Raw genomic sequence first — 115,343 nt, 5'->3', positions numbered from 1 at the left:
ATAGGTCTACAAAAGCCGGTGTCAACTTTTTTAAACGTTTACTGTGAATTTTATTAAAATTATAATGTGTTTCCCAGTAGGTTGAAGTGGCAATATTAAATAGAGCTTGTAACTCTTCCCGGGTCTTAGCTTTATTAATCAGAGCAAAGATAGTTGTATGTTTCTCATACAATGCTGCGAGTTGTGACAGGCGTATAGTAGGAAAATTAAGAGGTCTCAACTTAAAAAATTGAATGCTGTGATGTAGTGAACCTTTTAAATCAAACTTACCTCTATTAAATGTAAAATCTTTTATCCAGCTCTCTGTTTGTGCATCGAACTGGCCGATAGTATTCAAGAGACCAGAAACACCTAAAAACACAGCTTCTAATTGATTCTTTGAACCAGCCAGCTTACGTATTATTTTAAATGGAATTGAAATTGCTAACTCTTCAAAAGCATCAGCATTTACAACCGTTCCAAAATTACGCGCGAGCATTGCAAAAAGCACAGCTTCCCAATCACCGGTCTGCAATTTTAATAACCGCTCAACCTCCTTGACTTTTCGTTCTAACCTTTCAAAATAAATACGCTCAAGCCAGTTCTGCAAAATGATTTCAGAAACATTTGCAAAATCTGCTTCACAATTGATGAACTTATAATTTCTAGACTCTAAAAGTTTTTGATAATTTGCTAATAACTGCGTATCTATAATATTCTTTAATTCTAAAGTAGGTATGGGCTGATTAGAAATGTCATACACTTCACAATCTGCCTCCCACACCACATGTAGAATTACATTACTAAAGGCAGAATCTTGCTCGTGACTATGCACATACCAGTCAGAACTACTTATGTGAATCTCAACATTACCTGCCCACAACTGCTCATTAATACGTATTTGTGCATTAAAAAAGTCTGGACCAGAGAGCTGATTGTGAATCCCGGGATTTATAATTTCTATATTCTCATTTGAAGTAGTCAAAAGAGATTGTGATGTTGCGGCATTACCCAACTTTCTAAATTTCCATAAGTAATGAAGTAATGCTTCTTTCATTCTTATAAATGTAACTAAATTTTAGCATAACCTTAATAAGGTCTACCACTAGTGCTTCTTACTTTTAAAAAACTCAAAAAAACAATACTATGAAAAAATCAATTTTTATTATAGCTATGACTACAACATTAGTCTTCTCCTCTTGTGTAAACAGAAAAACAGATAGCGATGAAATAAGACTAGAAGACAAAACTGAAAAAATAGCTGAAGATGGCACCAGTCAAATTGAAACAAGCGACGTATCAACTAATCAAAAAGATTTAGCTGAAATAAATAGCGCAAAAAATCAGGTAAACAAATACTTTGAAGCCTTAAATGAAGGGGATCAAATTAAAGCTTACGATGAAATGTCAATCACTAGTAATCGAGGTACCCGTAGTGATTTTTCAGAAAAAAATGCTAACGTAGAATCGGTGACTGCAAACTTTACAGAAACAGAAACAGAAACACCAACGGTTACAACTCAAGACAATAACACAAATATTAAATTACCGCTGCGTTATACTATTAAGACTAAAGAAGGTAATACCGAAACCTACACTGGCCATGCTACAATCACAAAAAAAGGAGAAGATGGCGATTATAAAATAGAAGGAATGAACGTTTCTAAAGAAGACAATTAATCTATAAATCCTTTTTCACGCATCCAGTCGTCATTATACATTTTACCAACATAGCGGCTACCGTGATCGTGAAAAAGGACTACGACAACATCGTCTTTTGTAAAATGTTCTTTCAACTGAAGTAAACCTTTTATAGCGGCACCGGCGGAATTGCCTAAAAAGAAACCTTCTTCTTTAGACAAGCGCTGTGTATATACAGCAGCATCTTTATCGGTTACTTTAGTAAAGCCATCAATAACTTTAAAATTTACATTTAGTGGTAAAATATCTTCGCCTATCCCTTCAGTAATATATGGGTAGATTTCATTCTTATCAAATATACCGGTCTCATGATATTTTTTAAATACAGAACCGTAAGTGTCTACACCCCAAACTTTTACGTTTGGGTTTTTCATTTTTAGGTAAGAACCAACTCCAGAAATGGTACCACCGGTACCTACTCCTACTACAAAGTGAGTGATTTTACCAGCAGTTTGCTCCCATATCTCGGGTCCTGTAGATTCAAAATGAGCCTTACAATTACTAGGATTGTCATATTGATTTACATACCATGAGTTAGGTGTTTCCTCGGCAAGACGTTTTGAAGTGCTATAGTAAGACCGCGGATCTTCTGGTTCTACATCTGTAGGGCAAACAATAACCTCACTACCTACAGCTTTTAAAATATCTACTTTCTCTTTACTCTGCTTGTCTGAGATTACGCAGATCATTTTATAGCCTTTTACAATGGCTACTAACGCAAGACCCATCCCTGTATTACCAGAAGTTCCTTCAATTATAGTACCTCCCGGTTTTAGAATTCCGGCTGCTTCTGCATCTTCAACCATCTTAAGAGCCATTCTGTCTTTCACAGAATTCCCTGGGTTAAAAGTCTCGTATTTTGCTAAAACCAAACATGGCAGTTCTGCAGTAAGTTTATTAAGTTTAACAAGCGGTGTATTACCTATTGTTTCAAGAATATTCTGGGCGTATTGCATAAAAATCTACTTAGGTGCGCAAGTTATAATTTTAATAAATTTCTACGTATTACTCACTCATACTATTTATTTCAAAAAAACAGAAAGAACAATTCTTTTAGACCAGCATTTATAAGGCATTTTTACTATTATCTTTTGCCTGCTACGGAATATACTTTCACTATCTAACTAATTTGTTTTGAGTGTAAATACCTTTTTTTTCTTGGTTTTACGTATCCAATATACAATACTAAACGTTCCTACTACTGAAGGTAAAACCCATACCGCAAGACCGGGAATACCTAAGCCAGCCACTAGAAATGCGGTTACCGAAGCAATATAGGCACCCATTATTTTTCCTATATGTTGCACAAGCCAGGCCGTTTTAGTCTTTCGCGGATTTCTTAAAAAACGAACATCGGTAAAACAAACAATTAGTCCTACTACCCCAAAATACACATATAAGAATACTACACTTGCATAAGCCAGACTCCCATAGAAAATCATAAAAAGCGAAATTAAAATCATAAGACCCGTAATTAGCCAGTCTACCTTAGACACCTCAACTTTAATTGATTTAAATCTTAATGCCCGTTTACCTACGATTACCATATAAATAGTAAACAAACCTATTAAAAACAAAAATTGATTTTTATGATCCGGCATACACGCTACAGGCAATGATATTCCTGAACTCACAAGCATTCCTATCGCAAACCAATTGCCTGCTTTTTTGTGAAGTTTACTTCCTTTCTTAACCACAAAACTTAGCGTTCCGGCGATTAGACCTATTGCTCCAAATAAAGCGTGAATGTAAATAGCGATTGTAATTGTAGTTTCCAATTTTATAGATGTGTTGATTAGCGTGTCAAAGATGTACCACTAATCACAGTTTGCAAATTAGAAATTACTCAGTTGTCAAAAACAACCACCCGATTGTAATATCACTAGAAAATTTCCGCATATGCGAAAACAAAAAAATCTTAATTGAACTTAATAGTTTTTACCGGAGAAATACGTGTGATTACATAAGAAGGTACCAGAAGCATTACAGCACATAAGAAGAACGTACCCACATTGAGGAGGAGTATGTAATACCAATCAATATACACAGGTGCTTCACTCACATAATAGGTTTCGGGATTTAATGTTATAATACCCAAATATTTTTGAAGCATTAATAAGCCTATACCTATAACATTACCCCAGAATAATCCTATACCTACCAGATAAAGTGCATTATACATAAAGATTTTGCGAATACTCCAGTTGCTCGCCCCTAAAGCTTTAAGAATACCTACCATAGGTGTACGCTCCAAAATAAGCACGAGCAAAGCGACAATCATATTAATGCCGGCTACAATAATCATCACTACAATAATAAGTGCGATATTAAAATCAAATAACGATAACCATTCAAAAATAGAATAGTACTTTTTTGTGATAGTCATAGAATTTAAGAACGAACCGGTATTCTCAAAAACCTGATTTCCTATAGCATCAAGACGATCAAAATCTGATACAAAAACTTCAAAAGCTCCTATCTGATTATCATCCCATTTATTTAGTTTTTGAACGTGTCGTATATCTGCAAATAAGAAACTCTCATCAAATTCCTGAAAACCGCTATCATAGATTCCTACTATATCAAAACGTCGATTTAAAAATCCGCCATCTTCCTTTAAGAAAAACACAATTACTTTATCTCCATTTTTAAACCCTAAACGTTTAGCCTGGTAATTACTTACTAATATTTCTGTATTAAGCCCGGCATTATAATCTGGAATTCGTCCTTCAATTAGAAATTCTTTCATATAATCCCAGCGATAATCTGCTCCTACTCCTTTTACGATTATACCTTCAAAATCTGTAGGCGTACGTATCACACCTGCTTTTGTAGCTGTCGCTTGTATGTGACTTACGTCGGGCACAGTCGTAAATTCAGGATAAAATGGTTGATTTTTAGGTATGGGATTTAATGTAATATCGCTGTTATTACCATCAAATTGAGAAATAATAATATCGCCATTAAATGCAGAAACTTTCTCTCTAATTTTTTGTTGCAAGCCTACTCCCGTAGCAATGGTTATCATCATCATCACCATCCCCAAAATAATTGCAATTATGGCGATTTTTATAATAGGAGTTGAAGCAGTACTTTTATACTTCTTTGCGCCAATTATGCGTTTAGCTGTAAAATATTCAAAATTCAATCGTATGGCGTTTTATTCGCTCAAAAATACCCTTTTTTTAGTTTTTGTGTTTGCAATTTCCTGCGGAAACGGTCAACAATCAAAAACAAATACTACACCTATAGAATTAGAAAATACGGCAATGCCTGCGTTGACTACCCTCGCTCCTACTGAAACTCCTAAACTTATATTAGGAGCTAATCGTACAGAAACTTATCTGCCACTACTTGAAAACAAGAGAATTGCCATAGTAGGCAATCCCAGCTCACTCATCTTAAAACGGGAGAAGGTAGACGGCACAAAAACCTACACACATCTTGTAGACTCTTTAGTAAGCCTTAATCAAAATATTATAAAAGTATTTTCACCCGAACATGGTTTTAGAGGTACTGCAGATGCAGGTGAAGCTGTTAAAGATGGTAAAGATCCTAAAACAGGACTTGAGGTTGTTTCGTTATATGGAAACAATAAAAAGCCAAAACCAGAACAGTTAGAAGATATAGATATTCTTGTTTTTGATATTCAAGATGTAGGGGTTCGTTTTTATACCTATATAGCCACATTGCATTATGTTTTAGAGGCCGCCGCAGATGCCGGTATTGAAGTTCTGGTCTTAGATCGCCCTAACCCTAATGGAAGCTATGTAGATGGCCCGGTAATGGAAGAAGCGCACACTAGCTTTCTGGGTATGCACGCGGGGGTGCCATTAGTACACGGTGTGACCATAGGTGAGTATGCCACGATGATGACTCAAGAAGGTTGGTTAAAAACCACAAAACCGGTTAAACTTACTGTAATCCCAATGCAAAATTATAATCACAGCTTGCCGTATTCATTACCGGTAAGGCCTTCTCCAAATCTACCTAACGATCAATCAGTCATGCTTTATCCCAGTCTTGGTCTTTGTGAAGGCACTGCACTCAATGCGGGTCGTGGTACAGAAATGCAATTTCAAATCATAGGCTCTCCCTATTTGCCAGCTTCAAAATACAAATTTAACTATACGCCTGCTCCTAATTTTGGTTCTAAAAGTCCAAAATTTAATGGTGAAGTTTGCAATGGTTTAGATCTAAGAGGTATTTCTAATTTGCGGGAAGTAAACCTTACTTATATTATTGACGCGTATACGAACTACTCAAAGAAGGAAGACTTTTTTAATACAGCAAACTTCACTGCCCACGCAGGTACCGCAAAACTTCAGAAGCAAATAGAAAGCGGTGTTTCATTTAGTGAAATTAAAGCCGGGTGGTCACAAGATTTAGAACGATTCAAACAAATACGTTCTAAATATCTGCTTTACAAAGAGTAAATTTTGAACTTTCAATTTTAAAATTCAATCCTATTTTAACTTAATTATTTTCAATATTAATTACGCAAACGATATATATTTCTGTATTTTTAATATCCATTTTTTTAGGTACTTCTAAATGAACTATCTAAAATTCTAAAAGTATAGCAGAAATGAAATTGTTGATAGTAGTTATTTGTATATTATTTACGTCTACATTTTACGGACAACGTCTGTATGGGACAATAACAGATCTTAAAACAGATCAACCTATTGCCGGAGTAAATGTTTTTTTAAAATCTATAAAAAAAGGAGTAACCTCAAAAAATAATGGTGTTTTCTACTTTGAACAAGCAAATGGCCTAAAGCAAGAAGACACTATTCTTTTTAATATGGTAGGATACCAGACACTAACACTCACTTTAAAAGAATACCAATCTCAGAATAATGAGATTCAATTAACTCAAGAGAAAATGAATACTAAAAATTCAAGCTCTTCTGGAAAAATAATAACCTTAGGAGCATCGTCGCACAAAACCTCTGAATAAAACTTATTTTTTCGACTTAATAATAATGCTTTCAATTATATAATATGAAATTTAAAATACACAAATACGCCTTTTATGGGGCGTTATTTTTTTGCCTTAATCTGGCAGCTCAACAAAATCAGATCCTCTTACCTACTGCCAACCCCGACAAAGAAGGGATGAGTGCACAACATTTATCTTATATAGATTCTATGGCTGTTTCTGCTATTAAGAATAATGAAATACCAGGAATTGTAGCTCTGGTTGCTAGAAATGGTAAGCTAGTTTATCACAAAGCCTTTGGCACTTCAACATCAGATAATGAAGAACTCAAGAAAGACGCTATTTTTAGAATTGCCTCACAGACTAAAGCAATCACTTCTACAGGAGCAATGATTTTATGGGAACGTGGTAAATTTCAATTAGACGACCCTATAAGCAAATACATTCCAGAATTTAAAGATGCTCAGGTATTAGATAGTTTATTGCCAGATGGCAGCTACACCACACATCCTGCTTCAAATCCCATTACAATAAGACATTTATTAACCCATACTTCGGGCATAGGTTATGGCAGTATAGACAGTGACCCCAGATTTAGAAAAATTTATGCAGATGCAGGTATTATAGATGGTTTTACTACAAAACCGGTAACACTTGCAGAAAATGAACCAAAATTGGCAAAACTACCCTTGCATCATAATCCCGGTGAAAACTGGGTATACAGCGAAGGCGTTGATGTTGTAGGTTATTTGATTGAACTATTAAGCGGCCAGCCCTTAGATGAGTTTTTAAGAAAAGAAGTTCTAGACCCTTTGGGTATGCACGACACCTGGTTCTATTTACCAAAAGCCAAACAAGATCGTCTCGTTGCAATACAATCTCTTGACGAGAATAACAAATGGGTAGATGCTAAGGCTACAGATTTTTTTGAACCAGATTACCCTATTAAAGGTGCTAAGACTTTCTTTGCGGGTGGCGCAGGCCTTTCAAGCACTATAACAGATTATGCACAATTTTTACAAATGTATCTTAACGGCGGAACTTTAAACGGAAAACGCATTCTAAGCCCTTCTACAGTAGCTGTTATCTTAAGTAATCAAATGGGTGATATCTGGGCAGATCAGGGAGCGGGTCACGGCCTGGCTTTTAAAGTAATTGAAGAAGCCGGTTCTAAAAAAGGTGGTCAGGGAAGTGCCGGAACTTTTGAATGGGGCGGCTATTTTAACACACAATATTTTGCAGATCCTGTAGAAAATATAATTGGTATTATAATGAAGCAAACCGTAAATGCTAAAGATGAAACTCCATGGAAGTTTAGAAACATAGTATTCTCCTCAATAGCAAATTAAATTTGTAAATCTGTTAAAGAACAACCGTTCTTAATAAAACCTTAACTGCTAAGTGTTTTATTAAAAACGGTTGTTTTATTTTTAAGACATAACTAACACACTATTTTAATGAAAAAAAACTTTTATCTACCAGTTTTAGGTCTTATGATGAGTACAAGTATTTTTGCTCAGAATCAGCAGGAAACTGTAAAAAGTATTGTAGATGAAGCTACAACAAACTCACAACTCAAGATATTAGCTCATCAATTACTTGATGTTGTAGGACCCCGTCTTGTAGGTTCTCCAGAAATGAAACAAGCTCACGACTGGGCAGTAAAGACCTATGCAGACTGGGGCATCCCTGCAGAAAATGAGCAATGGGGAGTTTGGAAAGGATGGGATCGTGGTATAACGCACATTGATTTGGTAAGCCCGCGTAGCGTAAGTCTTGAAGGTATGCAACTTGCATGGAGTCCTTCGACATCGTCTAAAGGTGTAGAAGCCGAAGTGGTAATTCTTCCGGAGGCAAAAGACTCAATTAGTTTTCAAAATATGCTTGCTCAGGTAAAAGGAAAGTTTGTATTGATTTCTATGCCACAGCCTACAGGAAGACCAGATGATAACTGGGAAAAATGGGCAACACCAGAATCATTTGAAAAAATGAAAAAGGATAGAGAATCTCAAAACGACGCCTGGAATACACGTATTAAAACAACCGGATATTCTTCTCGCGAACTACCTAAAATACTTGAGAAAGCAGGGGCTGTAGGTGTAATTACAAGCAACTGGTCTAGAGGTTTTGGTGTAAACAAAGTATTTTCTGCATATACCGATAAAATACCTATGTTTGATATCGCATTAGAAGATTATGGCCTTTTGTACCGTCTTGCAGATTATGGTGACAAACCTACTATAAAGGTAGTCGCACAATCCAAAGATCTAGGTGAAGTACCTACCTTTAATACAATTGCTCAAATTAAAGGATCTGAAAAACCAGAGGAATATGTAATTCTATCAGCGCATTTTGATTCTTGGGATGGTGCACAGGGAGCTACTGATAACGGTACTGGCACACTAGTTATGATGGAAGCTATGCGTATTCTAAAAAAAGTATACCCTAACCCTAAACGTACTATACTCGTAGGACATTGGGGAAGCGAAGAACAAGGTCTTAACGGCTCTCGTTCATTTGTAAAAGATCACCCAGAGATTGTTGAAGGTGTTCAAGCCGTGTTTAATCAGGATAACGGGACTGGCCGTGTTGCAACCATTTCGGGCAACGGTTTCTTAAATGCTTATGATTATCTAGGAAGCTGGTTAAATGCAGTACCTGATGAAGTTGCAAATATAGAAACTAATTTTCCGGGAGCTCCGGGCCGTGGTGGTTCTGATTATGCCTCTTTTGTTGCCGCAGTTGCTCCTGCATTTAATTTAAGTTCGCTAAGCTGGGATTACTGGAATTATACGTGGCACACGAACCGTGACACCTATGACAAAATCGTTTGGGACGATGTGCAAAATAATGTAATCCTTACTGCAGTTTTAGCCTATATGGCAAGTGAAGATGAAGATAAGACTTCCCGTGAACAAATTGTTTTACCTATAAACAAAAGAACCGGAGAGCAAATGACCTGGCCTGAGGCTAGAGATAGTACACGCCGTGGCGGACTAGATGATTAAGTTCTAAATCAAAGACCTATTTTTTAAAATAAAATCCCCGAAGAGAATTCTCCGGGGATTTTTAATTTAATTATCTACTATTTTTTTTTTCAGTTGAACATTAATGTATTTAATCTACAGGTTTTGAATTTCCTTAACCTGTTCTTCACTCACCGTTAGCAGTCCCGGTTTTACTAAACGGCCTATCATCTCTCTCCAGTTTTCATTTTGCTCAAAAATGCTCTTAAATATAGGCTTAGCTTCTTCTAACTGACCATCATTTGCCATAGCAACCGCCTTCCAGAATTTCATTTCAAGATTATCAGGAAACATGGTTTCAGCAGTGCCGTATTGTTTTAAAGCTTCAGGCATATCGCCTGCTTCAACGGCAAGATCTCCATTATTCATATACTCATATGCACGAGCCACTTTCAGTAATCGATCAAGTTCTTCAATAGGATTCTCGTGATCATCTACACGTAAATTAATTTTATACTCTTCCCAGGGATTTTCAACTAAATCAGGACCTACCACAATTAATGCAGCACTTTGCTTTCCGCGGATATCCCCACCGGCCTGCTCTGCCGCTTTTAAAACCGCAACCATACGTTCTGCCAGCGGCAGAGTTTCATTTTCTTTAAAGGCTTTTTCCATTGCAGGAACCGTTTTATCGGTCAACATCATATTTGCCTGTACCGAAAAATTATCACCGGTAATCTGATCTGCATAAATCACACATTTTGCACCGGTGTATGCAGATGCTGTTCCATTTACATCTAGAAAAGCAACCTGGCGGTAGGCTTTGCCTTCATCTTCGGCAATAAGCTGCTCTAGTGCTTTTTCTGCAGACAGGCCATCCTGCATTAACTTTAATCCTTTAGGCCCATATGCAGGATTTACAAAAGACTGGGTCGCTACTACGCCTACCCCACTCTTTCCCCAGGAGACTAAAGAGCCTACACTAAACCAGTGGCTTTGCACAGCAACCGCCATCTCACCGGTTTTTGCATCTCTAGCTACTATTGAAAAGGTGTGCGCAAATGCACTTTTATCTGCCGGAATATTTTGACTATACCCAACTGCTGTTACTAGTAAAATTAAAAAGGTAAATACTGTTTTCATAGCTTCTATTTTTATTTCAATTTAATGCGTTCTTTCATTTTTTCAACAATATTATAGGCTGCAGGGCATACCGGAATATTCTTGAGTGTGATATTTGTGATCTGTTGAAACTTTCTTCGGTCTGTATGCGGGAATTCGGCACAGGCTTTTGGCCGAACATCGTAAATCATACAGTAATTATCTGCCCCTAAAAAAGTACATGGCACACTTTGTAAGACATAATCTTTGTCTTCGTCTATGCGCAAATAGGTATCTATAAACTGCACATCTTTCATTCTAAAATGTTTTGCAATGCGGCTTATGTCTCTATCTGTAAAAAGCGGACCGGTAGTCTTGCAGCAGTTTGCACATTCAAGACAATCTGTTTCCTTAAATTCCTCTTCGTGCAATTTCTGCATTTGATAATCTAAATCCTTTGGTGGCTTACGCTTCAGTTTTTTAAAATAGGCAGCATTTTCTTTATGCTTATCTTTGGCAAGATTGGGTAATTGCTCAATAAATTCATCCATACGACAAAAATAAGTAAATAAACGCCCTCATTTTATGCTGAAAAAAGATTCTGAAAACCCTGATATTTTTGGAAGGGCACTACTTGATTTTTATAATAATAACTATACCGAAGATATTACCGTAATTTCTTCACTTACCGAAGATGATGAAATACCTGTACCTTATCTTTTTAGATCTTATACAGAAATGCCCAAACTCGAACAAAAGGCATTAGATCTGACTATAGGGAAAACACTTGATATTGGCTCGTGTGCAGGAAGTCATGCGCTATACTTACAGGAGAAAGGTATTGATGTAACATCGCTAGATCAATCTAAAGGGGCTATAGAAGTATGTAAAAAACGTGGTGTACATAAAACGATACAAGCTAATATACGTGACTATTCTGAAGAAAAGTTTGACACGCTGCTCTTAATGATGAATGGTACCGGTATTTTTCAGCGGTTAGAATTTGTACAGGACTATCTCAAACATTTGGAGCTTCTTTTAAATGATTCAGGACAAATTCTGGTAGATTCTTCAGACATTGCTTTTATGTATGAAGAGGAAGATGGTAGTTACTGGCGTGATGCAAGCCGTGAATATTATGGTGAAGTCACCTTTAAAATTTCATACAAAGATCATACATCAAAATCCTTTGATTGGCTTTATCTTGATTTTGAATCCTTAAAAAAAGAAGCTTTAGCAATAGGCCTTATCTGTGAGAAAATTACAGATGGTCCGCATTTTGAATACCTCGCAAGGCTCACAAAACCTTAAATAGAATAGTTACGTAAATTATTTGAAGAAGATTATAATTATAAAATCCAAAAATATAAAAGTGCTAAAACTGTACTAAAGCTAATACAACAAGAGCTAATAAATCTACGTTTAGTTACTTTTAGCACCTTTTAAAACAAAAAAATGAAACTAAAATTAATTGCTCCCTACCTTACTCTAATATTCGCATTTCTTATCATATCCTGTTCTAGTGATAGTAGTAATGAAACTCCAGTTGATCCTAAAGCCGCCAATAATAAAAGTTTAGGTACGGCTGCACGAGACTTTTTAAGTGCCGAAGCATTTACTGGGTTACACGTTGAGATCGCCTATGTGAATGGCTTTAAACCATCTGCAACTACAATTAACAATTTACGCAACTTCTTTAGCGCACGTCTTAATAAACCAGATGGCATCACAATTACCGAAACTGTAGTACCAGCCACTACAGTAGGTAGTTTAAGTAGAGAAGAGTATGTAAAGATTGAGAAAGACAACAGAACAGTCTTTAATGCAGGCGATGAGCTGGCTGTCTGGATCTTTTTTGCAGACCAGAACTCAGAGAGTGATGAAGGAAACAGTAGAATTTTAGGTACGGCTTACCTTAACACATCGTGTATTATTTTTGAAAAAACATTAAAAGATTTTAGCAATCGTATAGGAGGTGCTAATCTAACACTTCTAGAGAGTATTACGACTCAACACGAATTTGGTCACCTTTTTGGCCTAGTTAATTTAGGTACTGCTATGGTAACTCCGCACGAGGATGAGCAACCTGACGATGCCGGAGTAGACAAATTAAACAAACATTGTAATCAAGAAGATTGTTTAATGTACTTTCAGACAGTGGGTAATGCGGTAGGCGGTGTTATGAATAGCCTGCCTACTTTTGACGAATTCTGTCTCGCAGATTTACAAGCCAATGGCGGAAAATAAATTTCATTGTACTACATAAAAAAAGCGACCGTTTTAGAAATCTAAAACGGTCGCTTTTTTTAAAGAAGTTTGATAACTTAATCTAAAACCAGACTGGTTGTAGCAATTACCTTACCACCATCAAAAACATTGATTTTGTATAAACCTTTAGGAAAATCTCTTCCTTTAGGAGCAATATTTTCACAGATATCAAGAGCTGTATTCTCATAATAAAACTTAGAAATTGTACTATATGTAATACTTGTTGTATTATCTATAGTAACAGTTTTATTATCACCTAGAATATTATTTTGAGGATCTAAAACCTGCACATAAAGTTCTTTATCACCTGCTTCAGCAATTCTATTTTGAGGTACTGTGTAACAAGCTCTAATACGATCTACACGACGTGCATTATCATTTTCTACAAGTTTACCACTGTTTCTTACAATGACGCCGGTACCTACCAGTTTATTTGCTGCCAGAGTTGAGCCTAAAGCTACTTTTTCAGCAAGAGCATCTTTAGCTAAAGTAAGACTGTCACGCTTCATTTGTGACACTTCTAGCTCATAGGTTGTACTGTCTACACGCATTGCAAGAACACGATTCATACCTTTTAAACTGTCATTTTGCGCAAATAAATAATCACGCTCTTTTTTCAGTTTATAAACCTCGTCACGGTATTTGCGCAAAACAGAAACATTAGCTTCCATTTTTTGCACAGAATCAATTAAAGTTTGAATACGATCTCTAGCTTGATTAAGCTCAGTATCTTTAAGATTATTTTCTTCAATAACAGCATCATACTTAGTTACCATTTGTTTAAGGTCATTAAGCACAAGCTCTTTTTCTTCAGTTAATTCTGCCTTTGTATTTTTTTCCTGGTTGTACAGTTTAATTGCAAAAGCACCGGCTATGATAAGAAGAACGGCTAGAATCCCCGTTATAATCTTAATGCCGTTGTTTTTATTCTCATTTTCCATAAAATTCTAAAATTTGATTAGTGTTAAGCTTATGTGGCTAATTTACTGTTAACGCTTTATAAGATTCAAAAGTGTGTAAACGTTAAAAAACAGTGACTTTAAATTACTATTTTAAAACGACATCACTAGATTTTCTACTTTAAAAAGCGAGCAAACTTACAAAAAAGAAAAACACGTTTGTTTATTATTATTAAAATGAATTAAGTAATATTCTGCATATATGTATCTTTGTTTTATGAAAGAAGAACACAAACGCGCTATCATTCTTTTTGGTGCTCTTGCTATAATTGCTATCATTACCTGGCTGTTTAATGCAAGCTTTGGTAAAGGCCTATTACTAGGTTTAGGCATTGCTGCTTTAATATATATACTACGTAGTTTTTTACCCAGAAGACAGTAATTTTAAAGTAATTCTAATAATTCTTTAGCACTTTTAAGGGATTTAAATCTTGAGTGATTAATGTCTTCATCTACCTGTTCATGAGACCAAGTTGTATGAAATGGAATATGAACTGCATATCCTCCCATAGCAAGCACAGGAATAACATCTGACTTTAGCGAATTTCCTATCATCAAAAATTCATCAACGTTTATATCTAAATGCTTGACCAACTTTTTATACTGAGTTTCCTTTTTATCTGAAACAATTTCTACGTGATGAAAATAGTCTATAAGTCCACTTTTAATAAGCTTTCGCTCCTGATCGAGTAAATCTCCTTTAGTAGCAACGACCAGTTTATATTTTTTTGAAAGCTGCGATAAAACCTCTTCAATATGCGGCAATACTTCTACCGGTTCGGCAAGCATTTGTTTTCCTTTTTCAAGAATAAATGCAGTGATTTCAGAATTCATTTGCTCTCCCATAAGCCTGTGAGCAGTTTCTAGCATAGACAAGGTAAAACCTTTAATCCCATATCCGTAGGTATCTAGGTTTTTAATTTCGGTATCTAAAAGCATTCTTACAATATCATCTTCCTCTCCATAATCTAACAGTTGCCTTGCAAAAGCGATTTCGGCATCTCTAAAGAAGGTCTCATTGATCCAAAGCGTATCATCTGCATCAAACGCGATGACTTTTATGTTATTTAAGTTCAAAATAGAATACAATTTAAGTTTGTGAACAAAAGTACTCAAACTAATAGCGGCTTAAAAGTATAATTCAAGTACACCAGGGCTGCTTAGTAATAACAATACTTTACACCTTAATACCTAGCCTTACCCTTTTTCTTTAGTAACTTTAAGAAAAAATTGCTCACTTAAATTAAGAACCATGTTTGGATTATTTAAAAAGAAAACTGAAAAAGAGAAATTACAACAGCAGTATGAAAAGCTTATGAAAGAAGCTTTTCAGCTTTCTACACGTAACCGCTCTGCCAGTGATGATAAGTATGCTGAAGCTGATATAATCATGAAGAAAATTGAAAAATTACCTTAAACACGGCATCATTAAAAACAAAAGGCATCTTCAATAATATTTGAAGATGCCTTTATCCCTTCAGCTTTTATTTTAAATACCGTTTTTTGATATCGTAAGTAAATCTTTGATCGTGAATTTTCCGCCGGTTCCTAGAGTGGGTTGCCAGTTGCGATCACTTCCCATAAATGAATTTGCATCGAGCTCCATCAAACCAATTATAACTTCTGCCGTTATCGTTCCTCCTACGGGTCCCATACCTTCTCCCAGTTTAAAACCATCTTTATCGTGACGCCCTATATCTGCTGCTTCAGCAAGAACGTATGCCCACAATGGGCTTCCCGCATCAAAATCAATATCGTGACCGTTAATTGTGTTTAAAATATGACTGCGTACATCTGCAATTTCTGAAGCCTCTCTTCCCATACATTCTGCTATCACTTCTCCCGAAGGCATAAAGAATGATTGCCCTCTCAATAAGTTACGTGTTGCTAGTGAACTTAGATGGGAAACAGGCTGCACAAACGGAAGCTCTAATAAAGTACTTGCTAATTTCATATCTAATTTTGCAGCACGTTGATAGCTACCGTCAAAATCGAAAAAACATTCCCAATCAATTACCTGATTGAGAGTCGTAATTTTACTGAAGCCTCCGCCTATATTATTAGAAAACAAGTCAAACGTAGAACCTCCTTTTTTCAATTTTACTTTTTGAGTAATCATGGAATGTCCAAAGCGATACGTTCCTATTGAGAATTCTACCGGAATAAATGCTCGCTCATAAGGTTTGTAATATTGACGACCTCTACCTAAAACTTTATCTACAATAACTTCCCCACACATCGTAGGCAAAAATTCATAAATAACAATCCATTGATAGTGCCAGGTTGTTAGTTTACGAGCTTCCTCATAAATATGCTTTGCTTCTGCAGTAGGATTATGAGACTCTATATTTGTGTAAATCGCATTGTAAAAACGAATAAAAGCGAGTTGAAGCTGCGATATTATTCGGTTTTCATCATTGCGAGGATCTCCAATAATTGCTTTCCCCTGACCATTACGCGCCAGATCTTCACTTTCTAAACTAACCCCCTGACCAATATTATTATTCGTTTTTCCGGTTAAGAGACGTAAACTATTAGATTCATATAAAAATGGCTCATCTTCAGGACCTTCTCCAAAAATGCAATCAAGATCTAAAGCCGGTGTTCTAAAGTTTTCTATCTCTGTCGCTTCATTAGCTGTATTAAAAGAAGAAGTCGTGTCTAAGGTTATATCATGATCAATAAATTGCCCCAGATAAACCATACCCAAAGGAACATTTTGAGTAAGATCATCAGAAGTACCACCATCCATAGGTCCTCCTTTTTTACCCATTTCTATTAATGATGAAGGATTTAGCATCATTGCAGGATGGTCTTGAAAAATACGTCCAAAACGACCTATGCGCTCTTCGTGTATAGATTGATGCGAACACATATAGCGCAATTGCGGCATTTCTTTAAGTCCGTGATGGTTTAGTGGTTTCATAATAATAAAAGATTTTAAGTTGAATCTAAAATTATAAGAAACTGAATATTAAATAATTACGTAAAACACCCTTTCTGCATTATGAACTAAGGGAAAAAACCCCTTTTCTTAAACTGAGAAAACTATTTTTTCTTTTTCTTCATTTTATTAAGCCAGATCAACGTTCCCGTAACCGGAAGACTTGTAGCGATAAGACACGCTATAAAATAAATCAGCTTTGAAAAGAAGCCATACACTTCTCCTGTATGTATAGGTCTAATAAGAGATGCTACCTGCACATTAAATGGCTTGTCACTAAATTTTTCTACTCCTAAAACAGCACCTGCTTTAGATACATAAACCGCATCATAGGTTACCGGTGAAAAATTAGAGGCATTATATTTTCTAACACTGTAATAGGCAGAACGCTCGCCAGGTAGATTAACAGATAATTCTCCGGGATAATCAAGAGTTGCATTGACAGTAGTTATAACTTCTGGTAAACTAGCTGTAACACCGTCAGGATTTTCTGCAAAATCAAATTTTGGCGATGACCTATTAAATATTTCTGCACCTATTAGATCGCTCAATCCGTTTTTATAACTCTCAAATGACCAGCATAAACCAGTTATGCCCATGATAACTATAAAAATTAATGAATAAAAGCCAAGCGTATTATGCAAATCATGGTTAACACGTTTCCAGTTTGCTTTTGTTTTTATTTTAAAGCCAGATTTCAAATTCTTCCATTTTACCTTCTTCGGAAACCACAGTACTAATCCGGTTATGGAGAGAATTAAAAATAAAATTGTCGCTACACCTACAATAGGTCTTCCTATTGCCGAGTCTAGTAATAACCAACGGTGCATTTTAAAAAAGAAAAAGCAGAATGCATCTGCAGGATTTGCCTCAGGAACTAACGTTTCAGCTGTATAGGGATTAACCTGAAGATTTGTACCGCGACGTTCTCTCGGGTTTTCTTTAATCGTAAATGTATAAGTTTCATTTGATTTTTCAGGTACAGTGATACTAGTAAGAATACCTTTATGAGTTTTAGTAAGTGTTGTAGTTAATTCTTCTATACTTAATTTCTCCCCGCTAGGCTCTACAACTAAATTTTGTGCAAAGGCAGCTTTAATCTCATGCTCAAAAGCTAGTATAGTGCCGCTTAGACATACTAAAAATAAAATAATGCCACTTCCTAAACCCAACCATAGATGAACATCATTTATAAACTTTCTAAGGGTATACTTCTTTTTTTTCGTCATTTTACGTAATCAAAAGGTTAGATTTTAATGCTAAGCAGCAATAAAAATTATATAGTTCAAATCTCTTTATTTAGACTGCTTTCAAATAAAGTGCAAATATAAAAATCCAAATGATTTTACGCTATTTAGAATTAATAAAAATAGAATTATTTTGTAAGACAATTGCAAGGCCTCCACTAAATCAATTGCTCTATAAAATATAAAAGGAAAAGCCTCTTAATTTTTTGTAGAATTAAGAGGCTTTAAATGATTATAGTCAGTTGTAGTTAGCGAACCAATTTTTTGTACTTAATACGCTTTGGCATTAAATCACCACCTAAACGTTTTTTCTTATTTTCTTCATATTCAGAAAAACCACCTTCAAAAAAGTAAACCTGGCTATCACCTTCAAATGCTAAAATATGTGTACAAATGCGGTCTAAGAACCAGCGATCGTGAGAAATAACTACTGCACATCCTGCAAAATTCTCCAACCCTTCTTCTAGCGCTCTCAAGGTATTAACATCAAGGTCGTTAGTTGGCTCATCAAGCAGCAGTACGTTACCTTCTTCTCTTAAAGTCATGGCAAGGTGTAGACGATTGCGCTCTCCTCCAGAAAGTGTAGATACTTTTTTGTTTTGCTCGCTTCCGCTAAAGTTAAAACGACTTAAATATGCTCTAGAGTTTACTTCTTTACCTCCCATTAAAATAAGCTCCTGCTCGTCTGAGAAGTTCTGCCAAATTGTTTTTTCAGGATCTATGTTGCTATGGCTCTGATCTACGTAAGCAATCTGTGCTGTATCTCCTACCACAAACTCCCCTTTATCTGCTTGTAATTCATCCATAATCATTTTGAAAATGGTTGTTTTACCTGCACCGTTAGGTCCTATAATACCTACGATACCCGCCTGAGGAAGATTAAAGTTTAAATCTTCATACAATAATTTATCGCCAAAAGCTTTACTTACTCCTTTAGCCTCAATTACATTAGTACCTAAACGAGGTCCATTAGGAATGTAAATCTCAAGTTTCTCATCAACCTGTTTCTGATCCTGACTCATCATTTTGTCATAGTTCTGTAAACGGGCTTTTTGTTTTGTCTGGCGACCTTTAGCTCCCTGACGCACCCACTCCAACTCACGCTCAAGCGTCTTTTGGCGTTTAGATGCCGTTTTACTTTCCTGAGCCATTCGCTTAGATTTTTGGTCTAGCCAAGATGAGTAATTTCCCTTCCAGGGTATACCTTCACCACGATCAAGTTCAAGAATCCATCCTGCAACATTATCTAAGAAGTAACGATCGTGAGTTACAGCGATAACAGTACCCTTATATTGTGCTAAATGATGCTCTAACCAGTGTACAGATTCTGCATCTAAGTGGTTAGTAGGCTCATCTAAAAGCAATACATCTGGCTCCTGTAATAGCAAACGACACAAAGCAACACGTCTCTTTTCTCCACCAGAAAGTACTCCTATCTTTTGATCTGCCGGTGGCGTGCGCAAAGCATCCATAGCAACTTCAAGTTTATTATCTAATTCCCAGGCGCCGCGAGCATCTATCTCATCTTGTAAAACAGCCTGGCGTGCCATAAGCTTATCCATCTTATCTGCATCAGAATACACTTCTTCAAGACCAAAAGAATCATTTATTTTATTATACTCATCAAGTATTGCTACGGTTTCCGCAGCTCCTTCTTTTACAATCTCAAGAACGGTTTTCTCAGGATCGAGTTTAGGCTCTTGTTCTAAGTAGCCTACCGAAAATTCTTTATCTGAAGTTACATCTCCCTGAAAATTAGTATCCAGACCTGCGATGATTTTCATCAAGGTAGATTTACCAGATCCATTAAGACCAAGAATACCAATTTTTGCTCCGTAGAAAAAGCTGAGGTATATCTTTTTTAATACTGGTGTATTAGCACCGGGATAGGTTTTACTAACACCGGTCATTGAAAAGATTATTTTGTTATCATCGCTCATATGCGTTACTTATTTTTAGAATTAATGCTTTAAATACCCTTTTATAGAGTTGTTGTATAGCGGTGCAAAGGTATTGAAAAGGCTTGTGTTAGAAAACACATAATTATTCTCAATTGCTTGTTTTTGAAAAAAAGAGATTTCCCATAATTAAGTTATTTGGGAAAAATATAACAAGCCAAAAAACAGCACTTATAAAAATATTATCCAATTTTATAAAAATGCCAAATAAAAGATGAATAATGTTTTCTGATTTTTGTAACTACAAGATTTAGAGTTATTCACAAAATTAGTAGCTAATTAATAAAACGGTTGTAGATGGATGATTCAAAACAAAATTCTGGCGATAATGCCAACAAAAGAATGCACGAAGATGAGGAGAAAATACTTGATGAGTTAGGACTCTTTGGCAGTGCACGGCGTTCTTTTTTAGGCCAAATGTCTGCAGCAGGAATTAGTCTTATGGCGCTTCCACATTTTACATCAGATCTATTCGCTCAAAAAACTAAAAACTTAGCTCCATTGGATTCAAAAGCTTTAATAAATGCTATTGAAGTTAATCTTCAAATTAACGGTAGTAACCATCCGCTGATGGTCGATTCTCGTATGACATTGCTTGATGCACTTCGTGAACGACTAGACCTAACCGGGTCTAAAAAAGGATGTGATCATGGTCAATGCGGTGCTTGTACCGTAATAATTGATGGGGAGCGTAAATTATCTTGCTTAACGCTATCTGCTACTTGTAAAGACAAAAAAATCACAACTGTTGAAGGTCTTGCTCAAAACAATAAAATGCACCCTATACAAGAAGCCTTTCTAAAACATGATGGTTTTCAATGTGGCTACTGTACCCCAGGGCAAATTTGCTCTGCAGTTGCCCTCCTGGACGAGGCTAAACGTGGTGAAGTAAGCTACGTAACTCCTAATGTAAAGGACAAGATTACTACACTTTCTGATGAAGAAATTCGCGAGCGTATGTCTGGAAACATCTGTAGATGCGGTGCGTATAACAATATAGTTGAAGCAATTAAAGAAGTACATCTGGGAGAAGGTAAAGACCCTAGCTGGAGCTTCGCTACACAAGAAGAACTTAACAGCAGTAGATCTGCAGATTAATTAAAGAACTAACAAAATGAGACCTTTTCAATTTCACAGTCCGCAATCTGCTTCAGAAGCTGTATCACAACACACGCAGAATAAAAAAACACATTATCTAGGTGGCGGGACTAATCTTCTCGATTTAATGAAAGAAGACGTAGAACGCCCAGATCATATCGTAGAAGTTGCAGATCTTCCTTTTAAAGAAATTACAAAAAATACTTCGGGAGGAGTTTCTTTAGGAGCTATGGTAAGTAACACCCATACCGCAAATAATCCTTTAGTAAAAGAAAATTATCCCCTGCTATCAATGGCTATTCTTGCCGCTGCAACAGAGCAAATACGCAATATGGCTACAAATGGCGGTAATCTTTTACAACGCACACGATGTCCTTATTTTTATGAGACTTCAATGCCTTGCAATAAAAGAGAGCCCGGCACTGGTTGCGGAGCGCTCACCGGTGTAAATAGTAAACATGCAATCTTTGGATGGAGCGAATCTTGTGTTGCAACACACCCTTCAGATATGAGTGTGGCGCTTGCTGCTCTTGATGCTACCGTTACTGTTCAAAATCAAGAAGGAGAATCTCGTACCATTCCATTTTCAGAATTTCACAGATTACCTGGAGATGAACCCGAAAAGGACACTAATCTAAATACTGGTGAACTAATCACTGCTATAGATTTACCTAAATCTGCTTATCCTAAACATTATTACTATTTAAAAGTAAGAGAACGCTCAAGCTATGCATTTGCACTAGTATCTGCAGCGGTTGGATTACAAATTGAAAATAATACCATCACAAAAGCTGGTTTAGCATTAGGTAAAGTTGCTCACAAACCCTGGAAATTAGACAAAGTCGAAAAATATCTAGTAGGTAAAAAAGCAACAAAAGAAACTTATGAAGCAGCTGCAGACCTTGCGCTTCAAGGTGCAAAACCATTAGATCAGAACGAATATAAAATTGAATTAGCTAAGAAAACGCTCGTAAGAGCACTTCTGCAAGCAACTTCGAGAAGTTAAAACAACCCTAATGAAAGATCAAAAAAAATCAGGAACAGGTAATCCTATAAGTCGCTTAGAAGGGACTTTAAAAGTGATGGGGAAAGCAAAATATTCTTCAGAATTTGCCATAGATAATTTGGCCTTTGCTCAAGGGATACAAAGTACTGTTGCAGCAGGTAAAATACTAAATATAGATACCGCTGAGGCAGAAAAGCAAGATGGTGTAATAAAAATTATTACGCATCAAAATGCAATGAAGCTTAAAGGCTATGGTGGTCGCTTTGAATCACCAGATACAAAAAGTATATCACCCAGTTTACAGACTACAGATGTTCATTATTATGGTGAGTATATAGGTGTTGTGGTAGCAGAAACTTTTGAGCAAGCACGTTATGCTGCAAATCTTGTCAAAGTAACCTACGATAAAGAGAATCCAAAAATAGATTTTGATAAGCATACAGATGAACTCTATATGCCTAAAAAGATTAATGGAGAATCTCATACAAACACCCAATGGGGCGATGTTGACAAAGGTATGAATGAAGCCTTTAAGACGGTTGATGTCACCTACAACACGCCTATAGAACATCACCATCCTATGGAGCTGCACAATATAATTGCAACCTGGGAAGGTGATAAAGTAACCGCCTACGCATCGACTCAAATTGTTGCACACGCAGTAAAAACCATTGCAGATACCTTTCAGATTTCTGAAGATAATGTACGGGTAATTACTCCTTATGTTGGAGGAGGATTTGGTTCTAAACTACAACTTAGAGAACACGGTATTTTAGGAATCATGGCAGCAAAAATGACCGGTAGACCGGTGCAGCTTACCGTAACCCGTCATGAGATGTTTACTGCTGTAGGTTTTAGACAACATAACCGCCAGCACATGAGATTAGGTGCAGACAAAGAAGGAGTACTTACTGCTGTCGCTCACGAGACCACTGCTGCAACTTCTGTTTATGAAGAATTTCAAGAGCAGTGTGGTGCAATGACTCGTATGTTATATAATACGCCTAATTCACTAGTTACGCATAAATTAATGAAGCTCAACTTACCATCTCCTAGATGGATGCGTGCACCAGGTGAAGCGCCGGGTAGCTTTGCTTTAGAATCTGCTATGGATGAGCTTGCTTTCAAATTACAAATGGATCCTGCAGAACTGCGTATTAAAAATGATACGCAACACGATTTGAGTGTTGACAAACCCTTTTCTTCAAGACAACTCGTAGAATGTATACGTATAGGTGCAAAAAAGTTTGATTGGAAAAATAAATGGAATCCTAAACCCGGTCATACTACAAAAGAAAATTGGCTGGTAGGTTATGGTATGAGTGCGTCATCACGACAAGCCCCTTATATGGAGAGTTCGGCAAAAATAAGCCTGAAGCTCGAAGGAGAGAAAGTATTTGCAACCGTACAATCTGATGCTACAGATATAGGAACCGGTAGTTATACAATTATAGGACAAACGGTTGCAGAATATTTAAAAATTCCTATTGAGCAAATAAGTGTAGAATTAGGAGATTCTAAATTTCCAAAAACACCGGGTTCTGGTGGGTCCTGGGGTGCAGCCTCGTATACAAATGGCGCTAAAGTTGCTTGCGATAATGCTTTCACCTCTTTAAAAACCCTGGCAAGTACCAGTGATGATTTAAGTATTGCAGAACTTATGAAAAAAGCAAAACTTAAAGAATTTGAAGCTGAAGGTACAGCAGGACCTACCGCTGAGTTTGATAAATACTCCGTATATTCTTTTGGTGCAAACTTTTGTGAAGTCTGGGTTGATGAGTATAGTGGAATGATACGTCTTGAACATTTCGTAAATGTGGGTTCTGCAGGTAAAATTTTAAACCCTAAAACAGCTTACGGACAAATAATAGGTGGTATTACATGGGGAATAGGCCAAGCCTTGACAGAGCATTCGCAAATAGAACCTAATCACGGTAATTTTATTACGCGCTCATTTGCAGATTATCACGTACCTGTAAATCTAGATTTAGGTAAAATTGATGTCATATTTCTACCTGAAGAAGATTTTATCGCAAACCCAATGGGTGTAAAAGGTATAGGAGAATTAGGAATTACAAGTATTGCAGCAGCAATTTCTAATGCTGTGTTTAATGCAACCGGTAAGCGCGTACGCGATTTGCCAATAACTCCTGAAAAAATAATAACTACACCAGTTGAAGTAGCTTAAAATTTAGTGTAAACCTAAAAGTCGTAAAATAATGGCGAGCTGCCCTGTATGATAGGCATTGTGTTCAATAACGAGCATTAATTCCCGCAATACAGACTGCTTCTCGCCATGTTTTGCTACAGCCATTAAATCTGTTTGCTCATCTTCTATAAAGTTTGCTAACAGTAATCTATTTACAAAAAAATGATCTTTAAGAACTTTCCATTCTTTTTTAGATTCAGCTGTTTTTTCTAGAGGCCAGTAATCTGCAGGCCAGTTAGGTAATATATAATGCTCTGAAGTGCAAAAATTTAAAATGTCTTTTTGAGCATAATTTATATGATAAAAAATCTCATAAAAAGAATAGGGCAATCCTACCGGGCGATCGCCTACACTTTTAAAACTAATCTTATCAAGCAAATCATCTATTGGCATAAATGCCTCTCCACCCTTTAAGTGTTTCAATAAATGAGATTTAAGTTGTGCTTTAGACATTAGACACGACCCTTTAATGCATTAAATACCCAGGCAATCGCAAAAAAACCAACACCCACTGCGGCAAAACCGTAACCCGCAATCTCATTATATCTAAAAGCACCTAATGCTATAAGTGCCAGACCTACAACAATCATAATAAAGGTTGCCCAGCTAAGTACTGTATTTTTATTCATCATTGTTTTTAGATTTAGGACGTATCTCTATTCGTAAAAACTAATAGAGTCGGGCTATTCGCTGTATCTGCTCTTTCGCTTAAGCTCCAGAGCAGGATGCCGCTGCTATCCCTTACGCAAATAATGTAAAAAACAAATATCGTTTTTTTCATATAAATATAACTGAAGATTACGATGTCGATTTCGTATTTTCGTTACAATTCAATCTTGCGTTAGGGATCAATGCAGTTACCCCGCCAAAGCCAACAGCTGGCGTGTAACGCTGCGAGCCTGCCCCACAACTTAGTGTGGGGAACGCCCAAAATTTGCATATGGATATCAAATTCAACAAAAACGAAGATCACAATAAACTACTTACCTCAGACCTTAAACAACGTTTTGCTAAAGTAAAAATGGGAGGTGGTGAGCAACGTATCGCTAAACAGCACGCTGCAGGCAAACTTACCGCACGTGAACGCATTAACTTTTTACTCGACAAACCCGAAAAAGCTATCGAAATAGCTGCATTTGCCGGTGACGGTATGTATGAAGAACACGGCGGTTGCCCAAGTGGCGGTGTAGTTGTTAAAATAGGAAAGGTAAGCGGTAAACTTTGCGTTGTGGTTGCTAATGACGCCACTGTAAAAGCCGGAGCGTGGTTTCCTATTACAGGTAAGAAAAATTTGAGAGCTCAAGAAATAAGCATTGAGAACAGACTGCCTATCATTTATCTTGTTGACAGCGCCGGGGTATACTTACCTATGCAAGATGAGATTTTCCCAGACAAAGAACATTTTGGACGCATTTTTAGAAACAATGCGGTAATGAGTAGTATGGGCATTACTCAAATTAGTGCTATAATGGGAAGTTGTGTTGCCGGTGGTGCCTACCTACCCATTATGAGTGACGAGGCGATGATTGTAGATAAAACAGGTAGTATTTTTCTTGCCGGCAGTTATTTGGTTAAAGCTGCTATAGGGGAAAGTGTAGATAATGAGACGCTGGGTGGCGCTACAACACATTGTGAGATAAGTGGCGTAACAGATTACAAAGCTACAGACGATAAAGATGCACTTACCAGAATAAAGAATATAATGGGCAAAATAGGTGATTTTGATAAGGCGGGTTTTAACAGAATTGCCGCTTCAAAACCTACCGAAGACCCTAAAGATATATTTGGGATTTTACCTGCCAAGCGCAGTGATCAATATGATATGAAAGATATCATCAAACGTCTTGTTGATAATTCTGAATTTGAAGAATATAAAGAGGGCTACGGGCAGACACTTATTACAGCATACGCACGTATAGATGGCTGGGCAGTAGGTATTGTTGCTAACCAGCGAAAGATTGTAAAAACTAAGAATGGTGAAATGCAGTTTGGCGGTGTTATTTATAGCGACAGTGCAGATAAAGCCACACGTTTTATTGCTAACTGTAATCAGAAAAAAATTCCTCTGGTATTTTTACAAGATGTTACCGGTTTTATGGTAGGAAGCAAAAGTGAACATGGTGGCATCATTAAAGATGGTGCAAAGATGGTAAATGCCGTAAGTAACTCGGTCGTGCCAAAATTTACCATTGTAATAGGAAACTCTTATGGTGCCGGTAATTATGCAATGTGTGGTAAAGCTTATGACCCAAGATTAATTGTCGCCTGGCCATCTGCCGAGCTTGCTGTAATGAGTGGTAATAGTGCTGCAAAAGTATTACTGCAAATAGAAACTGCTTCTTTAAAAAAACAAGGTAAGGAGATTACTGAAGAAGTTGAGAAAGAACTGTATGACCGTATAAAAGCTCGTTATGATGAGCAGGTTTCACCGTATTATGCAGCATCACGTATCTGGACAGATGCTATTATAGACCCCTTAGAAACACGCAACTGGATTTCTACGGGTATTGAAGCTGCCAACCAAGCACCTATTGAAAAGAAATTTAATTTAGGAATAATACAGGTTTAGTTTTCTAGTATATGAATTTTAAGGTTTCAAAATCTATTAGTGTCATACTTGTAATTTTAATTACAGCTGTTCTTTCTTACTTGGCTATTCAATATTTATTTTTAGAAAAAGCTGATGTAGATCATGTACTAGAAGAAGAAACTATTAAAATCAATAAGCAAACGCCCATTAAATTAGATAAAGAAACTACATTAGACAGCGCAGTAGTGAGTGGTGAGAAAAGTTTTAATTATTATTATACTCTAATTTACAAAGCAGATGCTGTAAACAAAGATACGGTAGTTAAATATGTAAAACCTACTATAATTGCCCGCTTAAAAAGTAATCCTGAGATGGATTATTTTAGAAATAATGATGTGATTATTTACTACCACTACTTGGGATATGATGGTCTGCCGGCAGTTACCTTAAAAATAACCCCAGATCTTTATAAAAACTAGACTATGCAATTTGAGGAGCATAACATAGCATCTAAAATTTATAATCTGGATTTCTTTTTTGAACTTTCTCCAGATTTGATGTGCGTAGCAGGTTTTGACGGATTTTTTAAGAAGGTAAATCCTGCAGTTATTAATACGTTAGGTTATACAGAAGCAGAGTTATTTTCTAAACCTATTTCAGAATTCATTTTTGAACAAGATAAAGATCTTACTAAGAACAAGAGAAAAAACTTATTACGTAGCACTCTGCTTACTCAATTTGAGAATCGCTATGTCCATAAAAACGGAAGTATCATTTGGTTGAGCTGGTCTTCAATAGCCTTAAAACAAGAACAAGTTGTTTATGCAATTGCAAAAGACATAACAGCTAAGAAGAATATTGAACTCGAACGAAATCAGCATTTACAAAATTTAAACGAAACCAATAAAGACCTTAAGTTTTTTAATTATTCAAGTTCTCACGATTTGAGATCACCGCTAAGTAACCTAATGGCCCTGCATCAATTATTAGATAACACAAGGGTTGACAACCCGGAAGCTTCAGAATATATAGGATTGCTTAAAATAGCGACTAATAATCTTAATGAGGTCATCAATACGTATATGAGTAATTGGATTAAAAAAGATCGGTTATCGCTGCAATTGTCCGAAGTTAATTTTGAAACGGTTTTAAATGATGCTAAGACTTCAATACATCAACTTATAGTACAAGATCATGTTCAATTTAAAACAAATTTTGAAAAAGCTCCTTCTGTAGTTTTCTCTCCCCAGTATCTTACAAGCGTTTTTCTAAATTTAATAACCAACTCTATTAAATACGCTAAACCAAATCAAACTCCAGAAATTGAAATTTGCACAAAAAAAACACATACTAATGTGCAGCTTATATATAAGGATAATGGGATAGGTATAGATCTCAATAAGGCCGGAGATTCTATTTTTAAACTGCAACAGCGTTTTCACAACTCTTCACATAAAGATAGTAATGGTATAGGTCTATATCTCGTTTATAATCATATAACCGCTCTAGGTGGAAAAATAGAAGTTACAAGTACTCTAAATGAGGGCACCACATTTACAATTACTTTTAAAAATACAGTATCGCACTAATCCTTGGTAAATTCAATTTACTCTATCTTCAGTATTATATTCTCTCAATTCAATAACTAAATCGGTTAAGTAAACATTACAGTAGCCCAAAATTCTATCCTATCTTTGCGCGAAATTATCGATTCAACTTAACTGAATGGTAATTCAATACACTATTATATGTTTAAGAAAAGTCTAATTGCCTTATCTATAGGGGGTTTTGGAATAGGAATGACTGAGTTTGTGATGATGGGTATATTACCTGATGTTGCAAAAGATCTCAATATAAGTATACCGCAGGCAGGGCATTTTATCTCGGCTTATGCTCTAGGCGTGGTTATAGGTGCTCCCATTTTAGTTGCCATTGCAGGAAATTATTCGCCTAAAAAAATACTTCTGGCGCTGATGCTGGCATTTACCGTATTTAACTCCCTTTCTATATTTGCGACCAGTTATAACTTAATGTTTATATCACGCTTACTTTCTGGCCTACCACATGGCGCATTTTTTGGTGTAGGTGCGGTTGTGGCAAGTAGGCTAGTTCCTAAAGAAAAAGCCGCAAGTGCAGTTGCAATGATGTTTAGTGGTCTAACTGTAGCAAATATTATAGGAATTCCTTTAGGTACTTATGTAGGACATAATATCTCCTGGAGGTATACTTTTATGATTGTGGTGGCCGTGGGTGTACTCACGGTTTTAGCAATTACATTCTGGTTGCCTAAGATTGAAAAAAACAAACCCATACCTATAAAAGACGCTCTTAAAATTTTTAGGCGTACCGAATTATGGCTTATACTGGGAATCACAGCAATAGGAACCGGGGGCTTCTTTGCATGGTATAGCTATATCACTCCCTTACTTACTGAAGTAAGCGGGTTTGATAATAAGATGGTTATCTTCATATTAATGTTAGCTGGTCTAGGAATGACTTTCGGAAATGTTTTAGGCGGGAAATTAGCAGACAAATTTTCGCCAATTAAAGCGACTGCTATACTTCTGGGAGCAATGACTATATGTTTAATAACGATATCCTTTATTGCGCATATACAATGGATGATGCTTATAATGGTTTTTATAACCGGAGCTTTTGCCTTTTCTACGGCACCATCTATACAGATGTTGATGATAAAATCTGCTAAAGAGTCTGAAATGCTTGCTTCTTCTGTAAATCAGGCTGCTTTTAATGTTGCTAATGCGATTGGGGCATTTTTAGGAGGCCTACCTATCGCAGCAGGATACGGTTATACATCACCAGAATTAGTAGGTGCAGTTTTAGCGTTTTGCGGGGTAGGTTTATCTATTAGTGTAATACAATACCGTAAAAAGCAGGAGAAAAAACTTTTAAAAGAAAATTAATTTTAATCAATCAATATTAACTCTTGCTGGCGCTTATTAACATAGCTAAAGCCTTTAGAATTCCATAAACCGGCTTCTTCAAGCATTATACGTATATCTTTATTCCATTCTGGTAAATTTACTGTTGTATTTAATTCTATTGCATAAACAGTATTAGGAAAGAGTTTGTAATCACCAGAACCCTCAACACCGTCCTGCGCGTCCCACATACCTATTGTGGTACCTGCAGAGTGGCCGTATAAGCCAAGTGGATGTGTATAAATTGAAGGTACTAAACCTGCTGCTTTAGCTTCGGTTAGTGATTCTTTTAAAATCATATTTCCAGTTTTCCCGGTTTCAAATTTTGAAGTAAGAATGTCTTGAAGTTGGTTTCCTTTAGCAAAGGCGTCTACTAAAAACTGCGGTGCTGCCGTTTCCCCGTCCTTTAAAATATAGGCGTGCTGCTGGCAATCTGTATTGAGACGTAAATAAGATATGCCAAAATCACAATGAATCAAATCTCCCGGTAAAATAACCTGCGCTTCATTATGATTTGTAAAAGCAGTTAGATGGCTCTCTAACTTTTCATTTGCCCGCTGAATATCTACTGTAGGATGAAACCATGTTTCTAAACCTAAATCTGTAACTTTTTGTCTCAAAAACCAAACTACATCTTCTGTCGTGGTTTTTCCCGGCTTTATAAAACTACTATTAAATGCTTCTCTTATGATATTGTGCGTGATGCCTACAAGCTCTTGAAAAAGTTGAAGCTCGAGCGGACTTCTCGTTTCTACCCAGCCTACCGCTAATGGTTCTGCAGATACTACTTTAGATTTGTACGTTTCTGGCAAAATATTCATAAAGGCCTCATAATCTGTTTTTACAAGACCGTCTGCAATACCATAATCATCAGAATAATTAAGTGCTATTTTATTAGGATTACGCTCATCAATGATTTTCATTAAAGCTTTCCACTGGTCTGGTTCCTGCTCCTTATCCCAGGCAGAGGTTATACTATCACCTATATTGTATCTAGCTACAGCAAGCTTCTCTAGTTTATTTTTAGACTCATCCCAATAAAAGACTATGATTGTGCGTCTGCGTGCATTTAGCCAAGTAGCCGGCAACATCGTTCGCATTACAGGATCTTCATTATATTCTCTTGAAATGAGCACCCACATATCTATACCGGTGCGGTACATAAGATTAGGCAATACATTTTCAAAACGATCAGCAAGAATTCTATCTACTAACGCAGCGCGATCACGCTCTGGTAAAATTTGTGCCTGTGCAGTATTGTAATAACAAAATAAGAAAATGGAGAAGAGTAGTAGATTACGCATAAAGAGGAATAAAATTGATAATCGAAATTACGCATTAACCCTCAATAAAAAAAGGTGCTCAAAGCACCTTTTATAAACTAATTCTCTCTGTTTTTCTTTCGTTTTCGTACCGCGGAAGACGTAAAATCCATAGTTATAAATTTTTCTATTTCTTCTTCAGAAAGTATAGACTTTAAATTTGTTTTAAATTCAGTTTGCATGCGCTCAAAATCTTTGCGCATGGTTTCTGCATCTTTAGTTTTATCTTTTTGCAGCCCCATTACATTATCAAAATGCGTTTCTAAATACGTACGCAATACTTCAGTCTCAAAAGGATCTAACTCAAACTCCGTTACATACTCTTCTATGCGCTCATCTACCAGCTCTGCAGAAGTTTTAGGTTCGTCTCTGGGACCTTGCTGAGAAGCACCGGCGCCCATCATACTGCTTCCCATACGACTACGACCATACCCATTACCACCATAGCCACCACCACCATAACCATACTGTGCTGATGCATCAAACATACCAAACAAAACTACTGTAGCGATGAAAAAAATATATCTCATAATTCTTAATTTGTGTTACAAAGGAATAAAAATAATATCAATCTGTGGCCTTAACCAGCCTTATAAATTCTGCTCTAAAGCCTTCTTTGTCTTTTCCGCGACCGTATTCAGCAAGACTCAGCGTCATAGACTTAGGCGCATCACCTTTAAAAGGTGAGTCTCTCAGTTGCATACCGAATAGCGCTAAACTTGCTATAAAATTAAAATCTTCTGAAGCGTTACTTATATCCTTAGCATCTGGTTTAACAATCTCTTCAATTAGCTTACTCGTGTCACTATTGGGTTCTTTGTATCTAATTTTAACCGTTACTAACTCAATAGATTTACCAGTAGCACTAGTTATCGTATTTGTATACTTTAAATCGTCTACAGGTTTTAAAAATGGAGAATTTTTTCCTACCGGTAAAATTTCGTAAAGAGCAGTAACGGTATGCCCACTGCCTATTTCGCCTGCATCTTTAGTGTCATCATTAAAATCTTCATCATTTAACAGGCGATTTTCGTAGCCTATAAGACGGTATCCTTTTACTAAAGCAGGATTAAATTCTACCTGTATTTTAACATCTTTTGCTATGGTGTATAAAGTACCACCAAACTCGGTACCCAGTACTTTGCGAGCTTCCTGCATCGTATCTATATAGGCATAATTACCATTGCCCTTGTCTGCCAGGGTTTCTAATTTTGAATCTTTATAATTTCCCATTCCAAAGCCTAAGGCTGTAAGATAAATACCCGAAGCTCTTTTTTCTTCGATTAAATCTTCCATCTCGCGATCACTGCTTAGACCTACATTAAAATCCCCATCTGTTGCTAAAATAATACGGTTATTTCCCCCATCTATAAAATGTTTTTCAACTAAAGAATAGGCAAGTTTCAAGCCAGCACCACCCGCTGTTCTACCGCCAGCTTCAAGCTTATCTAAGGCATTTAAAATTTCTGTTTTATTAGACCCGTTTGTAGGTTCTAATACCGTACCTGCTGCACCGGCATAAACAACAATAGCCACTTTATCCTGTTCTCTTAGTTGATTTACCAGTATTTTAAACGCTGCTTTTAAAAGAGGTAATTTATTTGCATTATTCATAGACCCGGATACATCTAAAAGAAAAACAAGATTTGAACTTGGCAAATCACCTAACGGAATTTCTTTTCCCTTAATTCCTATCTTAATCAATTGGGTATCGCTATTCCAGGGAGTATTTGCAACCTCAGCGTTCATTAAAAAAGGATCTCCGTTTTTAGGTTGCTCATAGTCATAATTAAAATAATTAATCATTTCTTCAATACGCACGGCATCTACCGGAATATCCTGACCATTATTAATCATTCTACGAATATTGCTATAAGCTGCACGATCTACATCAATTGAAAATGTAGATAGCGGACTCGCACTTACATGTTTAAATTGATTTTCGTCTATTCTTGCGTAGCTCTCAGTCACATTCTGATAATTGTAAACGCCATGAGCAGGAGCGATTTTTGAGTGAAAGCCTTGCGAGTAACTCATAAAAGCAATTTCTTCTACAGGTTCATTATCACGCACAATAACTTCCTCTAAAGCCTCTGAAGATTCTAAAACCACCTTTAAAAATTGGGTGTTCTTAACTGTTGTAGTTTTTGTGATATACCCAATAAAACTAAAAGTCAGGACATCACCTATCTGTGTTTTAATAGTAAAATTCCCATTAGAATCTGTAATGCTTTTGTGACCGCCTAGTTTACTTACGACACGAACTCCGGCAAGTGTTTGACCTTCACCTGTTACCTGACCAGATAACATAATTTTATTTTGTGCTGAAACTTCAAGACTTGCTCCTGTAATAAAAAGGAGCATAATTAAGAGTGTATTTTTTTTCATCAGAGGTGAGCTTTAAAATTTGATAAATGAAATATCAAGTTCCCTGCCAAGAATCTGATTCAACCCTTAATCTAAATTTTGTATTCTGGTTTTAAGCCCGTTATAATCTCACTACGTTTAATTTTTCCATTAGGAGTACGTGCAAATTTAGGAACACAGTATAACTCTTTAGGAACCTCATACTTTTCTAAAACTTCAAAATTGAGTTTTGAAGCATCAAAACTGTCACATTCCATAATAAGAATTAAACGCTCTCCCAGCCTATCATCAGGGATACCCGCGACAAGAAAATTTACATCTATCTGAAGCGTAAGTTTTTTCTCAATACTCTCTGGATATAATTTAATACCACCACTGTTTACAACATTGTCTATGCGACCTAGCCAATGAAATTTTTTATAGGAGACGAGATCAACCAAATCGTTTGTAACAATAGGATCTGTTGTAACCTTAGGCGCTTTTATAATGAGGCAACCGCGATCATCCTGGCTTACGGTAACTTTATTTAACGTTTTAAAAGGAGGCTCTGCATCTCTACTTTTTTTAGAATTGACCCTACGCACAGCTATATGTGTAATGGTTTCTGTCATTCCGTAAGTCTCATAGATTTTTGCGGGACTGTCTTTTACTAAGTTTTTAAGCGACTCAGAAAAAACTCCACCACCTATAATAAGCTTACTTAATAAATGTAAACGGGCAATACTATTATCTAGCTGAAAGGGTGTCATTGCAGAAAAGTCGTAACGCTTAAAAACCTGATCAAGCGGATTAGATTTAGGAGGAACCACATCTAATTTCCAACCTAAAATAACTGCGCGTACAAACATCATTTTGCCAGCGATAAAGCGAGTAGGCAAGCAATGTAGTGCAGAAGTACCAGCGTCTAGCTTAAACTGCTTACCTGTAGCTTTAGCACTGTTAATCATATGCCGTTTAAGAAGCTTTATGCTTTTAGGAGCACCTGTAGAACCTGAGGTATTTACAAAAACATAATCTTTATCATTAAGCCAGTCAAGAATAAATGAAGAGAGTTCCTGCTCATACAATTCGCCGCTGTCAATTAAATTTGCGGCGAGAATTTTTAAGCCTGCTGCTTTAAGCGGCTTACCGTTGAGTTTAAATTCAGGATGTACTTCATATTTAGACATCGTAAGCTGTTTTAATCTGCTACAAAATGGTCTTCTAATTTAGGACTTTCCGGTTCATTAACAGCTCCAAAAAGCTTTTCTTTCCATCCGGTCCATTTGTATTTATAGGCTAATATTCCTAAAAAAATAGGATAAATTATAAATACCGGTAACACATCAACAATTCCTGCTGTAGGATCTGAAATATCCTTGAAAATTGAATCGGTTTGAAACGCAGTCCAGTCTGCGGTTACTAATAGAGCAGTTATAAGATTGTTTGCTGCGTGATACCCAAGAGCTAGCTCCATACCTTCGTCCATCAAAGTCATAATACCTAGAATAAGACCGGTACCAAAATAAAATACCATTACGATATCTCCCATCGCACTTATCTCAGGGTTGAAATAATGCAAGCCGCCAAATATAAAAGAAGTCATAAGCAGCGGAAACCATCTGTTTTTAGCTAAAATCCCAAAGCCCTGCATTAAATATCCTCTAAATACCAATTCTTCTACACTTGTTTGTATAGGTACTAAAAGAATTGCAATTACTGCCAGTATTAGAAATGGCACAAGACTGAAGGAGACTAATAGTTCTTCAGGTGCATAAAAATAGCTGATCAATGTCGCCGAAATAGTATAAATCGCAATCATACCAAAGGCAAACCAGACTCTGCCCCAATCAAACTTAGCTCGGGTGGTCACCAAATCTTTGAGCTTTTGCTGGTGTAAAAATTTAATAACAAACAGTAATCCACCAAAGGCGAAAACAAAAGAGATAAGTATTAGAAAGAAAGTAAGGTTTTTATCTAAGACGCCCATTATTGCATTTTGATCCAGATTTTCCATAGAACTTTGCAGCTTCTCAGGATTGTCCATATTCGAAACTCCCAGCTTAAATAATACTGCGACTGTAAGCGGTAATTGCCCTATAACTGATGCAAAAATAACAAGTAAAGAACCTAATAGATACCTCCAGAAATTATGTAGTGACTTGTAAGCTAATTCTATAAACATATATTAAAATTGAAAGCTCCAGTTTTTTTGTTGTGAATACCACAGCTGCCCGTGCTCTATTTCTAATGGGGAAGATACATTATTTGTGTATAAACCGCCAGTACCTAAGCCTTGAGGAATTGTTGTGCTTTTTGAAAATGTATATTGTGCAATTGCATTTAAACCTATATTACTTTCTAAAGCAGAAGTAATCCACCAGCCTATGTCTAATTCTTCTGCAAGCTGAATCCACGAATCGCAACCTCTAAAACCTCCTACAAGACTAGGTTTTAAAATAATGTACTGCGGTTTAATTTGTTGAAGTAACTCTTTCTGACGCTTATAGCCAAAAACGCCTATCAACTCTTCATCAAGAGCAATAGGCAGTTTAGTATTCTCACATAGTTTTGCCATCTCTTCTTCCTGGCGTTGTTGTATGGGCTGCTCTATAGAATGAATTTCTAAAGCAGCAAGCCGTTCTAATTTTTGTAGGGCTTCAGTAGGCTTAAATGCTCCGTTAGCATCAACTCTTAGGGTTATTTGTTCTGCGGAAAACTTCTCTCTTATTCCTTCTAAAAGTTTTATTTCGGCATCAAAATCAATAGCACCTATTTTCATTTTGATACAATTAAAACCAGAAGCTAGCTTTGCGGCTATTTGGTCCTGCATAAACTGAGGCGTTCCCATCCAGATGAGTCCGTTAATTGCTATCGCATCTTTACCTTGCGTAAATGCAGAAGGAAAAAGCTCAAAAGTATTTGCCGCATTAAAGGATTTAAAAGCCATCTCAACTCCAAATTGAATGCTAGGAAAGTCTTCTAATCTATCGTAAAGGATTTGCTCACCCAGATGGATATTTTCACAAGCCCATTTTAGATGTTCTTCATAATCTGGGCGGTCGTCTATACTTAAACCACGCAGAATACCGCACTCACCAATTCCTATCTTTTGTTCTTCTTCGATTTTTATAAACCAGGTTTCTTTTTGACTAAGAATGCCCCGAGAAGTACCGCTAGGCTGTTTAAAGTCGAGAATATACTTTTTATATGTTGCTTTCAAAAATGGCTTATTATAATTCTATTGATTCCCCTATTTCAAGTAAGGTAAGTTTCTTTTCTACAGAACTAAATGCTTTTTTGGCGCCATCGTGATCAATTTCTATAAAACCAAAAGTATCGTAATGACAACCTATAATGTTATTACATTCTATAAAATCACTTGCACGTACTGCATCGCCTATTCCCATTGTAAAATTATCTCCAATAGGTAGAATAGCCACATCAAGATCAAACTCTAACGGAATTAGCTTCATATCCATCGTTAGTGCAGTATCACCGGCCATATAAATTGTCTTCCCATCTATACTAAATACAAACCCACCGGGTTGACCGCCGTAACTTCCATCTGGGAAGGAGCTGGTATGTATTGCATTTACATATTTGACTTTACCAAATGAAAACTCCCAGCTTCCGCCGTGGTTCATAGGGTGTGTTTCTAAATCTTTTGCAGCGTAGTGATTTGCAATCTCATAATTGCTAACAATCGTTGCCCCAGATTGTTTCGCTATAGCTTCGGCATCTAAAGTATGATCTTGATGAGCGTGCGTTAAGAATATAAAATCTGGATTTAGATTTTTAATATCAATTTTATCCTTTGCAAGGTCGTTTCCTGTTATAAAAGGATCTGTAAGAAGTGTTGCTTTTTCAGTTTCAAAACCAAAACAGTTTTGTCCGTAATAGGTGATTTTCATAGTATTTTCAATTTCATATTTCTATCTCTGAAATTTACGAAAACACGCATATCACACTATCTACTTACCTTATAAGGTTCTGTTAAAATAGAAATCCTAAAGTAAAAAGTATTGAAAAAAAGAATGTAGCCAAAGCTACCTTTTTAAGCTGAGGATCTAATAGTGCCGGGCTATGATTCGCTTTTACTACCTTAATGTGTTTAGTTAACGGAATAAAAACCACAAAAGCTATTGCAGAATATTTGAAAGTATTTGTAAGCTGAAAGAAAATTAGAGTCGCTAAAAAAGCACCGCCTATTAAACTATAATGATAAATTTTTGCCTTTTTCTCGCCTAAAATAACCGCAAGCGTATTCTTATTTACGCGTGAGTCTGACAGGCGATCACGCATATTATTAAGATTAAGAACCGCCATACTTAGAAAGCCTATTGTTAAAGCAGGTAAAAAAACTACCCTACGTAATTCTAAGGTGTACATATAATAAGTACCTACGACTGCTACTAATCCAAAAAATATAAAGACAAAAAAATCACCTAACCCTCTGTAGCCATAAGCCCCACGCCCTACAGTATATTTAACTGCAGCAAGTATGGCAGACAGACCTAATAGAAAAAAGATTAAAGATTGTACAAACTTGTCTGACCCAAAGGCTGTGTAAATAAGCGCCAGACTTAATAAACTGGTTAATACTGCTGTAAAAACAATACCTCTTTTGAGTTGATTAGCAGTTAACAAACCACTTTGCATAGCGCGAGCAGGACCTATGCGCTCGTCATTATCTGTGCCTTTTATACCATCGCCATAATCATTAGCAAAGTTTGAAAGAATTTGAAAACCCAGAGTTGCCAGTAAAGCCAGGATACAAATGCTCCATCTAAAAGCCCCTGTATTGTAAGCCAGTGCACTACCTACCAATATACCTGATACAGATAAAGGTAACGTACGCAACCTTGCGGCAGAAATCCAAGCTTTAACTCGTGTCATAGATTTTATAATTTAATCGCAAAAGTAGACTTATCTTATGGTATTTAAAAATGACGCAAGTAGCAGTCAAAAATTACTGAGCAGTTCTAAAATCAATATCGAAAGCGTTATAGTTAGCGCATTAATTACTATTTTTCGGTTTTAAAAATAGATTGAAAAATGAAACACACACTACTCTACTTCTTTTTAGGTTGTTCTCTTTTAAGTTGTAAATCAAAAACAGAAAACACACCAGAAATTTCTGAAACCATAGTAACAGAAGCTAAAAAACCTTTTGCCTGGGAAGCTGCCAATTTTTACTTTCTACTTACAGATCGTTTCAATAATGGCAACACAAATAACGATATCAATTTTGGACGCGATAAGGAAACGGCTGTTTTACGTGGATTTAAAGGTGGTGATATTGCAGGTATTACGCAAAAGATTGAAGATGGCTATTTTACAAACTTAGGTATTAATGCAATTTGGTTTACTCCGGTTGTTGAGCAAGTACATGGTGCAGTTGATGAAGGTACAGGCGTAACCTACGGGTATCATGGGTATTGGACAAAAGACTGGACTGCTCTTGATCCTAACTTTGGTACTTATGAAGAATTACAAAAGCTTGTTACTACAGCGCATCAAAATGGAATACGCATCGTGATGGATGTTGTACTTAACCACACAGGACCAGTTACTGATACTGATGTTTTTTGGGGCGAAGATTGGGCACGGCAACAACCCCAGTGTACTTATGATGGCTATGACGCTACAACTCTATGTACGCTGGTAGCAAACCTACCCGATATAAAAACCGAAAGCGAAAAAGAAGTTGAACTACCTGCTTTTTTAATAGAAAAATGGAAAAAAGAAGGCCGTTACGATGCAGAATTAGAAGAGTTAAACTCGTTTTTTGCAACTAGTGAGCTTGCAAAAACTCCGCGGAATTACATTATAAAATGGCTTACAGATTACATTCGTGATTTAGGCATAGACGCTTTTAGGGTAGATACTGTAAAGCATGTTGATGAGGCAGCGTGGTCTGTTATGAGAACACAGGCAGACCTGGCATTTGCCAGCTATAAAAGCAATAATCCTGATTTAGTTTTAGACGATAATGCATTTTTTATGTTAGGAGAAGTCTATAATTATAACATTGGCGGTGGTAGAGATTATGATTTTGGGGATCAAAAAGTAGATTATTTTGCTCACGGTTTTGACAACCTAATCAATTTTCAATTTAAATATGATGCCACGGGAGATTATGAGCAGATGTTCTCCAGCTATGACTCTATACTACACACTGCTTTAAAGAGTAAAAGTGTACTTAATTATGCGACGTCGCACGACGATGGTCAACCTTTTGATAAAGACCGAAGCAAAGCCTATGAAACAGGAACTAAATTATTACTCACACCCGGTTTGTCACAAATTTATTACGGTGATGAGATTGCCCGTAATTTAACAATTCCCGGCGCTGATGGTGATGCCACGTTACGTGGAATGATGCCGTGGTCACAACTAGATTCTACTGAAACTAAAGCCATACTAAATCACTGGCAAAAACTAGGAACATTTAGAAGAGATCACCTTTCTGTAGGTGCCGGGCGCCATAAAATGCTTCAGGAAAAGCCGTACGTGTTTTCAAGAACCTATTCTAAAAATGAAATCAATGATGCAGTTGTTGTAGGCTTAGATTTACCAGAAGGTGAAAAAGAAATTTTGGTTACTCCTATTTTCAAAAATGGTGAGATTATTACAGATAGGTATTCCGGGAATACTGCTACAGTAAAAAATGGCAAAATATCTTTAAACACTGCATCTACTATCGTATTACTTGAAAAGTCTTAAAATGCTAATTACATTAACTTTAGGCTATCACCTCTATTAAGCGATTTGCATTAGAATTTTTATTTCAATCTGATCTAGATACGGTTTCAATAACACGATTTAGATCAGATTTTTTTATGAACTTAGATGTATAATTTATGAAATGGTTTTTCCTTTTACTTACAATCCCACTTATGAACACTACTTTATTCAATTTTAAAAAGGATACAGATATTAGTAAATGGCAAGTAGTTGATGATGTCGTTATGGGAGGCAGATCATCGGGTTCTTTTAAACTCAATAAAGATGGCAATGGCGAGTTCTCAGGTCACATATCTTTAGAAAACAATGGCGGCTTTTCGTCATTGCAATACAATTTGCCTACTACTTTTGTAAATCCTGAACAGTCAGTAGAACTCTATTTAAAAGGTGACGGCAAGGATTATCAGTTTAGAGTAAAAGACAAAATCTCAAATTCTCATTCTTATGTTTATACCTTTAAAACAACAGGAGATTGGCAAGTTGTAAAAATTCAACTAAGTCAAATGACTCCACAATTTAGAGGTCGCAAATTACAGATGAATGCGTTTGATCAAAATCAGATAGAGCAACTAACTTTTTTAATAGGAAATAAAAAAAAAGAAGATTTTAAACTTGAGCTCGACAAAATTGTCTTAGTACATTAATATCAACTTTTATTTAACACACCCTCTTAGCATAGGTCAATTTTTTTAAAGAGTTGTGCCAGTACCTTTGTCTCAAATAATTATAAACAAGCGGCACGTGCTGCAATTAAAATATAAGATTATGAAAAAGGTATTATTTGTACTTACAAGCCACGATAAATTAGGAGATACGGGAGAGAAAACAGGATTTTGGATTGAAGAATTTGCTGCTCCTTATTATACGCTTCACGATAAGGGTATTGAAATTACAATTGCTTCTCCTAAAGGTGGTCAACCACCTATAGATCCTAAAAGTTCTGCTGAGGATGCACAAACAGAAGCTACTAAACGTTTTAACGCAGATGAAGCTTTAAAAGCTAAATTAGCGACTACAACAAAATTGTCTGAAGTTGATCAAGGTGGTTTTGATGCGATTTTCTACCCGGGTGGACACGGTCCATTATGGGATTTAGTAGAAGATAAAGATTCTATTGCTTTAATTGAATCATTTTATGCTAACAATAAACCCGTAAGTGCTGTATGTCACGCTCCAGCTGTTTTTAAACATACTAAAAGTGCAGACGGAAATTCTCTAGTAAAAGATAAAAAAGTTACTGGATTTACTAATACTGAGGAAGAAGCTGTACAACTTACAGATGTAGTACCATTTCTAGTAGAAGATATGCTTAAAGAAAATGGTGGTATTTATTCAAAAGGAGATGACTGGGGTGTTTACACTCAAGAAGATGGTCTTTTAATTACAGGTCAAAACCCGGCATCATCAGAAAAAGTTGCAGAAATTTTACTCGAGCGTTTAGCATAATAATATTGAAAATAAGTTTTCGCCTTAATAATTTACAACTCTCCCTAAAGTTGTGAAAATTAAAAGCTAAAACGTAATCAACGGATTGAACTCAGTTTCAATCCGTTTTTTATTTCCGCATCTTGAGGGTTAAATTAAGTGTTCGCAGTATAGTACAGGATAGATAAACCATAAGCTTTACGTAAACTTATACTAGCTTATTAATCTCTTACAACAGATTTTTTAAAAATGTATGAGATCTTTTCCAATTAAGCGCCTATATAAAATTAATTGTTGATTTAGCCATCAGTAGAAAAAGGTGCTTTTTATAAGCACCTTTTTAATTTATGTCAAGAATTATTAATCATCAAGAAAACTTTAACGCACTCCAAAATAATTGATGTAAAAAAAATATAATTAACTTATATACAGTTTTTTATAATACTAATTTATCTAAATATTTTGAAATTAGCATTAACACTGCTTAACATTTTAGCCATTTTTTTAATAAATCATAGGCAAAGTAGATCTCAAAATACCGCTAGTTTAGCTTTAGTAATTAAAACATAAATAAAATGAAACGATTATTTTTATATACAACAACAGCAATTTTAGGACTTTCTTTAGCTGCATGTAATACTGATGTGAAAAAGAATGATGTAGCTGCAAATACAGAGAATAAAGTTGAACTTGAAAAACCAGTTCCTCCCGCAGTAGTTATTCCAGAAGGGTATAAGCTTTATAAAAGTGGTGCTTTAAATAAAGAGTGGAAACTTTCTATGATCTATCCTGAGAAGGCATCTGTAGATGTGGTAGGCAATCAAGTAATGGTAAAATATTCTGGTGAGGATAATTCTTTTTATGGTGGTCTTACAGATGGTTTTAATATGACAGTAAGTATTGTTAACAATGAAGATTCTCAAAAATATATTCAAAACACTACACCTGAACTTATAGGTAATTACGAGATGTTTAAATACAAAGCTCCAAATAGTTTAGGGATGCAAGTAGATCATTATTTAGTTAAAATCAATACTGAGGATGAAACTGAAAGCGCATATGTAGATGTTGCGCTAGCCGTAAAAGGAAAGGACAGCAAAGAATATAACACTATGATTCTTGACATTCTTGAAACTATGCAGTGGGAAAAAGCTGCCGTATAAATTCAATATCTAATAAAATAAAGCCAAAAATCCGCTCTTAATTTAAGAGCGGATTTTTTTATGGAATCTCATCTTGATCTAGCACAATGCCACCTGATCTTTGGCACGTTCAAAATCGATCATTAATTCTTCAATTATTTCAGCGGCAGGTTTTATACTATGTATTAGACCGGCAATTTGACCTATTTCTAATTCGCCTTCTTCAAGATCTCCCTCAAACATACCTTTCTTAGCGCGTGCTCTCCCTAAAAGCTCAACAAGTTGCTCTTTAGATGGTGCTGTGGCATATAGAGCTTTTACATCATCATAAAATTTATTCTTAAGCAAGCGTACAGGTGCAAGTTCTTTTAAAGTCAACTCTGTATCTCCTTCCTTTGCAGCTATAACCTTATTTTTAAAGTTAATGTGACTACTTGCTTCAGGAGTAGCAACAAACCTGCTTCCTATTTGTACAGCATCTGCTCCTAGAACCATAGCTGCGAGCATTCCTCTTCCTGTAGCAATACCACCTGCGGCAATTAAAGGCACCTTCAATTGCTCCTTTACCATAGGTATTAGCGTAAATGTAGTAGTCTCCTCGCGACCATTATGACCACCTGCCTCAAATCCTTCGGCAACAACCGCATCTACACCTGCTTCTTCAGCTTTTAGTGCAAACTTTACGCTACTCACTACGTGCACCACAGTGATCCCATTTTCTTTTAAGTGAGAAGTCCACGTTTTAGGATTACCTGCACTTGTAAATACAATTTTGACTTTTTCTTCAATGATGATCTGCATTAGTTTATCTATGTCAGGATACAGCAGAGGTACATTAACTGCAAAAGGATTTGTAGTCGCTTTTTTACACTTTATAAGATGTTCTTTTAAAATTTCAGGATACATAGAACCTGCACCTATAATCCCTAATCCTCCTGCATTACTTACAGCACTGGCAAGTTTCCAGCCACTGGCCCAGATCATCCCGGCTTGAATTATGGGATATTGTATACCGAAAAGTGATGTGATTCTATTCAAACTAAGATATTTAAGAAATTACTCCAGACCCTAAACATTCGTTACCATTATACCAGGCTACAAATTGACCCTCGCTTATTGCTGCCTGTGGCTCATCAAACGATACGTAAAGACCAACTTCTGTTTTGTGTAGCCAAGCTTTAACCAAAGGCTGGCGGTATCGTATACGCGCTTCTACCTCGCGTGTTTCTCCTATTTGTAACTCAAGATCCTCACGTATGTAATGAATTTCAGTTTCCTGAACATACAGAGCAGAACGCAGTAAGCCGGGATGATCTTTACCCTGGCCGGTATAAATCACATTTTCCTCAACATCTGTATCTATTACAAATAATGGTTCTGGCGTTCCGCCTACGGCAAGACCTTTGCGTTGCCCTTTTGTAAAAAAATGAGCTCCCTGATGTTTACCTACTACTTTACCGTCTGTTACATTGTACTTTGGCTTTTGAGCTAATACAGCTACATCACTTACAGCAACAGCAACACTACTGGTGTTTTCTGATTGTAATGTGTCTATTTTCAACTGAGCACTTTCTGGAGTAATCTCTACAATCACACCTTCTTTCGGTTTTAATTGTTGTTGTAAAAAGTCTGGCAAACGCACTTTACCTATGAAGCAAAGTCCTTGAGAATCTTTTTTATCTGCAGTCACCAGGTTTTCGGCCTTAGCAATTTTACGCACCTCGCTTTTTTGTAAATGACCTATAGGAAACAAGGTTTTGCCAAGCTGATCCTGTGATAACTGACATAGAAAATAAGATTGATCTTTGTTGTCATCTGCTCCTGCCAGTAATTGATATACCGGTTTACCATCAACCTCAACTTCACCTTTCTGACAATAATGACCGGTCGCAACGAAATCTGCACCTAACTCCAGTGCTATTTTCATAAAAACATCAAATTTGATTTCGCGATTACAAAGTACATCAGGGTTAGGGGTGCGTCCCATCTCATATTCCCTAAACATGTAATCAACTATTCGATCTTTATATTCTACGCTTAAATCTACAGTCTGAAAAGGAATCCCTAATTTTTCAGCAACGAGCATAGCATCATTACTATCATCTAGCCAAGGGCAGTCATCTGATATTGTGACAGAATCATCATGCCAGTTCTTCATAAATAGCCCAATAACATTATACCCGGCTTCCTTCAATAAGTATGCTGAAACACTACTATCTACTCCTCCACTAAGACCTACAACAACGGTTTTCATAATCTTCAATTTGTGTTCTTTTAAGTCGCTAAACCCAATGCAAAATTACGAAACATTAAATGATACAGAGCTGCTTTTCAGATTTCAGAAAATCAATAAATAAATTTTTGTTCAACATTTTTAACTTTTAGTTAAACAAATTTTAGAAATACGACTCTTAAATTTGAAAACTAATAAAAAAAATATACTATGAAATCATTTAACAAAATCCTCCAAGTACTTGCTATAGCAGCATTTACAGTAAGCCTAACTTCGTGTAATGACGATGATGACAATGCAATTATGCCTCCAGAAACGAATACGATTGCGGATATCGTTTCTAACAGTGATGATTTTGATATCTTACTTGCAGCAGCAGTAAAAGCTGATCTTGTAGCTACATTATCTACTACAGTAAATACAGATTTAACTGTATTTGCTCCTACAGATGCAGCATTTATCACCTACTTAGGTGCTGCTGATGAAACTGCGGCAATAACGACCGTGAATTCGCTATCAAGTGATGTGGTTGCTAATTTATTACTCAATCACGTATTGGGAACTTCAGTCACTGCTTCTCAAATTACAGCGGGTTATGTAAAAGCTTTATCTACAAATGCAGATGGTGACAACCTCGATTTATATGTAGGTGTAGCTAATGGAACCGTTACTATTAATGGAATTTCAGATGTTACTACACTAGACGTAGCAGCAGATAACGGAGTGATACACGTTGTTGATGCTGTTATACCTGAAGCTACAATTGCTACTTTTGCTAGTGCAGATCCTAATTTCTCTACATTACTAGCGGCGGTAGTACAAGAAGATTTAGCTGCGACATTATCAGGTGCAGGGACTTTTACTGTATTTGCTCCTACTAATGATGCCTTTCAGGTATTAATTGATGCAGACCCAAATGACGGTATTACAAGCGCTGCAGATATTCTGGCTCTAGGGGATTCTGATACTACAACAACAAGCGCATTAGATAATATTTTAAGACATCACGTATTAGGAGCGACCGTACGAGCTGAAGATTTAAGCACTACTGCTCCTACACCTGCCACTCCATTATTTGCTGGAGGTGGTTTAAGTATAGACGCAACCGTAACACCTCCTTCTATTACAGATGGTTCTGGTGCTACATACGACATCGTGGTTACTAATGTTACCGGTACAAACGGTGTAGTTCACGCAATAACCGGTGTTCTAATGCCTGAATAAGTTAGCTGAAATTAAATGCAATAAAAAACCCTTCAAGTTTTACTTGAAGGGTTTTTACTTTTATGCGGTATAACTATTATTTCTTTTTCTGTTGTGCTTCAGCCTGCTCCATCATTTCAGAAAATTTCTTAGTGAAACGGTTTTGCTTTTTAGGTTTTGCCTTTGCTGTAGCGATTTTTGCGTGAATCTTGTTTTCATCTAAGATAAAATTTTTGATTACTAGCATAATTCCTATCGTAATCAAGTTTGAGATAAAGTAGTACAAACTCAATCCACTAGCGTAGTTGTTGAAGAAAAACAACATCATAATAGGAGAAAGATACATTAGGAATTTCATATTGGGCATTCCCGGTTGCTGCGCTTGCTGCATACTTTGACCCGTAGTCATCGTCATATATATAAAGATAGCAATAGAGGCAAGAATGGGAAATAAACTTACGTGATCACCATAAAACGGAATTGAAAACGGTAAGTCTGCAATTTTATCATAGCTAGATAAATCGTCTGCCCATAAGAAGCTTTCGTGTCTTAATGCAAATGCCGAAGGGAAAAACGTGAACAATGCATAGAATACAGGAATTTGCAACAATCCAGGAATACAACCACTTAATGGGCTGGCACCTGCCTTGCTATAAATTTTCATAGTTTCCTGTTGCTTTTTCATAGCATTATCAGCATACTTCTCATTAATCTCGTTGATCTCAGGACGTAAAACTTTCATCTTAGCCTGTGAGAGATATTGCTTGTACTGTACAGGAGATAACAATAATTTAATAGAAATCGTTAATAAAATAATAGCTATTCCTGCAGGGAAATAAGCAATTAAGAAGTTAAAAAATGGAATAATCAAGTACTTGTTGATCACCCCAAAAATACCCCAACCTAGTGGCATTGCTTCATCAATATCACGGTCGTAATTATTTAAAACTTGATAATCTGTAGGGCCGTAATAAAAATTCATTGCATAATTAAGCTCACCATTTACGGGAGTTAATAGCATTTCTGCAGCATACTTTTTAGTGTAAATCGTATCAACCTCTTCATCTTCTACAAGATCCTGTGATTTGAACGTAACCTGCTCAAATGGCTGGTCTGTTAATAAGATAGAACTAAAGAAATGTTGTCTAAAGTTTAACCAGTCAACATCTGTCTCTATAGCATCATCTTCACCGCTTTGACCTAGTTTGTCGTGATCACCTTCTTCATACTCATAGGTTAAACGTGTATATCTATTCTCATAACTTATACTTTTAGCGTGACGATATCCTTTAAGTTCCCAATCTAAATTAATGGGCTGTGAAGTATTAATTACACTTTGAAGACCTACAGTCTTAATACCGAAGCCCATCATATAATCATCTGGCTTCAATGTATAACGGTATTCTAAATATTCATTTGCAGCAACTTTAAGTTTCATAGAAAGAACCTGATTTTCTCCTTCTTTAGATAAAGAAGGTTCAAAATACATGTTCTCACTATTTAAAGTTCTGTTATCTGTAGTAGCGAAATTTAAATTAAAACGACTGTTTCCGTCCTTAATTAAATAAACAGGCAATGAATCGTAGCTTTTAAATTGCTTTAAACGCGCTTCAGTTATAAAACCACCTTTATTACTTATTTTAAGAGCTAAAACATCATTTTCAAATTCGGTAACATTATCTGTCGCAGAAGGCAGACTTGCAGAGTACGCAAAGTTTCCTAACGTTGCCTTGTAACGCTCCATAGACAAAGAGTCATTTTGAGGAGCTGCTTGCGCTAAATCTGTATTTTGAGTAGCGGCAGGAGTTACGGCTTTTTTCTCTGCATCAATTTGTTCTTGTTTTGCTTTCTCTGCTGCCCGCTCTTCTGGTGTAGGCTGGTTTTGCCAGAGCATAAATAGTAAAATAGCTCCTATTAAAAGGAACCCTATCATTGACTGTTTGTCAAATTTCTTTTCTTCCATAATTGTGCGGCAACGTGCCGTATTACTAATTTTTAATCAACTTGCGTACGTAAAATCGCGCTAGCGAAATCTACAGACGGCTTAAAGGCAATAACAATCCCACAGATTAGTTATGTGACACATTGTCTGTACTTTTTGACTTACTGTATTTTACAGCCGCCTGTACATAAGCGACAAATAGTGGGTGTGGGTTAGCTACCGTACTTTTATATTCAGGATGATATTGTACTCCTACAAACCAGGGATGATCTTCAATTTCTATAATCTCTACAAGACCCGTTTTAGGATTTGTACCTGTAACTTTTAAACCTGCTTTTTCTAACTGAGCTCTGTACTCATCATTAAATTCATAACGGTGGCGGTGACGTTCTGTAATTAGATTTTTTCCATAGACTTCAGAAACTATACTGTCTGGTACAAGCTCGCAATCCCAGGCTCCCAGTCTCATAGTGCCACCCATATGTTTAAGATCTTTTTGATCTTCCATTAAGCTAATTACAGGTGTTGTTGTAGTTGCCTGCATTTCGGTAGAATTTGCATCTTTAAGACCGGCAACATTACGAGAGAATTCAATCACTGCCATTTGCATGCCTAAACAGATTCCTAAAAACGGAATTTTATGTTCACGGGCATATTGCACTGCTTTGATTTTTCCTTCTATACCGCGTTCACCAAAACCCGGAGCGACTAACAACCCGTCAAGTTTTGAGATCTTATCATCTATAACATCCTGAGAAATAAATTCTGAATGTATGGGCTCTACCTTTACACGTACTTCATTTTCTGCTCCTGCATGAATAAACGCTTCTAAAATAGATTTATAAGAATCCTGAAGCTCTACGTATTTACCTATAAGACCTATTCTAACTTCAGCCTTAGGGTTTTTATGTCTGCGCAAAAACTCATTCCAGCGTGTTAAAACCGGTTCGTTTGCTTGAGATAGTCTTAATTTTGACAAGGTTATTGTATCTAAACCTTCTTCAAGCATCATATTAGGCACATCATAAATGGTAGATGCATCTATAGATTGTATTACTGCTTCTTTACGTACATTACAAAATAGAGCCAGCTTCTCACGCAAATCATCGCTCAATTCGTGTTCAGTTCTGCAAACTAAAATGTCTGCCTTAATACCACTTTCCATTAATGTCTTAACAGAATGCTGCGTAGGTTTTGTTTTTAATTCACCCGCTGCAGAGAGATACGGTACAAGTGTTAGGTGTATAACCAAGGCATTCTCGTCGCCCAACTCCCATTTTAATTGACGTACAGCCTCGATGTAGGGTAATGATTCTATATCACCTACAGTACCACCTATTTCTGTAAGAATGATATCATAATCCCCGGTATTGCCAAGGGTTTTAATACGTTCCTTTATTTCGTTTGTAATATGAGGTACAACCTGTACAGTTTTACCTAAAAATTCACCACGTCTTTCCTTTTCGATTACACTTTGGTAAATACGCCCGGTAGTAACGTTATTTGCTTGCGAAGTATTTACATTTAAAAAACGCTCGTAGTGACCCAGATCTAAATCTGTTTCTGCACCATCATCGGTCACGTAACATTCCCCGTGTTCATAAGGGTTTAACGTACCCGGATCAACATTTATATATGGATCTAATTTTTGAATTGTAACGCGGTAACCACGTGCTTGAAGCAACTTTGCCAATGAAGCCGCTATTATACCTTTACCTAATGAAGAAGAAACCCCGCCCGTGACGAAGATGTACTTAGTATCTGCCATCTATATCTTGATTATTTAATGCTCACTTTAACACTATGAGCACATCTACGGGATGCAAAGGTAGGTATTTAATGGCGAACACTTTTAACCCATTTGGCTATTATTTTTTTGGCTTCGCTTTTGGCTTAGGTGCAGGATATTGACGTTTAATTTTATAGATAAGCTCTTCTAATCCGTTCACTTTTATCTCATACATTTGCTCCATCATCATCCCTAATTTACCTTCAGGAAAACCTTTTTGTCTAAACCATGTAAAATAAGGTTCAGGAAGCTCTACCAGATAGCGATCCTGATATTTTCCAAAAGGCATTTTATAATGAGCAAGTTCTATAAGTTTTTCAGGATCCAAAATTATACAATTTTTATTTTATAAGAATTTAGCAAACCCGGCAAGCCTTCTTTACTAAATATAGCACCGGTTACTTTATTGTGCTCTGGAGTTAGTGTATAATTTAATGCGGAAGAAAAATCAGTTTTTTGCAGGTTTGTCTGTTCAAAGGAGGTGCCTGCAAGATCGCATTCAGTTAAAGAAATACCAGATAGATTAGCTTCTGTAAAATCTGCTTCTTTTAGCTGACATCGTATAAATTGCGAACTCGTCAAATCTACTTTATAAAAATTACTGAAATTTAAAATACAGTCGTCACAGGTAATCTGAAATAAAAATGCAGCAGAAGCATCAAAACCCATACCCAGCATTTTACAACCAATAAACTCGCAATCCTGAAATGCAGCTTTATGCAAGTTTGCGCCACTTAAATCGCAATTTTCAAAAATACAATTCGTAAAACTGAGGTTTGATAATTTAGCTTTCGCCAAAAAACAACTTTTAAAAACACAGTCTTCAAAATCAGCTACCAGAAGATTTTCGACAAAGTTATGACCATCAAAGGTTTTATCGGTTAATAGATCATTCATGCGTTAGTTTTTGATCAGATACTACAGATGCATTACGTATTAGTTTTCGGCTTAAATAATTAAACCGAATGTACAACAAGATCGCTGAAGCACTCAATCCTGCGAGTAAGCCGTACCAAATACCCTGACTTCCCATCATATCTGCCTTTCCAAAATACCAGGCCACCGGAAATCCTATTAACCAGTAGGCTACAAAACAGATCGCTGTTGGGATATTTACATCTTGCAAGCCGCGTAAAGCTCCTAAAATCACTACCTGCAGACCGTCACTTAGCTGAAATAATGCTGCAACTATAAGCAGTTGAGATGCAAGAATAATTACTTCAAGATTATCTATATAAAATTCAGGAAGTATATCTTTTAGTAAAATAAAACCAATAGCAAACACCGCTTCAATTAGAAAAACCTGTAGAAATAATGAAATGGCTATGCGTCTCATGTTAACGTAATCACCTTTCCCTTTTTGATTTCCCACGCGTATGGTGGCCGTTACACCCAAGCCTACAGCAATCATAAAAGTCATCGCAGCCAGGTTGAGGGCTATTTGGTTTGCTGCCTGCGCATTTGTACCTAGAATCCCAGATAGAAATATACACGAGGTAAATAGTGAGACTTCAAAAAGCATCTGCATTGCAGTAGGGAAACCCAGATCAAACAACTTTTTAAATATGGGTAATTTAAAAGCCTTACGTCTGGTCCAAATAAAATACGGCTTAAATTTCTTTTTCTTACTTAATATATAATACAGCATCCACAACATAAAAAAGCGGGAAATCAACGTGCCGTATGCAGCACCTACAAGCTCTAGTCTGGGAAAAATCCAGAAGCCATAAATTAGTATAAAATTAAAAAACACGTTAACCACATTTGCCACGATAGTCGCATACATAGCATAGCGTGTGTTTGACAGCCCATCTGCAAATTGCTTAAATGCCTGAAAAACCATTAAAGGTATCAGTGAGAACGCAACAATCTCCATATACGGGATTGCAAGTTTGACAACCTCAACCGGCTGGTCTAGATAGTATAGAATAGGTTTTGCAAAAAGCAACAAAATAAATAACAGAATACCATTAAGAGCACACATCACAATACCGTGGTGAAAATAATTTCTTCCCAGTTCTGTATCACCAGTACCATCTGTCTCTGCGACTAATGGCGTTATCGCAAAAGAAAAACCTATACCTAAAGAAAGGGCGATAAAAATAAGACTGTTACCTAAAGATACCGCGGCCAGCTGAGCTGCACCTAATCTCCCTACCATTATATTATCTGCCAAAGCAACAAGAATATGACCCAGTTGCCCCAGCATCACCGGGTAAGCAATCTTTAAATTTTGACGAAATTCTTTTGTATAATCAGCTAACAAAACAGCGGTTTTTTAAAGGAATGCAAAAGTAAGCTTAAAGATTAATATAGCCGTATTCTCTAATCATCCCTTTTTTAAGCCAGATAAGCACATTAATTTACAGAAGCCTTAACAGCCCTTAGTGGCGGGTATCCTTAACTTTGTTAAACTATGCAAAATGAATCTGATTACCACACTAAAGAAATACCTAAGAGTATTGAAAAGGAGGTCAAAATTGCACTTAATTTTTATCCGCAATTGACTAAAACCGTAATTGCTTTTAAATTTAAAGATGATATTAAAAAATCTACTATGCAGGCACAGCCTGTTTTTAAATCCCTTTTAAGACCTAGTAAAAAAAGAGATTATGTGATTTTTATTAGTAGAAAAGTAAAAATCGAACAGGAATCTTTTCAAATTACAGACATTCCTTCTGAAGTTTTAATAGGATGGATAGGTCACGAACTTGGTCACGTGATGGATTATAGAGAGCGTAGCAGTTTAGGCTTAATCTGGTTTGGTATCAAATATTTATACTTTCCTAAATTTATCAAAGAAGCAGAACGTGCTGCAGACACCTTTGCCGTGGCCCACGGTATGGGTGAATACATTTTGAAAACCAAAGATTTTATTTTAAATCACGCGCATATTTCTGAAGCGTATAAGGCAAGAATAAAAAGACATTACTTATCTCCTGAAGAAATAATGCAACTTATTAATGAAGATTAGAGATTAAGTGAAGAGCTATCTTAACTAAACACTTAATCCCTACTATTTCTATTACTTAATTTTTTAAAACCTATATTTAGTTAGCAGCGTGTTCTTTTACAAAAGCTTCCCATTCGGCAAACTTTTCTTCATTCATTACCTTTTCCATTTTAACCTGCCCGCCTTTCTTCTTATTAGCACCACTCCACTCGTAAAAAACTTCGGGTTTAACGGTATTTACAAAAACACCTTTTAAGGCTTTACTTCTGGCAACACCATAGTTTTTATTTGCTTCTTGTAAGCTTGCGTCAAGCTTTTCTGCAAGCTCCTCGTTAGAAACAGTGGTTTCGGTACCTAAATACCAGTAATGATAAAACTCATTATCATCAGGATTACGCTTTGCAGCAATCGTAAATTCTGGGATTTTAATATCAAAAGCCTCTTCTAACTCTTGTACTGCAGCTTCCATTTTATTGACTGAGAGTTGCGAGCCTACGGTATTTAAAAAGAACTTTGTACGACCTGTAATTTTTATCTCAGCACGTGCCTTATCTGTAAATTCAATCGTATCCCCTATTAGATATCTCCAGGTTCCTGATACGGTAGAAATAATCAAAATATAATCTTTTCCCTCTTCTACATCTGCCAGTCCTACAACAGGAGCATCCTGCACAATTGAGCCATCTTCGTTGATGTAATCAGGATTCATAGGCACAAACTCAAAGTATATCCCATTGTTTGTGACCAGTTTCATCGCATCAGTCTCCGGTCTGGCTTGAAATGCTATAAAACCTTCCGAAGCTAAGTAGGTATCAATAACGGTAATTGGCTTTCCCAATAGCGCATTAAAACTCTTTTCATAAGGCTGAAAGGCTACGCCACCAGAAGTATATACCTGAAGATTGGGCCATATCTCGTGAATATTATTGAGATTGTGATGCTCAATCACTTTTTCTAACATTAATTCAATCCAGCTTGGGATACCACTTAAAGCACCTATATCCCACTCTTCTGCTTTTTCTGCTATATGCTGTACGCGCTCATCCCAGTCTTCAATCTTCGCAATATCTTCGCCTGGCTTATAATAGCCTTTAAACCAAAATGGAATTCGGCTTGCGCTTATTCCGCTAATTTCACCTTCTTCGTGACCGTCTTTTTTAGCCAGATCAGTAGAGCTACCCAGCATCATAATATCTTTCTCAAAAAAATCTGATTCTAAATCAAAATGAGCCAAAGCCCCTACCTGCTTTATTCCTGCATTGCGTATAGCTTCTACCATATCATCTGTTACAGGAATACGCTTACTGCTTTTCCCGGTGGTACCGCTGCTTAATGCAAAATAATCTGGTGTACCCGGCCAGGTGACATCTACTTCACCCTCGTGTAATTTTGACCACCACTCATCGTTGAGACTATTGTAATCAAAAAAAGGAATTTGCTCAGAAAAGCTTAGAAGCGGGTTTTCTGACTCTAAAATAGATTCAAAACCATAAAACTGACCAAACTGTGTATTCTTAGCTTTTTCTAACAACTCTTTTAGTACTATCTCCTGCTCCTCAATAGGATTTGATTCTGAGATTATCTTATCTGAAATGTCGATTATACCTTTTATGAGTGCTCCTAAAATTGCCATGGTTAGTTTGTTTTGGATGTACTCAAAATTAAGAGACCTCGTAAAAACGAGGTCTCTAGTTATAAGAAGTTTAACAGGAATATTTTGTTATAAATAGTGTTGGGCGTGACCCTTTGGGTCGGGCCATACGCTCCAAGTCCGCGGCTCGCTATCGCTTACCTGTGGGCTTTTTGCTGCTATCCCTCACGCAGACTAAATTTTCTCATTTATATAGAATAAATATACTAATTGCATTTACCATTTATCCCCTTCTGCGTTCTAGTAAGATTAACATCATAAGCCCTAGCATAATGCGCTCGCTATCGCCCTCATCTAACTCACCTAGTTTTGTGATTTGAAACTTACGCCCAAAGAACGAAGCCTGCTTTTTTAAACGAGCTATATTTTGACCAGATTTATTGGTAACTATATAGGATGGATTAAAAAGATAGCCGGTTAACATACCGGCAACTGGGATCTCTCCAAATATTGAATCTGCTACTTTAACCCAGCCGTTTTCCTCTTCAATTGTATATTCTGGTTTATTATTTTGATCTACAATTTGATATTTTGCTTTCCATATTGAGCGCCATCCTTTTCTAACTATTTTGCCAAAGGCATTACCATCTGCATTGTAAAATGCATAAGCCGCAGAAAAATCGAGCCACCGGTCTGCCTTAATTTGATAGTTCAATTGATTCTTAGAAGTATCTCCATAAATCTGAATATCTTCTTTAAGTTTAAACATCTTCTGGCGCGCATAGGCTAAGACTTTACCATTAGAATCTGTAGCAATAAAATCATTTGACAGCGTACTTATCTTAAATACAAAGTCTATAGGAAACATTAAGTTTTTCATCTTTATAGATAAGTCATAAAATAGAACGTATAGTATTAAAAATGTACCAATTTATTGTTTAACAGGAATCACTCCATAAGTATCAAATAAATAGACAAGACTGGTCATAGTAGCCGCTCCTAACTCTAATTCTCGTTTATTAACTGCATCAAAAGTATCATTGCTTGCGTGGTGATAGTCAAAATAGCGTTGTGAATCTGGTCGTAAACCGGCTAAAACTATACCATCCTTTTTCAGAGGTCCAATATCTGCACCGCTACCACCCAGCTCAAAATAATGAATTAAATACGGCTTAAATAATGGAATCCAACTTTCAACCTGAGCAAAATTTGCAGCATCTGCATCAAAAGAAAATCCTCTGGGCGTAAACCCACCAGAATCACTTTCTAAAGCAAACACGTGATTTTCTCCTTTTTTATTTGCCACTGCGGCATATTCATTTCCGCCACGAAGGCCATTTTCTTCATTCATAAAAAGAACGACACGAATGCTGTGCTTTGGGGTGTAATTAGCAGCTTTCATTAAACGTAAAACTTCCATACTTTGTACTACGCCGGCACCATCGTCGTGACTACCGTCCCCTAAATCCCAAGAATCTAAATGCCCGCCTATAACCATATATTCATTAGGTTTCTCACTACCGGTAAGTTCTCCTATCACATTAAAAGAAGGCACATCTTCAAAGTTTTTTGAATTCATTTTCAAATAAAACTGAGTATTGTTATTCTTTTTAAGCATCTTACTTAAAAGAGCTGCACCATTAGTACTTATAGCCGCTGCAGGTAATCTTTTATCGTTGGGCAAATCGCCATAAGACATCGCACCCGTATGCGGATAATCGTCCATTCTTAAATTCATAGAACGCACAATCACCCCTACTGCACCATATTTTGCAGCCTCCTGTGCGCCAGAATATCGCTGATCTACACAACCACCATATGCAGAAAACGTCTGTATTAAATCTGCCTGCATGGGGCGATTATAAAAAACTATTTTACCTTTAAGTTTTGCCTCCCCATAATTTGCTAAATCTTCTAATCCCTGTACTTCTACTACCCCTGCTGTAATCCCAATATCTGGTGTAGCAACAGAACCTCCTAATGCACAAACAGGAACTTCTATTTTACCATCAAATCCTTCGATGTGAGCTTTTTCTGGTGCTCCGCGTTCCCATTTAGGAACCATTACCGGCTGTAACCAAACCTTATCAAGACCTAGTTTGTCGAGTTCTGCCTTTGCCCATTCTACAGCTTTTTCTGCTCCTTTACTCCCGCTTAATCGTGGTCCTACCTCATTAGACAATGCATCTAACCACTCATAACTATTACCACTTAATAATGCTAAATCGTAAAAATCACGTAATTGAGTAGAATCTTTTGTCGCTTGCGCGGAAACAGAAAAACCACTTACAAACAGGGTTGCTAAAAGGAAAAATCTTTTCAAAATAAAATGTGTTTGAGTTGAGTTTTAAAAATAAGACACTCTAGTGTCATAATCTCTTTTTAAATAAAAAAATCGCTTCAAAAGAAGCGATTTAACTATCATTTTAAACCTTAAAATCTAATCTTCAGACTTCAATTGTTTTCTATACTCATCTATATTTGCCGCCGTTTTAGCATCTAATTCTGGCTCCTTAATATCTTTGTATTCAGAAAGCTTCTCTAAAATTATTTTGGCTAAAATTAATCGAGCAGTGGGTTTGTCATCGGCAGGAACAACATACCAGGGAGCGTGAAATTTTGAGGTTTTATTCAAAGCATCTTCATAGTACTCTTGATAGGTATCCCACAATTTGCGCTCTTTTAAATCTCCTGCAGAAAATTTCCAGTTTTTATTAGGTTTGTCAAGACGGCGTAATAATCTACTCTTTTGCTCTTCTTTAGAAAGATGTAAGAAGAACTTAAAAATAATCGTTCCGTTTTCTGCGATGTGTTTTTCAAAATTATTAATCTGCTCAAAACGTTTTTCCCAGAATGCCTCATCAATATCTGAAACTTCGTGTATACCCGGCAGCTTTTCGCCTAAAATATATTCAGGGTGCACACGCGTTACCAGTACATTCTCGTAATGCGTTCTATTAAAGATTCCAAATTTACCCCGGGCAGGTAAAGCAATATAATGTCTCCATAAATAATCGTGATTGAGCTCTAATTCTGTGGGTACTTTAAAACTGTGCACTACAAGACCACGCGCATTAAAATTTTTAAATACCTCCCGTATAAGGCTGTCTTTACCGGCAGTATCCATCCCCTGAATACAAATAAGCACCGCATATTTACCGTGAGCATACATTGCATTTTGAATTTCAGCAATCGCTTTACTCACTTCGTCAAGATCGTCTTCTAGTTCACTTTTTTTACCAAAGTCCTCGTAAGTCTTTCTATCTTTAAGTTTTACAGGTGCTGTAATTTGATAATCTGCTGCTTTCATAAGTGTTTATTTGCTGGCAAAAAGTTTTACATCTTCTTCAGAAACTTCGCTACCGCCTAGAATTATAAGACGCTCTACTACATTGCGCAGCTCGCGTATATTACCCGTCCAGTCGTATTCTTGTAATTTTTCTATCGCTTTAGGCGTAAATAGTTTTAAAGCGGTGCCTTGCTCTGCGGCAACTTTATTTGTAAAATGATTTATTAATAATGGGATATCATCACGACGCTCATTAAGTGCAGGAACAGGAATCAATATCACAGCGAGTCTATGGTATAAATCTTCTCTAAATCTGCCTTCTGCAATCTCTTGTTGAAGGTTTTTATTAGTCGCTGCAAGTACACGCACATTAACCTTTATATCTTTGTCGCTACCTACCCGAGAAACTTTGCTTTCCTGTAGAGCGCGCAAAACTTTTGCTTGAGCAGAAAGACTCATATCCCCTATTTCGTCAAGAAAAATAGTACCGCCATTAGCCGCTTCAAACTTTCCTGCACGGTCTTTATTAGCAGATGTAAAAGCTCCTTTTACATGACCAAAAAGCTCACTTTCTATTAATTCTGCAGGTATTGCAGCGCAGTTAACCTCGATCATTGGGCCTTTTGCGCGTTCACTTTTTTCGTGAAGCCAGTGTGCTACAAGTTCTTTACCTGTACCATTAGGACCAGTAATAAGTACTCGTGCTTCGGTAGGTGCTACTTTTTCAATAATTTCTTTAATCTTTGAAATGGCATCACTCTCACCTATCATCTCATACTGCTTGCTTACTTTTTTCTTCAGCATTGTATTTTCGACAACCAGGTTTTTTCGGTCTAAAGCATTGCGTACCGTATTGAGTAATCTATTTAAATCTGGTGGTTTTGAAATGTAATCAAAAGCTCCCAAACGCATCGTATTAACCGCCGTGTCTAAATCGCCATGACCCGAAATCATTACCATTGGTATTTCTGGCTTGATTTTTTTTGTTGCCTCTAGAACTTCAACCCCATCCATTTTTGGCATTTTTATGTCACATAAGACCAGGTCATAATCGTTATCTTTTATTTTCTCCATTCCGGCAAGACCATCTTCGGCTTCTTCAACCTGGTAGTCTTTACTTTCTTCAGATAAAATTTTATTGAGAACTCTTCGTATTGCAGCCTCATCTTCAATAATTAAAATCTTTGCCATCTTTAAAATTTAAATTTTACTCCAGATCTAAAGTAGAATGTATTTTCACTATTTATAGTATATATATCGTCTCGCTCATTATTACGCAATCTAAAATCATTGCTAAAAGAATGGGTTGCATATGCGTAATATAACAAATGCTTTGTAAAAAAATGCTCATAACCTAAACCTCCCATCACAATAGTCATTGATATATTTTCTGCAGTACGACCATCTATCACCATATTGTTCTGGATGTTTGCAAAAAAGTTATCTAAGGTTACAAAGGCCTGCAAGGCATCTTTATGATCGTCATTTAAGTAATGACGCACATTTGTTTTTGGCACTCCCAAAGTATAAGTCCAGTTGGGGTGAAACTCTCTGTAATAATTAACGAGCGGTAACGGGTAATTACGCCCGGGAGTGGTTGAATAATCAAGACCAAAAATCCATCTGTATGGCTTTGTGTTAGATGCATCTTTCATATCATTAATCACATAGACCGAAGCTGTATAAATCCAGTCATCACCTACTAAACCATCTTGAAGATTTGAACTAATGCGTGCTCCAGCTTTTACACCAAAGCGCCAATTGTCATTAAATTTCCACGTATATCCTAAATATCCATCAATTTGTTGAAGAGTTCCCACTTCCTGGAGGTTAAAACCTGCAGGAACAGGATCGTTGATGTCAACATTAGTATTTCGGTACTCAAAACCGGCAACTAATATCTTATTTAGCTCCTTATCTAAAGGGATAGGAACTTGCAACAATGCGCGAAAACGCCCTACATTATTTTGAGAATTGCTAAATGGCACATACATATATTCTACACGTGCAATATCTGTACTTTGTGCTTGTACATTAGTTAAAGCAACTAATGCAATAAAACTTAGTATAAGTTTTTTAATCATTCTGAGGGGTTTTAGTATTTTCTGAGGATTTGTAAAAATGAATATCGCGCTGCGGAAATGGTATTGTAATATTGTTCTTTCTAAATTCTTTATCTATACGAAAACGGATTTCACTTTTAATTCTTGGGTCTGAAAAGCTATCAGTTATAAAAAAGTAAACCCCAAAAGCCAAAGATGAGTCAGCAAAATCTTCAAACAATACAAAAGGCTTTGGGCTTTTAAGCACTCCGTTTTGATCTATAACGCAAGCTAAAAGTAGTTTTTTCACAAGTTCTGTATCGCTACCATAAGCAACGCCCACTTTTACAGCCTCACGCGTCGTTCTATGATTTTGTGTAAAGTTGAAAACAATATCACTTATAAACTTGTGATTGGGTATGATAATCACTTTATCGTCTCTAGTTAATGCACGGGTAGTACGTAGTTTTATCTCAAAAACACGCGCTACTTTACCTTCTATCTCGACTACATCACCTACAGAAAGTGACTTGTCAAGCATAATAAAAATACCACCTATTATGTCTGTAAATAAGTCCTGAAGCGCCAGTCCCAAACCCACAAATAGGGCCGCAGATGCGGTAAGTAATACGGTTACATCTATCCCCGATGCGCTAAGGGTAATGAGAATTACAGTTAGATAAACCAGGTATCTAATAAACTTAAAAATACTTTTAAACTTAAGTTCATTCTCCAAGTCCATCTTACGGGTAATTAAACTCCTAATGAGTCTAAGTACCACCGTAGCAACTACAAATGCTAAAACAACAAGAAGTAAATGACCTACGGTAAGGTCTATGGTTTTTCCTCCACTTTTAAAATGAAAGCCTAATGACAAAAAATCTAAAATTGTTCCCCAGACATCTTCCTGAATAACATCTTTAACTTTTTCGGCACCGTCCTTAACCGTTTCTTTTACGTTCTCCTGAATCATTTTAGTATTTAATCCATTTTAAAATTTCTTTATACGTAGGTTTTTTACCGTACATAAGAATACCTACTCTATATATTTTTGAACCAAACCAAACCGTGAACAAAAAACTACCTATTAATATACTCACTGAAAGCGCTAACTGCCACCACGGCACACCAAAGGGTATACGCATCAACATAACTATAGGTGATGTAAGTGGTATCATAGAAAATGTTGTTGCCACTGAGCCATCAGGATTATCAATTACCGCAAAAAATCCTACATAAATCGCGAGCATAAGCGGCATTATAATAGGCAACATAAATTGCTGTGTATCTGTCTCGCTATCTACAGCGGCTCCTATTGCAGCATATATAGAACTGTATAAAAAATAACCTCCTATAAAATAAACTAAGAAAAAGCCGGCCAGTTTAAGTAGGGGTAATCGTAATATATCTAGTAATATCAACTCTATTTTATCAAGGTCTGTAGCCGCCATATTGCCTACAGGAGTTTTAGTGGCAGTAGGATCTAATCCCAGATATAAGGTTAAGCAAATGAGCAAACCACCACCTATTAATAACCAAATCATAAATTGGGTAATTCCGGCAAGGGTTGTGCCTATAATCTTACCCATCATTAATTTAAATGGTTTTACTGAAGAGATAATAACTTCAATAATACGATTGGTTTTTTCCTCAATAACAGAACGCATTACCATATTACCGTAAATGATTATAAACATCATTAGCAAATAACCTGCACCACCTCCAAAACCTGCTTTAATCCAGTTAGATATTTTTGAGGTGCGCGCTCCTTCAAAATCCTCAATACTCACTGATATAGAAGTTTTAGACTCATCTATCATATCAAGGTCTACCCCGCGATCTAATAATTTCTCATTAGTAAGTTTTGACGATATCTGACTTTCAATGCTTTCTAAGGTAGCAAAGCCAGGAGCTTCATTACCATAAAAGCGTACACCAGAGGTGTTTTTTTTAATATTACCGGGAATATAAAGTAACCCAAAATAGTTATTATCTTCTACCTGATCTTTTGCAAGAGCAAGTCCTGCGGGAGATAAATCAACATAATCTATACTCGCTGTACTTTCAAATTCTTTATAAAATAAACCACTCTCATCAACTACAATAATGGTGCGTTTACCAGCCTCATTTACCTGAGTAAGATAGGTTATGAGAAAAATCATACCCACAGCGATTAACGGACTCAAAAACGTCATTATAATAAATGACTTGTTTGTAACTCTGGCTTTATATTCGCGTCTTATTATTAAACTTAGTGCTCCCATTAATCTGCATTTATTGTTTGAATAAAAATGTCATTTACCGTAGGTATTACCTCTACAAAATGATTAATAGTTGCTTTGTCTGAAAGATAAAAAAGCAAATCTCTTGATTTTAAATCTTGTGGTATTTTCACGATCATTTTCAGATCATTTTCATTTATAGTCTTAAAAAAGGCAGGTGACACCTCCCAGTGCTCTGCCATCTCAGGTAGTAGTATTTTTTCTAGATTTTGTAAACTGCTTAACGTATCATCTCGCGTTTCTAAACCTATCTCATATGTATTAGTGCGGTAATTGCGTTTGATGTCAGATAATTTTCCGTCTAGAATTTTATTGCTATTGTTAATAAGAGCGATATGATCACACATCTGCTCAACAGATTCCATACGGTGTGTAGAAAATAAAATAGTCGCGCCGTCCTCTCTAAGCTTTAAAATTTCGTCCTTTATGAGTGTAGCATTTATAGGGTCAAAACCGCTAAAAGGCTCATCAAAAATCAGCAATTTTGGCTGGTGTAAAACCGTGACTATAAACTGAACTTTTTGTGCCTGACCTTTAGATAACTCTTGTATTTTTTTGTTCCACCAGGTCATCATTCCCAGTCTTTCAAACCAGTATTCACTACGCGCTTTTGCTTCAGCCTTACTTAAACCTTTAAGACGTGCTAGATAAATAACCTGTTCTCCAACTTTCATTGACTTATAAAGGCCACGCTCTTCTGGCATATAGCCAATATTAGCAATATGTTTAGGATCTAGAGGTTCTCCATCAAGTAGCACTGTGCCAGAATCTGGCATCGTAATTTGATTAATAATACGTATTAGTGTAGTCTTACCGGCTCCGTTAGGACCTAATAATCCAAAAATACTCCCCTTGGGAATTGAAATAGAAAGATCGTTAAGCGCGGTATAATTGCCGTATTTCTTGTATATATTATCAGCGACCAGCAGGTTTGTCATAGAAACAGAAATAAAGTTTAAAGATATTGAAATGATTAGAGCCTGTAGACTTCTTATGATTTATTTAGTAAGCTATCGCCTAAATAACATAGCATTATGAAACCTAATTAGTATACATAAGTATCTCAAATGGATCTAATCAAATGCCTAAAATCTCTGAAATATACTTAAAACAAAAACCCACCCTTAATTTGCATCAAGGATGGGAAAAAAATTGCTATGAAAAAGAAAAATATCACTAACTAGTGATTAGTGATATTCAAATATACACATTTTTCTTAATAAGCTCTTAATATCTAAGAAAACATGTCTTTTACCTTCTCAAAAAATGACTTATCCTCTTGTTGTGGCTGAGGAGAGAAGTGCTCATCATCAAGCATATTTTCAAAAAATTCTTTTTGTTCTTTACTTAAGTTCTTAGGAGTCCACACATTAACGTGTACTAGTAAATCTCCTTTACCATATCCGTTAATTGAAGGGATACCTTTTCCGCGTAAGCGTAAAATTTTACCACTTTGAGCTCCTTCTTCAATTTTAATACGCACCTTACCGGTAACTGTATCAATTTCTTTGCTGGTTCCTAAAACAGCTTCAGGAATACTTACATATAAATCATAATGTAAATTATCTCCTTCTCTGCTTAAGGTATCGTGTGCAGCCTCTTCAATAACTACAAGTAAATCACCAGAAATACCATTATTACCGGGTGCCTCATTACCCTTACCTGTTACTTTAAGTTGCATACCGTCAACAACTCCTGCCGGTATTTTTATAGATACTGTTTCCTCATCGGTAAGCATACCTTGAGAATCTGCATCTGCCGGTTTAGAATCTATTATTTGACCACTACCTCCACAAGTCGTACAAGGCGAGGCTGTTTGCATTCTACCTAAAATAGTGTTAGTTACACGAGTAACCTGCCCCATACCATTACATGTAGTACAGGTTTTATATGTTGTACCACTAGCCTGCTTTTTACGTTTTACTTTAATTTTTTTCTCTGCGCCGTTAGCGATTTCTTCTAAAGTAAGTTTTACACGTATACGTAAATTACTCCCTTTAGTTCTACGCTGACCTCCACCACCGAAGCCGCCGCCAAAGCCACCACCACCGCCAAAGGCACTGCCAAAAATATCACCAAATTGACTGAAGATATCATCCATATTCATGTTACCTCCATTAAAGCCACCACCACCTTCAAAGGCTTGATGACCATATTGATCGTAACGTGCGCGTTTATTCTCATCACTTAGAATCTCATACGCTTCTGCCGCTTTCTTAAACATATCTTCAGCTTCACTATCACCAGGGTTCTTATCTGGGTGATACTGTATCGCTTTTTTACGGTATGCCTTTTTAATTTCAGCTGCGGTTGCGCCTTTGCTCAATCCTAATATGTCGTAATAATCTTCTTTCATCCCAATCTTCTCTTCAAAATTTAAATTCTATTTTTCGCTTTTAGCAACTACAGACTACTTGCCTGTAACCACTTTTGGAAAACGAATAATCTTATCTCCTAACTCATAACCCTTTTCTATAACATCTACAATCTTACCTTTAAGACTGTCTTTAGGTGCAGGAATTTGAGTAATCGCTTCGTGAATATCTGCATCAAAAACATCTCCTGCAGAAACCTCCATCTCTTTGAGCCCTTTAGATTTTAGAGTTTCTCTAAGCTTGTTAGAAATAAGCTCTACTCCTTTTTGAAGATTCTTTTCTTTTGCCTTCTTAATTTCGATTTCTGCTCTGTCAAAATCGTCAAGTACTGGAAGCATAGCCTGCAAAACTTCTTGCCCTGCTGTCTTAAACATTTCAACACGTTCTTTACTAGTACGTCGCTTGTAATTTTCAAACTCAGCAAAAAGTCTAAGAAACTTATCTTTTTCTTTATCTAATTCAACTTGTAAATTAGTTATCTGATCTTCCGCAGTTAACTCATTTTCAGAAACTTCGGTTTCTTCTAAATTAGTTTCTACGTTTAGATCTTCCTGATCATTTATAATATCTTCTCTATTTTCTGAACTCATTTTGTCTTAATTTCTCTTGCAAAGGCAAAATTGCTGCCAATATTATTAAAATGTCAAAATGTCACAGGTATAATTTATCTTTTATTTAAGAGCTTATTTCGTACAATCTTATAAATTTGAATGCTTAATTTAACACTTAAAGGTAAATACTATGAAGATGAAATTTTACACGCTTTTTACTATGGCTGTGCTCTTTACAGCTTTCATATCTTGCAAGAATGAAGCAAAGAATGAAACTGATGCTGCTGAGGCAGAAATGGCTGCTGAAGCTTCTCAAGAAGCATCAAAATATATGCTAGATAAAGATGCATCTACTATTAAATGGGAAGGTAAAAAACCTACCGGAACTCATACAGGAACTGTTGCTGCAGAATCTGGAGTGGTACGCTTAGAAGGAGATGTTATTAGTGGAAGTTTTTTAATAAATATGACTTCTATAGTTGTTACAGATTTAGAAGGTGATCAAAAGGTAAGCCTAGAAAACCACTTAAAAGGAACTGTTGAAGGTAAAGAAGGTGACTTTTTTAATGTAAAAAAATACCCTACTGCTGCATTTGAAATAACTGGCGTTACCGAAAAAGACGGTAAGAAGATTATGTCTGGAAACTTAACAATCAAAGAATCTAAGAAAAATATTGAATTTCCTGTTATGTATGAAGTAGCCGGAAATACAATGACGTTGAAATCTGAGCCTTTTACAATAGATCGTACCGAGTGGGGTGTGAATTATGGTTCGAAGTCTGTATTTGACAACTTAGGTGATAAATTTATTAATGATGATATTCAATTAGAATTCACAATTGTTGCTAATCAACAAATGTAATCCTGTTTAAATACTATTTTAAAACCCGGCATATGCCGGGTTTTTTATTTTAATAAATTGAGTAATGCAGCATCAAGCTGTTTAAACTTAAATTCAAAACCTTTCTGCTCAATCTTTTTTGAACTTACTTTCTGACTTTCTAAAACTATAGCAGCCATTTCTCCTAATAGTAATTTGAGCATAAAAGCAGGAACATTAGGTAAAAATAAGGGCTTCTTAAGAATAGATGCTGCCTCTTTAGTCATCGCCTTATTTGTAACCGGAAAAGGAGCTACTGCATTATAAATACCTTCTAATTTATTTAACACCACAAAGCTAAAGATCGCCGCAAGGTCATCAATATGAATCCAGGATTGCCACTGTTCTCCATCACCAAGCGGAGCTCCTACGTACATTTTAATAGGCTGAAGTAATTTGTCTAATGCTCCGCCATCTTTAGCCAGCACCACACCTATACGTACCTTAGAAACTTTAATTTCTAATTCTTTAAACTTATCTGCAGCAGCTTCCCAGACTTCTACAACTTCTCCTAAGAAACTAGGATTATAAGCATCAAAACTTTCTGAGTAATTAATGGTTTTTGAAGAAGGGTATGCGCCTATAGCACTTGCAGATACAAAATGTTCTACCTTATTTTCAGTAGTATTTAGCGTGTCAACAAGTAGCTGTGCAGTTTTTATTCTACTTTCTATAATTTTAGTTTTGTATTCATCTGTCCATCGTTCTGCTATACTTGCTCCGGCAAGGTGAATAATACTCGTAACCCCTTCAAAACATCTTGTATCAATCTCAGATTTATTAGGGTTCCATAAGAAGCCTTTATAATTATCGTTCTGTTCTATTTTATTAGCACTTGTGGTCAAATAGTGAATACACTCACCCTGACTCTGTAGTTTTTCTGTCAAGGCTTGACCCACAAGACCGGTTGCACCTGTTATTAAAATACTCATAGTAAAATTTTGAGGTAATTTACTGAGATTGCAGAACGTTCTAATTACTTTTAAAACACCTTTAACAAGATTGATTTTTAAAAAGAACGAAATCTTAACTTGCAGCACTATTTTTAATCACATTATGAAAAATATTTTATTAGCGCTCACCTCAGGATTAATTTTAGCAATTGCCTGGCCTACCTACGGCTTTCCGGTATTGTTATTCTTTGGTTTTGTCCCGCTATTATGGGCTACGCATAACTATATCATTAACAACAAAAAGCGCCCCAACTTAAAAATTTTTAGTATTGCGTACCTCTGTTTTTTTATTTTCAATATTATAACAACCTGGTGGCTTTACAACTCTACAGGGTTTGGGATGTGGTTTGCTGTTTTAGCAAATTCCCTGTTAATGACATTTGTCTGGTTGCTATATGCACGTATTTTAAAACGATTTACCGTAAACCTCAGCCTAGCTTTTTTAATAGCTACCTGGATGCTATTTGAGTTTTTACACCTCAACTGGGATTTCTCCTGGCCGTGGTTAAATCTAGGTAATGCTTTTGCAACCCACACAGGTTGGATTCAATGGTATGAGTATACGGGGACCTTTGGCGGTACGTTGTGGATTTTAATAACAAACGCGCTCCTTTATAAAGCTCTTTTACAGTATACCGAAACTAGAAACAGAAAATTCTTATATGGTAGACTGGTACTGGCATTTGCAATTATCATAGTGCCTATTACTCTGAGTCAGTTTATTTATAATTCTTATACTGAAGTAGAAAATCCTGTAGAAGTGGTTTTATTGCAGCCTAATATTGACCCGTATACCGAAAAATATAACACGACAAATGAGCGCATAGCCGATTTGCTTTTTGAAGAATCTGCACAGGCGCTTACTCAAGAAACAGCATTCTTAATCGCTCCTGAAACCGTTCTCGCAGAAGGTGCCGGCGTTGACCTCCGTAATTTTGAATACAGTTCCGAAAAGGCAAAAGCACAAGATTTTCTACAGAAATACCCCAATTTAAATTACCTAGCTGGTATTCAGTTTTATAGATTGTATACAAAAGAAAGTGACTTGCTGCCTACGAGTAATTATGTGGGTAACGATCGCCTAGGAAATCCCTTATGGGCAGATTTTTTCAATTCGGCTTTCTTGCTTAATAGTTCAGAAAAATCGCAAATTTATCACAAAAGTAAATTGGTCGTAGGAGTAGAAAACTTTCCGTATCAAAGCATTTTAAAGCCTCTTCTTGGTGACGTGATGATTGATCTGGGCGGCACAGTTTCTATGAAAACCATACAGGAAAACAGAGTTGCTTTTACCGGATTAGATGGCACTAAGGTAGGACCTGTTATTTGCTATGAATCTGTTTATGGAGGTTTTGTTACAGATTATGTAAATGCAGGATCTCAATTCTTAGCTATTATCACAAACGATGCCTGGTGGGGAGATACTCAGGGTCACAAGCAACATCTCAATTACGCAAGATTAAGAGCGATTGAAAACCGAAGAAGTATCGCCAGAAGCGCAAATACGGGAATATCTGCTATTATAAATCAGAAGGGCGAGATCGAAAAAGAGTTAGGCTACGGACTGGGAGGATCTTTAAAAGGTGTCATCAACAAAAATGATGAAATCACCTTTTATACTAAATACGGAGATTATCTGGCTAAAATGGCTTTTATACCAGCAGTGGCCATTTTTATAGTTTCCTTTTTCAGACGTAAACGGGAATAGCATTATTGCCCTCTGTAATAAACTACAGTACTTATTGTTTTAAGAAGAATATTTAAGTCTAAAAACAAATTGCGATGCTTAATGTAAAACAAATCATATTGTAGCTTTTCTAATGAATCATCTACTGAATTTACATAGCGCCCGCAAACTTGTGCCCATCCTGTTAAACCGGGTTTTACAACGTGCCTGATATCATAGAAAGCAATTTTCTCTGAAAGCTCTTTTACAAAAACCGGTCGTTCTGGTCTTGGGCCTATTAGGCTCATATCGCCCCTCAAAATATTTATACATTGCGGTATTTCATCAATACGTAAATTTCTCAATATCTTACCAAAAGGTGTAATGCGCGAGTCTTCTTTCTGCGCCCATTGGGCACCGTTAGACTCGGCATTTTTAACCATAGTGCGCAATTTAATAATGGTAAATAGTTTTCCATTTAACCCTACACGTTCTTGAGTATATAGAAGTGCTCCTCTATTGCCTATAAAGTTTCCAAGTAATACTAATGGCAAAAGAACTAATGAGGCTACAAGCACAACCGCTGCAAAAATGACATTAAAAAATCGGCTTATAGCCAGGTAAAATCTGTTCTTATTACTTCGGCTAAATGGGAAGTATTTATAAAAATCACGTTCAACGTGTTGTACCGGAACCCGGTGTGTAATTTCCTCATATACCTGTGTATATTCTCGTATGGGAAAACCCTGACCTAACAAAATCATTAATTGATTATAAAGATCTACGCCTACTCCTTTTGACGGACTCGCAACAACAATTTCTGAAACTGAATACCTTACAATAGACTTTAGTAAATCATTGACTTCAATAGCCTTTAATCTTCTATCAAGAGCTTCCTGCTTAATTGCATCTGTATTTACATAACCTATAACGCGATAATTAGGATCTGCTACGTGAAGATTATCCGCTATAAGATTTATATCAAAACTATTTCCCACTATTAGAATACGTTTATTAAACCGCGGAGCTGACACAAAACTGATGTAGGCGTACCTCCAGATCAACAGCCCAATAACTATTGCAAAATAGAAGTAAACAATCTGGAGTCTGTTTTCTGGTAAAACCGGAGTAAAAAATGGTGTAAGTATAAAGAACAGAACGGTTACTGAAACGGTAAGTACAACATTCTGAAGGGTAGATTGAAAAGAGGCCGCTTTCTGCAAGTCGTACATTTCAAAAATTACTGCAAAAATTGAGTAATAAATTGCAAGTACTAAAGCCCACTCCCAACGTTCTGAATTAATTTTAAAATAATCAAATTGAAATACTCCGCCCAGGAGTGCCAACATCAGAAAAATAAATAAAAGATCGAAAATTCGTAAAAGTATTTTACGCTCTGATATTTCAAAATGGATTTTAGGGATCCAGGGCATTTTAAGAGGCATTTAATTTACTCAAATATAACGCATTTAAGACAGGATGGTATGCCATTTATTCTCAACAATTTCCCAATCATATTTTTCAACCATATGTCTTGCATTAAGACTTATAGCAGTGGCAATCTTTGTTCCACTAACTAAAAATTTTACTTGTTCTGCAAATTCCATAACTGCATTATCTTCAACAAGCAAACCTGTAAATTTGTCTTTTACTAAAAAAGGAATCCCTCCTACATTTGTACTTATTACGGGTAAACCCAAAGCCATAGCTTCTAATATACTAACGGGAAAGTTATCAAAATGCGTAGTATTTATAAAAATATCATAGTTTTGAGATAACGCAATCCAACTTGATTTTGACAATTTGCCCATAAACGTAACTGGAAGTTTGTTTTTTTCTGCGTATGCTTTACAATTACTCAAACTCCCGTCTTTATCTGGTCCTACCATACAAAGTTCAACAGTAGGAAACTCGGCCCGAAGTTCTTCTACTAGTTTTAAAGCTAATAACGGATTATAAATCGAAGCAAAAGACCGAACCCATAAAAGCTTTGGGCGTATTACTTCGCGATTTTTAAAAGTGTAGTTCGCAATTGCTATAGCATTAGGAATATGTTTTACAGCAAGATGTTTAATTTCAAACGCCTCTTTAAGGTATATTGACGGACTTACATTTAAAAATGACTTACTAAATAAACGCTTACACGATTTTGGGTATGACGCTAACCGGTGAGGCAGATTACCACCGTGTAAAATAGGAATGTATTTTAAATTTAAGAATGCACATAATCTACCTGAATAATAGGCAAACCAAAAATTTTGAGTACTGTAAGTATCAATAAGCACATAGTCTGCCCAGGATTTGTTCTTTATAATCGCAAAAAGCATTTCAAAAAAACGCACTATTTTAGACGCTTTTGTGCCTGCATACCGCAACCGATAACCGGCTTTCGCTAAATTAGGCCCTAAGGTATCTATACCGGTAGGAGTCGCAGCTTTATTCGCTAATTTGTTTCCTATGTAGAGTATTTTTCTTTTCATTGATAACATTGAGTAGCGCAAGCGCGTAAAGAAAAGCAGGTGCAGCTATCCGCATAGAAGAATGGTTAATTGTAAGAAACCAAAATCCAAAAAACGAATAGAATAAATAGTTTCTTCTATTTCCCATTCTATAAAACAAGGGAGCTATAATAAGTATTATTAATGCAAATAACCCAAAAATACCGTGTTCTGAAAGTAGTCTACTAAGTTCATTATGCGAGGCTGCTAGAATATCTAGTTTTTCTTCGCGATACTCTCTTGTTTTACCTACCCCGATACCCATAATAGGATTATTTACAAAAAATGTAAGTTCTGAAGTAATTAACTCTTCCCTACCTGTAGAAATATCTTCTTTTATGCGCCCTGCAGCATCTTTATTTGCATAACGTAAATCTATAAGCCCCATCGTACGTACTGATGAAATAAACCACGTTGTGGCAATCGCAACTCCTAAAATTAACATATAGAATGAAAGCGCATTTTTCTTCTTTTTAGATACCCCTTGAAAGTAAAAAAAGATGAATACTACGCTTATTATTGCTGCTGTAAAAATACCTCCTCTCGAAAATGTAATTATCCCTCGATAGGTTAGAAACATTAAACATGCGAGATTTATGAAAAAGATCAGTTTGTTTCTCCCATTCACAAATAATTGAATTGCTAGCGCAAACATCCCAATTCCCAAAGCTGTTGCAACTTGATTAGGACCATAACCACCCGAAAGCGCAAAATTAGAGCCTGTACCGTTTAAAACTTCTCGTGTATCTGGTGTATAAAAATAAAGATAAGATCCCAATGAAATTACGGGCATTAATAGTGCCCAAACTATCTTATGTAACTGTTCTCTACTTACCCTGCGATCATAGCAATATAGCGCTGCAATACCCAAACAAAAAGGTCCGCTTAGGTTAAACATAATTGCATTTCTAACGTTTGTATCAAAATTTAAAGTAGAAGCTGCGTAGATAACGCCTGGTATTAACAATAATAAATAAAGCCAATAGACGGCAGATTTTCTTGACGTTCCGCTAAAAAAGAGTCCTATTAGAATAAAACAAATAACCGAATATTTACCGGCTTCCCAGGGTATTATACTCCCACCTGTCATTCTAAAAAACACTTCGCCCGCAGTCATATACGATGCAGCGATTAACACCTGATTTTGTTTATTACCAGTCTGAAAAATCCATATTACAAAAAATGCAATTGATCCTAAGAAGTAAATAATCCCTAAAAACCGAAATAGATATATTGCAAAGCCTATCGCTGCATGCAGTGCTATTAACTGAATGTATATTTTGTTATAATTAGTAGAGAACATGCTCATATAAGTCAATTACTTCGGGTAAAACAGATTTTGAGCTGTAAAAACTATCAACCTTTTTCCGCAACAATCTTCCGTTTTCAATTTTTAATTGAGGAATAGATTTGTATTTTAAAACTACATTAACCAAAGATTCAGAATCGTTAGGAGGTAAACAAATACCAGCACCATCAAGCACTTGTGCACAATCTCCTACATTAGTAGCTACCACCGCAAGACCGGCCTGCCCATATTCTAATAAGGATAAAGGTAGACCTTCAGAATTTGAGGTTAGAACTCCTATATCAAAATGAGGCAAAACTGAAGATAATTTTAAATGAGTTCCATAATAAAAAACCGAATTCTTAAATCCAGAGGTTTCAATACTGCTTAAAATTAAATCTGAATAGGTAGTATCTATCTTGCTTCCAAAGAGATGTAGAGTATATTGATCATCTATTTTCAGTAATTCTTCAAAGCTTTTTAAAAGTAATTGATGATTTTTTTGAGGTCTTAAATTTGCTACACAAACTATACGCTTTCCTACTACTCCATTAATTTTAAAACTTTTGTCTAACGGAAGCGCATCGGCTATAAAATTTTTTACAAAAATACTCTTCTCTATATTTAAATATTCTTTAGACCAGCAGCTTAAATTATCATTTACAGCAATCACCCCATCAAAAAACCTACTCAAAGGCTTTAGAATCCGGGCGTCTCTTTGCTTTAAAAATTCGCTATTCCCATAATGATCATGCCATATTAGTTTAAGTCCAGGTGATATCATTTTCACTAAAACAGCTGTAAAATAAGAGCTTCCGTGCGCTTGTATAAGCTGTATATTATGAGTCTTTATAAACCTTCGTAGACGTAAAAATGCAGCAAGGTCTAGTGTCCGTTTTTTATTCAAAAATAAATAAGGAATGTCAGATTCTATAAGACTTTTTAAATCTCCCTCTGCACGTGTGGCGCACAAGGCAGAAACTTTTATCTTACCAAGCAACGCATTAGCATAATTTACCGCCATACGCTCAGCGCCTCCTACCTCAAGACTATCAATTAATTGGAGTATACGCATTTTTACAGGAGCTTTTTAATATCTGCATTAAAACGATCTAAGGTATACGCTCGAGACCAGTTTGAGGCTTTATTAGCCATTAATTTTAATTGCTCTTTATTTTTTAAAATAGGTATTAGTTCAGCTATATCTACATCTAAATTAGAATTTATAAAAATTCCACGTTCTGATTTGCCCACCATAAAAGGCACACAAGATACAGGTGTTACCAGCGGTAGTGTACCCCACCACATCGCCTCGGCACAAACCTTAGGCCAACCTTCACTCTTAGAAGGCAAAATTAAAAAATGACTTTTTTGATAAGCTTCCTGTACTAGTTCTGGTTTTTGATTTCCGTGAAAATATAAAGCTCCCTTTAAATTATCATTATTTAAATTCTCTCGTAGCTGTTCTTTAAGAATACCATCTCCATAAAAATGCAGTTCACTGGGGAAGCCTTTTAAAATAAGTTCTTCTATAAGATCTATCGCATATTGAGGTCGTTTACCTGCAACTAAACTTCCCACAAATAAAAAGCGCAGCGGCAAGTCATACTTTCTTGCCGGAATAGCGCCTTTATCAGCTTCAGTATAACTTGCGGTAAAAAAAGGTTTTATGTTTTTTGTTTGATTGGGCCATTCGCCATAAACTAAAACCAACATGTTTTTTGTTAAAAATGTATTGCTGAGTATCCATTTCTGAAGCCTGTAGCTCCAGGGTTGTTTAGCTTTGGGGTCCCAATTACCTGCATATTTTGCTGTTTTTCGCTTCCGTGGAAATAAAATCTGAATAAAAGCTCCTAGTAATCCCATATTGCCCGGGCATCGTAAATGAATATGGTCAGCTTGAGCCATCGCCTTATAAATGGCAACTAAAATTTGCGGAAGCTTTATTAATCCCTTTATAAATTGATAAAATGACGTGAGATTAATCGCCGGGACTTCTTTGAATTCAATTTCGTTTCTTTCGTAAGCAATATCTATTTCTCCGGGTCTTGTAGAATTTAAAGGAGCAACTATACAAACCGCATCTACGTGATTAAACCACAGATTCATTTCCTTAATATAAGGTGTGTATGAATAATATTTTCCGCCTGCCTTATAATGTTCAATTTGGGTGATTACTGCAAATCTCATTAACTACACGGTTTATTAAAAATCAAACTAAACCAACCGGCAAGTCTTCCTGAAGCTTCTAAAAAAGCTGCTTTTCTTGCAGAAGTTGTAATCACATTACTAAAGCGAATGAGCGTTAATAAAAGTGCGGTAGCATTCCATTTTAATCGTGATTTGAGATCAGGATTGGCAAATTTTACACGCCATACATACCAGCCGTTACGCAAAACCATTTTACCATATTTATAGGGTTGCGGTCTACCGGCAGGATCGTGATAATGCTCGAGTTTTGCCGATGTACAGATAACATTCTTTCCGTATTTAAGGGCTCTAAGACTATAATCTGCATCTTCATAAAGACCATAACCATCAAAATACAAACTGAATTTTTCTGAATCTATTACACTTCTGCGGAAACTCATCGCCATCCCGATAAGCAGATCTACTTCATAAACTTTACCCGTAAGCGGGTAACCATAGGTACGCCCGTGAGAGAAAGAAGGCATAATCCCAGGTAAGTCTGGAGATTGCAAACCCAGTTTATTCCGAAGGTAAAAACGCTGAGATTCTTTACGCTCATAGCCGTCTAAAACATATATTTTATCTGTAGATTCTGTTCTTTTTGATGGTTTCCAAAGATTTTCATTTGTGGCAACACCGCCTATTCCTACAACATCGCTACGATCTCGAAATGTTTTTATAACCGCTTCAAAATATTTAGTTTCTAAAATCACATCGTCATCCAGAAAACAAACAACCTCAGCTTCTTCATTTAACCGCGAAATACCGTAATTACGTTGTCTAGTAAGACCACGAACGTCATCTTCTACTTTAAAATACTCTAGATTTTTAAATGTTTTTTCTAAAGAAAGACTTTGCGTTTCTATACCTTCAGATCCATCTACAACAATAATTTGATTAGGATAGGCAGATTGTTTTATTACTGAATTTAAAAGACTCGCAATGGCATCTGCTCTTTGATATGTACAAATGATTAAGGAAAAATTCATTGTTTATCTGACAGGAGTTTTTCTGCCCAGGATTTACTCAGGGTCCAGCGATTTTGCATCTGCCGAAGATAAGAAAATGGATTTCTAACCGATTGATTCTTATAAAACTTTAAAAATAACAAGGTTTTGTATCCTAGTATTTGAAATTTACTTTTATGCTTTAAAAAGAAAGCAAGTACTGTAGGAACAGGCTTTGGCTGAATCTCCTCATATTCCCAGGGCTTTTTAAATTGCGTTCTAAAACCTCCTGATGGCGCCTTAAGATGTATTAACTTTAAAAACGGATTGTACAATACATCAACTCCTAAGTTGCGTAATTGCATCCCAAAATCTGCATCTTCTCCAAAACCGTATTCAAAAGCCGTATCAAAACGTATCATTTTAACTATCGAAGCTTTTACAAAACTACACCCCGAACCAAAAGCCTCCCATTGAATAACAGATTTAACGTGTTCTTCTTCTCTTTCCTGTAAACAACTTACCGTAAAGGCATCTGGTTTAGCGTGCCCAATAAATTGTAATGCCTCCTCCAGAAAATCTGAAGGAATTCTTAAATCATCATCCGCCAGAAAAACCCATTCTGAGGTAATCTGATCTAATGCCAAATTACGCGCATTGCACGCACCTGTTTTATGTGTAAATGCATGTTTGATTTCAAACGGCCAATTTTCAGTCTGCAAGTAATCTAACTCTGAAAAAGTCCCTAAATCCGGATTTTGCTCTACGAGCAATACTGTTTTGGGAGTGACGCTCTGCGCAGCTAAGTCTCGTAAAGTTTGATGCAATACCGTTTTTCTACCTATTGTAGGTATAACCACATCAATAGATTGTATTGTAAAATTAAAGGACTCCTTGACTTCAGTTTTAGGTAAATACTGAATCGAAGAGGTATCAATTTGTTTTTGACCTAAAGCCTTTAATAAATAAAACGGACTTATAGATTTTGTATAAATAAGACGCTGAAATTCATAAAGTAGTAGCCAAGCTTTACTCTTAGTGGCAGCAATAAAAGAATAGGTAAATTTCTGATTTTTAGAAAAACACAATTCAAAATTAGTACTTTTAGACTGTATTAATCGTGGTTCACTATAACACAAAAGGCCTTTAGGCATTCCTAATTTTGCTAAGACCGCTAGAAATAAATTGAAATCTGAATATGCAGGGATATGTGATGCAAAATGTAGTAACGTATTTGATGTGACACATCCCACATCTGCACTCATTAAATAAGTAGGATAACAAACAGATTGATTAACAGTTAAAAAAACCGATTGATCTACAAACCCCAATTCTTCATTCAAAATATAAGGGTGTGCAACCGCAAAACTTAATAGAGTATGAGCATTTTTCTGCGAGCGAATAAAATTAAAATCTACCAGCTCACTTATTTCCTGATGTACCCATATAAGTTTACGACCACTAAATTTTTGCGCTAATTCTATAAGTATTTCAGAAAGTATACGAGCATTTACAGCAATGGTTTTCCACGTGTTACGGTCTGTAATCGATATGGCTTTTTGCCCGTTATGTATTAAAACAATCAATCTGCTATTACTTTTTTGTAAAATAATATATTTTGATCTACTACGTGTTCTAAAGCAAATTTAGAATCAACACGCTTGCGCGCAGCAGCTCCCATTTTCTCCCGCAAAGCAGAATTATGTAAAAGCTCCAGAATACGATCTGAAAATTTTAAATGATTTTTGGGATCTACGGAAAATCCGGTTTCGCCATCTATCATAATCTCATTAGCCCAACCAATATCTGAAGTTACCAATGCTTTCTGCATGGCCATTGCTTCGATCCAGGTCATAGGTAAAGCCTCTGCAAAACTAGGCAAAACCACTACCGAAGCTTTTGCGATCTCTGTTTTAATCTCATTATAAGGCAACGCCTCTCTAAAAGTGATATACTTATGAAATTGAGGTTCTACACCTTCTAAAAAAAGTTCTTGTGTAGATCGTTGCGTGAAAATATCTTTAACATCTGCGCCTGCTAAAACAAGACGTGTCTTTGGCTCATTTTTAAAAACAAGATTCATAATTTTAGCCAATTCTAAAACTCCTTTTTTACCAATGATACTGCCAAAATATAAAAGTTGAAAATCAACCTCAGTCTCCTTCTCTGGTTTAAAAGCAGCAGTATCTACACCATTAAGAATTACTTTGATATCCCGTTTTAAATTAAAAATTTTAAAAGTCAAATCTGCACAAAATTGACTTACTGAAAGAATGTAATCTGCGTTTCTCAACGCCGATTTTTCAAACAAACGATTCTTAAATTTTTGAGGTCTATTTTCCAAGTTACAGAAATAGCCATCGCTTCCGTGCAGGCGTATGATAAGCGGACATTTATACGACATAAATGCTGTAATCCCGGTCCAGTCTGGAGCTTCTAATATATGTATTCCATTTTGTGTGATGTATTTATTTACATAGCGCTGTAAAAAATTACGATATAAATACCAGCCACCCAGTTTAAACTTGCGCTTTGCGATACTGTGTATTGTAATTCCGTGGTGATTAAAAACAACATCCTTTTGCTGATCATAAACAAAAACAGTAACCTGTATTTCTTTAGCGATCAAACCGGCTGCCAAATTTTTGATACTCGTTCCCAAACCCGCTGAACCTTTGATTTCAGGATGAGGATATTCGGGAGTTAAAAAGGCGACGTGCATTAGTTTAAGAGATTGATGTGTTCTGCAACCATTCGGTCTAAAGCGTATTCTTTTTCTATCAAAACAGATGTATCTTTCGTGATTTTTAGATCGCCGTTCACTATATCTGTAAATATCGAAGAAAGTTTCGTTTTGTCTTTAGGCTGAAAAAGAAAGCCATTAACTCCATCTGTAATAATCTCAGGATTACCTCCTACCGTTGTCGTTATAACAGGCACATTTGCCGAAAGACTTTCTAAAATAGAAAGACTAAAACACTCCATATAGGTAGGTTGTATCAGGTAATCGTAGTTGGCAAGTATCTGAGGAATTTCAGACGAACTGCCTTTAAATTCCAATAGTTCAGAAACCCCAAGATCCTGGGCTTGCTGTTTTAAACCTTCTTCTAGAGGTCCTTCCCCATAAATACTTATGTGAATACGCGTCTTGATTGCATCTGTCAAATAACTTAACGCATCAATTAAATCCTGAATTCCTTTAGATTCACGTAAATGTGAAACCACTATAAATTTATACGCTGTTTTGGCTTCAGACTCACCTTCCCTTTTTTTAAATACCGAAGTATCAATCCCATTGTAAATAACTCCCGTTTTTAGAGCAACGGTTTTGCCCAGATCTTTGACGATATGCTTAGCTGTATAACTTGAAACGCCTATAAAACGGTCGATTGCCTTACTATATAAAAATGCTTTTAATTTGTTTTTGAGTTGCTTTTTAAGCGGAAACCCATTTAAAGGTCTGGGATTATGATCTACTGCAATTATCTGTTTTATAGACCCCAGCTTTTTTGCATCCTTATAAAACTTAGTACTCAGCTCTGTAAAATGGGTTATTAAGCCGTCATATTTAGCCTTAGAAGTTGTGAGGTGATCTAAGAAAAATGCTTCAACTGTAAGTTTGTCTTCCGCAGAAAAAACAGTTAAATCTCTATAGAAATCAAAAGTTTCAGCATCTGGAAAAAACCAGTCAATCTCATAATTGATCTTCTTTGCAGCGGTGTCAAAAGCAACAAAAAAACGATCCATCCCTCCTATACGGTCTGCGCGCAATATATAATTACAAACTACTGCCAGTTTTTTTTTACTCATACAATTGCTTTTAAAGCATTTACACAGGCTTGTGTGGTTTCATTCAAAGGTTGTCCTATTTGCATAGTTATTAGCTCTTTTCGCTCCTTTTTATTGAGTTCAGGATTTTGCAAATAGGTATTTATGGCGCTATAAAGTTCCTCTTTATTGGTCGCGATTTTTACGGCTCCACTTTTAACTACGTTATCGTAATGTTCATAGTTTAAAAAGCGCTGATCATTGTACAATCCGTTCTCCGGGTTTCCAAAAGCTGTATTAATTACCGGCTTATCAAATAGCATAAAATCAAGACTCATTGTAGATAACATATTTACATTCAGGTCTGAGTACTGCAAAACAGCTTTAAGAACCGTAAGATCTTTTGGAGTTGGAATGCGCTGTGACCAGGGTTCTGGATGACCTTCACGGGTAAGCTCCCACTTGGGGTGATTCCATTTTATTTCAGGATAAAGGGCTTTCGTTTCAGCAAAACGGCGTTCATCTTCAGCCGGGGAAGTACGCACCAATAATTGGGCATCACTAATTTCTCCATTTTGTAAACCTTCAGCAATTGTAGCAATAATCAGAGGATCGTTAGGACCAATGGTGGCATCTGCACTACTGTAGCAGATTATTTTTTTCTGCGGAAAGAGATTAAATTCTTTGTAAAATTCTGCTTCAGAAAGCTCATATTCTGGTAAAACATAAGGTTCAAATTGCGGAGTACCTACTACAGAAATATGCTGTGCATCTGTAAGCGGGTAAAACCGAAGCAATTCCGTTTTCATCAAGTCGCTCCATACCAGAAAATGATCAAAAGTTGCAGCCATTCTTCCTTTTGAAGCCAGATTATCCCACGAGAATATAAAAGATGCGGTAGGTATATTTAATTTTTTCGCCCAAAAAACTAAGGTTGCGATAAAGGGTGGCCGCTGATGTGTAAAAAATAATAAGTCTGTTTTATGACTTTTTAAAATCTCACCATACTGCTTTACTACAGGGTCATTATTAAAACTTTTTTCCTGCAGCTTTTCAAAAAAAAGAATATTCTTTTCAGAATGAAAAAACCGACTAATCCCATAAACTGCTCTCACCAGAATAGCATGAGGACTCCAGCCTTTGCTCTTATTCATCTGGTAATTATCTGCAATCCCGGGATTCTGCCTGTGATTTTGCAAATGAGCAATTTCCTTAAGTTTACGCCAAAACCAATTCTGCTTCGTTTCAACAAAAACAGGTAATTCTACAATATTAAAAATAGAAGTGTCAAGCTGTGGATATGCGGAAATAGGTAGGCCTGAAAAAATCACAATCTTAGAGAAGTCGTTAGCTGCCTTTTGTAAAAAAGTACTGAGTACAAAATTGCGAAAACCAACACCGTCTGTAATAACGATGCCGAGGGAATTCTTTTCAGATCTCATTATTTTAATTTGGGCAAGACGAAAATAGCCATTTTTGAGGAGTTTACGAGAATAGAAGTGCGTTGTCTCGTATTGAAACCTTTTTCAGAAATTAAAGATCTCTAAATTGCTTCTGATGATCTATCTCCCAAAGTTTTTGAGAAGAAAGATTTTGTAGAAAAAGAGCAGCAGCATTTTGCAATGATTTACGATTTTTAGGGATTACCTGCATATTTTTGGCTGAATCAATTCCTTCTAAAATAGCGGCAACAGTATTTGCAACGTGAACAATTGTATTTGTATGCAAGTCCCTGTTTTCCTGTCGCCTACCAATATTGACCGTCGGAATTCCTAGGTACGGTGCCTCGTGTATACCTGCACTACTATTACCTATTAGAAACTTAGCATTTTTAAGAAGCGTGATAAAGTATTCAAATCGTAAGGAAGGAAAAATACGGAATCTGGGGTTGTTCTTCAGTTTTTCATATTCCGTTAAAATCTCGTTAGAACCCAAATCGTTATTTGGATAAATCACAATATAGTTAGTGTCATCCTGAAGTAAAGTAGCTACAAAATGTGCTGCATACGATTTAGAATTTGAAAAATCTGTAGTAACCGGATGATAAAGGACCACCGCATAGTTCTCAAACGTAATGTTATAATAAGCCTTTACAGTTTTTAAGGAAGGTAACTGCGAACTGAACAACACATCTAAATCTGCAGAACCTATGGTAAAAATAGAGGACTCCAACTCGCCCATTTGCACAAGACGCTTAGCCGCCGTTTTATTGGATACAAAGTGAATATGACTTAATTTACTCACCGAATGCCGAATCAACTCATCTACCGTACCCGAAAGTTCGCCTCCTTCAATATGCCCAACTAAAATATTATTGAGAGAGCCTACAATAGCTCCTGCAAGCGCTTCTACCCTATCGCCGTGAACAACTATTAAATATGGTTGAAACTCCTTTACATAAGCCGAAAATCCTTCAATGGTTTTAGCTAAAGTAAGATCCATCGTTGTTTCTGAGGTGTGATTTTCAAAACGATGAATGTTTGTAAACCCCGCTTTTTCAATCTCAATCACCGTCATCCCGTACTTCTCAAGCAAATGCATCCCGGTTGCAAAAATGCCGTATTCAAAATCGGCATCGTTCTGAACCGCCTGAATCAGCGACTTTAGTTTACCAAAGTCTGCGCGGGTGCCGGTAAGGAAAGCTATTTTTTTCAAATCTTAGGTTTACTTATTAGAAATTTTTCTGGAAAAAATCTGTATTCAGGATAAGGCTCATTTAACATTTCTACCTCAAGCTGAGGGTTAAAAATTACAGAACAACCGCTTAATATAGAAGCTGTTTTGTAAAGCTTTGAACATTTTGATAACAGTAAACAATCAACCAGAGCTTCCCTATTTACTGCCCTATAGTTTTTGAAAGAAATATGTATAGGTTTACCATTACCTGAACGTTTTAAGGAACGAATTATAAGTGCAGATTCCGGAATGTTTTTTCTTACAAAATCTACAAAACCCTGATCATCACTGGCGATAAAAAATTTGAGTTCCTTTTTTTTTTCAATAATTTGCTGTTGCATGACAGATAAAACCGCCTCATAACGTACCGCAGGAGCTTCAGTTATCTTATCTGTGCCTCTATAATGAATTCCTATTACTGTGTGACCCTTAAAATTTAATGCTTCGAAGGTATTTACTTCACGAAGTAATTGAGGGTCTAATATTATATATTTTTTTACCAGAAAATGTGCACGTTCAATTGTTAAACGTGCGTTATAATCCCAGAGATTTGAAAAATTAAGTTCTGAAAAATTACGTATTGCTGCATATTTAACAGATGTTGACTTTAAATTTTGAGGTTGAACTTTTATAAATTCAGAAAAACTAGTAGCACCAACCCGCTTTGAAGGATTTCTAAATTTAATATACGGAGTTAAGTTTTTTTCCTCACAAAAAGCTAATATCTCTAGAACCCAAATCAAATTGGCTCCAAATCCCATTTTAGAAAATACTTCAATCGCAAACCTTCCGTTTTCAAAATTCTTTGCGAGTATTTCTTTATTTTTCTTAAATCTTAATTCGAAATATCTGTGAATCAAAAAATTAAAAACTCTTGTATAGGCTACTTTTAATTTTATCACAATATATCATCTAGTCTTAATTGCTCATCTACTGCAATATCTCTAGCGGCAATTTTGCCTAATATAGAATCAAATTCCTCTGCAAGAATCTCCCCGGTCCCCGGTCTTTTCACCCAAATATTTTCTTCTGTAAAGACTTCGCCCTTTTTTATCGGAGCGATGGTACAAAGGGTTGCGAATGCAAAATCAATAGTTACCTGTTCTTCCTTTGCCGGAGCTTTTTCACCCCCGCGCATCTGCCAGATTTCATTACTGGATTTTATGAGTTCACTGCAGGCTTTTTCATCCATACTACAAACAATATCCGGTCCCGTACGCTGCATATGATCTGTAAAGTGACGTTCGAGAATAGAGGCTCCAAGCGCTACTGCGCCCAGACACGCATTATTATTTAAGGTATGATCTGACAACCCGAATGGAACTTCAGGAAACGCCTCGTGCAATTGAGTCATCGCTCCAAATCGCACTAAATGAATAGGCGTGGGATATAAGTTAGTGGTATGCAAAAGTGCTAGTGGTGTATGTGCTTCTTTAAAAATGTGCACCGCTTTAGAAACACTCTCAAGGGTATTCATTCCGGTGCTTAAAATCACCGGTTTTCCAAAACCTGCTATATGTTTGAGCAAGGGATAATTATTACATTCTCCGGAACCTATTTTATAAGCGGGAACTTCCATTTTTTGAAGTCGGTTTGCCGCGGCTCGTGAAAAGGGTGTCGAAATAAAGAGCATTCCTTTTTCTTCGACATAGTTTTTTAATTCAATTTCATCACTTTCGCTTAAAGCGCAACGTCGCATAATCTCATATATCGACACATCTGCATTACCTGGAATCACTTTTTTTGCAGCACCGCTCATCTCATCTTCTACAATGTGCGTTTGATGTTTGACGACCTCAGCGCCGGCCCGGCAAGCTGCATCAACCATCTCCTTAGCCACCTGAAGCAAACCTTCGTGATTAATACCAATTTCTGCAATCACCAGTGGCGGGTAATCTGGTCCTATTTTACGATCTGCTATTTGGATGAATGGGTTCAAGGTAAGTTAAGTGCTTTTTAGTATTAGTAAATGTCTTTATAAAAATTAAGATACATCTCAGCCTTTTTAAAATCAGTTTCGGTATCAATATCAATTTCAGCAAATGGATGCTCAACGATTAAAGGGAAGTTTTTCTCTCCTAGGAGTTTTCCTTGTTTAACCAATTCGGTTTTAAAAATATAAAGCAACCCGTTCTCATAGTATAAAGGTTGTAAATCCTGACTGCGCTGCCCCATTTTATAATTGTAGGGTTTAAACCGATTATTTGAAATAGTTCCCAGTTTGTGCACATTTCGAGAAACGGTCATCAAGCTCTCACAGTTTTCTTCTTCAAATATCTGAATTGCTTCTCTTAAAAGAGTTTCCGGCCGCAACGGATTTGTAGGTTGCAGTAATATTATTGAATAATAATCATCTGGAAGATTTTCTAAAGCGTGTTGAATAGCAGAAATAACAGGTTCCTGGTTACCAGCAAGTTCGTCTGGCCTATGAATCACGTTTAAATCTTTACTTTTAGCATAAGCAGCTACCTCAAAATCATTTGTTGTAACTGTTATATGTTCAAAGCCTGCCTGACGTGCATAATTAATGCTATGCCCTATCAAAGGCAAATCGCCTAGCATCTTCATATTCTTTTCAGGAAGACGTTGGGAACCGGCGCGGGCTGGGATAAGGACGAGGTAGTTTTTCATTTAAATAGCTTTTGTCCTTTTCCGGTTATTTTTAGGCTAGTAAGGCCCAAGTAATATTTGAACCATAGCTTAAAAAATACAAAATCAATCATTTGAAGTTTAAAAAGGCTACTCTCAAGAAGTTTAAACAGTTCAGGACTCCTATAAAGAAAGGGTGTGAATTTGATGAGGTCTTTAAAATAAAATTTCTTAAGTTTTGTAGTGAGCAACTTTCTTTCCCTTAGGATATCAACGTATGCGACTTGTGCCCTAAAAATTGAAATCAAGACTTCTGGAGCTTGTTTTCTGTAAATCGATTCTGATATACTATCGTTATGAAGCAGATAAACTCTAGAATAATCTTCTACAACAGCTATTTTGGGGTCGGCTAATACTATTTTTCTGAAAAAATCACGATCCTGCCCCCCAAGAAGATTCTCATCAAATAATATATGACCTATCAAAAAGGATTTCTTAAACATGGGATCTGGAAGGTACCAAGTAATTTTCCGAGTCAGGAAATCCTCAAGTAAATTTGAACTCAACTTTGTACGATGCTCATTTACATATTCATTTGACCCCAAAGTAGAAATAATTGTTTTAGACAAAACAAGATCAAAATTACCTCCTGCGTGTTTATCAATTTTACTTTGAAGAAATGTAGGTTTCATCAGATCGTCTGAATCGAACCAATTTACATACATACCGCTGGCTTGTTCAAAACCAAAATTACGACAAGCATTTGCGCCTTTGGGTCTGGCATCTGGTCTTTTGAAGACTTTAAATCGGGAATCTTCATGTTGATAGGTATTCAAAATTTTCCAGGAATCGTCCGTGCTGTGATCATCAACAACTATACATTCCCAGTTTTGATAATTCTGGGCTTTTACTGAGTTAAGCGTGGCCTCCAAAAAGGAAGCGCGGTTAAACACGGGGATAATGATTGACACTAAATTATGAGCCATTACTTTATAAATGATTTCATTTTTAGCTTTAAAAAAAATTTCTTGATTTTATTCTGATATTTAAAGTAGGGATCTTTAATAATTGAAACTGATTCACTTTCCTCCGGTACAATTTTAGAATTGAATATTTGAAGTAAGCTATCTATGCGCTTTGTTTGATATTTATTCCAGCCATACGATCGGGCAAACCAGGTATGAATAAGCATCGGCTTTCCATTTAATGATTTGACAAGCGTGGTTAATTCATCATTTTTAGAATCATACAGTTCTGCGTTCAAAAACAAATAGTGTTCACCTTTCCGTTTTAACCAAAGAAAAAATTTATAATAGGGTTCAAATAAACTTTCAGTTTTGAAAGGTTCCTTTAATCCTGATAAATCTTCAATAAACTCATCCTTACTAATAAATTCATTTTTTTTAATTTTTTTTTATTATATACCTGTACGATTTTCTCAAAATTAAGCACACAAAAAAACATATTAGGAACGTAAGGGTTATGAATTCTATTTGGTATTGTTCCTCCATCCCTAACTCCCGCAGCAATAGCTCCAGTGTCTTGAAGCTTTTCTATTATATCAAAAATTGCCAAATTATCTAAAAATATAACATCTTCATCTGCGAGAATCAACCATTTTATATTTCTATTCCTTAACTTTTTAAATAAATAGTACAAACTTTCAATACCATACATCCCGTCTTGACCATCAATCACAACTTTTTTTATTCCTTTTGGATGGGAGTATTTGGTCTTATTGTAAAGATCAAAATTAGAAACTGTTGTTAGCAGAACTATACTATTTTTATCTATCAATGCTTTTAACCTTTTTGGGTTTCCAGTAAATTGGGGCTTGAGGTAAATTTAAATAATTTCTAAGTTGATCATTATCTAATCTAAAATTTAGCCTTTGCCTTTTAGGAGTAAATTGAATCAGATCTAAAATTGCCAAGCTCAAATACTTGATGAGTTTCAAATCTCCTTTTAATAACTTTAAGCGAATTTGTTCTTTCAAAGAATATAAAATACGCTGGTAAGCAATAGTTCTAGGATAGAATATCAAATAATTACTCCACGCTGCGTGTAGTGAACGTCTAGTTCTGCTTTGAGATTCTTTTTGTCGTTTACGTTTTTTCAACGACACCCTATGATGAATAAGAACTTGCGGAAAGTAATAAATATGCCATCCAGCTTTAAATAATTTTAATGAAGCATAGTCCTCCTCGCCATAAAATTGATACCAATCAGGATATTGGACTACAACATTCTTCCAGACTTCAGTTCTATATAAATGACCACAGCCTACATAATTGCGCACTCTTTTTACTTTGAATCTAGATATAGTGGTTTTAGGTTTATTTAGACCCCAAAATAATCTAAATGCCAGAACCCCGCAATCATCATTTTCTTCCATAAAATTTATCGCATTTAACAAAGCTTCCGGGGTTAAAAAGTGAGCATCATCATCTAACGATATAATATATTCAGTTTTTACTAGATTCATCAACCGATTCCTACTTGAGATCAATCCCTCATTTGAAATGTTTGTAATCCATAGGATTTCAGAAAAGTGCTTATGCAATTCATTGTAGGATAAATCTGTTGAAGCATCATTACATATTATAATTTGCTTAAAAGGTATTAGGCCCTTAAGTTTATTCAGTGTTTTCCACAAAGCAACTTTTCTATTATAAGTTGTAATAACAAGTGTAATATTTTTAAAAAATTCAGGCTTCATTTCTTAGAAATTGAATTTTTTCATCCAAGTGAGATGTTGAAAAATAATTTTGGAGATCCTGTCTGTTTAATGACATATTGTGACCAATCTCTTTCCATTGATTATATAAGTTAGAAATAATGTGAGTAATCTGCTCACTATCATCTGCTCTACATTGCCAGCTATATTCTGCACCCAGTAATCTTCTTACTTCACTTACATCTGGACTCAGGGTGAAAATTGGTTTATCTGCGTGGACCAAATGCGCCATCTTCGCTGGTAAAAATGGACTATATGCAGAGTCACTAGCCTCTATGATTAGATTAACAGTTGCATGGGTTTGAAGTGCTACGGCTTCAGCGTATGATACTGAAGGTCTAGGCAAAAACTCCTCAATCTCTAAAAAGTCTTCAAACAAATCTGAGTAGCTTCCAGAAGGCCCGATGAGGTGTAAAAAAGACTTACCCCTAGCTTCAGGATTTATTTTCAGAAACCCCTCGAAGCCTTTAAGCAAACCTTCAGGAGATCTGCCTGCAATAAGGTTACCCGCGTGAACAAGGTTGAACATTTCTTTATTAAAAAAAGATGGTAACGCTCCAATCCTGAAAGAGGAATCATATTGATGTGGGATAATAACTTGTTTGGTTAAAAAGTCACCGTAAAAATTTGCCATATGATCTGCAAGATATTGAGACGGGAAACCTGCAAAACGACAGGTGACGGCTAGCTTTTTAAAAAAACGATGTTTCTGCGCTGCGCCTTTAGGTATAAATCTATAAGGCTCAGGATAGTTTTGGAAAGGATAGGGGTCGTGAATGTATGCAAGCCATTTAGTATGCCACTTAAGTGAATGAAGGACGGCGTAATGAGGCCTAAAACTTTCTCCTTTACTCAGCGTAATTATTAATTCAAAAAAAATTGTATCTAGTTGTTCAAGTTCTTTTTGAAGAGATTGACATTCATTAAAAAATGTAAATGAAAAACCAAATCTATTCTCCAAAACTAGGGAGAGATCAATTTTCACATAACGCTGAAATACACGCTGTACTCTACTTAAAAAATAATTTAAGTTTTTTATTGGTTCTACAAGTAGTTCTCCTAATTGAAGATTTTTATTATGAGCTTTATTTAAGGTTAAAACCTTTACTTCATAACCTGCTTTTTTGAGATTTGATATAAACGCTACATTAACCTTAGAACCACTACTATCTTCTGGATCAATTGAGTCTACAACAATTAATATCATATTTAAGCTAAAGTTTATACACCTTTTTCACAACCCTAAACAGAAAATCTACAAGCTTATAGGGATGAAAATTATTTTTAACTGAAAAACTACTTGCCTGTTTTAATACTTCAACGTCAACATGGTCATCATTTGACCTACTTAAAGTATTTGTTATAAAATTGTCTAGTACATTTCCCATATGATAAGCATAAGTTTTTACTGTAGATAACCTGTAAAAACCTTGCTTATCGCTTATCTTATCAAGAAATTCATCTTCATAACCTCCTTTGAATTTATATTCAGGCTGATTGTTATATTTATGAAATAGTTTAGTTCTGTAAGTTGCTACGAAGTGACCTGCTCCGATAATAACAGACGGATCATTCTTGAAAAAATAACTTTTTTCTTTCCAGTCATATTGCCTGTTGGCTCTATTTAATAGATAATCACTATTAAAACCTTTTAGGTAAAGTTTACAGTCTTTATCGTCAACGACTTTATCGTACCCCAATTTTCCAAAAAGAAAATTCTTTACAAATACTGCTGAATTGTTATAAAATGCCAGATTTGGACAAGGCAGTGGGGCTACAATACCTGCATATTTATATTTCTGGAATATATTAATAACCGCTTTTTCCCAGCCTTCAAATAATAATACATCAGAATCCATAAGCGTAACAAAGGGTTCAAAAATGCCTCTTACCTCGTTAAGAATAGGCGCTACCTTACCTAAATTCTCTCTTAATCTTACTAATTTTTCAATTTTATCCTGATATAAGTCCAAAAGATTTTTGACCTCTTGGCAGGAATTATTATCAATAATTGTCACCACAGATATTGACCTATTAATTGTAGCAAATAACCCATCTAAACATTTCTGCAAAACAGGCAATTGATCTTTATAATAATCTTCCTCTTGATTTGGAATATGAATTATAACTATAATTCGATGATAGTATTTTTTTAAAGTGTTCTCTTTTAGTTTTTCAGGATTTGAACCTCTGCGCATATTAGTAACCAATTAAAAAGTTTGCCTTTATTGCTTTAAGACATTTTTTCAATACTATTTAGCTCCCCCAAAAGGTAAAAAGTATTCTTATTTTTATATTCCAGTTTAATGCGTTCAACCACAGCAGAAGGGCTTAGGAACTGATTGTAGTAATTTTGGGTATTTCTAGACATTTGTTTTATAAACTTAAGTTCTAAAAATTCGATTTCTAAAAGTAAATTGCCTAATTGATTTAAATCATCAAAAATTAAGCAATTAACTCTATGTGAAAGAGCAGGCATAAATAGATTGGCATAATTTCTTTGTAAAATAGGAATCGATCCTACTGACATTGCCTCAATGATATTATGCGAAAGAGGCATTAATACTCCTGGTGCTGCCAAAAAAAAATAGAATTTATTTAAAAAATTTCTTAAATGCTTTTGAGGTATTTCATTCTTTGTTCTATTTACAAAAACACAAAGGAAATTTAATACTTCATGACCAACATTAAGTACATTTTTTGGACTACTAAGTGTCTTAGCTATTTTCTTTTCTAAAAGATAGTTGTAAATAATATGTCTGGGAATACTATCAAATTTTGTATTGTTTATTTGGGAATAATAATCAGCATTAAAGTTCCCAACCAAAATAGCTTTCGTATATAATTTCTCGGTATTTAATTTTCGATCCCAATGATTCTGTTGATACATTTGAGGATGTGAAGACATAGGAATAAAATAACCTTTATTTTGCAACCTGGCTGTAGCATTAAAATAATCAATACTTAAATTGCCATCATCAAATACTAAATTTGCTTTAGGAAAACTTTTCAATACAACTGAATTTTCTATAAACACATTAGAAATATGTTTATTAAATTTTCTGAAATTAAATAAACTATTAGGTATGTAAACTACATAACCTTCAATTAAGAAAAACTTAATAAAGTTGTATAGATAAAATTTATAATCATCTGGATTATAAATGTTTATAAAAACGGTTTTTTCATTACTCCCTAACCTCTTGGTTTTCCTTCTTAAAAGAATATACTTTTTAAAAAGAGCTAATTCTTTTTTTGAAGAAAATAAAATTCTATCAAAAATTTTCATGTTTAGAAGCTTTATATAGTTAGATGTTTAAATAGAAACAACTAGTTATTGTAGTATTTTAAAAAATACTTTTCTCAAAAAAGAATAAAGTTTCAGGAGTATCCCAATTTTTGCTTTATAAAACACACTATATGATGGTGCTATTTTTAGGTAGGTATCTATTTTTTTTAAATAGGCTTTATTATAAAAATCAATGCTGAATCTTTTCGTGTAATATGCTATTAAGTCCCGATCTACTAAATTATTCTCGCTAAAGAAATCCCACATTTTTTGATCTAATATAAATGTTGTCCCTATTTTTTGTATTCTGTTATCGTTATTCCCAGTCACACTTTTAGAATGGTGCCTGTAATAGAACAAGGGTCTGTGAATTGCATCATAAGCAGGATTTTCTTTGAAAAGCATTCTCAAATAGAATTCTTCTTCTTCAGCAAAAAATTTAAGCTCTCGATCAAATCTCATCTTCTTAATTAAATCCCATTTAAAAATGGGCCCACAAGAATGGAATTTAATTTTTTTAAAAAGGAAATCCTTTGCTGGGTTTTCAGTTCTTACGTTTATCTCATCATCTATTTTATCAAAATCAATTTTTGATACCTCTCTGAAACCGCTATACTGACAATTTACAAGCGCTACTTCATCATTAAGATTAAAAGCATTCATTTGTAATTCTAACTTTTGAGGATGCATTATATCATCATCGTCAAAAAATTGAACATATTTTGGATTGTAGCTTTCAACGATATCCAGGCCATAATTTCGTGTTTGCGGCAATCCCTGTTCATAAGAAGGTGGTTTGAGGTAGTACTTAAACCTCATATCACTATCTGCAAAGTATTTAACAATTTCTGCTGTCGAATCTGTAGAATTATCATCAATAACTATACATTTAAAATTAGAATAGGTTTGATTACCAATACTTTGCAAAGTTTCCTTTATCAAACTTTCTCTATTGAAAGCTGCTATTATTATATAAACTGTCTCCTTCATCAGAAATAAGTCTTAACCAGTTTATATATGAACCTTATCTTATGTTTTATATTAAAAAACACCTGGGACGCGAAAGGTTTTGACCAAGGTGCAGCTTGAAGCAAGTCATCCTGGCATTTTTTTACGTCATCCATATTTGGTCTCCATAAATCTTGATTCTGTTTGACTATGCTGGTCAATTCGTTTAATTCCAACTTACTATTTCGAAGATCGATATATGTCTGATCACCAAGTCCAACGGTGGCTAGATAATCCTTAAACTTGATACCGTCACCTCCCAAGTGATCTGAAAATTTTACCCAAATTGCAGTTATCCCATACGCATTGGGCACAATGAGCCCATGTAGAGAAGAGCTTAGTATTAGCTTACACTGTTTTATCTGACGAATAACTTCTTCAATCTGATCTGTTTTTAAGTTAATTACCTTAACCTGACTTGAATAACGAAAAGCCTTATTAACTCTTTCGTAATCAACATAGTGCGGTATTACTCCAATCTCAAAACCATTTTGACACACAGGGTTATAACAAAGAGGAAGTAATAGTGCTGGATCTCCCAAAATATTAGGAACTGAGTATCCTAAAGACTCCAGTCGACTCTTCGTGTATGGCCCTCTGACAGCAATAAAATTTGCATCTTTTACTTCCTGATTTTCAAACATAATTCCACTACCCCATACTACCGAATTCATTTTGGCTTCAGAAATAATACTACCAGCACTTAGATAATGCGTTATAAAATACTTGTACCTTCTCATTGAAGGATGAACTACCCAATTTACTTTTGCTTTAAAAAGCTTTATCAATATATAGGGCCCTACTTCATCACCAAAATTTTTAAAATTACTGGTACTACTTTTCCACCAATATAAGTGAACCATCATTTGTACTTTAAAAATTACAACTTGTGTTATTTAGTAGTGAGTTATATAATTCTTCACGAGAAACTGTTATTTGACTTACGCATAATTTATAATTATAAAGGGCTATTTCTTCTGACCATTGAAATGAGTTAGTATCATCGTTAAAATACCTGAATATATATCCTTCATATGCTTCACAGTATTTTTCAATAACAGGAATCGCCCCGCACAAAACACTTTCATAAAATCTGTAAGTCCACACAAAATCACCCGAAGGGCAGAGAACAAATTTTGATCTCAATAATATGTTGAAGTAATTTAAATCAAATGATTTCGAAGGAAATTCGCGTCCTCTTTTAGAAGCACTTATATAGAATAAACTCTTTTTCTTAGTAAAGTTAAGTTGTAAATTTACTGCTTTTGTAACTGGTCTGTAGTTTAGATAAAAGGGATAAAAAATCGAATTATCGAAGTTTTTAATCCATTTTAATAACGCAATCTTTCTTTCTTTTGTAAAAAGACCAACAAAACTAAATTTTAAATTTTTGGCTTCAGGCCAACTATTTTTTAGAAAATTTGTTAGTGAGTTGGCGAAAATTAATGGTCTTTCTAACTCACCAATTTTAGTTAATGGCTTTGAATGATTTACAGTAATTAGATCTAAAACATCTGTAAAATTTGTATCTGTTTCTAAACAGTATTCTATTTCAAAAAAAGAAAGCAGAGGTTTGAGTTTCTTCTCATTTTCAGGAGAAAGATGTAAAACACAAACTTCAGATATAGCGTGAAGTGCACGTATATATTGCAATTTGTTGACTGTTTTGACCAAACTCAATTCAATTCTTGTCATTTAATTCTGGAAAGAAAGTACTTAAAAGCTCGTATAGGACTTATTTTAATGAAATGCAGATATAAGATAATTCTCTCAGTTGGTTTCAAATGATTACCATTTAAATGAAACTTCAAATAATTCATTTTTTTTATCACTATTCTTTTCTGAAATTTTGCGCGTTCATAAAAATCATTCTCGTGATATATGCATTTATAAAATTCTATACTTTTAAATAATCTATCTGTTGTATGCTGCCCTGAAGGCCATATAGCTTCTAAAACCTGAGTATCACTAAACGTATTTTTATCGTATGGGATTTTCTTAAACATTCTCAACATACTCTGTTGAGCACTGCTGTTTTGCTTAGTATTTTGAACCTGAGAAATCTGATTACTGTGTACACGATATACAAGTAAAGACTCAGGAATATTAGCCATTTTCTTCCCTGAAACTGCGAGACGCGTAAATAAGTCATAATCCTCTGCGGGTTCTTTTGATGTATCGTAAGAATATTCTAAGAATACCTCACGCCTTCCCATAATTGTAGGGTGAACTAAAGAACTGCCAAATAAAAGATTTATCTTAATTTCTTCGTTAGAAGATGGATAATTAAACTTTAAATCACCCCCAATAACTTTTGCATCTGTGCCGCAAATAGCTACATCCGGATTTTCTTCCAAAAAACGTATTTGTTTTTCAAAACGCGTAGGCAGACTAATATCATCTGCATCCATTCTTGCAATATATTTCCCTCTTGAATTAGTGATACCCCAGTTTAAACTTTCAGTATACCCGCTATTTATTTTCTTTCGATAAAGAAAAATACGGGAGTCTTCAAAACTCTCAATTACTTTTAGCGTACTATCTGTGGAGCAATCATCTATTATTAAAAGTTCAAAATCACCTAGCGTTTGATTGAGAATACTTTGCACACTTTCCTCAATGAAATTTGCAGCATTGTATACGGGTAAAAGAACAGAAATGAGAGGTTGTGATTCTTTCATTTATTGATCAGTGTACAGAGTACCTTTCTTAAAAACCTTATCGGCCTCAAAGCAGCCTTACCCAGACGATATTCTTTACTATTTTTTGTCTTTTGAGCTTCTAAAAAAATCTTAGATTTTTGCTCAGTAGCGTAATCAGAAAATTCTTCTAGGTAATTAGAATAATGGGTTTTATATTTTTTTATCAATAACTTTCTTATCTCTTTTTCATGCAAATTGGCTAAAACACTTCTTGAATTTTCTGTTTTAAAGTAGGAAAACAAATACTCATCAATGACTCCATATTGGTAATCTGAAAATATAAATCGGATATTAAAATCCCAATCCTCAAAACCTGTTCTGAAGCTCTCATCATAAAACCCTATTTCATAAAAAACATCTCTTTTAAAAAGACAACAAGCCGGTGAAATATTCTCAAAAAGCACATTGGTTTTATTCATCTTACTTTGGTCAGGAATCCATTTAAACAAAGTTTTGTTTCCTACAATTTTATTTATTCCACAAGTAATCGCATCATACCCTTCACTTTCTATTAGTTGAATAGCTTTTTCTACAAAGGTTTCTGCGAAAAAATCATCAGAATCCAGCATTAAAATGTATAAACCTTTAGACTCTCTTATAGCAACATTTCGAGCCGCAGAAACCCCTAAATTCTCTTGACTAATGATTCTTATAATTTTATACTTAGACTCATACTCTTTTGCTATTTGCAAGGTTGTATCCGTTGAACCATCGTCAACAATTATAATCTCCAATAAAGGTTTACTTTGGTTTAATAAAGAATCTATTGCCCTAGTTAAATGATTTACTGCATTATAAGCCGGGATAATCGCTGAAACAAAAGCATTATTTTTATTATTCAATTAAATAAACTCTTAATTAAACGTATAGGCTTTAAAATAAAACGACCAACTCTAAAATCAATTCCTTCAATTATTTTTGACCTGCTTTTACGCTCACCTTCGAGTCTTTTAAACGTGTCTTCCATTAAAGAGGAGAAGTTTGATTTATAAAGTTCTTGATGCTTTTTGTAGATGTACAATCTTTTGTTATATCGCGTATCTTTTATTTTTGAAGTAGTAGATTCTGAATGTCTAAAATAGGTGAATAGGCATTCATGTAGTACATATGCAATCCCACCCTCTTTAAGTAAACGTATATAAAACTCCCAGTCTTCAAAACCTCTTAGTTCTTGAGTCTCATCATATCCATCAACTGTTCTCCAGTCTAATTTTCTAAACAATGCACTTCCAAAGGCCTGGTTATCAAACAAAAAATTATTTAGTGTTCCTCCAGCAGGTATAATCCTCTCACTATAATTTTTCCCGTCTGTTCTATTGCCTATGCTAGTGACCAACTTGACATTATTATCATTTTTGATCACCTGAATTGCCTTTTTACAAAAATCACTTTCAAAATAATCATCTGCATCCCAATTAAGAATAAATTCTCCTTTTGCTTTAGCTATACCCGTGTTGCGCGCGGCACCTTGTCCTTTATTCTCTTGAGTTAGCAGTAAATCAATCTGGTCAAGATAATTTGAAAGTTTTTCTTTATTTCGCTTATCTGAACCATCATCTACTACAATAATTTCGAAATCAACATTTATCTGTTGTCTTGCAAGTTTTAAGGTTCGTTCAATAAAAGAACCTGAGTTGAAATACGGAATGATAATAGACAATTCTGGCCGATTCACTTTCTAATGTATTTTATAATAGTATAACCTTTACCAAGTACAAAACCAGAAAGAATTGCAGCAGGATACAGTAATCCTTTTAATAATCCGTGATACTTGATGAGTTTAGAAGTTGTTATTAAGAGAGCTTCTGGCCAAACACGCTTGCAAGCCAACTTAAAATTAAGCTGAATATGACCCGATAAAAACCACTTTAGTTTCTCAACAGGAGCTATATCTTTTAGATATAACATTGTAGTCAATTTCAACTCTGCATTCATTTGATCAAACCAAATTGGTCTTTTAAGAGCTTTAACAACAAAACCGTCATTATGTATCCTCCTATGTGCCAAAATTTGATTTACTAGGCTACCGTTTGTAGTGAGATACAGTAGTTTAATATTATATTGATATTCGCTCGCCTGATCACGTATCCCCTCTGCAAACTGTAATTGATCTGCAAATTCCCGCCTTACAAGTAAATCATTTGTAATCCAGGCGACATTAAAAAGAGCAAAGCGATGGGGGGTCATAACGGCATTTGTGCGGTCTATCTCATAAGGGCATTCTAACAAACCATTTTCATCAAAGTTTCTACAATCACCAACGGCAAAGTCCAGGTTATTTTCTTCAATTTCAGAAACTAAAACCTCTAGATGGTTTAGTAACATAAGATCATCGCTATCAAAAAACTTAATAAGATCTCCACAAGACCTTTTATAACCGTAATTGCGACAGGCATTAGCTCCTTTTTGAATATGAGCTGGTCGAATTTCATAAATGAAACGCGAATCAGATTTTAAAAAATCACACACTAATTTCTCAGTAGTATCGGTTGATCCATCATCTATGATAATACACTCCCAATTTTCAAATGTTTGATTTTGTATAGAGCGTAAAGTATCGATAATATATTCATCACGATTGTATGTAGCTATAATGATAGAAACCTTATTTTTATTATTTTTCAGCCCCATGCGCATTTCTTAATTAATGCAGCCCTGCGTTTGATTGGTATTTTAGCTTTCCAAAAATATTTTAAAGTATATATAAATCCTAAAGTCTGTAAATTTTGAAATTCTCGAGTTTGGAAAATCAAGTTGACCAATTTGATTACCATAATCGATGTTAGTACATTTGGTCTTAAACCACTCTTTTCTTCCAAAAGATTTCCCTCTAAAATAAGATCTCTATTTTTGACTAATTCCCATGAAAAGCCCTGCTCTTTAAAATGAGCTTTTATAAAATAATCTAATAGGCCATCAGACATACCTACTAAGCCTTTTAATGAATCTTTTAGATTTTTAGAGAATTGCTTTTTTTTTACAATATCCCTAGATATATCTGCTGTTAAGTTGGAGTTATGAAACCTATAACTATAGAGTATTTCTTTCACGGGTTTCAACTTAAAATGTTGCAGACCCCTTAACCAATAATCGTAATCCTCAACATAAGTTCTGTCAGCATTATAAGTTCCTACTGTTTCTATAAATTTCCTTGTATATAAAAAACATGCACCAACACAATTCTCAAAAAACAAGTTTTCAGGATTTTTTGCACTTAAAAATCCAATCTCCGATCCAGATTCATCAATTACATTACAGTGAGAATAGACAAATTCTGAGTTTTCGATTGCTATATTTTTCAATAGAATTTCTAAAGCATTCTTATGGTATGTATTATCATCACTTGTCCAAGTAATATAGTTCCCTTTTGCCAACTCATGTCCTTTATTTAAGGTTTCAGGAAGACCTATGTTTTTTTTGTTCTTATAAAACCTAATTCTAGAATCTGAGCCTTTAAATTCTCGAATTATTTCACGCGAATTATCTGCCGAAAAATCATCAATTATGATTAACTCGAAATATGAATGACTTTGGTTCAAACAACTTTCTATAGATTGCTTAAGATATTTTTCCCCATTGTAAACAGGAAGAATAATTGTAATTAATTTCAAAAGAACTTAAGGATTTTAGGAAGAAAAAAACTTAGATTGTATCCTTGCTAAGAAACCTTTGTTAACATCAAATAAGCTTGGATTCTGTAATACAAATTGTTCGTGATCTTTTATCAAATTTATTCTCAAGTGTTTTAAATTGGTTCTCAAATACATATTTCGTTCCAAATTATTTCTTTTCAAAAGCTTTCTAATCTTTTTCCAACTTTCGACTGCATCAGCTGCTTTTTTCAATGAATTAATTTTGCTTGTATTATCAGACCCTGCAACGCGATAATAAATTTGCGCATTTTCACAGAATACAATTTTTTTGGACTTCAAAAATACTCGAATCATCATCTCTCCATCCTGATTAATACTTAATTTTTCATTCCAAAATCCAGCTTTTTTAACAATTTCTTTGTTCATCAAATATGCGTGTGGTGGTAAATAGCCATAAGTTTCACCTAATGCATTAAGGAAACTTTTTATATTTAAATGGGAAGCATAAGCACTCCCGCAATCTACAAGAGTACTATCTTCAATTGAAGATTTGAAATCATACCAATAGCTAGTAGCTAACGACGAACAGTCTTCCTTAAGAAGATTATTTAACTGGGCAGCAATTTTAGTTGAACCTAATAAATCATCACTATCCAACCATTGTATAAATTCTCCTTTACTCAATTCAAACCCATAATTCCTACACGCATTAGCTCCTTTAGGTCTTTTAGAAGGTCTGCGATGGTATTGAAAACGAGAATCTTTTTGAACATAGGACGCTAACAATTCAGCCGTTTCATCTGTACTTCCATCATCTACTACAATACATTCCCAATTTTCATAAGTCTGTACCAATACCGAATCTAAAGTCTCCCCGATCAAGTGTGCTCGGTTATATGTGGGAATTATAATAGAAACTAAAGGATCCGTCATTTAGAAAAAGAGTTAATTCAAAAAATTCTTAAATGCTTCTTTGTAATTAATTCAATTGAATAATTTTCTTTTATAAATTCTCGGGCATCCTGTCCCATTTGATCTCGCAATTTTTCATTTTCAAACAAATTCAGCGCACAATTTGCAAATTTCTCAATATCATTTTCTGATATAACATATCCAGTTTTTCCTGAAATTAAACCATACTTCATACCACCTACATCAGAAACTAAAACAGACATTCCCATCGCTTGCGCTTCCTGTATAACCAGACCTTGCGTTTCTGCTCTCCCGGTTACGTTCTCATAGATCCCTGGCATTAATAAAATTTGATTACGATTCATATGAAAGTGCACCCTTTCCTGCTTACAAACTCCTAAAAAGTCTACGTAATTCGTCATGTCGAGCTCTATACATAAATCCTTTAATTTAGATTCCAAAACGCCTTCTCCAATAATAGAAAGCCTAACATCGATATTTTTTGACTTTATAAAGTGAGCTATTTTAATTGCAAGATCCGGGGCTTTAAATTCAATAAGTCTTCCGCAAAATAAAAGAGAATACGGAATACGCTTAATACACTCTGGTTTAAACGTATTAATATCCAAACCAACAGGTATGGTATAAACACAATCTAAGTTCCCTTTTACTTTTTTTAAAATAGACCTGAGGTAAGGAGTATTTACAATAAACCCATCTCCCATAGTAAATAAGGCGTGATAGCGTTGACGATTATAACCTATCTCATCTGGTCTTAAATCATAACCATGAAACGAGGTAAAAACCTTTGTGTGTTTAAGAGTTTTAAAACTTTTTAAAACCAGTACACGATTGGCAATGGGACCAAAATGAGCATGAACAATATCAAACCGTTTTTGCACAACAAACCACTGCATATGTTCTAGCATAGAAAGTCTGTTTTTAGACTTTGTAAAAAGCTTAAAAACCAACTCAAATAAGGTTGGGAAATTGACAAATTTTAAACGGGTAACAAGTTGCAATACAAATCGAAGAATAAATTTAAACTTTCCTTTCCTGAAACTTCTAAAATAAAAAACATGCTGAAGAAGATCATTAGCTAAAATAGATTCATGAAGTGCAGAATCAGCCCCTTTGTGATAGGCTAAAATACGTACCTCATGCCCTGCATTTAAATAACCTAATATTTGATTCACAATAAATGTTTCAGAAATAGTAGGGAAGGTTTCTACAACAACTGCGATTCTCATTAAATCTTTTCTTCAAAAAGTTCTTGAGGTAATTTGTCAAATACAATCTTGTCAAAACAATAAATATTATCATGAATAGGTAAATCATCCATGCTTTTTATTTGTTTTAAAGTTGACTTAATAGCTTTACCTCTGATAGATTTAAAGAGTAGATAAGAATAGGTATCAACTAATAAGGAATAAATAGCATCAGTAGAATTATTAGAGTTAACATCTTTGCTAAACTCTAAACACAAACTTGGCTTTATTTCTTGATTAAATAGAAATTCAGATCCTTTTAATAATAAAAACTCAGACCCCTCAACGTCTATCTTACAGAAACTAATAGTTGGCTGTTCTAAAATAGACTCAACCTGATCTAAGCGCTTGATTTCTATTGATATTCCTTCTTCATCAGCTTTCGATTTATTTAAAGAAGCTGCTCCCCTGTTAATAGCTAGGTTTGGGTATATTTTACCTGTAGTCGTTTTATCTGATAAGGCAAATGCAAAAGTTTCTACATTATTAACTTTATTAAGCCTTAAATTATCTAAAAGTAATTGATAAGTAGTAGGCATAGGCTCAAAGCTAAATACTTTTTTAGCCTTTAAAGTATAAGCAAAAAATAAGGTCATCAATCCAATATTAGCACCTGCATCAATAACAATATCATTTTTATTTATGATTTTTGACAATACCCAAAGCGTTCCCTCCTCATAAGTACCAGTTTCATAAATACTTCGCTCTACTCCTTTATCTAATACAGGATCAATTTTCAGTTTAAAACCATATTTACTTTGAACTATCATATTGGCAGAAGGTTTTCTTTTTAAAGCTTTAAGTAGCTTAAGAATATATCCATTGCCTCTAAACCTCTTTTGATTAAAAAAAGCATCTAATTTCCGGATTACTGCATCTCTATAAAAATTGACCATCCATGAAAAAATTGGCATTGTTACGTAAAACCTTTCCAGATAAAAAATAATCTTTAGAAATGACGTTAATTAAAGTAGCATAATCAATAACATCGCAAAAATTAGCTGGTGAGGTATTTTTATAGGAAGAGAATAACCAAAGTCTATATTCTCCTGCTCTTAGAAACAATTTGGGTATAAATAAATCGAAACTATCATCCGAATTTTTCATAGATAAATTAAAACCGATTTCATCTGAAGACCAAAAAGTAATCAAGTTACCATCAGTATCTTTTATGCCAATGGTAATTATAATTTCAGATAAATCGATTAAAGGATTGGATTGGAAATGAAGCTGAATTCTCAAAGGGTCTCCCACAGAGAGACTTTTAACAGAATTATTTGCAGAGTCCATCAATTTGACGTCAACAAATTTAAAAATAGAGTTATCTCCTTCCCGAGTAGTCCTGTCTGCTAATTGATTTTCAAAAACGGTATCCTCTCCCTTTAAATAATAATCAACACCTTCTTGAATACCACTTTCAAATCTCACTAAACCATTATTTAAAACAAGTAAACGGCTACAAAGGCTCTTCACACTTATCATATTATGACTTACAAAAAGCACTGTTCTTCCCTCGCCTTTAGAAATATCCTGCATTTTACCTATTGCCTTTTTTTGAAATTCGGCATCTCCTACAGCAAGCACCTCATCTACAACGAGAATTTCCGGTTCTAAAAAAGCTGCAACTGCAAATGCTAGTCGCACGGTCATACCGCTGCTATATCGTTTTGTAGGTGTATCTATATAACGTTCACACCCCGAGAAGTCTATAATCTCATCAAGTTTTGAAGAGATTTCAGCTTTAGTCATTCCTAAAATCGCTCCATTGAGATAGATATTTTCCCGACCGGTGAGCTCGTGATTAAAACCTGTACCTACTTCAAGCAAGGAAGCAATGCGTCCTCGACTCTTAATAACTCCTGTACTGGGTGCAGTAACTCTTGAAAGTATTTTAAGTAAGGTAGACTTACCGGCTCCATTTTTACCGATAATCCCAAGTACTTCACCTTGCTCAACCTTAAAGTTGATATCCCGCAAAGCCCATACATAGTCCTCCGTAGATTTTTGACTGCGGTCATTAACTGCACCTACTTTTAAAAAAGGATCTTCTTTCCCTCGTATGCGCGCCCAATTTCGTTTAAAGTCATCGCGTAGGGTACCGGAACCTACATTGCCTAAGCGATATTGTTTTGAAATGTTTTCTGCTTTAAGAATAATATTACTCATTATATCGTATCAATAAAATTCTTACCGGTCCTGTTAAAAACGATCAATCCTATAAAAAACAAAACCAGACTTAACACTGAGCAATAAGTAAGTAAGGGCCATTCAAATAAGCCTTCACTCAACGTCATATATCGAAAAGCTTCAATTAGAATAGCTATAGGATTTAGTTCGACTACCCAGGTATACTCTGCTAAAGTAGAGCTATTACGTACTTCAGAAATCGGGTACATTACTGCCGATATATACATAAGAAGTGTCGTCGCAAAGCCAATCAAAATTCTAAAATCTCTATATTTAGTAGTTAAAGACGAAATCAACATTCCTGCTCCTAAACCTAATACTGCCACAATAAGCAGAAGAACAGGGAAAAACCAAAGCGTATTATTAGGTTGTACTTCTGATCCTTTAACTACGAAATAAATATAAAAACAGGCAAAAATAAAAAGCTGAATACTCAATTTAAATAAGGCTGAAATAGCCTGTGACATCGGGGAGATAATTCTGGGAAAATATACTTTTGAAAATAGCCCAGCATTACTGGCAAACGTATTTGATGTATTGTTTAAACACTGGGCGAAATAACTCCACATCGTAATACCCGCTAAATTAAATAAAAACGGCGGTGCTCCTCCTGTTGATATACTGGCGATATTATTAAAAACCAGTGTGAATATAATCCCGGTAAATAATGGCTGTATTAAATACCATAAAGGTCCAAGAATTGTTTGTTTATAAGCCGAAATGATATCACGTCTAACAAAAAGAAATAGCAGGTCTCTGTACCTCCATATTTCCTTAAAATCAATGTCAATTAAAGGCTGTCTGGCATTGATCTCATACAACCATTCTTCCTGCTCTGCCATTATTTTTCTACTTGCTCATTAAACCAACCTCTCAGTTTCTTAAGGTTCTTTAATACTAAGGATAGAAATCCCTTAGGCTTCTTATCGCGATACGCTTCTCCATATTTACCATAAGAATACCCGTATTCATATCCGTAACCATAACCATACCCCATTTTACTTTTAGCACTGAAGTAATTGAGTATAAAACTTGTATTGTTAATCTCCTTCTTTTTATACTTATCGTTTATTAAGCGCAACATTCCCTTCTTTGTGTAATGTTGACGTATCACATACAACGTGGCATCTACATAATCATCTAATTCTAATGCATCTGCGACTAAACCTATAGGAGGAGTATCTAGAACTATGTAATCGTATCGTTTTTTTAACTCTTCAATTAAAACATCCATCTGATCACTCATTAAAAGCTCTGAAGGATTAGGAGGTACTGACCCTGCTAAAATCACATCAAGATGAGGGATTTGTGTTTTTTGAATTATGGATTCTAGATTATCTTCTCCTATCAAGAAATTAACAACACCCTTATCTAGAGGTAAATTGAAATCCCCAAATATCTTTGGCTTACGTAAATCAAGACCTACAAGAACTGTTTTGCGTTCGCTTAAAGCAAATACACTGGCTAAGTTGATACTACAAAATGTTTTGCCTTCTCCACTTACTGAAGAGGTAACACGTACCGTCTTAGCTCCTTCAATCTTTTGTTTTCTGTAAATAAACTGAAGACTAGACCGTATACCTCTAAAAGCTTCAGAAATTGCAGATCTTGGGTCTTCAATTACCACAAGGCTACTTTTAGAAGTACTCTTTCCTATAGCACCTAAAACAGGTATTTTTGAAAGTCTTTTTATTTCGTTAGGGTTACTTATTTTAGTGTCAAAAAAGAATACTAGAAATACGATAACCAGAGGCACCACAGTCCCTGCCACGATAGCCATAACATAACTCACTTCAGTATTGGGGCCTATAGCGCCACCTCCTGTATCTTTAGCTTCGTCTATAATCAATATATCTGAAACATTAGCTGCTTTAACAATACCTGCCTGACTGCGCTTATCTAAAAATAAACCATACGCTCCTTCAGTAAGATTATACCTTCTTTGTATGCCAAAAAGTTGTTGCTGTTCATTAGGAAGTTTCCGCATTTGAGATTCTGTCTGTGCGATCTCACTGCGAACATCTCGTAATTGACGATTTAATATTTGCTGGCTTGAAGCCATATTTTCAAATAAAACCGATTTAATTGCGTTGATACGCCTATCTAAATCTTTAAAAGCCGGGTTGTTCGGTTTTGCAGAATATGCCAGTCGTTTTCGCTCTTCAGCTAATTCTATTATACTCGATACACTTTGTGTTACACTACCTTCACCAATGCCCGTAATTGAGGGCGCCGGAATATCTGTACCATAATCTTCCCGCGTACGTAAATAACGCTCCAAATCCTGGTAATACTGAAGACGCTGTTCTAAATTTTGCTTTTGCGCATCTAACTCGGTTATTTTGGTTATTAAACCTTCTTCGCTCCCTCCTATTCCTACCGAAGAATTATTATCTCTAAATGAGTCTAATTCTTCCTGAACGCTACTCATCTCTGCAGTCTTTACCGCCAGACTGCTATCTATAAATTTTATAGTTCTTGTGGCAAATAAATTCTTACGCTCTAATTGGGTTTCGCTAAGTACGCGCACCGAAGAATTTAAATAATCAACCAGTCTTTTTTTGTTAGTACCAGTGAGACTCAAGCTTAAAATGCTAGATCCCGTAGGCGTCTGGTCTATTCCTATTCCTCTGTATCTACCTACAGCACCATCAAAGGCATTAAACTGAATGAGATATTCTTTTCCAATATCTGCAGGAATTCCAGATGGGTTAAGTTTAAAATTGAAATACGGTAAATCTACAGGATCTCCTAAATTATATTCTTTTACTATAGCGCTGTTAGGCACTGATATAGTACTTATTTCTTTGGTGTTATAATTTTGAGCTGAAGAAGTCCCGCCTTGAAAATCAATTTCTAATCGGTACTTTTTATCACTTACAAAAACAACCTTAATCATTTTACCTAATAACTGAGGTCTTGAAACATTTACATCTACTGTAAATGGTGTATTCCCGTAAATATCTTCAAGATGATATTCGCCTTGTTGAAGGTAATCTACATAAAACTGTAATTTTTCTACAACCGCTTCATTATGACTTCTTGAGCGTAATAAAATTATCGCTGTCTGTACCTTATCGGTAGTTCCTCCCCAGTTAAAGGTAAGACTGGTATTGGCTGTAAAAAACGGATTTTGATCGTCTTTAACGGTTATCATATTACTCATACGATAAACCGTTTGTTTTCTTACATTTTTATAATGTGCGATATAATATGCAACACCTATACAGACAACAAATAGGGGCCACCAGCTGAGTACTTTAATTACAAAACCCTTAAAGTCAAAAAAGTTCTGTAAATCCTTTATTTCAAACTCATCTTCCATTTAAAGTCGGGTGATTAATAAAACGGTGGTAACTGCTAAAGTAAATACCGAAACTAGCGTATTTAATGATTGCAAACCTGTTGTGCCTATCCCTAACGATTTCTGCGGAAGCGGATTTACCAGAATCAAATCATTAGGCTGAATATAATAATAAGGAGAATTTAATGCCTCTATTTTTGTCAAATCTACGTGGTGAACTTTCCTGCCACCGGGGTATTGCCTTAAAATCAAGACATCAGTGCGATTCCCAAATTGGGTAACATCTCCACTATTCACAATAGCTTCAAGTAATGATAACTCTTCAACAAGTTCAACTTTAGTACCAGGGCTACCTACCTCTCCTGCTATGGTATATTTTATACCTGCTAGTTTTACGGTTACAAATATGTTTGCATTTTCAGTAAAATAGTCATCTAATAATTTTTGCTCTATTTGCTCTCTAATTTCTTCTACGGTATATCCTAAAACAGATACATCGCCTAGCGTAGGCAGTCGTATTTTGCCATGATCATCTACCACAAACCCATCATAATAGTAGCCATCGCCCAGGCTACCACCTTCGCCTTCTCCTCCTTGCGGATTGAATAAAGCTACTAATTCCTGATCTAACGCTTTAACACGAATACTTAAAACATCATGAACCTGAACTCTATAGGGGCTTTTTAAAACATTAACTTGTATAAGACTGTCCTGAAGTGTATTTGATTCTTGAAGATAGGTGAGTTTTTTAGTAGGAATGCAAGAACCCAATGTAGCGAAAAGCGCTAAAAATGCAATTCTAAAAATATGGTTAGAAAGCATTTTTGAAGAATTTAATAACAACAAGACAGAGCTTCGCTGTTCTAACTCCCAATTTTGAAGTAAAAATGGACTTTTTGTAGGAATTTTCATATTAGTTGGGATTGCAACTTCGACAAATATAACCTTTAACGTTTTATTGTGAAACACAAAAACAGCTTTGTTTAAAAAGTGCATATATACCTTTCAAACAAAGCTGTTTAATGAATTTATTTAAAATTAGTTAGCTACTTCACTTAGAAATTTAATACGATAAAGCTTCAGTTCTTCTTCATCATAATCTCCGTCAAACTCATCTAAAGCCGCTTCAATACTATCTGTCTCTGCCTCTAAGAAATATTCATGTAGTTCTTCTTGTTGATCTTCATCAAGAATATCTTCTATCCAGTAATTGATATTTAATTTTGTTCCGCTATTAACAATGACTTCCATTTCTTTTACAAAATCAACCATTTCTAATCCCTTTGCAGAAGCAATGTCATCAAGCGGCAATTTACGATCAACATTTTGTATTATATAAAGCTTCAAAGCACTATTCGTTCCTGTAGATTTTACTACTAGCTCATCTGGCTTTAAAATATCGTTCTCAGCAACATAGACTGTAATAAGATCTATAAATTCTTTGCCATATTTTTTTGCTTTTCCTTCGCCTACTCCAAAAACATTTGCCATCTCGTCTAAGGTCGTAGGGTATTTTATAGCCATATCATCTAGCGACATATCCTGAAAAACTACATAAGGCGGAACTCCTTTTTTCTTGCCTACTTTTTTTCGAAGATCTTTTAACATAGCAATTAGTTTTGCATCTGCTCCACCACCGTTAGATGTACCTCGCTCAAAAACTTCATCTCTTGAATTGTCAAACGTGTGATCTTCAGTCATCATAAATGACTGTGGCTTTTCTAAATAGTTCTCGCCAGCCTTAGTCATTTTTACAACACCATACGTCTCAATATCTTTTTTTAGAAAACCAGCAACAAGTATTTGTCTTGAGAGTGCCCGCCAGTAGCCGGGTTCTTTATCTTTTCCGCTTCCGAAGTAAGGCTCTTCATCTGTTCTGTGCGAGGAAATAATCGCATTTGACTTTCCTACAAGCGTTAATACCAGTTCTTTACTTTTATATATTTCTCCGGTATTTTTGACAACATTCAACATTTTAACAACTTCGTCTTTTGCCTCATGCTTCTTTTTAGGGTTACGTACATTGTCATCAAGATCTCCGCCTTCTCCCGTTTCATTATCAAACTTTTCTCCAAAATAATGAAGAATAAATTTACGTCGTGACATCGAAGTTTCTGCATAAGCTACAACTTCTTGCAGTAATGCGTGACCTATCTCTTGCTCTGCAACAGGTTTGCCACTCATAAATTTTTCTAACTTCTCAATATCCTTATATGCATAATAAGCGAGGCAATGCCCCTCACCGCCATCACGACCGGCTCTCCCAGTTTCCTGATAATAACTCTCTATACTTTTAGGTATATCGTGATGTATTACAAAACGTACGTCTGGCTTATCTATACCCATCCCAAATGCTATGGTAGCAACTACAACATCAACATCTTCCATAAGAAACATATCTTGATGTTTTGCTCGCGTTTTAGCATCTAATCCTGCGTGATACGGTACAGCAGATATCCCATTTACCTGTAAAACCTGAGCAAGTTCTTCTACACGCTTTCGGCTTAAGCAATAAATAATACCACTTTTACCCTGGTTTTGTTTTACAAAACGTATTATATCTGCATCAACATTCTTAGTTTTTGGACGTATCTCATAATAAAGATTGGGTCTGTTGAAGGATGCTCTAAAAGAGTTTGCATCAGAAATCCCTAAATTTTTCATGATGTCCTCCTGTACTTTTGGAGTCGCGGTAGCTGTAACCGCGATTATAGGAATATTGTCCCCTATTCTCTTTATGATGTGTCTTAGGTTACGATACTCTGGTCTAAAGTCATGTCCCCATTCACTAATGCAATGCGCTTCATCAATAGCAACAAAACTTATTTTCTCAGAACGTAAAAATTCAACATTCTCTTCTTTTGTAAGTGACTCAGGCGCAACATATAAAAGTTTAGTTATTCCATTAGAAATGTCTTCTTTTACTTGCTTTATTTCACCTTTATTTAAAGAGGAATTAAGTACGTGTGCGATGCCGTGTTCTTTTGAAATTCCACGAAGAGCATCAACCTGATTTTTCATCAAGGCAATTAAAGGACTCACTACAATAGCGGTACCTTCTTCAATTAACGCCGGTAATTGATAACACAATGATTTACCACCACCAGTGGGCATAATAACAAAAGTGTGTTCGCCTTTAACGATACTTTTGATTACATCTTCCTGTAGCCCCTTAAATTGACTAAAACCAAAATATTTTTTAAGAGCTGCGTGTAAGTCTATTTCTTCTGAAGTCATTAAAGCTTGTTCAAATTTGCATACATTTGTATTCTAAATATAGTAATTTCTACTCCACAAACAAACGGCTTAATCTTATATCTTTTGAACACCTACGACCAGATTTTAAAAAGCGCTACTAAAACTATCGCTTTGGAGCAGGAAGCTGTTGCTAATCTAGCTACATTTTTAGATGAACGATTTGCTGAGGCAGTTTCACTAATTTATAACGCTAAAGGTCGGGTAATTATTTCTGGCGTGGGTAAAAGTGCTATAATTGCTCAAAAGATTGTAGCCACACTTAATTCAACGGGAACACCTTCAATTTTCATGCATGCTGCAGATGCAATTCATGGTGATTTAGGCACTATTCAAGAAGGAGATGTAGTCCTATGCATTTCTAACAGCGGTAACACTGCCGAAATTAAAGTTCTTATTCCGTTAATTAAAAGTAGAAAAAACAGCGTGATTGCTATGACTTCTAATAAAGAGTCCTTTTTAGCTAAACAAGCAGATGGGCTTATACTGGCATACGCCGAAAAAGAAGCCTGCCCTCATAATCTCGCCCCTACCACAAGTACAACTGTTCAACTTGTAATGGGAGATGCACTAGCCCTGGCTTTGTTAGACTTAAAAGGTTTTACACCACAGGATTTTGCAAAATATCATCCCGGTGGTGCATTAGGCAAAAAAATGTATTTACGCGTTAGTGATCTTGTAGCCTTACACGAGAAACCCCAAGTAACACCATACGCTCCTATAAAAAATGTTATTGTTGAAATTTCTCATAAGCGTTTAGGGGTTACTGCGGTAGTAGAAGCTCATAAAATTATAGGTATTATTACAGATGGGGACATACGTAGAATGTTAGAGAAAAATGAAATTTTAACAGGCCTTACCGCAAAAGATATAATGAGCAGCAATCCCAAACAAATTTCTAACGATGCGATGGCTACCGCTGCACTTGAAGTTTTAGAAACAAACAGTATTACACAGCTTCTTGCTGTAGATAATAATAATAATTACACAGGTGTAGTACACCTACACGATTTAATTAAAGAAGGAATTCTCTAATGGCAAAGAAACAAAAAGTATCTCAGGACGAAATGTCCTTTCTAGACCACCTTGAAGAACTTAGATGGCATTTAATAAGAGCAACGCTAGCAATAGTAATTGTAGGTGTAGTAGCTTTTATTTTTAAAGATTTTATTTTTGACGATATAATTTTTGCTCCGGCAAGACCAGACTTTATTAGTTATGAGTTCTTATGCAGAATGGCTAATATATTTGGTTCTGATAAAGGCTGCGTTAATGAGATGAATTTTATTATTCAAAACCGTACTATGGGCGGTCAGTTTAATGCCGCCATCTGGACCTCTATAATCGTAGGTGTCGTAGTAGCATTTCCATACGTGATGTATGAATTCTGGAAGTTTATTTCACCAGGACTTTACGAAAAAGAGCGTAAAAACTCACGTGGTTTTATAATTATTTCTTCGTTACTATTCTTTCTTGGTGTACTGTTTGGATATTACGTAATTGCCCCATTATCTATAAACTTCCTGGCTAATTTTACAGTAGGTGAACAAGTAAAGAATGAATTTGACATAGATTCTTACATTGGTCTTGTACGTGCCAGTGCACTTGCTGCAGGTGTGATTTTTGAATTGCCTATCATTATGTATTTCTTTACTAAAATAGGCCTGGTAACACCACAATTTCTTAGAAAATATAGAAAATATGCGCTTATTATTGTTTTGGTTATTTCAGCAGTAATAACACCTCCAGATATCTCAACGCAAGTAATTGTATCTATTCCTATTCTCGTATTATACGAGGTAAGTATTCTAATTTCTGCTTTTGTAGTACGTCAGGAAGCAAGACAATTAAGACGAACCGAATCTAAAAATAAAAACTAATTACCCCTTATATGTCTGAGAATTCTCAAAACCAAGTAGAATCATTCAACGCATACCGCGCTAAAATGAACGATAAAATTCTAGGTGATAAAAATAAAATCATCAACAGGATTTTTAATTTAGACACAAACGCATTTGCTGCTGGTGCTTTAGATGTAAAAACTAAAGAACTTTTAGGCCTTGTAGCATCTACCGTTTTACGCTGTGATGATTGCGTAAAATACCATTTAGAAAGCTGCTTTAATGAAGGTGTTACTAAAGAAGAAGTGATGGAAACATTAAGTATAGGTACTTTAGTAGGCGGTACTATTGTAATACCACACTTGAGAAGAGCGTATGAATTTTGGGAGGCACTTGAAGAAAACGCAGCAAAGTAATACCTAAAGGTTTTAATCGTTATGTAATTTTGCTTAATTATAAATTGAAGAAATGAAACTACGCGCAGAAAACTTAATGAAATCCTATAAAGGCCGAAAGGTCGTTAAAGGAATAACTGTTGAAGTTCAGCAAGGGGAAATTGTAGGTCTTCTAGGTCCTAACGGAGCGGGAAAAACCACTTCTTTTTATATGATAGTTGGCCTAATTAAGCCTAATGGCGGAAGCATCTATCTTGACAACAAAGATATTACCAAGTACCCTATGTATAAACGTGCACAAAATGGTATTGGCTATCTGGCACAGGAGGCTTCAGTGTTTAGAAAATTAAGTATTGAAGAAAATATCTTAAGCGTTTTGCAACTTACTAAGCTTAGTAAAAAAGAGCAAGTCGCAAAGATGGAAGAACTTATAGATGAGTTCAGTTTAGGTCATATACGTAAAAGCCGTGGTGATTTATTATCTGGTGGGGAACGCCGCCGTACAGAAATTGCACGTGCACTGGCAACAAATCCTAATTTTATTTTATTAGATGAACCCTTTGCGGGCGTTGACCCGGTTGCAGTAGAAGACATTCAGCGGATTGTAGCCCAGTTAAAACAAAAAAACATAGGTATTCTAATCACAGACCATAACGTACAGGAAACCCTGGCTATTACAGATCACACGTACCTTATGTTTGAAGGTAACATTTTAAAACACGGTATTCCTGAAGAACTGGCAGCAGACGAGATGGTTCGTAAAGTGTATTTAGGACAGAACTTTGAGTTGCGTAAAAAGAAACTATTTTAGTTTATAAATACGGTTTTTTTTAATAGGGATCAGAATTTAATAATTCTGATCCCTATTTATTTTAAGTGATAATAAATTCAACTAAGCTAAACTTTTAGTCATAATAAACTGCTTGTTCTTCTTTTGCCAGAGCCATTAACTTCACTAACTGCTCTTCTAGAATACGATCTGGCGACAACGCGGGAAGCTTGTCTATATTAAACCATTCTACACCTCCTATATCAAAATTAGGATTAAATGTACCGTCTACAATCCTGCATAAGAAACACAACTTATAGACATAATGGGTTTGCGGCGGGTGTGGATAACATCGTTTATCTAATACCGCTAACAGCCGTACTACCTCAGCACTAAAACCAGTTTCTTCCTGTATTTCCTTTAGCACATTTTCTGATGGAGTCAACCCTATATCTGCCCAGCCACCGGGTAATGTCCACTTATTATCTACAGTTTCTTTAACCAATAATACCTGCCCTTTTTCATTTAAAATTAAACCTCTTACATCTATTTTTGGCGTAGGATAATCTGTTTCCGGGAGGTAAAAATCTTTAAATTGCTGTACCGGCAGATTACTAAGTATACTCATCATTTCTAAAGAAAGCGTGCGCAACTCTTGATAACGCTCAGCATCATAATTTTCTTTATTATAAACAAGACCAGCTTCAGCTAAAGACTTGACTTGTTTTATTGAGTTAAGCAACTGCTCGTTTATTTCGTTCATAGATTCAATAATTCTTGAAATCGCTTTACAAATTGCCCTATATGCATACCATCCATCAAGGCGTGATGACCGTGTATAGAAAGTGGCATAGACTGTAAATTCTCAGTATTTGTTGTCATTTTTCCGAAGACAATTTTAGGGCAACTATCAGGAAATGTTAGGCTTTTAGGATGCTCTACCGTAGTAAAATCTAACCACGGTAACGTTGAAAAATGTACCACATTTTCTCCGGAAACTGCTACTTCTAATCCGCTACCTGCGCGTACTCGGGCAATTTCAGTTTTTGCATCTCTAGAAAAAATCCCAAAATCTTCATTAAATATTATATAACTAAATCCGAAAGTTTCGTCAGGGCGGGCTATGGTAGGTGAACCATCTATACGGTCATAGAGATATACCGAATCTTCAACAATACGGTATTTAAAATTTTCGATCTCATTCACTGCGAGTAGCGCTTTATGCAAGTAATGCAAGAATACAGATTCATTATGAGCTTTTGCCTTGGCATAGATTTGTGTACAATCTACTCGTACCGTAACACCAAAAAAAGGCTGCTCAAATTGCTTAAAAAATGTATAATGCTCTTTGCGTTTCCACGTATCAAAGTCAATCTTAGATTTCATTTTAAGCACTTTTAGGATTTTGTGTCGCTACAGAAAGTAAAACGTAAAAAAGTATAATTATAGGAATTGCTAAAAACGTAAGCCAAAACAATAAAATAACAGCTAAAAGCAGGAACCCGTAGCGAACTCTATTTTCGGCTAGTCCCCAATTTTTAAATTTCAAAGCAAAAAGCGGGATTTCGGCATTCAACATAAAACAACTTAAAGCTGTAAGTGCCAGTAAAAAATAGGTATTTGTAATTAAACTTTCGGCAATTGCATAATCCTGAAATTGTACTATTAGCGGCAAACTCACAATTAGGAGGGCATTTGCCGGTGTGGGTAATCCTATAAATGAGGTGGTTTGACGCGTATCTATATTAAATTTTGCCAGTCTAAATGCAGAGGCTAGTGTAATTGCAAATCCTAAAAACGGAATAACGGAAACAGAATCCCAGGATAAGCCGGCTTCAACCCAGCGCTCACCTGTATTCCAGTGTTCTAATTTATGTAACAATTGAAACATTACCATCCCAGGAACAACACCGCTGGTAACCACATCTGCCAGACTATCTAACTGAAGTCCTAAATCCCCTTCCACTTTAAAAAGCCTTGCAAAAAAACCGTCAAAGAAATCAAAGAAGATTCCTAATACCACTGCATAAGCAGCAAAATCTAAGCGACCGGTAGCAGCAAAAAAAGTTCCCAGCATACCACAAAACAAATTTGCCATTGTAAAGGCGTTGGGTATGTAACGTGTGATTTTCATAATTGATTATTTCTGTAAAAATAGTAAAGTAAGACTACTCACAAGATAGGTCTAAAATAAAGTTTAACTTCTCAAGACATTTAGCCAACTTTACGCCAAAAGAAGCCACACTTGAAAAAAGCAGGATTAGTCGTATTTTTTTTAATTTTTACAGCGGGAGTTTGGTCTCAGGCCGTGCGTAAATATTCTAACGAATTTTTAAATATTGGCGTAGATGCTGCATCATTAGCGATGGCAAATGCGGTAACTGCAAGCTCCTCTGACGTTAACAGCGGCTACTGGAATCCCGCCGGATTAGTACATCTGGAAGATAATGAACTTGCTCTAATGCACGCAAGTTACTTCGCAAATATCGCTCTGTACGACTATGCCGCTTTTGCTACACCTATAGATGACAGAAGCGCGCTGGGCGTATCTCTTATACGATTTGGAGTAGACGATATTTTAAATACCACGCAATTAATAGACGCTAATGGCAATATAGATTACAACCGTATACGTCTATTTTCTACGGCAGATTATGCATTTACACTTTCCTACGCCAGAGAATTACCAGTACAAGGATTAAATCTGGGAGCAAATGCCAAGGTTATACGCCGTATAATAGGTGATTTTGCATCGAGTTGGGGGTTTGGTTTCGATTTTGGTTTACAATACGCAAGCGGAAAATGGAATTTTGGGTTAATGGCCAGAGATATCACGACTTCAGTAAACACCTGGACAATAGATGAAGAACAATTTGCTACAATTAGCAATGCCGTAGAAGGTCAAAATCAGGATTTACCGGAAACTCTAGAAATAACAATCCCAAAACTACAATTAGGAATCGCCAGAAACTGGGAAATTCATTACGATTATACCATTAAGGCTGAAGTTGATTTAATGATGCGTTTCACACAAACTAATGATATCTTATCAAGCTCATCGGTGAGTGCAACACCGGCTGCAGGCGTTGAATTTGGCTATACGGGTATTGTTTTTTTACGTGCAGGAGTTGGTAATTTTCAAGAACTAACCCAACTTGACGGAAGCAGTCGTATAGGTTTTCAGCCAAATATTGGAGTGGGGTTTCAATATCGGGGAATTCATATTGACTATGCGCTAACAGATATAGGCGATCAAAGCGCTGCGGTATATTCTAACATATTCTCGCTTAAACTTGACTGGGAGTTGTTTCGGTAGGCTATTTTGCCAACGGATACAAAAATACAATTGGTTGTATTTTAAAATTTAAAAGCACATCAACTTGTGTAATATCGTGGTGGCGAAACAAACTGCAGGTATTAGAAATTATGACATATAATTTATAAATGTTAACCCTTAATCGCCCGTAGCATTTCGCGTTTTCCAGGAGGTCCGGGAAGCCTATCTACTTTAAAACCTACCGCAAGCATCGCTCTTCGCAC

110 protein-coding genes (2 of these 110 cut by a window edge) are annotated in these 115,343 nt (G+C 35.7%); 29 read left to right on the top strand and 81 right to left on the bottom strand.

Annotated elements, in window-relative coordinates; translation table 11 throughout:
- Positions 1 to 1,036, bottom strand: the 5' portion of a protein-coding gene (locus tag ACIGAM_RS08335) for a DUF2851 family protein (RefSeq protein WP_396510998.1). The gene continues 257 nt to the left of window position 1, outside the view; the window shows 1,036 of its 1,293 coding nt (coding positions 1–1,036); its start codon is at positions 1,034 to 1,036; the stop codon falls past the left edge of the window.
- Positions 1,037 to 1,125: 89 nt separating this feature from the next.
- Here ACIGAM_RS08335 and ACIGAM_RS08330 point away from each other — a divergent pair, with 89 nt between their 5' ends.
- Positions 1,126 to 1,659, top strand: a complete 534-nt coding sequence (locus tag ACIGAM_RS08330; RefSeq protein ID WP_396510997.1) for an NTF2-like N-terminal transpeptidase domain-containing protein — start codon at positions 1,126 to 1,128, stop codon at positions 1,657 to 1,659.
- Here ACIGAM_RS08330 and ACIGAM_RS08325 read toward each other — a convergent pair.
- From ACIGAM_RS08325 to ACIGAM_RS08315, 3 genes are all read right to left on the bottom strand, one after another.
- Positions 1,656 to 2,636 (bottom strand): PLP-dependent cysteine synthase family protein, encoded by a 981-nt coding sequence (locus ACIGAM_RS08325; protein WP_396510996.1) that lies wholly within the window; start codon positions 2,634 to 2,636, stop codon positions 1,656 to 1,658. The genes ACIGAM_RS08330 and ACIGAM_RS08325 overlap by 4 nt on opposite strands.
- A gap of 168 nt (positions 2,637 to 2,804) precedes the next feature.
- A complete protein-coding gene (locus ACIGAM_RS08320) occupies positions 2,805 to 3,458 on the bottom strand; it encodes a hypothetical protein (protein ID WP_396510995.1) in 654 nt (217 codons plus the stop codon).
- Between the two features lie 140 nt (positions 3,459 to 3,598).
- Entirely contained in the window at positions 3,599 to 4,828 is a 1,230-nt protein-coding gene (locus tag ACIGAM_RS08315; RefSeq protein WP_396510994.1) for an ABC transporter permease, read from the bottom strand.
- Between the two features lie 4 nt (positions 4,829 to 4,832).
- Here ACIGAM_RS08315 and ACIGAM_RS08310 point away from each other — a divergent pair, with 4 nt between their 5' ends.
- The 4 genes from ACIGAM_RS08310 to ACIGAM_RS08295 all read left to right on the top strand — a co-directional run bounded on the left by ACIGAM_RS08310 (position 4,833) and on the right by ACIGAM_RS08295 (position 9,633).
- The gene (locus ACIGAM_RS08310; protein WP_396510993.1) at positions 4,833 to 6,116 is read left to right on the top strand and encodes an exo-beta-N-acetylmuramidase NamZ domain-containing protein; all 1,284 of its coding nucleotides are present in this window, start codon (positions 4,833 to 4,835) and stop codon (positions 6,114 to 6,116) included.
- Positions 6,117 to 6,268: 152 nt separating this feature from the next.
- Positions 6,269 to 6,643 (top strand): carboxypeptidase-like regulatory domain-containing protein, encoded by a 375-nt coding sequence (locus ACIGAM_RS08305; RefSeq protein ID WP_396510992.1) that lies wholly within the window; start codon positions 6,269 to 6,271, stop codon positions 6,641 to 6,643.
- A 44-nt stretch (positions 6,644 to 6,687) separates the two neighbouring features.
- Complete coding sequence (locus ACIGAM_RS08300; RefSeq protein ID WP_396510991.1) at positions 6,688 to 7,974, top strand: serine hydrolase domain-containing protein; 1,287 nt, start codon at positions 6,688 to 6,690, stop codon at positions 7,972 to 7,974.
- 108 nt (positions 7,975 to 8,082) lie between these two features.
- Positions 8,083 to 9,633 (top strand): M20/M25/M40 family metallo-hydrolase, encoded by a 1,551-nt coding sequence (locus ACIGAM_RS08295; protein WP_396510990.1) that lies wholly within the window; start codon positions 8,083 to 8,085, stop codon positions 9,631 to 9,633.
- Positions 9,634 to 9,747: 114 nt separating this feature from the next.
- Here ACIGAM_RS08295 and ACIGAM_RS08290 read toward each other — a convergent pair whose 3' ends face one another.
- Positions 9,748 to 10,734 carry a DUF1028 domain-containing protein gene (locus tag ACIGAM_RS08290; RefSeq protein ID WP_396510989.1) on the bottom strand — a complete coding sequence of 329 codons (987 nt, stop codon included), beginning with the start codon at positions 10,732 to 10,734 and terminating at the stop codon, positions 9,748 to 9,750.
- An 11-nt stretch (positions 10,735 to 10,745) separates the two neighbouring features.
- Positions 10,746 to 11,243, bottom strand: a complete 498-nt coding sequence (locus tag ACIGAM_RS08285; RefSeq protein ID WP_396510988.1) for a YkgJ family cysteine cluster protein — start codon at positions 11,241 to 11,243, stop codon at positions 10,746 to 10,748.
- A 34-nt stretch (positions 11,244 to 11,277) separates the two neighbouring features.
- Between ACIGAM_RS08285 and ACIGAM_RS08280 the strand changes: the two genes are divergently transcribed.
- Positions 11,278 to 12,003, top strand: coding sequence for a class I SAM-dependent methyltransferase (locus tag ACIGAM_RS08280; protein WP_396510987.1), 726 nt, complete (start codon positions 11,278 to 11,280; stop codon positions 12,001 to 12,003).
- Positions 12,004 to 12,147: 144 nt separating this feature from the next.
- Complete coding sequence (locus ACIGAM_RS08275; RefSeq protein WP_396510986.1) at positions 12,148 to 12,939, top strand: hypothetical protein; 792 nt, start codon at positions 12,148 to 12,150, stop codon at positions 12,937 to 12,939.
- Between the two features lie 77 nt (positions 12,940 to 13,016).
- Here ACIGAM_RS08275 and ACIGAM_RS08270 read toward each other — a convergent pair whose 3' ends face one another.
- Positions 13,017 to 13,901 (bottom strand): hypothetical protein, encoded by an 885-nt coding sequence (locus ACIGAM_RS08270; protein ID WP_028377769.1) that lies wholly within the window; start codon positions 13,899 to 13,901, stop codon positions 13,017 to 13,019.
- 235 nt (positions 13,902 to 14,136) lie between these two features.
- On the opposite strand from ACIGAM_RS08270, the gene ACIGAM_RS08265 reads away from it, so the two are divergent.
- Positions 14,137 to 14,301 carry a hypothetical protein gene (locus ACIGAM_RS08265; RefSeq protein WP_396510985.1) on the top strand — a complete coding sequence of 55 codons (165 nt, stop codon included), beginning with the start codon at positions 14,137 to 14,139 and terminating at the stop codon, positions 14,299 to 14,301.
- A 2-nt stretch (positions 14,302 to 14,303) separates the two neighbouring features.
- Here the strand turns inward: ACIGAM_RS08265 and ACIGAM_RS08260 are convergent, their stop codons facing one another.
- Complete coding sequence (locus ACIGAM_RS08260) at positions 14,304 to 14,996, bottom strand: HAD family hydrolase (protein ID WP_396510984.1); 693 nt, start codon at positions 14,994 to 14,996, stop codon at positions 14,304 to 14,306.
- 175 nt (positions 14,997 to 15,171) lie between these two features.
- Between ACIGAM_RS08260 and ACIGAM_RS08255 the strand changes: the two genes are divergently transcribed.
- A complete protein-coding gene (locus ACIGAM_RS08255) occupies positions 15,172 to 15,336 on the top strand; it encodes a Lacal_2735 family protein (RefSeq protein WP_396510983.1) in 165 nt (54 codons plus the stop codon).
- 72 nt (positions 15,337 to 15,408) lie between these two features.
- Here the strand turns inward: ACIGAM_RS08255 and ACIGAM_RS08250 are convergent, their stop codons facing one another.
- The 3 genes from ACIGAM_RS08250 to ettA form a co-directional block, all read right to left on the bottom strand.
- Positions 15,409 to 16,845: a heme peroxidase family protein gene (locus ACIGAM_RS08250; RefSeq protein ID WP_396510982.1), complete on the bottom strand. Its 1,437-nt coding sequence runs from the start codon at positions 16,843 to 16,845 to the stop codon at positions 15,409 to 15,411.
- Between the two features lie 122 nt (positions 16,846 to 16,967).
- Complete coding sequence (locus ACIGAM_RS08245) at positions 16,968 to 18,092, bottom strand: PepSY-associated TM helix domain-containing protein (RefSeq protein WP_396510981.1); 1,125 nt, start codon at positions 18,090 to 18,092, stop codon at positions 16,968 to 16,970.
- 266 nt (positions 18,093 to 18,358) lie between these two features.
- A complete protein-coding gene (gene ettA / locus ACIGAM_RS08240) occupies positions 18,359 to 20,050 on the bottom strand; it encodes an energy-dependent translational throttle protein EttA (protein WP_396510980.1) in 1,692 nt (563 codons plus the stop codon).
- 315 nt (positions 20,051 to 20,365) lie between these two features.
- Here ettA and ACIGAM_RS08235 point away from each other — a divergent pair, with 315 nt between their 5' ends.
- Genes ACIGAM_RS08235 through ACIGAM_RS08225 form a run of 3 tightly spaced genes read left to right on the top strand, consistent with a single transcriptional unit; the run spans position 20,366 to position 24,360 of the window.
- Positions 20,366 to 21,166, top strand: a complete 801-nt coding sequence (locus tag ACIGAM_RS08235) for a 2Fe-2S iron-sulfur cluster-binding protein (protein WP_396510979.1) — start codon at positions 20,366 to 20,368, stop codon at positions 21,164 to 21,166.
- Between the two features lie 16 nt (positions 21,167 to 21,182).
- Positions 21,183 to 22,172, top strand: coding sequence for an FAD binding domain-containing protein (locus ACIGAM_RS08230; RefSeq protein WP_396510978.1), 990 nt, complete (start codon positions 21,183 to 21,185; stop codon positions 22,170 to 22,172).
- 10 nt (positions 22,173 to 22,182) lie between these two features.
- Positions 22,183 to 24,360 carry a xanthine dehydrogenase family protein molybdopterin-binding subunit gene (locus ACIGAM_RS08225; protein WP_396510977.1) on the top strand — a complete coding sequence of 726 codons (2,178 nt, stop codon included), beginning with the start codon at positions 22,183 to 22,185 and terminating at the stop codon, positions 24,358 to 24,360.
- A 3-nt stretch (positions 24,361 to 24,363) separates the two neighbouring features.
- Here ACIGAM_RS08225 and ACIGAM_RS08220 read toward each other — a convergent pair whose 3' ends face one another.
- Together ACIGAM_RS08220 and ACIGAM_RS08215 are read right to left on the bottom strand one after the other, a co-directional pair.
- Complete coding sequence (locus ACIGAM_RS08220; protein ID WP_396510976.1) at positions 24,364 to 24,804, bottom strand: DinB family protein; 441 nt, start codon at positions 24,802 to 24,804, stop codon at positions 24,364 to 24,366.
- 29 nt (positions 24,805 to 24,833) lie between these two features.
- On the bottom strand, positions 24,834 to 25,010 hold the full coding sequence (locus tag ACIGAM_RS08215) for a CAL67264 family membrane protein (protein ID WP_234405886.1): 177 nt from the start codon (positions 25,008 to 25,010) through the stop codon (positions 24,834 to 24,836).
- A gap of 311 nt (positions 25,011 to 25,321) precedes the next feature.
- On the opposite strand from ACIGAM_RS08215, the gene ACIGAM_RS08210 reads away from it, so the two are divergent.
- The 4 genes from ACIGAM_RS08210 (at position 25,322) to ACIGAM_RS08195 (ending at position 29,835) form a co-directional block, all read left to right on the top strand.
- On the top strand, positions 25,322 to 26,950 hold the full coding sequence (locus ACIGAM_RS08210; RefSeq protein ID WP_396510975.1) for an acyl-CoA carboxylase subunit beta: 1,629 nt from the start codon (positions 25,322 to 25,324) through the stop codon (positions 26,948 to 26,950).
- An 11-nt stretch (positions 26,951 to 26,961) separates the two neighbouring features.
- Positions 26,962 to 27,390, top strand: a complete 429-nt coding sequence (locus tag ACIGAM_RS08205) for a hypothetical protein (RefSeq protein WP_396510974.1) — start codon at positions 26,962 to 26,964, stop codon at positions 27,388 to 27,390.
- Positions 27,391 to 27,393: 3 nt separating this feature from the next.
- Positions 27,394 to 28,500 carry a PAS domain S-box protein gene (locus ACIGAM_RS08200; protein ID WP_396510973.1) on the top strand — a complete coding sequence of 369 codons (1,107 nt, stop codon included), beginning with the start codon at positions 27,394 to 27,396 and terminating at the stop codon, positions 28,498 to 28,500.
- A gap of 159 nt (positions 28,501 to 28,659) precedes the next feature.
- On the top strand, positions 28,660 to 29,835 hold the full coding sequence (locus tag ACIGAM_RS08195; protein ID WP_396510972.1) for an MFS transporter: 1,176 nt from the start codon (positions 28,660 to 28,662) through the stop codon (positions 29,833 to 29,835).
- A gap of 2 nt (positions 29,836 to 29,837) precedes the next feature.
- Here ACIGAM_RS08195 and ACIGAM_RS08190 read toward each other — a convergent pair whose 3' ends face one another.
- The 8 genes from ACIGAM_RS08190 to menA form a co-directional block, all read right to left on the bottom strand.
- Complete coding sequence (locus ACIGAM_RS08190) at positions 29,838 to 31,157, bottom strand: M24 family metallopeptidase (protein WP_396510971.1); 1,320 nt, start codon at positions 31,155 to 31,157, stop codon at positions 29,838 to 29,840.
- Positions 31,158 to 31,234: 77 nt separating this feature from the next.
- Entirely contained in the window at positions 31,235 to 31,705 is a 471-nt protein-coding gene (locus ACIGAM_RS08185) for a hypothetical protein (RefSeq protein ID WP_396510970.1), read from the bottom strand.
- A gap of 37 nt (positions 31,706 to 31,742) precedes the next feature.
- Entirely contained in the window at positions 31,743 to 33,563 is a 1,821-nt protein-coding gene (locus ACIGAM_RS08180; protein WP_396510969.1) for a von Willebrand factor type A domain-containing protein, read from the bottom strand.
- Positions 33,564 to 33,634: 71 nt separating this feature from the next.
- Positions 33,635 to 34,711, bottom strand: coding sequence for an AMP-binding protein (locus ACIGAM_RS08175; RefSeq protein ID WP_396510968.1), 1,077 nt, complete (start codon positions 34,709 to 34,711; stop codon positions 33,635 to 33,637).
- 11 nt (positions 34,712 to 34,722) lie between these two features.
- Complete coding sequence (locus ACIGAM_RS08170) at positions 34,723 to 35,706, bottom strand: lysostaphin resistance A-like protein (RefSeq protein WP_396510967.1); 984 nt, start codon at positions 35,704 to 35,706, stop codon at positions 34,723 to 34,725.
- 3 nt (positions 35,707 to 35,709) lie between these two features.
- Positions 35,710 to 36,744, bottom strand: coding sequence for an o-succinylbenzoate synthase (locus tag ACIGAM_RS08165; protein WP_396510966.1), 1,035 nt, complete (start codon positions 36,742 to 36,744; stop codon positions 35,710 to 35,712).
- Between the two features lie 10 nt (positions 36,745 to 36,754).
- Positions 36,755 to 37,435 carry a metal-dependent hydrolase gene (locus ACIGAM_RS08160; RefSeq protein WP_396510965.1) on the bottom strand — a complete coding sequence of 227 codons (681 nt, stop codon included), beginning with the start codon at positions 37,433 to 37,435 and terminating at the stop codon, positions 36,755 to 36,757.
- A gap of 82 nt (positions 37,436 to 37,517) precedes the next feature.
- Positions 37,518 to 38,420 carry a 1,4-dihydroxy-2-naphthoate octaprenyltransferase gene (menA, locus tag ACIGAM_RS08155; protein ID WP_396510964.1) on the bottom strand — a complete coding sequence of 301 codons (903 nt, stop codon included), beginning with the start codon at positions 38,418 to 38,420 and terminating at the stop codon, positions 37,518 to 37,520.
- Positions 38,421 to 38,579: 159 nt separating this feature from the next.
- Between menA and ACIGAM_RS08150 the strand changes: the two genes are divergently transcribed.
- From ACIGAM_RS08150 to ACIGAM_RS08135, 4 genes are all read left to right on the top strand, one after another.
- A complete protein-coding gene (locus tag ACIGAM_RS08150; protein ID WP_396510963.1) occupies positions 38,580 to 40,250 on the top strand; it encodes an alpha-amylase family glycosyl hydrolase in 1,671 nt (556 codons plus the stop codon).
- Positions 40,251 to 40,423: 173 nt separating this feature from the next.
- The gene (locus tag ACIGAM_RS08145; RefSeq protein WP_396510962.1) at positions 40,424 to 40,915 is read left to right on the top strand and encodes a CIA30 family protein; all 492 of its coding nucleotides are present in this window, start codon (positions 40,424 to 40,426) and stop codon (positions 40,913 to 40,915) included.
- 121 nt (positions 40,916 to 41,036) lie between these two features.
- Entirely contained in the window at positions 41,037 to 41,717 is a 681-nt protein-coding gene (locus ACIGAM_RS08140) for a type 1 glutamine amidotransferase domain-containing protein (RefSeq protein ID WP_396510961.1), read from the top strand.
- Positions 41,718 to 42,271: 554 nt separating this feature from the next.
- A complete protein-coding gene (locus ACIGAM_RS08135; RefSeq protein ID WP_396510960.1) occupies positions 42,272 to 42,859 on the top strand; it encodes a hypothetical protein in 588 nt (195 codons plus the stop codon).
- A gap of 78 nt (positions 42,860 to 42,937) precedes the next feature.
- On the opposite strand, the gene ACIGAM_RS08130 is transcribed toward ACIGAM_RS08135, so the two are convergent.
- Together ACIGAM_RS08130 and mnmA are read right to left on the bottom strand one after the other, a co-directional pair.
- Positions 42,938 to 43,876, bottom strand: coding sequence for an NAD(P)H-dependent flavin oxidoreductase (locus ACIGAM_RS08130; protein ID WP_396510959.1), 939 nt, complete (start codon positions 43,874 to 43,876; stop codon positions 42,938 to 42,940).
- A gap of 10 nt (positions 43,877 to 43,886) precedes the next feature.
- Positions 43,887 to 45,092, bottom strand: a complete 1,206-nt coding sequence (mnmA, locus tag ACIGAM_RS08125) for a tRNA 2-thiouridine(34) synthase MnmA (protein WP_396510958.1) — start codon at positions 45,090 to 45,092, stop codon at positions 43,887 to 43,889.
- Positions 45,093 to 45,281: 189 nt separating this feature from the next.
- Here mnmA and ACIGAM_RS08120 point away from each other — a divergent pair, with 189 nt between their 5' ends.
- On the top strand, positions 45,282 to 46,295 hold the full coding sequence (locus ACIGAM_RS08120) for a fasciclin domain-containing protein (RefSeq protein WP_396510957.1): 1,014 nt from the start codon (positions 45,282 to 45,284) through the stop codon (positions 46,293 to 46,295).
- Between the two features lie 76 nt (positions 46,296 to 46,371).
- Here the strand turns inward: ACIGAM_RS08120 and yidC are convergent, their stop codons facing one another.
- The 5 genes from yidC to ACIGAM_RS08095 all read right to left on the bottom strand — a co-directional run bounded on the left by yidC (position 46,372) and on the right by ACIGAM_RS08095 (position 52,214).
- Entirely contained in the window at positions 46,372 to 48,237 is a 1,866-nt protein-coding gene (yidC, locus tag ACIGAM_RS08115) for a membrane protein insertase YidC (protein ID WP_396510956.1), read from the bottom strand.
- A gap of 106 nt (positions 48,238 to 48,343) precedes the next feature.
- Complete coding sequence (locus ACIGAM_RS08110) at positions 48,344 to 49,984, bottom strand: CTP synthase (RefSeq protein WP_396510955.1); 1,641 nt, start codon at positions 49,982 to 49,984, stop codon at positions 48,344 to 48,346.
- Between the two features lie 100 nt (positions 49,985 to 50,084).
- Positions 50,085 to 50,333, bottom strand: a complete 249-nt coding sequence (locus tag ACIGAM_RS08105) for a DUF3820 family protein (RefSeq protein WP_035899985.1) — start codon at positions 50,331 to 50,333, stop codon at positions 50,085 to 50,087.
- A 2-nt stretch (positions 50,334 to 50,335) separates the two neighbouring features.
- A complete protein-coding gene (locus tag ACIGAM_RS08100) occupies positions 50,336 to 50,902 on the bottom strand; it encodes a pentapeptide repeat-containing protein (RefSeq protein WP_396510954.1) in 567 nt (188 codons plus the stop codon).
- Complete coding sequence (locus ACIGAM_RS08095; RefSeq protein ID WP_396511027.1) at positions 50,895 to 52,214, bottom strand: MATE family efflux transporter; 1,320 nt, start codon at positions 52,212 to 52,214, stop codon at positions 50,895 to 50,897. Before ACIGAM_RS08095 ends, ACIGAM_RS08100 begins: the two co-directional genes overlap by 8 nt.
- 207 nt (positions 52,215 to 52,421) lie before the next feature.
- Between ACIGAM_RS08095 and ACIGAM_RS08090 the strand changes: the two genes are divergently transcribed.
- The gene (locus ACIGAM_RS08090) at positions 52,422 to 52,979 is read left to right on the top strand and encodes a hypothetical protein (protein ID WP_396510953.1); all 558 of its coding nucleotides are present in this window, start codon (positions 52,422 to 52,424) and stop codon (positions 52,977 to 52,979) included.
- A gap of 76 nt (positions 52,980 to 53,055) precedes the next feature.
- On the opposite strand, the gene ACIGAM_RS08085 is transcribed toward ACIGAM_RS08090, so the two are convergent.
- The 11 genes from ACIGAM_RS08085 to ACIGAM_RS08035 form a co-directional block, all read right to left on the bottom strand.
- Complete coding sequence (locus ACIGAM_RS08085; protein WP_396510952.1) at positions 53,056 to 54,591, bottom strand: GH3 auxin-responsive promoter family protein; 1,536 nt, start codon at positions 54,589 to 54,591, stop codon at positions 53,056 to 53,058.
- 241 nt (positions 54,592 to 54,832) lie between these two features.
- Entirely contained in the window at positions 54,833 to 55,429 is a 597-nt protein-coding gene (locus tag ACIGAM_RS08080; RefSeq protein WP_396510951.1) for a hypothetical protein, read from the bottom strand.
- A 51-nt stretch (positions 55,430 to 55,480) separates the two neighbouring features.
- Complete coding sequence (locus ACIGAM_RS08075; protein ID WP_396510950.1) at positions 55,481 to 56,872, bottom strand: M28 family peptidase; 1,392 nt, start codon at positions 56,870 to 56,872, stop codon at positions 55,481 to 55,483.
- A 117-nt stretch (positions 56,873 to 56,989) separates the two neighbouring features.
- Positions 56,990 to 57,859, bottom strand: a complete 870-nt coding sequence (locus ACIGAM_RS08070; RefSeq protein WP_396510949.1) for a PPK2 family polyphosphate kinase — start codon at positions 57,857 to 57,859, stop codon at positions 56,990 to 56,992.
- A gap of 6 nt (positions 57,860 to 57,865) precedes the next feature.
- Entirely contained in the window at positions 57,866 to 59,029 is a 1,164-nt protein-coding gene (locus tag ACIGAM_RS08065) for a sigma-54-dependent transcriptional regulator (protein WP_396510948.1), read from the bottom strand.
- 2 nt (positions 59,030 to 59,031) lie between these two features.
- On the bottom strand, positions 59,032 to 59,922 hold the full coding sequence (locus ACIGAM_RS08060) for a hypothetical protein (RefSeq protein ID WP_396510947.1): 891 nt from the start codon (positions 59,920 to 59,922) through the stop codon (positions 59,032 to 59,034).
- On the bottom strand, positions 59,915 to 60,853 hold the full coding sequence (locus ACIGAM_RS08055; RefSeq protein WP_396510946.1) for a mechanosensitive ion channel family protein: 939 nt from the start codon (positions 60,851 to 60,853) through the stop codon (positions 59,915 to 59,917). The genes ACIGAM_RS08060 and ACIGAM_RS08055 overlap by 8 nt, the downstream gene beginning before the upstream one ends.
- Before the next feature lies 1 nt (position 60,854).
- A complete protein-coding gene (locus ACIGAM_RS08050; protein ID WP_396510945.1) occupies positions 60,855 to 62,144 on the bottom strand; it encodes an ABC transporter permease in 1,290 nt (429 codons plus the stop codon).
- Positions 62,144 to 63,100, bottom strand: a complete 957-nt coding sequence (locus ACIGAM_RS08045) for an ABC transporter ATP-binding protein (protein WP_396510944.1) — start codon at positions 63,098 to 63,100, stop codon at positions 62,144 to 62,146. Before ACIGAM_RS08045 ends, ACIGAM_RS08050 begins: the two co-directional genes overlap by 1 nt.
- Before the next feature lie 296 nt (positions 63,101 to 63,396).
- Complete coding sequence (gene dnaJ / locus ACIGAM_RS08040) at positions 63,397 to 64,518, bottom strand: molecular chaperone DnaJ (protein WP_396510943.1); 1,122 nt, start codon at positions 64,516 to 64,518, stop codon at positions 63,397 to 63,399.
- A gap of 54 nt (positions 64,519 to 64,572) precedes the next feature.
- On the bottom strand, positions 64,573 to 65,127 hold the full coding sequence (locus tag ACIGAM_RS08035) for a nucleotide exchange factor GrpE (protein ID WP_396510942.1): 555 nt from the start codon (positions 65,125 to 65,127) through the stop codon (positions 64,573 to 64,575).
- 157 nt (positions 65,128 to 65,284) lie between these two features.
- On the opposite strand from ACIGAM_RS08035, the gene ACIGAM_RS08030 reads away from it, so the two are divergent.
- Complete coding sequence (locus ACIGAM_RS08030; RefSeq protein WP_396510941.1) at positions 65,285 to 65,950, top strand: YceI family protein; 666 nt, start codon at positions 65,285 to 65,287, stop codon at positions 65,948 to 65,950.
- A gap of 44 nt (positions 65,951 to 65,994) precedes the next feature.
- Here ACIGAM_RS08030 and ACIGAM_RS08025 read toward each other — a convergent pair whose 3' ends face one another.
- Positions 65,995 to 66,900, bottom strand: a complete 906-nt coding sequence (locus ACIGAM_RS08025; RefSeq protein WP_396510940.1) for a TIGR01777 family oxidoreductase — start codon at positions 66,898 to 66,900, stop codon at positions 65,995 to 65,997.
- Between the two features lie 124 nt (positions 66,901 to 67,024).
- On the opposite strand from ACIGAM_RS08025, the gene lnt reads away from it, so the two are divergent.
- Complete coding sequence (gene lnt, locus ACIGAM_RS08020; RefSeq protein WP_396510939.1) at positions 67,025 to 68,629, top strand: apolipoprotein N-acyltransferase; 1,605 nt, start codon at positions 67,025 to 67,027, stop codon at positions 68,627 to 68,629.
- Between the two features lie 2 nt (positions 68,630 to 68,631).
- On the opposite strand, the gene ACIGAM_RS08015 is transcribed toward lnt, so the two are convergent.
- The 37 genes from ACIGAM_RS08015 to ACIGAM_RS07835 all read right to left on the bottom strand — a co-directional run bounded on the left by ACIGAM_RS08015 (position 68,632) and on the right by ACIGAM_RS07835 (position 108,780).
- Positions 68,632 to 70,020 carry an exopolysaccharide biosynthesis polyprenyl glycosylphosphotransferase gene (locus ACIGAM_RS08015; RefSeq protein WP_396510938.1) on the bottom strand — a complete coding sequence of 463 codons (1,389 nt, stop codon included), beginning with the start codon at positions 70,018 to 70,020 and terminating at the stop codon, positions 68,632 to 68,634.
- A gap of 36 nt (positions 70,021 to 70,056) precedes the next feature.
- A complete protein-coding gene (locus ACIGAM_RS08010; protein ID WP_396510937.1) occupies positions 70,057 to 71,067 on the bottom strand; it encodes a glycosyltransferase family 4 protein in 1,011 nt (336 codons plus the stop codon).
- The gene (locus ACIGAM_RS08005; RefSeq protein WP_396510936.1) at positions 71,024 to 72,394 is read right to left on the bottom strand and encodes an O-antigen ligase family protein; all 1,371 of its coding nucleotides are present in this window, start codon (positions 72,392 to 72,394) and stop codon (positions 71,024 to 71,026) included. The genes ACIGAM_RS08010 and ACIGAM_RS08005 overlap by 44 nt, the downstream gene beginning before the upstream one ends.
- Positions 72,375 to 73,448, bottom strand: coding sequence for a glycosyltransferase (locus ACIGAM_RS08000; RefSeq protein WP_396510935.1), 1,074 nt, complete (start codon positions 73,446 to 73,448; stop codon positions 72,375 to 72,377). Before ACIGAM_RS08000 ends, ACIGAM_RS08005 begins: the two co-directional genes overlap by 20 nt.
- A 2-nt stretch (positions 73,449 to 73,450) precedes the next feature.
- The gene (locus ACIGAM_RS07995; protein ID WP_396510934.1) at positions 73,451 to 74,563 is read right to left on the bottom strand and encodes a glycosyltransferase family 4 protein; all 1,113 of its coding nucleotides are present in this window, start codon (positions 74,561 to 74,563) and stop codon (positions 73,451 to 73,453) included.
- On the bottom strand, positions 74,563 to 75,552 hold the full coding sequence (locus ACIGAM_RS07990) for a glycosyltransferase family 2 protein (protein ID WP_396510933.1): 990 nt from the start codon (positions 75,550 to 75,552) through the stop codon (positions 74,563 to 74,565). The genes ACIGAM_RS07995 and ACIGAM_RS07990 overlap by 1 nt, the downstream gene beginning before the upstream one ends.
- The gene (locus tag ACIGAM_RS07985) at positions 75,549 to 77,096 is read right to left on the bottom strand and encodes a glycosyltransferase family 2 protein (protein ID WP_396510932.1); all 1,548 of its coding nucleotides are present in this window, start codon (positions 77,094 to 77,096) and stop codon (positions 75,549 to 75,551) included. Before ACIGAM_RS07985 ends, ACIGAM_RS07990 begins: the two co-directional genes overlap by 4 nt.
- The gene (locus ACIGAM_RS07980; protein WP_396510931.1) at positions 77,093 to 78,232 is read right to left on the bottom strand and encodes a glycosyltransferase family 4 protein; all 1,140 of its coding nucleotides are present in this window, start codon (positions 78,230 to 78,232) and stop codon (positions 77,093 to 77,095) included. Before ACIGAM_RS07980 ends, ACIGAM_RS07985 begins: the two co-directional genes overlap by 4 nt.
- On the bottom strand, positions 78,232 to 79,320 hold the full coding sequence (locus ACIGAM_RS07975; protein ID WP_396510930.1) for a glycosyltransferase family 4 protein: 1,089 nt from the start codon (positions 79,318 to 79,320) through the stop codon (positions 78,232 to 78,234). The genes ACIGAM_RS07980 and ACIGAM_RS07975 overlap by 1 nt, the downstream gene beginning before the upstream one ends.
- Complete coding sequence (locus tag ACIGAM_RS07970; protein WP_396510929.1) at positions 79,317 to 80,720, bottom strand: hypothetical protein; 1,404 nt, start codon at positions 80,718 to 80,720, stop codon at positions 79,317 to 79,319. Before ACIGAM_RS07970 ends, ACIGAM_RS07975 begins: the two co-directional genes overlap by 4 nt.
- A 91-nt stretch (positions 80,721 to 80,811) precedes the next feature.
- The gene (gene neuC / locus ACIGAM_RS07965; protein WP_396510928.1) at positions 80,812 to 81,933 is read right to left on the bottom strand and encodes a UDP-N-acetylglucosamine 2-epimerase; all 1,122 of its coding nucleotides are present in this window, start codon (positions 81,931 to 81,933) and stop codon (positions 80,812 to 80,814) included.
- On the bottom strand, positions 81,930 to 82,856 hold the full coding sequence (locus tag ACIGAM_RS07960; protein WP_396510927.1) for a hypothetical protein: 927 nt from the start codon (positions 82,854 to 82,856) through the stop codon (positions 81,930 to 81,932). Before ACIGAM_RS07960 ends, neuC begins: the two co-directional genes overlap by 4 nt.
- Positions 82,853 to 83,893: an N-acetylneuraminate synthase gene (gene neuB, locus ACIGAM_RS07955; protein ID WP_396510926.1), complete on the bottom strand. Its 1,041-nt coding sequence runs from the start codon at positions 83,891 to 83,893 to the stop codon at positions 82,853 to 82,855. The genes ACIGAM_RS07960 and neuB overlap by 4 nt, the downstream gene beginning before the upstream one ends.
- A gap of 23 nt (positions 83,894 to 83,916) precedes the next feature.
- Positions 83,917 to 84,585, bottom strand: a complete 669-nt coding sequence (locus tag ACIGAM_RS07950; protein ID WP_396510925.1) for a cytidylyltransferase domain-containing protein — start codon at positions 84,583 to 84,585, stop codon at positions 83,917 to 83,919.
- Positions 84,582 to 85,529 (bottom strand): glycosyltransferase family 2 protein, encoded by a 948-nt coding sequence (locus ACIGAM_RS07945; RefSeq protein ID WP_396510924.1) that lies wholly within the window; start codon positions 85,527 to 85,529, stop codon positions 84,582 to 84,584. The genes ACIGAM_RS07950 and ACIGAM_RS07945 overlap by 4 nt, the downstream gene beginning before the upstream one ends.
- The gene (locus ACIGAM_RS07940) at positions 85,529 to 85,807 is read right to left on the bottom strand and encodes a hypothetical protein (RefSeq protein ID WP_396510923.1); all 279 of its coding nucleotides are present in this window, start codon (positions 85,805 to 85,807) and stop codon (positions 85,529 to 85,531) included. The genes ACIGAM_RS07945 and ACIGAM_RS07940 overlap by 1 nt, the downstream gene beginning before the upstream one ends.
- Before the next feature lie 86 nt (positions 85,808 to 85,893).
- Positions 85,894 to 86,340 (bottom strand): hypothetical protein, encoded by a 447-nt coding sequence (locus ACIGAM_RS07935; RefSeq protein WP_396510922.1) that lies wholly within the window; start codon positions 86,338 to 86,340, stop codon positions 85,894 to 85,896.
- On the bottom strand, positions 86,330 to 87,262 hold the full coding sequence (locus ACIGAM_RS07930; protein ID WP_396510921.1) for a glycosyltransferase family 2 protein: 933 nt from the start codon (positions 87,260 to 87,262) through the stop codon (positions 86,330 to 86,332). Before ACIGAM_RS07930 ends, ACIGAM_RS07935 begins: the two co-directional genes overlap by 11 nt.
- Positions 87,252 to 88,487: a UDP-glycosyltransferase gene (locus ACIGAM_RS07925; protein WP_396510920.1), complete on the bottom strand. Its 1,236-nt coding sequence runs from the start codon at positions 88,485 to 88,487 to the stop codon at positions 87,252 to 87,254. Before ACIGAM_RS07925 ends, ACIGAM_RS07930 begins: the two co-directional genes overlap by 11 nt.
- Positions 88,488 to 88,494: 7 nt before the next feature.
- Positions 88,495 to 89,478: a glycosyltransferase family 2 protein gene (locus ACIGAM_RS07920; protein ID WP_396510919.1), complete on the bottom strand. Its 984-nt coding sequence runs from the start codon at positions 89,476 to 89,478 to the stop codon at positions 88,495 to 88,497.
- Between the two features lie 35 nt (positions 89,479 to 89,513).
- A complete protein-coding gene (locus ACIGAM_RS07915) occupies positions 89,514 to 90,569 on the bottom strand; it encodes a hypothetical protein (protein WP_396510918.1) in 1,056 nt (351 codons plus the stop codon).
- Between the two features lie 45 nt (positions 90,570 to 90,614).
- Positions 90,615 to 91,559: a glycosyltransferase family 2 protein gene (locus ACIGAM_RS07910; protein WP_396510917.1), complete on the bottom strand. Its 945-nt coding sequence runs from the start codon at positions 91,557 to 91,559 to the stop codon at positions 90,615 to 90,617.
- Positions 91,559 to 92,443 (bottom strand): polysaccharide pyruvyl transferase family protein, encoded by an 885-nt coding sequence (locus ACIGAM_RS07905; RefSeq protein ID WP_396510916.1) that lies wholly within the window; start codon positions 92,441 to 92,443, stop codon positions 91,559 to 91,561. Before ACIGAM_RS07905 ends, ACIGAM_RS07910 begins: the two co-directional genes overlap by 1 nt.
- Before the next feature lie 7 nt (positions 92,444 to 92,450).
- Complete coding sequence (locus ACIGAM_RS07900; protein WP_396510915.1) at positions 92,451 to 93,272, bottom strand: hypothetical protein; 822 nt, start codon at positions 93,270 to 93,272, stop codon at positions 92,451 to 92,453.
- Positions 93,269 to 94,258, bottom strand: a complete 990-nt coding sequence (locus tag ACIGAM_RS07895; RefSeq protein WP_396510914.1) for a glycosyltransferase family 2 protein — start codon at positions 94,256 to 94,258, stop codon at positions 93,269 to 93,271. Before ACIGAM_RS07895 ends, ACIGAM_RS07900 begins: the two co-directional genes overlap by 4 nt.
- Positions 94,255 to 95,121 carry a glycosyltransferase gene (locus ACIGAM_RS07890; protein WP_396510913.1) on the bottom strand — a complete coding sequence of 289 codons (867 nt, stop codon included), beginning with the start codon at positions 95,119 to 95,121 and terminating at the stop codon, positions 94,255 to 94,257. Before ACIGAM_RS07890 ends, ACIGAM_RS07895 begins: the two co-directional genes overlap by 4 nt.
- On the bottom strand, positions 95,118 to 95,954 hold the full coding sequence (locus tag ACIGAM_RS07885; protein ID WP_396510912.1) for a glycosyltransferase family 2 protein: 837 nt from the start codon (positions 95,952 to 95,954) through the stop codon (positions 95,118 to 95,120). Before ACIGAM_RS07885 ends, ACIGAM_RS07890 begins: the two co-directional genes overlap by 4 nt.
- Complete coding sequence (locus ACIGAM_RS07880) at positions 95,951 to 96,910, bottom strand: glycosyltransferase family 2 protein (RefSeq protein WP_396510911.1); 960 nt, start codon at positions 96,908 to 96,910, stop codon at positions 95,951 to 95,953. The genes ACIGAM_RS07885 and ACIGAM_RS07880 overlap by 4 nt, the downstream gene beginning before the upstream one ends.
- Complete coding sequence (locus ACIGAM_RS07875; protein ID WP_396510910.1) at positions 96,901 to 97,890, bottom strand: glycosyltransferase family 2 protein; 990 nt, start codon at positions 97,888 to 97,890, stop codon at positions 96,901 to 96,903. The genes ACIGAM_RS07880 and ACIGAM_RS07875 overlap by 10 nt, the downstream gene beginning before the upstream one ends.
- Before the next feature lie 15 nt (positions 97,891 to 97,905).
- The gene (locus tag ACIGAM_RS07870) at positions 97,906 to 98,805 is read right to left on the bottom strand and encodes a glycosyltransferase family 2 protein (protein ID WP_396510909.1); all 900 of its coding nucleotides are present in this window, start codon (positions 98,803 to 98,805) and stop codon (positions 97,906 to 97,908) included.
- A gap of 17 nt (positions 98,806 to 98,822) precedes the next feature.
- Positions 98,823 to 100,034, bottom strand: coding sequence for a glycosyltransferase (locus ACIGAM_RS07865; RefSeq protein ID WP_396510908.1), 1,212 nt, complete (start codon positions 100,032 to 100,034; stop codon positions 98,823 to 98,825).
- The gene (locus ACIGAM_RS07860) at positions 100,034 to 100,948 is read right to left on the bottom strand and encodes an FkbM family methyltransferase (protein ID WP_396510907.1); all 915 of its coding nucleotides are present in this window, start codon (positions 100,946 to 100,948) and stop codon (positions 100,034 to 100,036) included. The genes ACIGAM_RS07865 and ACIGAM_RS07860 overlap by 1 nt, the downstream gene beginning before the upstream one ends.
- Positions 100,932 to 102,218 (bottom strand): ABC transporter ATP-binding protein, encoded by a 1,287-nt coding sequence (locus tag ACIGAM_RS07855; RefSeq protein WP_396510906.1) that lies wholly within the window; start codon positions 102,216 to 102,218, stop codon positions 100,932 to 100,934. The genes ACIGAM_RS07860 and ACIGAM_RS07855 overlap by 17 nt, the downstream gene beginning before the upstream one ends.
- Entirely contained in the window at positions 102,218 to 103,081 is an 864-nt protein-coding gene (locus tag ACIGAM_RS07850; RefSeq protein ID WP_396510905.1) for an ABC transporter permease, read from the bottom strand. Before ACIGAM_RS07850 ends, ACIGAM_RS07855 begins: the two co-directional genes overlap by 1 nt.
- Positions 103,081 to 105,564: a polysaccharide biosynthesis tyrosine autokinase gene (locus ACIGAM_RS07845; protein WP_396510904.1), complete on the bottom strand. Its 2,484-nt coding sequence runs from the start codon at positions 105,562 to 105,564 to the stop codon at positions 103,081 to 103,083. Before ACIGAM_RS07845 ends, ACIGAM_RS07850 begins: the two co-directional genes overlap by 1 nt.
- A complete protein-coding gene (locus ACIGAM_RS07840; protein ID WP_396510903.1) occupies positions 105,565 to 106,539 on the bottom strand; it encodes a polysaccharide biosynthesis/export family protein in 975 nt (324 codons plus the stop codon).
- A gap of 42 nt (positions 106,540 to 106,581) precedes the next feature.
- Positions 106,582 to 108,780, bottom strand: a complete 2,199-nt coding sequence (locus tag ACIGAM_RS07835; protein ID WP_396510902.1) for a RecQ family ATP-dependent DNA helicase — start codon at positions 108,778 to 108,780, stop codon at positions 106,582 to 106,584.
- An 84-nt stretch (positions 108,781 to 108,864) separates the two neighbouring features.
- Between ACIGAM_RS07835 and ACIGAM_RS07830 the strand changes: the two genes are divergently transcribed.
- Genes ACIGAM_RS07830 through lptB form a run of 4 tightly spaced genes read left to right on the top strand, consistent with a single transcriptional unit; the run spans position 108,865 to position 111,845 of the window.
- Positions 108,865 to 109,833, top strand: coding sequence for an SIS domain-containing protein (locus tag ACIGAM_RS07830; RefSeq protein ID WP_396510901.1), 969 nt, complete (start codon positions 108,865 to 108,867; stop codon positions 109,831 to 109,833).
- The gene (gene tatC, locus ACIGAM_RS07825) at positions 109,833 to 110,678 is read left to right on the top strand and encodes a twin-arginine translocase subunit TatC (protein WP_396510900.1); all 846 of its coding nucleotides are present in this window, start codon (positions 109,833 to 109,835) and stop codon (positions 110,676 to 110,678) included. Before ACIGAM_RS07830 ends, tatC begins: the two co-directional genes overlap by 1 nt.
- A gap of 11 nt (positions 110,679 to 110,689) precedes the next feature.
- On the top strand, positions 110,690 to 111,055 hold the full coding sequence (locus ACIGAM_RS07820) for a carboxymuconolactone decarboxylase family protein (protein WP_396510899.1): 366 nt from the start codon (positions 110,690 to 110,692) through the stop codon (positions 111,053 to 111,055).
- A 52-nt stretch (positions 111,056 to 111,107) separates the two neighbouring features.
- Entirely contained in the window at positions 111,108 to 111,845 is a 738-nt protein-coding gene (gene lptB, locus ACIGAM_RS07815) for an LPS export ABC transporter ATP-binding protein (protein ID WP_396510898.1), read from the top strand.
- 94 nt (positions 111,846 to 111,939) lie between these two features.
- Here lptB and ACIGAM_RS07810 read toward each other — a convergent pair whose 3' ends face one another.
- Genes ACIGAM_RS07810 through ACIGAM_RS07800 form a run of 3 tightly spaced genes read right to left on the bottom strand, consistent with a single transcriptional unit; the run spans position 111,940 to position 113,937 of the window.
- A complete protein-coding gene (locus tag ACIGAM_RS07810; RefSeq protein ID WP_396510897.1) occupies positions 111,940 to 112,566 on the bottom strand; it encodes an NUDIX hydrolase N-terminal domain-containing protein in 627 nt (208 codons plus the stop codon).
- On the bottom strand, positions 112,563 to 113,189 hold the full coding sequence (locus ACIGAM_RS07805; RefSeq protein WP_396510896.1) for a CatA-like O-acetyltransferase: 627 nt from the start codon (positions 113,187 to 113,189) through the stop codon (positions 112,563 to 112,565). Before ACIGAM_RS07805 ends, ACIGAM_RS07810 begins: the two co-directional genes overlap by 4 nt.
- A gap of 1 nt (position 113,190) precedes the next feature.
- On the bottom strand, positions 113,191 to 113,937 hold the full coding sequence (locus tag ACIGAM_RS07800; protein WP_396510895.1) for a CDP-alcohol phosphatidyltransferase family protein: 747 nt from the start codon (positions 113,935 to 113,937) through the stop codon (positions 113,191 to 113,193).
- Positions 113,938 to 114,048: 111 nt separating this feature from the next.
- Between ACIGAM_RS07800 and ACIGAM_RS07795 the strand changes: the two genes are divergently transcribed.
- A complete protein-coding gene (locus ACIGAM_RS07795; protein ID WP_396510894.1) occupies positions 114,049 to 115,119 on the top strand; it encodes a PorV/PorQ family protein in 1,071 nt (356 codons plus the stop codon).
- Positions 115,120 to 115,250: 131 nt separating this feature from the next.
- Here the strand turns inward: ACIGAM_RS07795 and mnmD are convergent, their stop codons facing one another.
- Positions 115,251 to 115,343: the 3' end of a tRNA (5-methylaminomethyl-2-thiouridine)(34)-methyltransferase MnmD gene (mnmD, locus tag ACIGAM_RS07790; protein WP_396510893.1), read on the bottom strand. 585 nt of this gene lie beyond the right edge of the window; the window shows 93 of its 678 coding nt (coding positions 586–678); the start codon falls outside the window, past its right edge — the gene reads right to left on this strand; its stop codon occupies positions 115,251 to 115,253.

The sequence above is a fragment of the Leeuwenhoekiella sp. NPDC079379 genome (genome assembly GCF_044542075.1).
In the GTDB taxonomy this organism is placed as follows: Bacteria; Bacteroidota; Bacteroidia; order Flavobacteriales; family Flavobacteriaceae; genus Leeuwenhoekiella.
This window is presented reverse-complemented; position numbering and strand designations above follow the sequence as displayed.

Excerpts from the sequence above, each read along its gene's own strand:
- ACIGAM_RS08330 (WP_396510997.1), top strand. The coding sequence starts at position 1,126 with ATGAAAAAATCAATTTTTATTATAGCTATGACTACAACATTAGTCTTC.
- ACIGAM_RS08325 (WP_396510996.1), bottom strand. The coding sequence starts at position 2,636 with ATGCAATACGCCCAGAATATTCTTGAAACAATAGGTAATACACCGCTT.
- ACIGAM_RS08310 (WP_396510993.1), top strand. The coding sequence starts at position 4,833 with ATGGCGTTTTATTCGCTCAAAAATACCCTTTTTTTAGTTTTTGTGTTT.
- ACIGAM_RS08305 (WP_396510992.1), top strand. The coding sequence starts at position 6,269 with ATGAAATTGTTGATAGTAGTTATTTGTATATTATTTACGTCTACATTT.
- ACIGAM_RS08300 (WP_396510991.1), top strand. The coding sequence starts at position 6,688 with ATGAAATTTAAAATACACAAATACGCCTTTTATGGGGCGTTATTTTTT.
- ACIGAM_RS08295 (WP_396510990.1), top strand. The coding sequence starts at position 8,083 with ATGAAAAAAAACTTTTATCTACCAGTTTTAGGTCTTATGATGAGTACA.
- ACIGAM_RS08290 (WP_396510989.1), bottom strand. The coding sequence starts at position 10,734 with ATGAAAACAGTATTTACCTTTTTAATTTTACTAGTAACAGCAGTTGGG.
- ACIGAM_RS08285 (WP_396510988.1), bottom strand. The coding sequence starts at position 11,243 with ATGGATGAATTTATTGAGCAATTACCCAATCTTGCCAAAGATAAGCAT.
- ACIGAM_RS08280 (WP_396510987.1), top strand. The coding sequence starts at position 11,278 with ATGCTGAAAAAAGATTCTGAAAACCCTGATATTTTTGGAAGGGCACTA.
- ACIGAM_RS08275 (WP_396510986.1), top strand. The coding sequence starts at position 12,148 with ATGAAACTAAAATTAATTGCTCCCTACCTTACTCTAATATTCGCATTT.
- ACIGAM_RS08270 (WP_028377769.1), bottom strand. The coding sequence starts at position 13,901 with ATGGAAAATGAGAATAAAAACAACGGCATTAAGATTATAACGGGGATT.
- ACIGAM_RS08265 (WP_396510985.1), top strand. The coding sequence starts at position 14,137 with ATGAAAGAAGAACACAAACGCGCTATCATTCTTTTTGGTGCTCTTGCT.
- ACIGAM_RS08255 (WP_396510983.1), top strand. The coding sequence starts at position 15,172 with ATGTTTGGATTATTTAAAAAGAAAACTGAAAAAGAGAAATTACAACAG.
- ACIGAM_RS08250 (WP_396510982.1), bottom strand. The coding sequence starts at position 16,845 with ATGAAACCACTAAACCATCACGGACTTAAAGAAATGCCGCAATTGCGC.
- ACIGAM_RS08245 (WP_396510981.1), bottom strand. The coding sequence starts at position 18,092 with ATGACGAAAAAAAAGAAGTATACCCTTAGAAAGTTTATAAATGATGTT.
- ettA (WP_396510980.1), bottom strand. The coding sequence starts at position 20,050 with ATGAGCGATGATAACAAAATAATCTTTTCAATGACCGGTGTTAGTAAA.
- ACIGAM_RS08235 (WP_396510979.1), top strand. The coding sequence starts at position 20,366 with ATGGATGATTCAAAACAAAATTCTGGCGATAATGCCAACAAAAGAATG.
- ACIGAM_RS08230 (WP_396510978.1), top strand. The coding sequence starts at position 21,183 with ATGAGACCTTTTCAATTTCACAGTCCGCAATCTGCTTCAGAAGCTGTA.
- ACIGAM_RS08225 (WP_396510977.1), top strand. The coding sequence starts at position 22,183 with ATGAAAGATCAAAAAAAATCAGGAACAGGTAATCCTATAAGTCGCTTA.
- ACIGAM_RS08215 (WP_234405886.1), bottom strand. The coding sequence starts at position 25,010 with ATGAATAAAAATACAGTACTTAGCTGGGCAACCTTTATTATGATTGTT.
- ACIGAM_RS08210 (WP_396510975.1), top strand. The coding sequence starts at position 25,322 with ATGGATATCAAATTCAACAAAAACGAAGATCACAATAAACTACTTACC.
- ACIGAM_RS08205 (WP_396510974.1), top strand. The coding sequence starts at position 26,962 with ATGAATTTTAAGGTTTCAAAATCTATTAGTGTCATACTTGTAATTTTA.
- ACIGAM_RS08200 (WP_396510973.1), top strand. The coding sequence starts at position 27,394 with ATGCAATTTGAGGAGCATAACATAGCATCTAAAATTTATAATCTGGAT.
- ACIGAM_RS08195 (WP_396510972.1), top strand. The coding sequence starts at position 28,660 with ATGTTTAAGAAAAGTCTAATTGCCTTATCTATAGGGGGTTTTGGAATA.
- ACIGAM_RS08190 (WP_396510971.1), bottom strand. The coding sequence starts at position 31,157 with ATGCGTAATCTACTACTCTTCTCCATTTTCTTATTTTGTTATTACAAT.
- ACIGAM_RS08185 (WP_396510970.1), bottom strand. The coding sequence starts at position 31,705 with ATGAGATATATTTTTTTCATCGCTACAGTAGTTTTGTTTGGTATGTTT.
- ACIGAM_RS08180 (WP_396510969.1), bottom strand. The coding sequence starts at position 33,563 with ATGAAAAAAAATACACTCTTAATTATGCTCCTTTTTATTACAGGAGCA.
- ACIGAM_RS08175 (WP_396510968.1), bottom strand. The coding sequence starts at position 34,711 with ATGTCTAAATATGAAGTACATCCTGAATTTAAACTCAACGGTAAGCCG.
- ACIGAM_RS08170 (WP_396510967.1), bottom strand. The coding sequence starts at position 35,706 with ATGTTTATAGAATTAGCTTACAAGTCACTACATAATTTCTGGAGGTAT.
- ACIGAM_RS08160 (WP_396510965.1), bottom strand. The coding sequence starts at position 37,435 with ATGAAAATCACCTATTACGGACAAAACTGTTTTGGTTTTGAAACTGAA.
- menA (WP_396510964.1), bottom strand. The coding sequence starts at position 38,420 with ATGACACGAGTTAAAGCTTGGATTTCTGCCGCAAGGTTGCGTACGTTA.
- ACIGAM_RS08150 (WP_396510963.1), top strand. The coding sequence starts at position 38,580 with ATGAAACACACACTACTCTACTTCTTTTTAGGTTGTTCTCTTTTAAGT.
- ACIGAM_RS08145 (WP_396510962.1), top strand. The coding sequence starts at position 40,424 with ATGAACACTACTTTATTCAATTTTAAAAAGGATACAGATATTAGTAAA.
- ACIGAM_RS08140 (WP_396510961.1), top strand. The coding sequence starts at position 41,037 with ATGAAAAAGGTATTATTTGTACTTACAAGCCACGATAAATTAGGAGAT.
- ACIGAM_RS08135 (WP_396510960.1), top strand. The coding sequence starts at position 42,272 with ATGAAACGATTATTTTTATATACAACAACAGCAATTTTAGGACTTTCT.
- mnmA (WP_396510958.1), bottom strand. The coding sequence starts at position 45,092 with ATGAAAACCGTTGTTGTAGGTCTTAGTGGAGGAGTAGATAGTAGTGTT.
- ACIGAM_RS08120 (WP_396510957.1), top strand. The coding sequence starts at position 45,282 with ATGAAATCATTTAACAAAATCCTCCAAGTACTTGCTATAGCAGCATTT.
- yidC (WP_396510956.1), bottom strand. The coding sequence starts at position 48,237 with ATGGAAGAAAAGAAATTTGACAAACAGTCAATGATAGGGTTCCTTTTA.
- ACIGAM_RS08110 (WP_396510955.1), bottom strand. The coding sequence starts at position 49,984 with ATGGCAGATACTAAGTACATCTTCGTCACGGGCGGGGTTTCTTCTTCA.
- ACIGAM_RS08100 (WP_396510954.1), bottom strand. The coding sequence starts at position 50,902 with ATGAATGATCTATTAACCGATAAAACCTTTGATGGTCATAACTTTGTC.
- ACIGAM_RS08095 (WP_396511027.1), bottom strand. The coding sequence starts at position 52,214 with ATGCTGGGGCAACTGGGTCATATTCTTGTTGCTTTGGCAGATAATATA.
- ACIGAM_RS08090 (WP_396510953.1), top strand. The coding sequence starts at position 52,422 with ATGCAAAATGAATCTGATTACCACACTAAAGAAATACCTAAGAGTATT.
- ACIGAM_RS08085 (WP_396510952.1), bottom strand. The coding sequence starts at position 54,591 with ATGGCAATTTTAGGAGCACTCATAAAAGGTATAATCGACATTTCAGAT.
- ACIGAM_RS08080 (WP_396510951.1), bottom strand. The coding sequence starts at position 55,429 with ATGAAAAACTTAATGTTTCCTATAGACTTTGTATTTAAGATAAGTACG.
- ACIGAM_RS08070 (WP_396510949.1), bottom strand. The coding sequence starts at position 57,859 with ATGAAAGCAGCAGATTATCAAATTACAGCACCTGTAAAACTTAAAGAT.
- ACIGAM_RS08065 (WP_396510948.1), bottom strand. The coding sequence starts at position 59,029 with ATGGCAAAGATTTTAATTATTGAAGATGAGGCTGCAATACGAAGAGTT.
- ACIGAM_RS08060 (WP_396510947.1), bottom strand. The coding sequence starts at position 59,922 with ATGATTAAAAAACTTATACTAAGTTTTATTGCATTAGTTGCTTTAACT.
- ACIGAM_RS08055 (WP_396510946.1), bottom strand. The coding sequence starts at position 60,853 with ATGATTCAGGAGAACGTAAAAGAAACGGTTAAGGACGGTGCCGAAAAA.
- ACIGAM_RS08050 (WP_396510945.1), bottom strand. The coding sequence starts at position 62,144 with ATGGGAGCACTAAGTTTAATAATAAGACGCGAATATAAAGCCAGAGTT.
- ACIGAM_RS08045 (WP_396510944.1), bottom strand. The coding sequence starts at position 63,100 with ATGACAAACCTGCTGGTCGCTGATAATATATACAAGAAATACGGCAAT.
- dnaJ (WP_396510943.1), bottom strand. The coding sequence starts at position 64,518 with ATGAAAGAAGATTATTACGACATATTAGGATTGAGCAAAGGCGCAACC.
- ACIGAM_RS08035 (WP_396510942.1), bottom strand. The coding sequence starts at position 65,127 with ATGAGTTCAGAAAATAGAGAAGATATTATAAATGATCAGGAAGATCTA.
- ACIGAM_RS08030 (WP_396510941.1), top strand. The coding sequence starts at position 65,285 with ATGAAATTTTACACGCTTTTTACTATGGCTGTGCTCTTTACAGCTTTC.
- ACIGAM_RS08025 (WP_396510940.1), bottom strand. The coding sequence starts at position 66,900 with ATGAGTATTTTAATAACAGGTGCAACCGGTCTTGTGGGTCAAGCCTTG.
- lnt (WP_396510939.1), top strand. The coding sequence starts at position 67,025 with ATGAAAAATATTTTATTAGCGCTCACCTCAGGATTAATTTTAGCAATT.
- ACIGAM_RS08015 (WP_396510938.1), bottom strand. The coding sequence starts at position 70,020 with ATGCCCTGGATCCCTAAAATCCATTTTGAAATATCAGAGCGTAAAATA.
- ACIGAM_RS08010 (WP_396510937.1), bottom strand. The coding sequence starts at position 71,067 with ATGAAAAGAAAAATACTCTACATAGGAAACAAATTAGCGAATAAAGCT.
- ACIGAM_RS08005 (WP_396510936.1), bottom strand. The coding sequence starts at position 72,394 with ATGAGCATGTTCTCTACTAATTATAACAAAATATACATTCAGTTAATA.
- ACIGAM_RS08000 (WP_396510935.1), bottom strand. The coding sequence starts at position 73,448 with ATGCGTATACTCCAATTAATTGATAGTCTTGAGGTAGGAGGCGCTGAG.
- ACIGAM_RS07995 (WP_396510934.1), bottom strand. The coding sequence starts at position 74,563 with ATGAGATTTGCAGTAATCACCCAAATTGAACATTATAAGGCAGGCGGA.
- ACIGAM_RS07990 (WP_396510933.1), bottom strand. The coding sequence starts at position 75,552 with ATGAATTTTTCCTTAATCATTTGTACATATCAAAGAGCAGATGCCATT.
- ACIGAM_RS07980 (WP_396510931.1), bottom strand. The coding sequence starts at position 78,232 with ATGCACGTCGCCTTTTTAACTCCCGAATATCCTCATCCTGAAATCAAA.
- ACIGAM_RS07975 (WP_396510930.1), bottom strand. The coding sequence starts at position 79,320 with ATGAGTAAAAAAAAACTGGCAGTAGTTTGTAATTATATATTGCGCGCA.
- ACIGAM_RS07970 (WP_396510929.1), bottom strand. The coding sequence starts at position 80,720 with ATGAGATCTGAAAAGAATTCCCTCGGCATCGTTATTACAGACGGTGTT.
- ACIGAM_RS07950 (WP_396510925.1), bottom strand. The coding sequence starts at position 84,585 with ATGAAAAACTACCTCGTCCTTATCCCAGCCCGCGCCGGTTCCCAACGT.
- ACIGAM_RS07945 (WP_396510924.1), bottom strand. The coding sequence starts at position 85,529 with ATGGCTCATAATTTAGTGTCAATCATTATCCCCGTGTTTAACCGCGCT.
- ACIGAM_RS07930 (WP_396510921.1), bottom strand. The coding sequence starts at position 87,262 with ATGAAGCCTGAATTTTTTAAAAATATTACACTTGTTATTACAACTTAT.
- ACIGAM_RS07925 (WP_396510920.1), bottom strand. The coding sequence starts at position 88,487 with ATGATATTAATTGTTGTAGACTCAATTGATCCAGAAGATAGTAGTGGT.
- ACIGAM_RS07920 (WP_396510919.1), bottom strand. The coding sequence starts at position 89,478 with ATGCGCAGAGGTTCAAATCCTGAAAAACTAAAAGAGAACACTTTAAAA.
- ACIGAM_RS07915 (WP_396510918.1), bottom strand. The coding sequence starts at position 90,569 with ATGAAAATTTTTGATAGAATTTTATTTTCTTCAAAAAAAGAATTAGCT.
- ACIGAM_RS07910 (WP_396510917.1), bottom strand. The coding sequence starts at position 91,559 with ATGAAGGAGACAGTTTATATAATAATAGCAGCTTTCAATAGAGAAAGT.
- ACIGAM_RS07905 (WP_396510916.1), bottom strand. The coding sequence starts at position 92,443 with ATGATGGTTCACTTATATTGGTGGAAAAGTAGTACCAGTAATTTTAAA.
- ACIGAM_RS07900 (WP_396510915.1), bottom strand. The coding sequence starts at position 93,272 with ATGACAAGAATTGAATTGAGTTTGGTCAAAACAGTCAACAAATTGCAA.
- ACIGAM_RS07895 (WP_396510914.1), bottom strand. The coding sequence starts at position 94,258 with ATGAAAGAATCACAACCTCTCATTTCTGTTCTTTTACCCGTATACAAT.
- ACIGAM_RS07880 (WP_396510911.1), bottom strand. The coding sequence starts at position 96,910 with ATGGGGCTGAAAAATAATAAAAATAAGGTTTCTATCATTATAGCTACA.
- ACIGAM_RS07870 (WP_396510909.1), bottom strand. The coding sequence starts at position 98,805 with ATGACGGATCCTTTAGTTTCTATTATAATTCCCACATATAACCGAGCA.
- ACIGAM_RS07865 (WP_396510908.1), bottom strand. The coding sequence starts at position 100,034 with ATGAGAATCGCAGTTGTTGTAGAAACCTTCCCTACTATTTCTGAAACA.
- ACIGAM_RS07860 (WP_396510907.1), bottom strand. The coding sequence starts at position 100,948 with ATGGTCAATTTTTATAGAGATGCAGTAATCCGGAAATTAGATGCTTTT.
- ACIGAM_RS07855 (WP_396510906.1), bottom strand. The coding sequence starts at position 102,218 with ATGAGTAATATTATTCTTAAAGCAGAAAACATTTCAAAACAATATCGC.
- ACIGAM_RS07850 (WP_396510905.1), bottom strand. The coding sequence starts at position 103,081 with ATGGCAGAGCAGGAAGAATGGTTGTATGAGATCAATGCCAGACAGCCT.
- ACIGAM_RS07845 (WP_396510904.1), bottom strand. The coding sequence starts at position 105,564 with ATGGAAGATGAGTTTGAAATAAAGGATTTACAGAACTTTTTTGACTTT.
- ACIGAM_RS07840 (WP_396510903.1), bottom strand. The coding sequence starts at position 106,539 with ATGCACTTTTTAAACAAAGCTGTTTTTGTGTTTCACAATAAAACGTTA.
- ACIGAM_RS07835 (WP_396510902.1), bottom strand. The coding sequence starts at position 108,780 with ATGACTTCAGAAGAAATAGACTTACACGCAGCTCTTAAAAAATATTTT.
- tatC (WP_396510900.1), top strand. The coding sequence starts at position 109,833 with ATGGCAAAGAAACAAAAAGTATCTCAGGACGAAATGTCCTTTCTAGAC.
- ACIGAM_RS07820 (WP_396510899.1), top strand. The coding sequence starts at position 110,690 with ATGTCTGAGAATTCTCAAAACCAAGTAGAATCATTCAACGCATACCGC.
- lptB (WP_396510898.1), top strand. The coding sequence starts at position 111,108 with ATGAAACTACGCGCAGAAAACTTAATGAAATCCTATAAAGGCCGAAAG.
- ACIGAM_RS07810 (WP_396510897.1), bottom strand. The coding sequence starts at position 112,566 with ATGAACGAAATAAACGAGCAGTTGCTTAACTCAATAAAACAAGTCAAG.
- ACIGAM_RS07805 (WP_396510896.1), bottom strand. The coding sequence starts at position 113,189 with ATGAAATCTAAGATTGACTTTGATACGTGGAAACGCAAAGAGCATTAT.
- ACIGAM_RS07800 (WP_396510895.1), bottom strand. The coding sequence starts at position 113,937 with ATGAAAATCACACGTTACATACCCAACGCCTTTACAATGGCAAATTTG.